The organism is Aliidiomarina maris (genome assembly GCF_003987335.1).
Classification (GTDB): Bacteria; Pseudomonadota; Gammaproteobacteria; order Enterobacterales; family Alteromonadaceae; genus Aliidiomarina; species Aliidiomarina maris.
The window spans coordinates 56,966-172,308 of sequence record NZ_PIPK01000005.1 but is presented as its reverse complement, the minus strand read 5'-3'; the positions used below and the strand labels follow the sequence as shown (position 1 = coordinate 172,308).

General features: G+C 51.5%; 117 protein-coding genes and 1 riboswitch (2 of these 118 running past the window's edge). Of the genes, 55 read left to right on the top strand and 62 right to left on the bottom strand.

Annotated features, from left to right (window positions below; translation table 11 throughout):
- From CWE07_RS07415 to CWE07_RS07390, 8 genes are all read left to right on the top strand, one after another.
- Window positions 1-1,453: the 3' portion of an efflux RND transporter permease subunit gene (locus CWE07_RS07415; protein WP_111569151.1), read on the top strand. It extends 1,760 nt beyond the left edge of the window; the window shows 1,453 of its 3,213 coding nt (coding positions 1,761-3,213); its start codon lies off the left edge, out of view; the stop codon is at window positions 1,451-1,453.
- Window positions 1,450-1,614, top strand: coding sequence for a hypothetical protein (locus tag CWE07_RS14405; protein ID WP_198679896.1), 165 nt, complete (start codon window positions 1,450-1,452; stop codon window positions 1,612-1,614). Before CWE07_RS07415 ends, CWE07_RS14405 begins: the two co-directional genes overlap by 4 nt.
- A 364-nt stretch (window positions 1,615-1,978) precedes the next feature.
- Window positions 1,979-2,509 carry an STY4534 family ICE replication protein gene (locus tag CWE07_RS07410; RefSeq protein ID WP_111569152.1) on the top strand — a complete coding sequence of 177 codons (531 nt, stop codon included), beginning with the start codon at window positions 1,979-1,981 and terminating at the stop codon, window positions 2,507-2,509.
- A 101-nt stretch (window positions 2,510-2,610) separates the two neighbouring features.
- Window positions 2,611-3,222 (top strand): DUF3275 family protein, encoded by a 612-nt coding sequence (locus tag CWE07_RS07405; protein WP_111569153.1) that lies wholly within the window; start codon window positions 2,611-2,613, stop codon window positions 3,220-3,222.
- A gap of 93 nt (window positions 3,223-3,315) precedes the next feature.
- Entirely contained in the window at window positions 3,316-3,696 is a 381-nt protein-coding gene (locus CWE07_RS07400; protein WP_111569154.1) for a hypothetical protein, read from the top strand.
- A 16-nt stretch (window positions 3,697-3,712) separates the two neighbouring features.
- The gene (locus CWE07_RS07395; protein WP_042919708.1) at window positions 3,713-3,973 is read left to right on the top strand and encodes a hypothetical protein; all 261 of its coding nucleotides are present in this window, start codon (window positions 3,713-3,715) and stop codon (window positions 3,971-3,973) included.
- A 152-nt stretch (window positions 3,974-4,125) separates the two neighbouring features.
- A complete protein-coding gene (locus CWE07_RS14740; protein WP_425320745.1) occupies window positions 4,126-4,293 on the top strand; it encodes a hypothetical protein in 168 nt (55 codons plus the stop codon).
- Window positions 4,294-5,010 carry a DUF932 domain-containing protein gene (locus CWE07_RS07390; protein ID WP_425320746.1) on the top strand — a complete coding sequence of 239 codons (717 nt, stop codon included), beginning with the start codon at window positions 4,294-4,296 and terminating at the stop codon, window positions 5,008-5,010.
- Window positions 5,011-5,260: 250 nt separating this feature from the next.
- On the opposite strand, the gene CWE07_RS07385 is transcribed toward CWE07_RS07390, so the two are convergent.
- The 5 genes from CWE07_RS07385 to CWE07_RS07365 form a co-directional block, all read right to left on the bottom strand.
- Complete coding sequence (locus tag CWE07_RS07385) at window positions 5,261-6,025, bottom strand: tyrosine-type recombinase/integrase (RefSeq protein WP_241974093.1); 765 nt, start codon at window positions 6,023-6,025, stop codon at window positions 5,261-5,263.
- A gap of 300 nt (window positions 6,026-6,325) precedes the next feature.
- A complete protein-coding gene (locus CWE07_RS07380) occupies window positions 6,326-7,945 on the bottom strand; it encodes an amino acid ABC transporter ATP-binding/permease protein (RefSeq protein WP_111569155.1) in 1,620 nt (539 codons plus the stop codon).
- Window positions 7,942-9,564, bottom strand: coding sequence for a thiol reductant ABC exporter subunit CydD (gene cydD, locus CWE07_RS07375; RefSeq protein ID WP_111569156.1), 1,623 nt, complete (start codon window positions 9,562-9,564; stop codon window positions 7,942-7,944). The genes CWE07_RS07380 and cydD overlap by 4 nt, the downstream gene beginning before the upstream one ends.
- Entirely contained in the window at window positions 9,565-10,572 is a 1,008-nt protein-coding gene (cydB, locus tag CWE07_RS07370; protein ID WP_111569157.1) for a cytochrome d ubiquinol oxidase subunit II, read from the bottom strand. It lies immediately after the preceding gene.
- Window positions 10,572-12,026: a cytochrome ubiquinol oxidase subunit I gene (locus CWE07_RS07365; RefSeq protein ID WP_111569158.1), complete on the bottom strand. Its 1,455-nt coding sequence runs from the start codon at window positions 12,024-12,026 to the stop codon at window positions 10,572-10,574. The genes cydB and CWE07_RS07365 overlap by 1 nt, the downstream gene beginning before the upstream one ends.
- Before the next feature lie 440 nt (window positions 12,027-12,466).
- On the opposite strand from CWE07_RS07365, the gene CWE07_RS07360 reads away from it, so the two are divergent.
- Complete coding sequence (locus tag CWE07_RS07360) at window positions 12,467-13,345, top strand: MBL fold metallo-hydrolase (protein WP_111569159.1); 879 nt, start codon at window positions 12,467-12,469, stop codon at window positions 13,343-13,345.
- Between the two features lie 8 nt (window positions 13,346-13,353).
- On the opposite strand, the gene CWE07_RS07355 is transcribed toward CWE07_RS07360, so the two are convergent.
- Window positions 13,354-14,214: a TraB/GumN family protein gene (locus tag CWE07_RS07355; RefSeq protein ID WP_111569160.1), complete on the bottom strand. Its 861-nt coding sequence runs from the start codon at window positions 14,212-14,214 to the stop codon at window positions 13,354-13,356.
- 60 nt (window positions 14,215-14,274) lie between these two features.
- Between CWE07_RS07355 and CWE07_RS07350 the strand changes: the two genes are divergently transcribed.
- A complete protein-coding gene (locus tag CWE07_RS07350; protein WP_111569161.1) occupies window positions 14,275-15,120 on the top strand; it encodes a TlpA disulfide reductase family protein in 846 nt (281 codons plus the stop codon).
- A 3-nt stretch (window positions 15,121-15,123) separates the two neighbouring features.
- Here CWE07_RS07350 and trpS read toward each other — a convergent pair whose 3' ends face one another.
- Both trpS and rpe read right to left on the bottom strand, forming a co-directional pair.
- A complete protein-coding gene (gene trpS / locus CWE07_RS07345) occupies window positions 15,124-16,131 on the bottom strand; it encodes a tryptophan--tRNA ligase (protein ID WP_111569162.1) in 1,008 nt (335 codons plus the stop codon).
- A 51-nt stretch (window positions 16,132-16,182) separates the two neighbouring features.
- A complete protein-coding gene (gene rpe / locus CWE07_RS07340; protein WP_111569163.1) occupies window positions 16,183-16,863 on the bottom strand; it encodes a ribulose-phosphate 3-epimerase in 681 nt (226 codons plus the stop codon).
- 172 nt (window positions 16,864-17,035) lie between these two features.
- On the opposite strand from rpe, the gene CWE07_RS07335 reads away from it, so the two are divergent.
- Window positions 17,036-17,398, top strand: a complete 363-nt coding sequence (locus CWE07_RS07335; RefSeq protein WP_111569164.1) for a hypothetical protein — start codon at window positions 17,036-17,038, stop codon at window positions 17,396-17,398.
- Window positions 17,399-17,402: 4 nt separating this feature from the next.
- Window positions 17,403-17,615, top strand: a complete 213-nt coding sequence (locus tag CWE07_RS07330; protein ID WP_111569165.1) for a DUF2970 domain-containing protein — start codon at window positions 17,403-17,405, stop codon at window positions 17,613-17,615.
- Here CWE07_RS07330 and prlC read toward each other — a convergent pair.
- Window positions 17,612-19,654, bottom strand: a complete 2,043-nt coding sequence (prlC, locus tag CWE07_RS07325) for an oligopeptidase A (RefSeq protein WP_111569166.1) — start codon at window positions 19,652-19,654, stop codon at window positions 17,612-17,614. The two genes, CWE07_RS07330 and prlC, sit on opposite strands and share 4 nt — an antisense overlap.
- Window positions 19,655-19,843: 189 nt before the next feature.
- Here prlC and CWE07_RS07320 point away from each other — a divergent pair, with 189 nt between their 5' ends.
- The 4 genes from CWE07_RS07320 to CWE07_RS07305 are packed head-to-tail and all read left to right on the top strand — an operon-like array spanning window position 19,844 to window position 25,803.
- On the top strand, window positions 19,844-22,138 hold the full coding sequence (locus CWE07_RS07320; protein WP_241974092.1) for a S9 family peptidase: 2,295 nt from the start codon (window positions 19,844-19,846) through the stop codon (window positions 22,136-22,138).
- Window positions 22,139-22,157: 19 nt separating this feature from the next.
- Window positions 22,158-22,805: a biliverdin-producing heme oxygenase gene (locus CWE07_RS07315; protein ID WP_111569168.1), complete on the top strand. Its 648-nt coding sequence runs from the start codon at window positions 22,158-22,160 to the stop codon at window positions 22,803-22,805.
- On the top strand, window positions 22,802-24,871 hold the full coding sequence (locus tag CWE07_RS07310) for a sensor domain-containing diguanylate cyclase (protein ID WP_111569169.1): 2,070 nt from the start codon (window positions 22,802-22,804) through the stop codon (window positions 24,869-24,871). The genes CWE07_RS07315 and CWE07_RS07310 overlap by 4 nt, the downstream gene beginning before the upstream one ends.
- A 2-nt stretch (window positions 24,872-24,873) precedes the next feature.
- A complete protein-coding gene (locus tag CWE07_RS07305) occupies window positions 24,874-25,803 on the top strand; it encodes a DUF368 domain-containing protein (RefSeq protein ID WP_111569170.1) in 930 nt (309 codons plus the stop codon).
- Window positions 25,804-25,818: 15 nt separating this feature from the next.
- Here the strand turns inward: CWE07_RS07305 and CWE07_RS07300 are convergent, their stop codons facing one another.
- Window positions 25,819-26,640 carry a CLCA_X family protein gene (locus tag CWE07_RS07300; protein ID WP_111569171.1) on the bottom strand — a complete coding sequence of 274 codons (822 nt, stop codon included), beginning with the start codon at window positions 26,638-26,640 and terminating at the stop codon, window positions 25,819-25,821.
- Between the two features lie 97 nt (window positions 26,641-26,737).
- Here CWE07_RS07300 and CWE07_RS07295 point away from each other — a divergent pair, with 97 nt between their 5' ends.
- Window positions 26,738-27,085, top strand: coding sequence for a hypothetical protein (locus tag CWE07_RS07295; protein ID WP_111569172.1), 348 nt, complete (start codon window positions 26,738-26,740; stop codon window positions 27,083-27,085).
- Window positions 27,086-27,118: 33 nt separating this feature from the next.
- On the opposite strand, the gene CWE07_RS07290 is transcribed toward CWE07_RS07295, so the two are convergent.
- On the bottom strand, window positions 27,119-27,766 hold the full coding sequence (locus CWE07_RS07290) for a CatA-like O-acetyltransferase (protein WP_111569173.1): 648 nt from the start codon (window positions 27,764-27,766) through the stop codon (window positions 27,119-27,121).
- 164 nt (window positions 27,767-27,930) lie between these two features.
- On the opposite strand from CWE07_RS07290, the gene CWE07_RS07285 reads away from it, so the two are divergent.
- Window positions 27,931-28,797: a PQQ-dependent sugar dehydrogenase gene (locus CWE07_RS07285; RefSeq protein ID WP_198679895.1), complete on the top strand. Its 867-nt coding sequence runs from the start codon at window positions 27,931-27,933 to the stop codon at window positions 28,795-28,797.
- Window positions 28,766-29,005, top strand: a complete 240-nt coding sequence (locus CWE07_RS14400; protein WP_198679894.1) for a PQQ-dependent sugar dehydrogenase — start codon at window positions 28,766-28,768, stop codon at window positions 29,003-29,005. Before CWE07_RS07285 ends, CWE07_RS14400 begins: the two co-directional genes overlap by 32 nt.
- A 7-nt stretch (window positions 29,006-29,012) precedes the next feature.
- On the opposite strand, the gene CWE07_RS07280 is transcribed toward CWE07_RS14400, so the two are convergent.
- The 4 genes from CWE07_RS07280 to gorA form a co-directional block, all read right to left on the bottom strand.
- Window positions 29,013-29,822, bottom strand: coding sequence for a hypothetical protein (locus CWE07_RS07280; RefSeq protein WP_111569174.1), 810 nt, complete (start codon window positions 29,820-29,822; stop codon window positions 29,013-29,015).
- An 86-nt stretch (window positions 29,823-29,908) separates the two neighbouring features.
- A complete protein-coding gene (locus CWE07_RS07275; protein ID WP_111569175.1) occupies window positions 29,909-30,754 on the bottom strand; it encodes a phosphotransferase in 846 nt (281 codons plus the stop codon).
- Between the two features lie 187 nt (window positions 30,755-30,941).
- A complete protein-coding gene (gene elbB / locus CWE07_RS07270) occupies window positions 30,942-31,595 on the bottom strand; it encodes an isoprenoid biosynthesis glyoxalase ElbB (RefSeq protein ID WP_111569176.1) in 654 nt (217 codons plus the stop codon).
- A gap of 39 nt (window positions 31,596-31,634) precedes the next feature.
- A complete protein-coding gene (gorA, locus tag CWE07_RS07265; protein ID WP_111569177.1) occupies window positions 31,635-32,993 on the bottom strand; it encodes a glutathione-disulfide reductase in 1,359 nt (452 codons plus the stop codon).
- A 95-nt stretch (window positions 32,994-33,088) separates the two neighbouring features.
- Between gorA and CWE07_RS07260 the strand changes: the two genes are divergently transcribed.
- The gene (locus tag CWE07_RS07260; protein WP_157983238.1) at window positions 33,089-33,823 is read left to right on the top strand and encodes a M48 family metallopeptidase; all 735 of its coding nucleotides are present in this window, start codon (window positions 33,089-33,091) and stop codon (window positions 33,821-33,823) included.
- Between the two features lie 49 nt (window positions 33,824-33,872).
- A complete protein-coding gene (locus CWE07_RS07255; protein ID WP_111569179.1) occupies window positions 33,873-34,940 on the top strand; it encodes a hypothetical protein in 1,068 nt (355 codons plus the stop codon).
- Between the two features lie 33 nt (window positions 34,941-34,973).
- Here the strand turns inward: CWE07_RS07255 and CWE07_RS07250 are convergent, their stop codons facing one another.
- The 4 genes from CWE07_RS07250 to CWE07_RS07235 all read right to left on the bottom strand — a co-directional run bounded on the left by CWE07_RS07250 (window position 34,974) and on the right by CWE07_RS07235 (window position 38,493).
- Window positions 34,974-35,645, bottom strand: coding sequence for an MlaC/ttg2D family ABC transporter substrate-binding protein (locus CWE07_RS07250; RefSeq protein WP_157983237.1), 672 nt, complete (start codon window positions 35,643-35,645; stop codon window positions 34,974-34,976).
- Between the two features lie 126 nt (window positions 35,646-35,771).
- On the bottom strand, window positions 35,772-36,980 hold the full coding sequence (locus tag CWE07_RS07245) for a NupC/NupG family nucleoside CNT transporter (protein WP_111569181.1): 1,209 nt from the start codon (window positions 36,978-36,980) through the stop codon (window positions 35,772-35,774).
- A 30-nt stretch (window positions 36,981-37,010) separates the two neighbouring features.
- Window positions 37,011-37,643 (bottom strand): uridine kinase, encoded by a 633-nt coding sequence (gene udk / locus CWE07_RS07240; protein WP_111569182.1) that lies wholly within the window; start codon window positions 37,641-37,643, stop codon window positions 37,011-37,013.
- Window positions 37,644-37,839: 196 nt separating this feature from the next.
- Window positions 37,840-38,493 carry a hypothetical protein gene (locus CWE07_RS07235; RefSeq protein WP_111569183.1) on the bottom strand — a complete coding sequence of 218 codons (654 nt, stop codon included), beginning with the start codon at window positions 38,491-38,493 and terminating at the stop codon, window positions 37,840-37,842.
- 195 nt (window positions 38,494-38,688) lie between these two features.
- Between CWE07_RS07235 and CWE07_RS07230 the strand changes: the two genes are divergently transcribed.
- From CWE07_RS07230 to CWE07_RS07220, 3 genes are all read left to right on the top strand, one after another.
- Window positions 38,689-39,162 carry a Dps family protein gene (locus CWE07_RS07230; protein WP_111569308.1) on the top strand — a complete coding sequence of 158 codons (474 nt, stop codon included), beginning with the start codon at window positions 38,689-38,691 and terminating at the stop codon, window positions 39,160-39,162.
- Between the two features lie 160 nt (window positions 39,163-39,322).
- Entirely contained in the window at window positions 39,323-40,249 is a 927-nt protein-coding gene (gene trhO, locus CWE07_RS07225; RefSeq protein ID WP_111569309.1) for an oxygen-dependent tRNA uridine(34) hydroxylase TrhO, read from the top strand.
- A gap of 72 nt (window positions 40,250-40,321) precedes the next feature.
- Window positions 40,322-41,770 carry a catalase gene (locus CWE07_RS07220; RefSeq protein ID WP_111569184.1) on the top strand — a complete coding sequence of 483 codons (1,449 nt, stop codon included), beginning with the start codon at window positions 40,322-40,324 and terminating at the stop codon, window positions 41,768-41,770.
- A 4-nt stretch (window positions 41,771-41,774) separates the two neighbouring features.
- Here CWE07_RS07220 and CWE07_RS07215 read toward each other — a convergent pair whose 3' ends face one another.
- The 3 genes from CWE07_RS07215 to CWE07_RS07210 form a co-directional block, all read right to left on the bottom strand.
- On the bottom strand, window positions 41,775-42,329 hold the full coding sequence (locus tag CWE07_RS07215) for an aminotransferase class I/II-fold pyridoxal phosphate-dependent enzyme (protein WP_241974091.1): 555 nt from the start codon (window positions 42,327-42,329) through the stop codon (window positions 41,775-41,777).
- Between the two features lie 13 nt (window positions 42,330-42,342).
- Entirely contained in the window at window positions 42,343-42,609 is a 267-nt protein-coding gene (locus tag CWE07_RS14505) for a hypothetical protein (protein ID WP_241974090.1), read from the bottom strand.
- 62 nt (window positions 42,610-42,671) lie between these two features.
- Entirely contained in the window at window positions 42,672-43,991 is a 1,320-nt protein-coding gene (locus CWE07_RS07210) for an MFS transporter permease (protein ID WP_111569185.1), read from the bottom strand.
- A gap of 199 nt (window positions 43,992-44,190) precedes the next feature.
- Between CWE07_RS07210 and CWE07_RS07205 the strand changes: the two genes are divergently transcribed.
- Window positions 44,191-44,997 (top strand): flagellin N-terminal helical domain-containing protein, encoded by an 807-nt coding sequence (locus CWE07_RS07205; protein ID WP_111569186.1) that lies wholly within the window; start codon window positions 44,191-44,193, stop codon window positions 44,995-44,997.
- Between the two features lie 34 nt (window positions 44,998-45,031).
- Here the strand turns inward: CWE07_RS07205 and CWE07_RS07200 are convergent, their stop codons facing one another.
- From CWE07_RS07200 to trxA, 8 genes are all read right to left on the bottom strand, one after another.
- A complete protein-coding gene (locus tag CWE07_RS07200; protein ID WP_111569187.1) occupies window positions 45,032-45,805 on the bottom strand; it encodes a choline/ethanolamine kinase family protein in 774 nt (257 codons plus the stop codon).
- A complete protein-coding gene (pnuC, locus tag CWE07_RS07195) occupies window positions 45,786-46,430 on the bottom strand; it encodes a nicotinamide riboside transporter PnuC (protein ID WP_111569188.1) in 645 nt (214 codons plus the stop codon). Before pnuC ends, CWE07_RS07200 begins: the two co-directional genes overlap by 20 nt.
- Window positions 46,431-46,433: 3 nt before the next feature.
- A complete protein-coding gene (locus CWE07_RS07190; protein ID WP_111569189.1) occupies window positions 46,434-46,691 on the bottom strand; it encodes a hypothetical protein in 258 nt (85 codons plus the stop codon).
- Window positions 46,692-46,700: 9 nt separating this feature from the next.
- A complete protein-coding gene (locus tag CWE07_RS07185; RefSeq protein ID WP_241974089.1) occupies window positions 46,701-48,836 on the bottom strand; it encodes a TonB-dependent receptor in 2,136 nt (711 codons plus the stop codon).
- 77 nt (window positions 48,837-48,913) lie between these two features.
- Window positions 48,914-49,014, bottom strand: a riboswitch (TPP riboswitch).
- A gap of 19 nt (window positions 49,015-49,033) precedes the next feature.
- Entirely contained in the window at window positions 49,034-49,735 is a 702-nt protein-coding gene (gene fre / locus CWE07_RS07180; protein WP_111569190.1) for an NAD(P)H-flavin reductase, read from the bottom strand.
- Window positions 49,736-49,741: 6 nt separating this feature from the next.
- Window positions 49,742-51,211, bottom strand: coding sequence for a 4-hydroxy-3-polyprenylbenzoate decarboxylase (gene ubiD, locus CWE07_RS07175; protein WP_111569191.1), 1,470 nt, complete (start codon window positions 51,209-51,211; stop codon window positions 49,742-49,744).
- Window positions 51,212-51,329: 118 nt separating this feature from the next.
- Window positions 51,330-52,595 (bottom strand): transcription termination factor Rho, encoded by a 1,266-nt coding sequence (gene rho / locus CWE07_RS07170; RefSeq protein ID WP_111569192.1) that lies wholly within the window; start codon window positions 52,593-52,595, stop codon window positions 51,330-51,332.
- 378 nt (window positions 52,596-52,973) lie between these two features.
- Window positions 52,974-53,300, bottom strand: a complete 327-nt coding sequence (gene trxA / locus CWE07_RS07165; protein WP_111569194.1) for a thioredoxin TrxA — start codon at window positions 53,298-53,300, stop codon at window positions 52,974-52,976.
- Between the two features lie 111 nt (window positions 53,301-53,411).
- Between trxA and rhlB the strand changes: the two genes are divergently transcribed.
- The gene (gene rhlB, locus CWE07_RS07160) at window positions 53,412-54,710 is read left to right on the top strand and encodes an ATP-dependent RNA helicase RhlB (RefSeq protein ID WP_111569311.1); all 1,299 of its coding nucleotides are present in this window, start codon (window positions 53,412-53,414) and stop codon (window positions 54,708-54,710) included.
- Between the two features lie 16 nt (window positions 54,711-54,726).
- Complete coding sequence (locus CWE07_RS07155) at window positions 54,727-56,235, top strand: Ppx/GppA phosphatase family protein (RefSeq protein WP_111569195.1); 1,509 nt, start codon at window positions 54,727-54,729, stop codon at window positions 56,233-56,235.
- On the opposite strand, the gene hemB is transcribed toward CWE07_RS07155, so the two are convergent.
- From hemB to recG, 10 genes are read right to left on the bottom strand one after another with little or no spacing between them, the layout of a single operon-like run.
- On the bottom strand, window positions 56,195-57,202 hold the full coding sequence (gene hemB, locus CWE07_RS07150) for a porphobilinogen synthase (RefSeq protein WP_111569196.1): 1,008 nt from the start codon (window positions 57,200-57,202) through the stop codon (window positions 56,195-56,197). The genes CWE07_RS07155 and hemB overlap by 41 nt on opposite strands.
- 25 nt (window positions 57,203-57,227) lie before the next feature.
- Window positions 57,228-58,016, bottom strand: a complete 789-nt coding sequence (locus CWE07_RS07145; RefSeq protein WP_111569197.1) for a TatD family hydrolase — start codon at window positions 58,014-58,016, stop codon at window positions 57,228-57,230.
- 2 nt (window positions 58,017-58,018) lie between these two features.
- On the bottom strand, window positions 58,019-58,516 hold the full coding sequence (locus CWE07_RS07140) for a hypothetical protein (RefSeq protein ID WP_111569198.1): 498 nt from the start codon (window positions 58,514-58,516) through the stop codon (window positions 58,019-58,021).
- Window positions 58,513-59,268 (bottom strand): twin-arginine translocase subunit TatC, encoded by a 756-nt coding sequence (gene tatC, locus CWE07_RS07135; protein WP_111569199.1) that lies wholly within the window; start codon window positions 59,266-59,268, stop codon window positions 58,513-58,515. Before tatC ends, CWE07_RS07140 begins: the two co-directional genes overlap by 4 nt.
- Entirely contained in the window at window positions 59,252-59,668 is a 417-nt protein-coding gene (tatB, locus tag CWE07_RS07130; protein WP_111569200.1) for a Sec-independent protein translocase protein TatB, read from the bottom strand. The genes tatC and tatB overlap by 17 nt, the downstream gene beginning before the upstream one ends.
- Before the next feature lie 2 nt (window positions 59,669-59,670).
- The gene (gene tatA, locus CWE07_RS14635; RefSeq protein ID WP_111569201.1) at window positions 59,671-59,910 is read right to left on the bottom strand and encodes a twin-arginine translocase TatA/TatE family subunit; all 240 of its coding nucleotides are present in this window, start codon (window positions 59,908-59,910) and stop codon (window positions 59,671-59,673) included.
- Window positions 59,911-59,922: 12 nt separating this feature from the next.
- Window positions 59,923-61,575: a ubiquinone biosynthesis regulatory protein kinase UbiB gene (ubiB, locus tag CWE07_RS07120; RefSeq protein ID WP_181452260.1), complete on the bottom strand. Its 1,653-nt coding sequence runs from the start codon at window positions 61,573-61,575 to the stop codon at window positions 59,923-59,925.
- The gene (locus tag CWE07_RS07115) at window positions 61,575-62,162 is read right to left on the bottom strand and encodes a ubiquinone biosynthesis accessory factor UbiJ (RefSeq protein ID WP_111569203.1); all 588 of its coding nucleotides are present in this window, start codon (window positions 62,160-62,162) and stop codon (window positions 61,575-61,577) included. The genes ubiB and CWE07_RS07115 overlap by 1 nt, the downstream gene beginning before the upstream one ends.
- Complete coding sequence (gene ubiE, locus CWE07_RS07110; protein WP_111569204.1) at window positions 62,162-62,917, bottom strand: bifunctional demethylmenaquinone methyltransferase/2-methoxy-6-polyprenyl-1,4-benzoquinol methylase UbiE; 756 nt, start codon at window positions 62,915-62,917, stop codon at window positions 62,162-62,164. Before ubiE ends, CWE07_RS07115 begins: the two co-directional genes overlap by 1 nt.
- 59 nt (window positions 62,918-62,976) lie before the next feature.
- A complete protein-coding gene (gene recG, locus CWE07_RS07105; RefSeq protein ID WP_111569205.1) occupies window positions 62,977-65,058 on the bottom strand; it encodes an ATP-dependent DNA helicase RecG in 2,082 nt (693 codons plus the stop codon).
- Between the two features lie 176 nt (window positions 65,059-65,234).
- Between recG and CWE07_RS07100 the strand changes: the two genes are divergently transcribed.
- The gene (locus CWE07_RS07100) at window positions 65,235-65,744 is read left to right on the top strand and encodes a hypothetical protein (protein WP_111569206.1); all 510 of its coding nucleotides are present in this window, start codon (window positions 65,235-65,237) and stop codon (window positions 65,742-65,744) included.
- Between the two features lie 51 nt (window positions 65,745-65,795).
- Here the strand turns inward: CWE07_RS07100 and CWE07_RS07095 are convergent, their stop codons facing one another.
- On the bottom strand, window positions 65,796-67,325 hold the full coding sequence (locus tag CWE07_RS07095; protein WP_111569207.1) for a bifunctional GNAT family N-acetyltransferase/carbon-nitrogen hydrolase family protein: 1,530 nt from the start codon (window positions 67,323-67,325) through the stop codon (window positions 65,796-65,798).
- 155 nt (window positions 67,326-67,480) lie between these two features.
- On the opposite strand from CWE07_RS07095, the gene CWE07_RS07090 reads away from it, so the two are divergent.
- Window positions 67,481-68,839, top strand: coding sequence for a Na+/H+ antiporter NhaC family protein (locus CWE07_RS07090; RefSeq protein ID WP_111569208.1), 1,359 nt, complete (start codon window positions 67,481-67,483; stop codon window positions 68,837-68,839).
- 57 nt (window positions 68,840-68,896) lie between these two features.
- Here the strand turns inward: CWE07_RS07090 and CWE07_RS07085 are convergent, their stop codons facing one another.
- The 4 genes from CWE07_RS07085 to gmk form a co-directional block, all read right to left on the bottom strand.
- On the bottom strand, window positions 68,897-69,289 hold the full coding sequence (locus CWE07_RS07085; RefSeq protein WP_111569209.1) for a RidA family protein: 393 nt from the start codon (window positions 69,287-69,289) through the stop codon (window positions 68,897-68,899).
- Between the two features lie 3 nt (window positions 69,290-69,292).
- Window positions 69,293-71,404 carry a bifunctional GTP diphosphokinase/guanosine-3',5'-bis pyrophosphate 3'-pyrophosphohydrolase gene (gene spoT, locus CWE07_RS07080; protein WP_111569210.1) on the bottom strand — a complete coding sequence of 704 codons (2,112 nt, stop codon included), beginning with the start codon at window positions 71,402-71,404 and terminating at the stop codon, window positions 69,293-69,295.
- Window positions 71,405-71,686: 282 nt separating this feature from the next.
- Window positions 71,687-71,968 (bottom strand): DNA-directed RNA polymerase subunit omega, encoded by a 282-nt coding sequence (rpoZ, locus tag CWE07_RS07075; RefSeq protein ID WP_111569211.1) that lies wholly within the window; start codon window positions 71,966-71,968, stop codon window positions 71,687-71,689.
- Window positions 71,969-72,042: 74 nt separating this feature from the next.
- Window positions 72,043-72,672, bottom strand: coding sequence for a guanylate kinase (gene gmk / locus CWE07_RS07070; RefSeq protein WP_111569212.1), 630 nt, complete (start codon window positions 72,670-72,672; stop codon window positions 72,043-72,045).
- A 143-nt stretch (window positions 72,673-72,815) separates the two neighbouring features.
- On the opposite strand from gmk, the gene CWE07_RS07065 reads away from it, so the two are divergent.
- Window positions 72,816-73,412, top strand: a complete 597-nt coding sequence (locus tag CWE07_RS07065) for a LemA family protein (RefSeq protein ID WP_111569213.1) — start codon at window positions 72,816-72,818, stop codon at window positions 73,410-73,412.
- An 18-nt stretch (window positions 73,413-73,430) separates the two neighbouring features.
- On the top strand, window positions 73,431-75,305 hold the full coding sequence (locus CWE07_RS07060; RefSeq protein ID WP_111569214.1) for a M48 family metallopeptidase: 1,875 nt from the start codon (window positions 73,431-73,433) through the stop codon (window positions 75,303-75,305).
- Window positions 75,306-75,322: 17 nt separating this feature from the next.
- On the opposite strand, the gene CWE07_RS07055 is transcribed toward CWE07_RS07060, so the two are convergent.
- Window positions 75,323-76,213: an alpha/beta fold hydrolase gene (locus tag CWE07_RS07055; RefSeq protein ID WP_111569215.1), complete on the bottom strand. Its 891-nt coding sequence runs from the start codon at window positions 76,211-76,213 to the stop codon at window positions 75,323-75,325.
- 88 nt (window positions 76,214-76,301) lie between these two features.
- On the opposite strand from CWE07_RS07055, the gene CWE07_RS07050 reads away from it, so the two are divergent.
- The 3 genes from CWE07_RS07050 (at window position 76,302) to CWE07_RS14580 (ending at window position 78,025) form a co-directional block, all read left to right on the top strand.
- Window positions 76,302-77,060 (top strand): ferredoxin--NADP reductase, encoded by a 759-nt coding sequence (locus CWE07_RS07050; protein WP_111569216.1) that lies wholly within the window; start codon window positions 76,302-76,304, stop codon window positions 77,058-77,060.
- 96 nt (window positions 77,061-77,156) lie between these two features.
- Entirely contained in the window at window positions 77,157-77,906 is a 750-nt protein-coding gene (locus tag CWE07_RS07045; RefSeq protein WP_111569217.1) for a hypothetical protein, read from the top strand.
- Window positions 77,903-78,025, top strand: a complete 123-nt coding sequence (locus CWE07_RS14580) for a hypothetical protein (RefSeq protein ID WP_275541011.1) — start codon at window positions 77,903-77,905, stop codon at window positions 78,023-78,025. Before CWE07_RS07045 ends, CWE07_RS14580 begins: the two co-directional genes overlap by 4 nt.
- A gap of 13 nt (window positions 78,026-78,038) precedes the next feature.
- On the opposite strand, the gene CWE07_RS07040 is transcribed toward CWE07_RS14580, so the two are convergent.
- The 5 genes from CWE07_RS07040 to CWE07_RS07025 form a co-directional block, all read right to left on the bottom strand.
- Entirely contained in the window at window positions 78,039-78,995 is a 957-nt protein-coding gene (locus CWE07_RS07040) for an ATP-grasp domain-containing protein (RefSeq protein ID WP_111569218.1), read from the bottom strand.
- 13 nt (window positions 78,996-79,008) lie between these two features.
- Window positions 79,009-79,938: a patatin-like phospholipase family protein gene (locus CWE07_RS07035; protein WP_111569219.1), complete on the bottom strand. Its 930-nt coding sequence runs from the start codon at window positions 79,936-79,938 to the stop codon at window positions 79,009-79,011.
- Between the two features lie 130 nt (window positions 79,939-80,068).
- Complete coding sequence (locus tag CWE07_RS14395) at window positions 80,069-80,704, bottom strand: methyl-accepting chemotaxis protein (protein WP_181452261.1); 636 nt, start codon at window positions 80,702-80,704, stop codon at window positions 80,069-80,071.
- Window positions 80,668-81,639 carry a PAS domain-containing protein gene (locus tag CWE07_RS14575; protein WP_146608516.1) on the bottom strand — a complete coding sequence of 324 codons (972 nt, stop codon included), beginning with the start codon at window positions 81,637-81,639 and terminating at the stop codon, window positions 80,668-80,670. Before CWE07_RS14575 ends, CWE07_RS14395 begins: the two co-directional genes overlap by 37 nt.
- Before the next feature lie 142 nt (window positions 81,640-81,781).
- Complete coding sequence (locus CWE07_RS07025; RefSeq protein WP_111569220.1) at window positions 81,782-82,669, bottom strand: LysR family transcriptional regulator; 888 nt, start codon at window positions 82,667-82,669, stop codon at window positions 81,782-81,784.
- 148 nt (window positions 82,670-82,817) lie between these two features.
- Between CWE07_RS07025 and CWE07_RS07020 the strand changes: the two genes are divergently transcribed.
- Together CWE07_RS07020 and fghA are read left to right on the top strand one after the other, a co-directional pair.
- Window positions 82,818-83,942 carry an S-(hydroxymethyl)glutathione dehydrogenase/class III alcohol dehydrogenase gene (locus CWE07_RS07020; protein WP_111569221.1) on the top strand — a complete coding sequence of 375 codons (1,125 nt, stop codon included), beginning with the start codon at window positions 82,818-82,820 and terminating at the stop codon, window positions 83,940-83,942.
- Window positions 83,943-83,951: 9 nt separating this feature from the next.
- Window positions 83,952-84,797 (top strand): S-formylglutathione hydrolase, encoded by an 846-nt coding sequence (gene fghA, locus CWE07_RS07015; RefSeq protein ID WP_111569222.1) that lies wholly within the window; start codon window positions 83,952-83,954, stop codon window positions 84,795-84,797.
- Window positions 84,798-84,889: 92 nt separating this feature from the next.
- On the opposite strand, the gene CWE07_RS07010 is transcribed toward fghA, so the two are convergent.
- Window positions 84,890-85,375: a YajQ family cyclic di-GMP-binding protein gene (locus CWE07_RS07010; protein WP_111569223.1), complete on the bottom strand. Its 486-nt coding sequence runs from the start codon at window positions 85,373-85,375 to the stop codon at window positions 84,890-84,892.
- A 56-nt stretch (window positions 85,376-85,431) separates the two neighbouring features.
- Entirely contained in the window at window positions 85,432-86,370 is a 939-nt protein-coding gene (locus CWE07_RS07005; protein WP_111569224.1) for a LysR substrate-binding domain-containing protein, read from the bottom strand.
- 135 nt (window positions 86,371-86,505) lie between these two features.
- Here CWE07_RS07005 and CWE07_RS07000 point away from each other — a divergent pair, with 135 nt between their 5' ends.
- Window positions 86,506-87,117, top strand: a complete 612-nt coding sequence (locus tag CWE07_RS07000; protein WP_111569225.1) for an FMN-dependent NADH-azoreductase — start codon at window positions 86,506-86,508, stop codon at window positions 87,115-87,117.
- A gap of 73 nt (window positions 87,118-87,190) precedes the next feature.
- Here CWE07_RS07000 and CWE07_RS06995 read toward each other — a convergent pair whose 3' ends face one another.
- Window positions 87,191-87,517 carry a DUF6694 family lipoprotein gene (locus CWE07_RS06995; protein WP_111569226.1) on the bottom strand — a complete coding sequence of 109 codons (327 nt, stop codon included), beginning with the start codon at window positions 87,515-87,517 and terminating at the stop codon, window positions 87,191-87,193.
- 308 nt (window positions 87,518-87,825) lie between these two features.
- Between CWE07_RS06995 and CWE07_RS06990 the strand changes: the two genes are divergently transcribed.
- Window positions 87,826-88,092: an MCP four helix bundle domain-containing protein gene (locus CWE07_RS06990; RefSeq protein WP_111569227.1), complete on the top strand. Its 267-nt coding sequence runs from the start codon at window positions 87,826-87,828 to the stop codon at window positions 88,090-88,092.
- Window positions 88,093-88,116: 24 nt separating this feature from the next.
- A complete protein-coding gene (locus CWE07_RS14310) occupies window positions 88,117-88,281 on the top strand; it encodes a hypothetical protein (protein ID WP_157983236.1) in 165 nt (54 codons plus the stop codon).
- Between the two features lie 34 nt (window positions 88,282-88,315).
- Here the strand turns inward: CWE07_RS14310 and CWE07_RS06985 are convergent, their stop codons facing one another.
- Window positions 88,316-89,491 carry an RNA-guided endonuclease InsQ/TnpB family protein gene (locus CWE07_RS06985; protein WP_111569228.1) on the bottom strand — a complete coding sequence of 392 codons (1,176 nt, stop codon included), beginning with the start codon at window positions 89,489-89,491 and terminating at the stop codon, window positions 88,316-88,318.
- A gap of 119 nt (window positions 89,492-89,610) precedes the next feature.
- Here CWE07_RS06985 and CWE07_RS06980 point away from each other — a divergent pair, with 119 nt between their 5' ends.
- Window positions 89,611-90,840 (top strand): ISL3 family transposase, encoded by a 1,230-nt coding sequence (locus CWE07_RS06980; RefSeq protein WP_111569229.1) that lies wholly within the window; start codon window positions 89,611-89,613, stop codon window positions 90,838-90,840.
- Window positions 90,841-90,986: 146 nt separating this feature from the next.
- Complete coding sequence (locus CWE07_RS06975) at window positions 90,987-91,502, top strand: YqiA/YcfP family alpha/beta fold hydrolase (RefSeq protein WP_111569230.1); 516 nt, start codon at window positions 90,987-90,989, stop codon at window positions 91,500-91,502.
- A 22-nt stretch (window positions 91,503-91,524) separates the two neighbouring features.
- Here CWE07_RS06975 and dgt read toward each other — a convergent pair whose 3' ends face one another.
- From dgt to CWE07_RS06950, 5 genes are read right to left on the bottom strand one after another with little or no spacing between them, the layout of a single operon-like run.
- Window positions 91,525-92,994 (bottom strand): dGTPase, encoded by a 1,470-nt coding sequence (dgt, locus tag CWE07_RS06970; RefSeq protein WP_111569231.1) that lies wholly within the window; start codon window positions 92,992-92,994, stop codon window positions 91,525-91,527.
- Between the two features lie 17 nt (window positions 92,995-93,011).
- Window positions 93,012-93,878, bottom strand: a complete 867-nt coding sequence (locus tag CWE07_RS06965) for a DUF7281 domain-containing protein (RefSeq protein WP_111569232.1) — start codon at window positions 93,876-93,878, stop codon at window positions 93,012-93,014.
- Window positions 93,879-93,888: 10 nt separating this feature from the next.
- Window positions 93,889-95,133, bottom strand: coding sequence for a hypothetical protein (locus CWE07_RS06960; protein ID WP_111569233.1), 1,245 nt, complete (start codon window positions 95,131-95,133; stop codon window positions 93,889-93,891).
- A complete protein-coding gene (locus CWE07_RS06955; RefSeq protein ID WP_111569234.1) occupies window positions 95,133-95,756 on the bottom strand; it encodes a condensin complex protein MksE in 624 nt (207 codons plus the stop codon). Before CWE07_RS06955 ends, CWE07_RS06960 begins: the two co-directional genes overlap by 1 nt.
- Window positions 95,753-99,463: an ATP-binding protein gene (locus CWE07_RS06950; RefSeq protein ID WP_111569235.1), complete on the bottom strand. Its 3,711-nt coding sequence runs from the start codon at window positions 99,461-99,463 to the stop codon at window positions 95,753-95,755. Before CWE07_RS06950 ends, CWE07_RS06955 begins: the two co-directional genes overlap by 4 nt.
- A 259-nt stretch (window positions 99,464-99,722) precedes the next feature.
- On the opposite strand from CWE07_RS06950, the gene CWE07_RS06945 reads away from it, so the two are divergent.
- From CWE07_RS06945 to CWE07_RS06925, 5 genes are all read left to right on the top strand, one after another.
- Window positions 99,723-100,349 carry a PepSY-associated TM helix domain-containing protein gene (locus CWE07_RS06945; protein ID WP_157983235.1) on the top strand — a complete coding sequence of 209 codons (627 nt, stop codon included), beginning with the start codon at window positions 99,723-99,725 and terminating at the stop codon, window positions 100,347-100,349.
- A gap of 13 nt (window positions 100,350-100,362) precedes the next feature.
- Window positions 100,363-100,878 carry a DUF2271 domain-containing protein gene (locus CWE07_RS06940; RefSeq protein ID WP_111569237.1) on the top strand — a complete coding sequence of 172 codons (516 nt, stop codon included), beginning with the start codon at window positions 100,363-100,365 and terminating at the stop codon, window positions 100,876-100,878.
- A gap of 34 nt (window positions 100,879-100,912) precedes the next feature.
- A complete protein-coding gene (locus tag CWE07_RS06935) occupies window positions 100,913-101,755 on the top strand; it encodes a DUF4198 domain-containing protein (RefSeq protein ID WP_241974088.1) in 843 nt (280 codons plus the stop codon).
- 1 nt (window position 101,756) lies between these two features.
- Window positions 101,757-103,130 carry an NADPH cytochrome P450 oxidoreductase family protein gene (locus tag CWE07_RS06930; RefSeq protein ID WP_111569238.1) on the top strand — a complete coding sequence of 458 codons (1,374 nt, stop codon included), beginning with the start codon at window positions 101,757-101,759 and terminating at the stop codon, window positions 103,128-103,130.
- Between the two features lie 61 nt (window positions 103,131-103,191).
- Complete coding sequence (locus CWE07_RS06925; protein WP_111569239.1) at window positions 103,192-104,325, top strand: transporter substrate-binding domain-containing protein; 1,134 nt, start codon at window positions 103,192-103,194, stop codon at window positions 104,323-104,325.
- A gap of 4 nt (window positions 104,326-104,329) precedes the next feature.
- Here CWE07_RS06925 and CWE07_RS06920 read toward each other — a convergent pair whose 3' ends face one another.
- Entirely contained in the window at window positions 104,330-105,820 is a 1,491-nt protein-coding gene (locus CWE07_RS06920) for a GGDEF domain-containing protein (protein WP_111569240.1), read from the bottom strand.
- Between the two features lie 156 nt (window positions 105,821-105,976).
- Between CWE07_RS06920 and CWE07_RS06915 the strand changes: the two genes are divergently transcribed.
- The gene (locus CWE07_RS06915; RefSeq protein ID WP_181452269.1) at window positions 105,977-107,263 is read left to right on the top strand and encodes an anti-phage deoxyguanosine triphosphatase; all 1,287 of its coding nucleotides are present in this window, start codon (window positions 105,977-105,979) and stop codon (window positions 107,261-107,263) included.
- On the opposite strand, the gene CWE07_RS06910 is transcribed toward CWE07_RS06915, so the two are convergent.
- A complete protein-coding gene (locus tag CWE07_RS06910) occupies window positions 107,260-107,580 on the bottom strand; it encodes a DUF3634 family protein (protein WP_157983234.1) in 321 nt (106 codons plus the stop codon). The two genes, CWE07_RS06915 and CWE07_RS06910, sit on opposite strands and share 4 nt — an antisense overlap.
- A 201-nt stretch (window positions 107,581-107,781) precedes the next feature.
- Here CWE07_RS06910 and CWE07_RS06905 point away from each other — a divergent pair, with 201 nt between their 5' ends.
- The 8 genes in view from CWE07_RS06905 to CWE07_RS06870 are tightly spaced (at most 13 nt apart) and all read left to right on the top strand, a layout consistent with a single transcriptional unit that may run on beyond the window.
- Entirely contained in the window at window positions 107,782-110,466 is a 2,685-nt protein-coding gene (locus CWE07_RS06905; protein ID WP_111569243.1) for a putative monovalent cation/H+ antiporter subunit A, read from the top strand.
- Entirely contained in the window at window positions 110,463-110,894 is a 432-nt protein-coding gene (locus CWE07_RS06900; protein WP_111569244.1) for a Na+/H+ antiporter subunit B, read from the top strand. Before CWE07_RS06905 ends, CWE07_RS06900 begins: the two co-directional genes overlap by 4 nt.
- Before the next feature lie 13 nt (window positions 110,895-110,907).
- Window positions 110,908-111,255: a Na+/H+ antiporter subunit C gene (locus tag CWE07_RS06895; protein ID WP_111569245.1), complete on the top strand. Its 348-nt coding sequence runs from the start codon at window positions 110,908-110,910 to the stop codon at window positions 111,253-111,255.
- Window positions 111,252-112,760: a Na+/H+ antiporter subunit D gene (locus CWE07_RS06890; RefSeq protein WP_111569246.1), complete on the top strand. Its 1,509-nt coding sequence runs from the start codon at window positions 111,252-111,254 to the stop codon at window positions 112,758-112,760. The genes CWE07_RS06895 and CWE07_RS06890 overlap by 4 nt, the downstream gene beginning before the upstream one ends.
- On the top strand, window positions 112,757-113,230 hold the full coding sequence (locus CWE07_RS06885; protein ID WP_111569247.1) for a Na+/H+ antiporter subunit E: 474 nt from the start codon (window positions 112,757-112,759) through the stop codon (window positions 113,228-113,230). The genes CWE07_RS06890 and CWE07_RS06885 overlap by 4 nt, the downstream gene beginning before the upstream one ends.
- A gap of 13 nt (window positions 113,231-113,243) precedes the next feature.
- Window positions 113,244-113,513 carry an MrpF/PhaF family protein gene (locus tag CWE07_RS06880; protein ID WP_111569248.1) on the top strand — a complete coding sequence of 90 codons (270 nt, stop codon included), beginning with the start codon at window positions 113,244-113,246 and terminating at the stop codon, window positions 113,511-113,513.
- Complete coding sequence (gene mnhG / locus CWE07_RS06875) at window positions 113,506-113,931, top strand: monovalent cation/H(+) antiporter subunit G (RefSeq protein WP_111569249.1); 426 nt, start codon at window positions 113,506-113,508, stop codon at window positions 113,929-113,931. The genes CWE07_RS06880 and mnhG overlap by 8 nt, the downstream gene beginning before the upstream one ends.
- Window positions 113,931-115,343: the 5' portion of a protein adenylyltransferase SelO gene (locus CWE07_RS06870; RefSeq protein WP_111569250.1), read on the top strand. 105 nt of this gene lie beyond the right edge of the window; only the first 1,413 of its 1,518 coding nucleotides appear in the window; the start codon lies at window positions 113,931-113,933; its stop codon lies beyond the right edge, outside the window. The genes mnhG and CWE07_RS06870 overlap by 1 nt, the downstream gene beginning before the upstream one ends.

The following is a 115,343-nucleotide window of genomic DNA, read 5'->3' as shown; positions in this document are numbered from 1 at the left end:
CCTGGGGCGGGAGTTCACGCCGACGCTGGACGAGGGTGACATCGCCATGCAGGCGCTGCGGGTGCCGTCCGCCTCCCTGGAACAGTCGCTGAGCATGCAGATGGCGCTGGAACAGGCGATTACCGCCCAGCCTGAAGTGCGCACGGTCTTCTCCCGCACCGGCACTGCCGAGGCTGCGATGGACCCCATGCCACCGAATATCTCCGACGCCGTGATCATGCTCAAACCTCGGAGTGACTGGCCCGACCCGTCGCTCGGCAAGGAGGCACTGGTCGAACGGATCGCCGCTGTCGCCGACGAACAGATCGGCAACGCCTTCGAGTTCAGCCAGCCGATCGAGCTGCGTTTCAATGAACTGATCTCGGGCGTGCGCACCGATCTTGCCGTCATGGTCTTCGGTGAGGATTTCACGGTCCTGCAAGGAATCGCGGACCAGGTGGCGAACCGGCTGCGCCAGATCGAAGGCGCGGCGGACGTGCGTGTCGAGCAGGTGTCGGGGCTGCCAACCCTGACCGTGCAGGTCGATCGGTCGGCCGCGGCGGCTTACGGGTTTGCCGCCGCTGACGTCAGCGAAGCAGTGGCCATCGGCATTGGCGGCATGGCCGCCGGACGCATTTTCGAAGGCGATCGCCGCTTCGACGTGGTGGTTCGACTGGATGAGGAAGCCCGCAGCGATCCCGCCAGCCTGGCCGCGCTGCCGATCACAACCCCCACCGGCACCACAGTGCCCCTGTCTTCGGTGGCACGCATTCAGATCAGCGAAGGTCCGAACCAGATCAGTCGTGAAAACGGCAGCCGCCGCATGGTGGTACAGGCCAACGTCCGTGGCCGCGACCTGGGCGGCTTCGTCGCCGAGGCGCAGGACGCGGTGGCCGGCGTCGCGTTGCCGGCCGGCGTCCATCTCGACTGGGGCGGCCAGTTCGAGAATCTTCAGCGCGCCGAGCAGCGGCTGATGGTAGTGGTCCCGTTCGTCTTCGTGCTGATCGGCGTACTGCTGTTCATGGCCCTGGGCAGTATCAGGGAAGCCGGCCTGGTGTTCGTCTGTGTCCCCCTTGCGCTGGTGGGCAGCGCGCTGGCCCTGCTGGTGCGCGGGATGCCCTTCTCGGTGTCGGCAGCCGTGGGCTTTATCGCCGTGTCGGGTGTGGCGACGGTCAACGGCCTGGTGCTGATGCAGGCGATTCGCGAACGCCTGACCGCGGGCGATCCGCCGCTGGAAGCCGCCGCCGCCGGTGCCGCCAGTCGTCTGCGGGCCGTCCTGACCACAGCGCTGACTGGCATCGTCGGCTTCATTCCGATGGCGATCGCCACAGGCGCAGGCGCGGAAGTACAAAAGCCGCTTGCCACCGTAGTGATCGGCGGATTGCTGACCGCAACTGCACTGACCCTGCTGGTGCTGCCTACCTTCGCCGCGCGAGCTGCGAAGCCGCACATCAATAAAGGAGCCAGCGCATGACGAACAAACTGCGCCTCGATCTTCCCATCCTGCTGCCGAACATTCTGCACGACGCCGATGCCTGCGTGGGACGGCTCCTGGCCGCCATGGCGGACGTGCGCATACTGGTCTTCGATCCGAACGCCGCGATACTGGACGGCCTGCCTGTCTACGAAGACTGATCCCTCCATCTTGAGCCCCTTCACGGGGCTCTTTCTCTTTGTGCCCCGCAGAAATAGGGATGGCTGCGGAAGCCGATTGACGGTCGCCGGTTCGCCGCCGCCATGCCACGCTGCGGCCATGTTCCGCTGATCCGTCAGCAACATGCCCAGGTAGTCACGGTCTTCGAGGCTACGACGCGGTTCCGACCGCGTGACCGATCCAGTTCGCACCAGCATCCCATGCGCGAACGTTCGCCCCTCCCAGGGCGAAGGATGCACAAGCAGTACCTGGATCGTTCGATCCATCAACCCGCGCGGGGGTTATGCCTCCCCGCCGGGGTGGGTGTGTCTCCGCCTTCTTGTCCCTCAAGTCTGGAGATTCACCATGACCACTTCATCCGAAAAGTCCAACTTCTTCGATCTGCACATCACCGGCCTCGGGTATCTCAATCGCATCCGCGAAGTGAAGCCCAAGAAAGGCGATGCCTTCCTGGCCTGCGACATCGCAGCGCTCAATGGTTCCAGCGATAAGCCGGAGTACCGCCGTTTCGACGTGCGCGTATCCGGCAGCGAAGCGCAGCACCTGATCCGCCGTTGCGTCCCCGCCGTCGAGGCCGAACGCAAAGTGCTGATCGGCTTTCGCCTGGGCGATCTGTGGACCGACATCTTCACCTACAGCAAGGGGAAGCGTGTCGGCGAACAGGGCATCAGCCTGAAGGCCCGCCTGCTCTTCGTGAGCTGGATCAAGGTCGATGGCCAGCTCGTCTACAAGGCCGAACCCAAGGCCTCCGAGGAAGCGGCTCGCGACGAAGCGCCCAGCGTTTCGAGCGAACCCGCTGTCCAGGATGCACCCGCATCCGAGACGGTTTCCGACGACGAAGCAGCCGAAGTACCGGCGTTGGCCGAGTCGTTCTGAACCCACAAGGCCCCCTCACCGGGGCCTTGCTTCCTTTCCATCCAACGAACCGCCGGTCTTTCCGGTCGGCGTCTCGTGACCTCATCGTAAGGAGCTGACCCATGATTACGCTTCCCGGCCAATTGGCCATCAAGACCATCCACGGCAGGAACGGCGACTTCAACGTCGGCCGCCTCGCCACCTCCATCGGCGAGTTCGTCATCAAGAACGCCGAGCTGGACCAGTACCGCGAAGGCAAGTACGAGGGCGATTTCGTCATCACCGAGATTCGTCCTTCGACGTACAACACCAGCGGCCGCATGGTCATCGAGATCCGCGCGCACCTGGGCGGAATGACCTTATCGAACATCGATCACCTGAGCCGCGATGAAGCCAACCGGCTGAGTCCGCAGGAAGTCGATCCGATCGACGAGGAAGCGCAGACGCCAGCCCCGTCCACTTCGGCACCTGCCGAAGCGAAGGCGGCAACGTCCAGCGATCCCCTGGTCGATACCACGCCGTTCGGTGCCGACGTTCCCGCTAAGCCGGCTTCCAAGCCGGTAACGCAGGACGACGACGCCACGCTGTTCGGCGCTCTCTGGCCGCTGGGCGAGATCGTCAAGCTCGATGCCACCGTCGATCGCCGCCTGTTGCGTCAGCAACGCGACCGTCTCGGTGCCTTGGGCTACGAGTTCGCGCCGCTGTCCCAGGACTGGCATATCGCCTCCGCCTGATCCATCTGTCGCTTCCCGCGACGTTCCAACCACCCGCCGGGGTATTTCCCCCGTCGGGGGAGTGCTCCGGCTTTTTTTCACAGGAGAACTCCCATGGGCTGGTATTTCTCGCGGCAAACCCGCGACCAACTGATCCGCGAACTGATCGAACCGCAGGAGGGCGAAAACGCTCGCTCGGAGGTCATCGCCCACGCCCTGCGCGGCAACGTGCTGTGGTCCGTGGCGCGCATCACCGCCAAGCAGGCGGGATTCATGAAGCTCGCTGCCGGCGATTCCATCAACGTCATCCGTTGCGACCTGCTGCAAGGCTCGGGCGGCGAATGGGGCCACAAGCCCCTGGATGAATCCATGCACCCCTACTACTACTCGTGCCCGTTGCGCTATCTCGACATGGCGCCGGTGCAATCCCCCGAGTGGCGGGAAGGCGTGCTCGCTCATCACGCACGTCGGCGCATGCCGGCGTCAGTGGCCTGAGCACGGGAGGTACGTCATGGACCCGATCCTGGCCTCTCTCCCGGCGTCGTTGCTGCGCCTCGTCGAAGATCAGTTGTCCAACAACGAAGTTTCCTCCGACGAGGAACTGCTCGATCACTTCATCAGCGACGGTCTCACCGAGGAACAGGCACGGCAGGCGTTGACCTACCGCGACCAGTACCTCGCCAACCTCTACCTGGACGGTTTCACACCGATCCTCAAAGGGAGCGAAGCGCTTCGCTTCAACCCCTACAGCCGGCAATTCGAGCCGGACTGAACCGCAGGCCCGTGCTTCACGGGGCTGCATTCCTCTTTACCTGACCCACCCAGGCCCTGCCCCGCAGGGCCTTTCTTTGTCCCATGCAATCGCACGCATCCGGCTTTTGGCCTCTCGATGCCGATTGCTCCAATCCTCAAAAGGAGATAGTCATGAAACTCGCATCCCGCTTTTCTTATCGTTCTCCGGTGCTGCGCTCGGATCACCCGTTGTCGGATGATCAGATCCGCACCGTCGCCCCATCCATCTTCGCGGAGACCCCGCACGAAAGCCGTTCCCAGCGCTACAGCTACATCCCGACCGCGGCCGTGTTGACGTAGCTGCGCAGAGAGGGTTTCCAACCGTTCATGGTGTGCCAGACACGTGTGCGCCACGAGGATCGTCGTGACTACACCAAGCACATGCTGCGGCTTCGTCATGCGAGCCAGATCAATGGCATCGAGGCGAGCGAGATCATCCTGCTCAATTCGCACGACGGCACCAGCAGCTATCAGATGCTGGCGGGCATGTTCCGCTTCGTCTGCCAGAACGGTCTGGTGTGCGGCGACACCTTCGCCGACGTCCGCGTTCCTCACAAGGGCAACGTCACCGATCACGTCATCGAGGGCGCCTACGAGGTCTTACATGGTTTCGAGCAAGTGCAACACTCGCGCGATGCCATGGCTGCCATCACACTCGACGACGGTGAGGCCGAGGTCTTCGCCAGATCGGCGTTGACCCTCAAGTACGACGATCCCGGCAAGACCTTGCCGATCACGGAGAGTCAGGTTCTGCGGCCACGTCGTTTCGACGACAACCGTTCGGACCTGTGGTCCACCTTCAATCGAGTGCAGGAGAACCTCGTCAAAGGCGGCCTGACCGGCCGCACCGCAAACGGGCGCCAGCAACGCACGCGGCCCGTTCAAGGCATCGACCAGAACGTCCGGCTGAACCGGGCGCTATGGCTGCTGGCGGAAGGTCTGCGTCAGTTGAAAGCCTGCCCCTCAAGCGGATCATGCCCTTCATGGGCGTGGCCCGCTTTTTTTGTTTTTTACTAACCTGCGAGGGTGATAGTCTCAAAACGATCTGATGCTGTCCGTCACATCTATGCGACGCCGTCATTTTTGAATGCGGATGCCCAAAAGCCAGGGCGGCCGTTGTACGCCCGCAGATGAACAGTTAGACGATTGGGATCATCTGAAACGGAGAACCGCGTATGGGTACTTATACAACGCTATACCTGGACAATTTTGATCTCGCTAGCTCCAAGAGCGCGGTCATTCCAGAGGTCATGACGGTCTTCGCTTGTTAATGGCCAATTAATCTGACCCACTTGAGGGTGCGGACATAAGTGAGGGCCATCAATCGCAGTGCAATGACAGTGACCCGGTAACCTGCATCATCCACACGGCTCAAGAACTTCGGGATCTCTTGCCACGGTAGCGGTGGATGGTGTCGAACTCGGGGGCGCTTGACCGACCGTTTCAGCAGCGCCGTCGGATCACTGTCGCAAAGCTCTTCACCCGCCGCGTATGCGAAGATTTGGCTGCACAATTGCCTGATCAGGATCGCAACGGTGGGAGCGCCGCGCTCCGCAACATCCTTAATGACGGGGCGCAGGTGAGCAGTCCGGATTGAGCTGACCGGCAGCTTGCCCACTTTGGGAAAAACATCGTTCTCCAAAGTGCGCTTGACTTGATCGGCGTAACCCTCGCTCCACTGCACGTTGCTCGCCATCCATCTGCGAGCCACTGGCTCAAAGGTGTTCTCGTTCTTTTCAAGCTGAGTGGAGATGTTGACTCTCTTCTCCACCACGGGGTGTACGCCCTTCTTGACGAGTTCCCGCGCGCGATCCCGCTCGGTCCGCGCCGCCTCCAGTGAGACCTGGGGGTACTTGCCGATCGCGTAGATGGCAGGCTTTCCGCCAAGCCGATAGCGGTAGCGGTAGCGCCACAACTTGCTTCCGCTGGGCGTGACGTACAGAAACAGACTGCCCCCGTCCTTGAGCCAGTACGGTTCTTTTTGAGAAGGAATGGTCTCGACCTTCCTGGCCGAGAGCAGGTTCATGGCCATGTGTGTATATCACCTCTCTTGAGGCCCTATATACACAGAAATATACACACTTGCAGCAGATTGGTCTAGCCTTCACCAGACCACCAAGGAAGTTACATCGATAAAGATCAACAACTTACACTTTTTCCATAGAACACAATGGAGCTTGATGGATGCTAATCGTAGTTGTCGATCATGACCAACATAATGGTGGGCACTGCTCCGAGTAAGTTCTGTTGAAAAAGCCCGCTACAAACGAAGGGGATTCACCCGCAACTGTCTGGTGGCTTACGCGACAAACAACATTGGCGCGCAATCATATCATAGTTGGATACGGCGGGGCAGCGCTTCGGTAGGTAGCGCGGTATGGCTGGCAACTATCGTAGTTTTTGCCTGTAACACAGGCAATACGCGCGCCCAAATGCGCCGTGCTTGGGCATCACCGACCCCATTAAATGGCTCATCGAGTAAGATTAAATCGGAATTAGCTGCATGCAACAAGACACGTGCTAGCATCAAGCGCCGCGCCTGTCCGCCAGACAAACCGACGCCGCCATCGCCCACCCAAGTGTCGAGCTGCTCTGCTAAGGCTTCCACATCATCCGCAAGTTCGACCTGCTCTAATACCGCCCATAGGGCATCGTCTGTCGCCTTCGGGTCGCCCATGCGAAGGTTTGCGGCAATAGTTTGGCTAATCACGGCGTTATGCTGAGTTAAAAAGCTCACAGCAACTTGCTGTAAAGGTTGCGTTTGCTGCTGTTGAGTGACTTCTATGCGCCCCTGCGCCAGCGGTAATTGACCACTGAGACACCACAACAGCGAGCTTTTTCCAGCTCCCGACTTGGCCTGTAACCAATGCAGACAGCCTGCCTCTATCGTGGCACTCACAGGGGGTAGTTGGCGTCCCGCCGGGACGACATCAACCAGCTTCAATGCGGGTGCACCCGCACGCTTCAAAGCTGGCAGGCTGGTTGGCTGTTGGCTGGCGATTAGCAGCGGTTGCAAGCGCTCTGCAGCACCGGTGACCCGCCCCCACAATAAACTCACCTGCGGCAGTAATGTCCAGTTTTCGATCATGGCTAACATCGCCAAGCCCGCAAGTACCGCCAAGGGTAAACTAAAGCTACCCTGCAGCGCGAAGGTCAGCGCCATGGCAAACACCGCAACGACACCCAACATACCCAGCAATTCAACAATATGTTGCAGGCGCCATAAACGTTGGCGCAACTGTGCCTGATGCTTATCGAGCTGATCTGCGGATGCGGCAACCTGCGCGCTCGCCTGTGTAAACACCTGCCAGGCGAGCAATTCAGCCTTACTTTGCATAAGATCTAATGCCTGTTGGCGCAACGCTTCGCTATATGCCAGTTCAGTGGCTGCACGCTGGCGCAGCCTTGGTGCCAACACGCTCGCATGGACGCTAAGCAGTACAGCGCCCAGTGCCCACACCAACCAAGCTAACTGTGGCGCCAGCAGGTACAGACCGGCGCCTAACAGTAAAGTCAGCAGCGCACTCATCACAAAGGGGGCCAACACTCGAATGTAGAGGTCATCTAAGGCTTGTAGGTCTTGAGTTAAACGCTGCAAGGTGTGCGCAACCCGAACCTTTTCAAGCGTTGACGTTGGCTGTCGCGTGAGCCCTGCAAACAAATTGACACGCCATTGCTGCTGCACACGCAAAATAGCGTCATGATTAGCCAGACGCTCTGCGTAGCGCGCCACCGTGCGTAAAATGGCAAATGCGCGAATACCCGCACCTGGCATGAAAATATCAAAAGCGACGACAAATACCGCTGTCGCAGTGATAAACCAGCCGGACAAACCGAGCAAGCCAATGCCAAATAACGCCGTTGCCAGCATCAGACCAAACCCAAGGGCTGTTCGCCATGGTTGACGTTGGAGCGCGCACAACCAAGGTGTTAATAATCGCCAACTACTCATATGTGCGCCCCTTCCACAGGACCTTTTAAAGTACTAACCAGGCTGTCGGCTAACTGCCACACTGCGGGGTCATGACTACAGATGACAATAACCCGACCTGGTGCGCGTAACTCGTTGATTGCGCGCAATACCGTTTGCGAGGTCGCAGCGTCCAAACCCGCGGTAGGCTCATCGAAGATCATCAAGGGAGAAGGATGCAACACCATCCGCGCTAGCGCCAAGCGGCGTAATTCACCACCGGATAGCCCCTGCCCTTGCTCACCTATCATGGTGTCCAATGGCTTGTCTAACCCCGCGCTACTGAGCGCTTGCTGGAGTGTTTGATTCGATGCATCCTGGCGCACTAAGCGCAGGTTGTCGGCAATGCTACCTGCAAGCACGTAGGGCTCCTGAGCCATGTAAGCGATATGTGAACTATTGGGTATCGAGATGCAGCCATGCTGGGGCAGCAGTTGCCCGGTCAGAAGCTTGAGTAAAGTCGTTTTGCCGCTGCCAGAAGGACCATTCAGCACGCCTATCTGCCCGCCTTGAAGTGGCCAGCTAAAATCAGCGATGACTGGCTTTTGACGATAACCAAAGCTCACCTGAGTGAGATGGAGTCCACTGTCTGCGTCACGCTTAACCTTGGCTTCAGGCCCAGCCTTGAGCGCTTGTTGCTCGACTTGCAGTAACCCTGCGGCAGCCAGAGCAGCGGCACGGTCGTGGTAGTGCGCGGACAAATTGCGCAGCGGCTGAAAGAACTCCGGTGCTAAGAGTAAAATCGTTAACCCAGAGACAAAGTTCATGCTCGCAGCAGGGCCAAAGGTGAAATAACCTAACAATGAAAAGCCGACATAAATAGCCACTGCTGCAATCGCTACGGCAGCAAAAAACTCCAGCACTGCGGACGATAAAAACGCAATTTTAAGAGTTGCCATATTGCTGCGCCGCATGACATCGCCAGCTTCTTCAATATCGCTTAACGCGCGTGTCTCCGCGCCAAATAATTTAAGATTGGTAAGATAGCGAACGCGGTCAACAAATAAGCCCGCTAAGCGCTGTGTTGTATGAATATGGCGCTCATTGAGGCGTGCAGCGCCCATACCGACCAGCGCCATAAAGATAGGAATAATTGGCGCCGCAAATAGCAAGAACAGCGCGGCTATCCAATCTAACCATGCCACGACAACAAGGATGAGTAACGGGATGACAAGGGCATGGGACAACTGAGGTAAAAAGCGGGCGAAGTAACCGAATAACTGCTCACTCGGCTCTACCATCAGGTTAGCACGCTCGGTGCTGACCTGAGGCCTTACGGGGTCGACCTCGGCCCAGCGCTTGAGTAACTGCGCGCGAGCGGCTTGCTGCGCCGCACTGCCCAGTTTATGCGCGGTGGCGCTCGCCCAGTTGGCCGCCAGCCAACGCAATCCGAGTAGTATCACGATAACAGGCAGCCACACCCACTGGATTTCAGCATGTTCAACACTCAAGCTCACCCACACGGCTAATGCAATAATACTCGCTACCTGCAGGGCGCCGTGCAGCGCACCTGCGAAACGAGCTTGGCGTAACAAGCCGCGTAATTGTTGAGTTAACGCAGCCAGGTACTGCTTAGCGCCTGCCTGAGCCTGCTGATTCACTTAATGGTAGCCCTCACCCGCTTTAAGTTTGCCGCGGAATACCCAATACGTAAATGCGGTATAACCCAGCACAAACGGAATCACAAACAGCAGACCAATGAGCAAAAATAACTGTGACTCATGCGCCGACGATGCGTCCCAAAGGGTATAGTTAGGTGGCACTACATACGGGAACTTACTGGCAAGTAGGCCTAAATACGTAAACACAAACATACCCATGGTGGCGACGAACGGCGTACCGTTACGACGCTGGCGAATACTGCTGAAAATACGGTACGCGCATAGCATTGCGAGCACTGGCATTAACCAAATCAAACTCACACCGCCAAACCAACGATCCGCCACAAACGGGTCAATCATCGGCGTCCACACGCTGATAGCCGCAAATACGCCCAGCACACCAAGTAATAACCACGGCGCAATCTTGTACGCCCAATCTTGGATATAGCCTTCAGACTTCAAAATCAGCCAAGTCGCACCTAGCAGCGCGTACCCGATCACAATCCCTACACCTGTCAGCACAGTGAATGGTGTGAGCCAATCCATCGCACCACCAACATACTGCATATTGTGGGTTTCAAAGCCTTCAATATACGCGCCGACGACCACGCCTTGAGCAAACGCCGCCACGGTCGAGCCTATGGTAAATGACCAGTTCCAGAGGTAACGCGACGTTTTCGCCTTAAAGCGAAACTCAAACGCGACACCGCGGAAAATCAGCCCGGCCACCAGCAAAAACACGCCGATATACAAAGCCGGTAAAAATACCGCATACACCAGCGGAAATGCCGCCAATAACCCCGCACCACCAAGCACCAACCATGTTTCATTGCCGTCCCAAACCGGTGCAATTGAGTTCATCATCAAATCCCGTGCTTCTTCGTTCGGGGCAAAGGGGAATAATACCCCAAGGCCCAAATCGAAGCCGTCCATCAGCACATACATAATGACACCAAAGGCAATAATTCCAGCCCAGATGTAAACTAAGTCAAATACTGGCTCAACCATTAGCGTGCTCCTTGTTCCTCAGCTTTATCTTGGGCAGTGGTATTCCACTTGCTCTCTTCATCGGCGTCTTCTTCCCAATCCGCATCGGCGATTGAAAGTGGCCGTTTCGGACGTTTGCCTGCTTTGTCGTAGCCGTACGTACGTTGCTCAGCGCCCGTGCGTAACACGCGCATGAGGTAATACAAGCCCGCCCCAAAAATAGCTGCATACACCAAGATGTAGCCAATTAAGGTAAACAGCGCCATGCCCCCAGTCAGTGACGGTGTTAACCCCTCAGCGTGGGTAAATTCGCCATAGATTAACCAGGGCGCGCGCCCAATTTCAGTCACAAACCAACCTGCGAGTACGGCGATAAACGGGGTCACCGCCATGTAACGCAATGTATTTAAGAACCAAGGCGTATGTGCGTAAGCCTGTTTGCGGCGCAGCACTAAGCCAGTAAAGGCAACTAATATCATCAGCAAACCAATGCCGACCATGACTCGGAACGCCCAGAACACAATGGCCACCGGTGGCTGCTCTTCTGGCGCCACTTCATTCAAACCAGGCACTTCACCGTCCCAATCGTGGGTTAAAATGAAACTTGCAAGTTTAGGTATCGCCACTTCGAAGCGGTTCGTCTGGTTTTCTTGATCGGGTATGGCAAACAGCAATAATGGAACGCCTTCACTGGTTTCCCAGTTACCCTCCATCGCCGCTACTTTCATAGGCTGATGCTCAAGCGTATTTAGGCCGTGCAAATCACCAACCACCGCTTGAGTCGGGGCCAGAATTAACAGTAGCCAGAGCGTCATAGATAACGCTTTGCGGTGCAGTTCCACGTCGCGCTTGCGCAATAAATACCATGCACTAACACCTGCCACGACAAACCCACCGGTCAAGAATGACGCGATTGCCATATGGAAAAAGCGTGGTGCTAATGATGGGTTGAAAATCGCTTCCGACCAGCTGGTCACGTAAACTAGGCCGTCACGGAACTCGAAACCCTGCGGCGTGTGCATCCAACTGTTCGCTGACAAAATCCAGAATGACGAAATAAAGGTACCAATCGCCACCATGCAGGCTGAGAAGAAATGGATACCTTGGGGTACTTTATCGCGACCAAACAGCAGAACCCCTAAGAACGCAGCTTCCAGGAAAAACGCAGTGACCACTTCGTAACTTAAAACTGGGCCTAAGAAGTTGGCCGCGGTATAAGCAAAGTTACTCCAGTTGGTGCCGAACTGAAATGCCATCACTATTCCGGATACCACGCCCATGCCGAATACAACAGCAAAGACTTGAATCCAGAACTTTGAGAGACGCTCCCAATCTTTATTACCTGTTTTATAGTAAATACCTTCAAGGCAGGCGATATAAGACGCGAGGCCTATAGTGAAAACAGGAAAAATGGCGTGAAATGACACAACAAACGCGAACTGAATTCGCGACAGTAAGAGTGGATCTAGTTCCATCAGCTACTCCTTCGTAAGCCGAGATACCTGCGCATATACTATCCAAAGCTAGCGCAAGCCACACTGGATATAAAATCTTGCACTGATTAGTTTTTCTATTGAAAAATATCCAGTGGACGGCATAACCAAGCTATCCAGTGCCTATTTAATGTTGCCTTAATCTTGGCATTCTAATGTCAGTGCTAAATTGCGGCACTTTACCGCATTAAAAAATCTGACTCATCGGAGCAATTTATCACGTTTATGGCCGCCATACCCAGCTCCATCTACCACCGATAAGCCTAGTACAGCGTCGCGAGGTGTAAAACTCGACGCTTAAAATCTAGCGTGCTTCGATGACCTCTATCAAGTTAATCGCTTTGATTTTAGCCTGTCAACTTGAAGGATAACAAAAAAGAATATATATATAACCTAAATTTAATGCAGCTACGGAGGCCGTTATGAACGCGCAACTTGCTAGCCCAAAAGTAAAAGCATTTTTGGACCAAGACAGTGAAACTTTTAGTTATGTGGTGTTTGACGAGCAAGCACGTCAGGGCGTGATCATTGACCCAGTGCTCGACTTTGATTACAAATCTGGTCGCACTCATACCCACAGTGCGCAAAATATTGTCAATTTTGTGCATGAAGAAAAGCTTACTATCGCATGGATTCTGGAAACCCATGCCCATGCCGATCATCTCTCGGCTGCACCCTTTTTGCGCGACCAGTTAGGTGCCAAAGTCGGGATAGGAGAGCATATTCGCGGCGTGCAGAAAATTTTCAAAGACGTGTTTAATCTGGAAAAAGAGTTTTTACCCAATGGCGCCGACTTTGACCATTTATTCAGTGACGGTGAAACCTTTACTGTGGGCGACTTACACTTTGAAGTGATTCACACCCCAGGTCATACGCCAGCCGACTTGGCTTATCTGATCAACGGCCAAGCACTGTTTGTGGGTGATACGCTATTTATGCCTGACGTTGGCACGGCGCGTTGTGACTTTCCAGGTGGAAGCTCAACCACATTATTCCGCTCAATTAAAAAGCTGTTGGCATTGCCTGCACAGACTAAAATCTACATTTGCCACGACTATCCTAAAGAAGGCCGTGGTCATGAATACTTAACCAGCGTGGCGCAGCAACGTGAAAGCAATATTCACGTGCGTGACGGCGTCAGCGAAGAAGAGTTTGTGGCAATGCGCGATAAGCGCGATGCATCATTAGAGATGCCACGCCTGATTTTGCCGTCGATTCAGGTCAATATTCGTGGAGGGAAAATGCCGCCAGCAGACGCCGACGGCAAAGTTTACTTAAAGCTACCCATTAACCAATTGTAATGGCGAACTTACTGGCGGGTGATAGGTTCAACCTGGTAGCCCGCTTGTTGGAGCAACTGAATAACCCCTTGCTCGCCTGGTAAATGACCCGCACCAACGGCAATAAACACGCTTTGTTCATGCACCATGTCACGAATTGGTGCAATCCAGTTTTGGTTACGCTGATCTAGCAGCACATCCATATGGTCAGCAAATTGCGGGTCTTGCTGCATAATATCCATCAATGCGTCGAGGTCTTCGCGTAAGTATGTTTGTTTCATCTCACGCAGCATACTTTGAGCTTGCTCTTCATTGCTAATCGCTTCATACAACCAGCCTACTTGCTCGGCGACTGGGATATCATCGAAAATACCCATTTGGAACTCAACACTTTCAAGCTCCATCACTGACATGTCGTGAGCTTCAGCCATTTGCGCAAATTCCAGCTCATATGACTTAATGTCGGTACAAGGTAAACCAGCGACCATCACCATCGAGCTTAACGCCATTGGTTTAAGCACCCCAAGCTGAGCAACCCCTGCGCCAAAGTTATCGACAAAGTAAGCATCGACTTCAGCCAGTTGCTCTTCACTTAAATGGTCTTGCAGGTAAGGACCCGTTGGGCTCACCATGAGCTGTTGCAGACGCATCATCGTTTGCGCTGCACTCATATCGAGCTCCATCACCAGCGCATCTGTGCTGGCAAAGGCTTGCTCAATGCGCTCGTCCATGTAAAAGTCTTGGCCACAAATCAAATGGATGGTGCCAAACAGGTAAGACGGTTGCTCTAAGTCATTGCCCGAAATCTTCCAAAGTAGCGACGCATGCGCCGAACTGACCATCAGCAAAGTGCTTAACAATGCGCCTTGAAATATCCGCATCATGTTCATTTCATATTCCTCAGTTAAATTGGGATCATTCTTTTTATCATCGGCGTCGGAGCCAAGCGTATGTCAACCACCATTGGGCCTTTCGCCTTTGCTACATCGCATTTGATTTTTATCGCAGCCAGCCTTATTGCCTTACTCATCGCTTGGCTACTTGGTCGCCGCACACAAGTTGCTTTAGGTGATGCAGTGCTTCGTATTATAGCGGTGGGTTTGCTAAGTGCGCGTGCTGTTTTTGTAATCAAATATGTCGATATGTATGTAGCCGCTCCGTGGCAAATAATCAACTTACGCGACGGCGGCTTTGAACTGTGGGCTGGGGTGGTCGCAGGAATACTCTGGAGCCTGCGCGAGACGCGCTTACTGGCGAAGTTACGTCAACAACATACGCAGATACCGCGTGCAGCGTTTGCCGTGATTCCTAGTGCACTTATCGGAGCAGTAGTAATCTATAGCGCCGGCCAATGGTATAGCGCACAACACGCGCATGCAGGGTTGCCCGCCATTGAACTTGTGCAATTACAGTCCGAGTCGGCATCAAACCAGCCAGTAAACCTTGCTGACGCGTACTTGGGCCAGCCAGTGATCATCAACTTATGGGCTAGCTGGTGCCCACCGTGTGTGCGCGAAATGCCACTGCTGGAAGACGCCGCAACGCGCTATCCGAATGTCCATGTTGTTGCAGTGAATCAAGGCGAAAGCAGTCAGCAGGTACGCGACTTTCTATCCAGTCAGGGTCTTGAGCTACCACATGTACTACTCGACCCGAATGCGGAATTTGGTCGAGCAATAGGCTCAAGCGCACTACCGACCACATTATTTATTGATAGTGATGGGCAGATTAGCTATGCCCATATAGGTGAGTTTAGCGCAGCGACGCTGGAGCGCGCCGTGCGCCAATTAAACTAAGGCTTATTTCGGTAAGCCAACAAAGCCAACGGTGTCATAGACTCGCTGCAGAGTATGCGCTGCCGCCTCACGTGCCTTTTCAGCGCCGGCTTGCATAATCACATCGAGTGCAGCTTGATCTTCACGCAGCGCGTGATAGCGCGCCTGAATTGGCTCAAGCAAAGCGACCACAGCATCGGCGACATCACCTTTTAAGTGCCCATACATCTTGCCTTCGTATTCAGGCACTAAGGATTCAATAGACCGCCCTGTTGCGCCAGACAACAACGTCAGTAAGTTCGACACCCCTGCCTTTTGCTCAGGGTCAAAGTAAATCCGCGCTTGCTCGTCTGAATCGGTCACCGCGCGCTTGATCTTTTTCGCCACCTTCTTCGGGTCTTCCAGTAAACCAATAAAGTTGTTTTGGTTATCATCCGACTTCGACATTTTTTTGGTTGGATCTTGCAGGCTCATGATGCGCGCACCATGCTCCGGAATAAACGGGTCAGGTACTACGAAGGTGTCGCCGAATACATTATTAAAGCGGGTGGCAATATCACGCGCTAACTCTAAATGCTGCTTCTGATCATTACCCACAGGCACCTGGTTGGCGTTGTACAGCAAGATATCTGCAGCCATAAGTACCGGGTAGGTAAACAAGCCGGCATTCATATTGGCTTCACTCTTCGCACTCTTGTCCTTGTACTGGGTCATGCGGTTCAGTTCGCCCATTTGGGTATAGCAATTTAACACCCAAGCCAACTGCGAATGCTCTGGTACATGGGATTGTAAGAACAAGGTGCTGCGTTGCGGGTCGAGCCCACAAGCCACATACAGAGCCAAACCGTTTAAGGTCGCTTCACGCAGTGCCGCTGGATCTGGGCGCACGGTAATCGCATGCAGGTCAACTAACATAAACTTACAGTCATGGGTGTCCTGCATCGTCACCCACTGGCGCAGCGCGCCCATATAATTGCCTATGGTTAGCTGCCCTGACGGTTGGCATCCGCTTAATACTACAGGTTTGGTCATCGGGTCTTCCCTTGTTTCTGATACTTTTCAACGACGCATGGAGTGCGTTGTTTAGCTATGAATATCGCTCAGTTCAGCACGCATGTCGGCAATGACTTGCTGGTAATTGGGCTGATTGAATATGGCTGAGCCCGCGACGAACATATCGGCACCTGCGCGGGCGATTTCTTTGATATTATCGACTTTAACCCCACCATCGACCTCTAAACGAATGGGTCGGCCGCTGACGTCAATGCGTTTTCTGACTTCGCGAATCTTATCTAAAGTGGCTGGGATAAAAGACTGCCCGCCAAAGCCTGGATTCACCGACATCAGCAAAATAATGTCTACTTTATCCATCACATAATCTAAAAAGTGCAGTGGCGTGGCCGGGTTGAATACTAATCCAGCTTGGCAACCGTGGTCCTGAATCAGCTGTAAGGTGCGGTCAATATGCGTCGATGCTTCAGGGTGAAAGGTAATCATCGACGCCCCCGCTTTGGCAAAATCAGGCACGATACGGTCCACAGGTTCAACCATTAAATGGACGTCGATGGGCGCGGTGACACCGTGCTTGCGCAAGGCCTCACATACCATAGGCCCGATGGTTAAATTGGGGACAAAGTGATTATCCATCACGTCAAAGTGAATGACATCGGCGCCTGCCGCTAAAACCGTATCAACTTCCTCACCCAAGCGAGCAAAGTCGGCTGACAAAATTGAGGGTGCTATCCAATAATCACGTGCTTGCATCGGTCACTCTTCCACTGGTTGGAGACATTCGGCGATAGTTCGGCATTAGTTTAGCAAGCAATAGCCGTGTAATCACCTGTTGTTAATACCAGCGATAGCGTACAACAATGTAGATTTCCTGTTACATTGGTGATAGATTAGCCAGTCAAAAGGAAGAGTTGAGGTCAGTTTCATGTCATTCGTTAAAACATATGGCGGTATCTTGGTTGCGCTTGCGCTCACCGCAATGCTGATTGGTGGGCTATTGACAGCATATCTTACATCGGCCACCACGACTTCAGCCGCTGACATGACAGCAAACACTGTCGACGCGGCACCTCATTTACCTGCACTCACTCACCCTGCAACAAGCGAACAAATTGCCGCGCCTGGCGCAACGGCTGCAGCCCCTAAAAAGGCCAGCCAGCAGCCCAGTCAGCGCCGCGCATTTAGCTTTCATTACTTAGACGTTTTAGAGTTCTTATTTGCTGGTAAGCGCGACCACGCGACGCAGCCTGCGTCAGGTCACCAGAGCCCAAGCACCCGAGGTTTTTAACTGCGTGAAACACGTCCATTCGTCGAGACCCACGTTTTGGCAAATTTGCTTCAGTGTACTCGCTGCGTTATTCGGTGTGCAAAGTGAAAAAGCACGCGCCAGAGACTTTACCCAAGGAAACCCAATCCCTTATATTGTGATTGGTATCATTTTCATTGTGCTCTTTGTCGTGCTTATCGCGTTAGCCGTGCGCTTGATGCTGTTTATCGCGGCCTAAGCCGCGATACCACTATGGCGCAACAGCGCTTGAATATCCGGTTCACGACCACGAAACTCAGTAAATAGCGCCATCGCATCATCGCTACCGCCGCGCTCCAGAATAGCGTGTAAAAAGTCTTGTCCGACTTGCGGGTTGAATATGCCTTCTTCTTCAAAGCGTGCGAAAGCATCCGCAGACAAAACTTCAGCCCATTTGTAGCTGTAATAGCCAGCAGCATAGCCACCTGCAAAAATATGCCCAAAGCTATGCTGGAACCGGTTATAGCTCGGCGGATTCACCACTGCAACTTGCTCGCGAACTTGGTTCAAGGTCTGTTGAATATCTACATCGGGCGCCATGTGGATGCGCATATCGAATAACGAAAACTCAAGCTGACGCACCATTTGCATGGCTGATTGGTAGTTTCGTGCTGCAAGCATACGCTCCAACATATCCGCTGGGAGCGGGTCACCACTTTGATAATGACGGGAAATAAATGCTAAGGCTTCAGTCTCCCAGCACCAGTTCTCCAAGAATTGACTGGGTAATTCAACCGCGTCCCAGGCAACCCCGTTAATACCAGACACCCCAGCGACCTCAACTTGCGTCAACATATGATGCAGACCATGTCCAAATTCATGGAACAAAGTGATCACCTCGTCATGGGTGAATAATGCAGGTTGGTCACCCACTGGCTTGTTAAAGTTGCAGGTTAAATACGCGATGGGAATTTGTAATGACCCATCGTCTAAACGTCGGCGCACTGCACACTCCGCCATCCAGGCACCGCCGCGCTTTTTACCGCGGGCGTATAAATCCAGGTAAAAACTCGCGCGATGGGTATTGTCGGCATCATAGATGTTAAACACCCGCACTTGAGGATGCCAAGTGTCGATATCTTGCTGCGCCTCAATACGAACACCGAATAAGCGCTTAGCCACTTCAAACAGGCCACTCACGACCTGTTGCTCTGGGAAGTAAGGGCGCAGTGCTTCGTCAGAAATCGCATAGGTTTGCTGCTTTAGCTGCTCACCGTAATAGGCCAAATCCCAAGCCTGTAGCGTATCCACACCTTGCTGCTGCGCAAATTCGGTTAACTGCTGCATGTCGTCTTTTGCTGCAGGCAACGAACGCGCGGCTAGGTCATTTAGAAAACCCAAGACTTGGTCTGGCGACTGCGCCATTTTAGTTGCCAGCGACAGCTCCGCGTAGTTTTCAAAACCCAGTAAGCTGGCTAGCTCATGGCGCAGCGCTAAGGTTTGCTGCATCACCTCGCTGTTATCGTACTCGCCAGCATTTGGCCCTTGATCAGATGCCCGCGTGGTAAAGGCGTGATACATCTCTTCACGTAATTTACGGTTATCCGCGTACATCATCACCGGCAGATAGCTTGGAATATCAAGGGTAAACACGTATCCCTCAAGCTCACGCTCTTTGGCTTCAGCCGCTGCTGCTTGTAATGCGCTGTCAGGTAAGCCAGACAATTCACTGACGTCTGTCACATGCTTCACGAATGCTTGGGTGGCGTCTAACAACTGGTTACTAAAACGTGACCCCAGTTCTGACAATTGGCTCTGGATCTCTCCATAACGCGCTTTATCACTGGCGTTTAGTGCGACGCCACTGAGTTCAAAATCACGCAGTGTATCGGTAATCACCCGTTGCTGGGCTTGGTTAAGCTGGGCAAATTCGGTACTGTCTTTCAGCGCTTGGTAGGCGGCATATAGCCCCTCGTGCTGGCCTACCCAAGTCGAGTATTCGGATAATAATGCCAGGCAATTGTCGTGCGCCTCTCGCAAAGCGTCTTGGCTGACCACCGCATTCATATGCGATACCGGCGACCAAATACGACTAATTTTGTCGTCTGCAGCCTCTAAAGGAGCGACCAAAGACGCCCAAGTAGGATGAGCCTGTGCGCTTAGGCGTTCAATCAACTCACGGCTCTCTCTCAGCGCTTGCTCAAGGGCGGGCTGAATATGCTCAGGTTTGATTTGACTAAAGGGCGGATACAAAAAGTCGGTTAATAATGGATTACTTGCTTGTTCAGCTTGATTCATACAACAAAACCCTTAGACCTAATGGGCATCAGACCCATCGGCGTCAATGAATGGCGTGCTGCTCTGTTGGCAGCCTTATGTATAAAGATATGTGGATAACGGCGTAAAAGTTCAAGGTCGAGTAACAGTGTTTCTTTGTTAAAAAAGCCGATACACTGCCAGCACTAATGATCTGCTTGAGAATTCAGCATGAACACAATGCTTCGCATCACCGCCGCCCTAACACTGAGCACCACTATCTTGCTATCCGCCTGTGTTAGCTCGAATCCAGCCCCGTCGCCTAGCGCCGAGACCACATTTAGTTTAGCCGACGTATACGCGGACAACACCTTTCAGGTACGCCGCTTTGCCACCAGTCGCTGGCTACAGGACGGTAGCGGTTACACGACCTTAGAAGCCAGTGACAATGAAGGGGTCGATATTGTGCGTTACAGTGCTGACGGTAGCGAGCGTGAGGTACTGGTCAGTGCAAACGAACTAACCCCGGAAGGCGAGTCGTTAGCCCTCAATGTGGCTGACTATGTGTGGTCTGATGATGCGCAAAAGTTATTAATCTTCACCAACACGCGGCGTTCCTGGCGCACGCATACCTTGGGCGACTATTGGGTGCTTGATCGCAACGCTAACGCGGGGTCAGGTAGTTTAGTCCAATTAGGTCAGGAGTTTAGCGAAGCGACACTGCAATTTGCCAAATTTAACCCCCAAGGCGACCGGGTTGCATTTGTGCAGAACAATAATATTTACGTTCAGGCGCTGGCCGATATGACGGTCACTCAGCTCACTTTTGATGGTAGCGAGGATATCATCAACGGTACCTTCGACTGGGTCAACGAAGAAGAGTTCTACCTGCGCGACGGCTTTAGCTGGAGCCCTGATGGTCGCCATATTGCCTACTGGCAGTTGGACACGTCCGGTGTTCCTTTATTCACAATGATAGACAATGTCTCGCAACTGTATCCGACTCTGACTCAATTCCCTTACCCAAAAGTAGGTGAAACCAACTCGGCTATGCGGATTGGCGTGCTACCAAGTGACGGCGGTGACACCACGTGGATGCAAATTCCAGGCGCACCGCGTGATCACTACTTAGTGCGCATGCAGTGGGCTGGCAACAGTGACGAGCTGTTAGTACAGCAAATGAATCGTGCGCAAAATACGATGCATTTATGGGTCACCCAAATTGACGACGGCCAAGTGCAACACCTGCTCAGCGAGCAAAGCGATGCTTGGGTCGAGCAAGTCGACGACCTACAGTTCTTTAATCAGGGCCGTTCATTTACCTGGCTTAGTGAGCGCGCTGGCTATCGCCAATTGTACCGCGTGGACCGCAGTGCCGACGGTGCAACAATTACCCCACTCGCTGACTTGAACGCGCATGCTTATGATGTGATAGATGTGAAACAAATTGTCAGTGATCGCAGCAATCAAGGCTGGGTGTATTACGTAGCTGCGCCGGATAATCCGTTACAAACCGTCTTACTACGCGTGTCTTTGACCGGACAGCAAGTCGAACGCTTAACCCCAACTGAGTGGCCTGGCTATCATGATTATCAAATTAGTCATGCTGGCGATTATGCCATTCATACGGTGTCACGTATGGGACAAGCGCCACAAACACGCATGCTCGCGCTGCCTGCACATAGCACAGTTGCCGAGCTGGAAATGAACCACGCACTGAGTCAAACCTTAGCCCAACGCGTAACCAGTGAGACCGAGTTTTTCTGCGTACCAGCACGTGATGGCCTTGAGCTTGACGGTTACATGATGCGGCCTGCTGACTTCGACCCGCGCCAAAGCTATCCATTAGTGATGTATGTGTATGGCGAGCCCTGGGGACAAACGGTTGCTGACCGCTGGTCAGGACACAGTTGGTTATGGCACGAGTATTTAACTCAACAAGGGTTTATTGTGGTGTCGATCGATAATCGCGGCACGCGAGCCCCGCGTGGACAAGCATGGCGCCATTCGATCTATCAACAACTCGGTGTGGTGACTGTACGCGATCAAGCCGATGCGCTGGATCACATTCTAGCTCAATCACCTTATATTGACGGCAACCGGGTGGCGATCTGGGGACATAGTGGCGGTGGTTCACAAACCTTAAATGCGCTATTCCGCTATCCGGATAAATTCCACGCGGGTATTGCCCTTGCCCCCGTGCCTGATCTGCGTTTGTACGACACCATTTATCAGGAGCGCTATTCAGGCTTATTGCCAGACGCAGCTGACAGCTATGCATACACCAGTGCGGTGACCCATGCTGCTAATTTGCAGGGCAAGCTGCTATTGGTACATGGTACTGCCGATGACAACGTGCATTACCAAGGTTCAGAGCGCCTGATTGATGAGTTGGTTGCCCACCAAAAGCAGTTTCAGTTTATGAGCTACCCGAATCGAAGCCATGGCATTAATGAAGGGGAAGGCACATCTTTACACCTGCGTACTATGATGACCGAGTTCTTACATGATAGTCTGCTGCGTTAATGCAATAGTTTGGTAATGTATGCCTGAACGACACAATTCACATGACGACTTATTGGCTCACCTGCGCCAAGCCACCAGCGCTCCGCACCAAGCGCTGGAGCGCAGTGCGCTGATGCGCCAACTGCTGCAAAGTAGTCTAAGCCGAGAGCGATACATTCAAGTGCTGACCGTGTTCGCGCAGTTCTACCAGCAGGTCGATGACTGCTTTCGCTCGGCCAGCAATTTGCCAAACGGGTATACCTACCAACCGCGCCTGTCTTGGTTGCTACGGGATTTAAACGCAATGAACGCGGAAACTCAATTCGATAGCGGTCAACCGAGTTGGCGTCACCAGTTTGAGAGCGCGACCACCAACGAACAACAGGCGATGTTACTTGGCTTTGCCTACGTGGTGGAAGGCTCGAGCCAAGGCGCTAAAATAATTGCACCAAAAGTTGCTAAGCTACTAAAATTAACCCCAAGCACGGGTTTAGCGTATTTTAGCGCACAAGCAGACGGCCCTCATGCATGGCCTGTGCTGCTTAAGCACTTGTCTCAAGTCACACCAACGGCTGAGCAATGCGCACTAAGTTGCCATGCTGCCACCCAATTATTCGAGTTCTTACAGCACTTAGTTGAACATGTACTCGACCTTAATCCTCTTGATGAAGGGAGCTATTTAGCGTGAGCCAATCAGAGTTACAGCCGTTAATTGACGCGTGTGAACAAGAGCCAATTCATATTCCTGGGGGTATCCAACCCTACGGCGCGATGTTAGCGTTTAGCCCCTATTTTTCACGTGTGCTGCAGGCCAGTGCCAACGCTGCGGATTTTTTTGCCGTTGACGATATTTGGCAAGCCAGCGCACATAGCTTGATTGATGGTTGGGTACTGCAGCAAGCCCATGAGGCATTACAATTTGGTGAAACCCTTAGCGTAGAAGTTGGCGGCATCGCCTACTTGGTCTACGCAAGTGATAGTTACTGGGTCGTCGAAGCAGAACGACTGGCGCCTCACCACGCCCAAACCAGTATCCGACGCACCCTTGAGCGCGCTATCCATGCATTTGCTAACCAGCAAACTCCACAGGACTTACTCAACGAGCTGACCCGTCAAGTGCGCCGAGTTTCAGGGTTTGAGCGCGTGATGGTGTACCAGTTTGACGCCGATTGGCATGGCCGCGTGACTGCCGACGCCACCGGACAACGACTTAGCAGCATGCTTGGCCACCATTTCCCTGCCAGCGATATCCCAGCTCAAGCGCGCGCGATGTACAGCCACAACCCATTTCGGATAATAGGATCTGCAACGCAAAATCCAATTCCGTTACAAGCAGCGGCTGATACCCTCGAGCAGACACCGGTGAATATGAGTGCCGGTGCGCTGCGTGCGGTGTCGCCCATCCATATGCAGTATTTGCAGAACCTTGGGGTCGCCGCGTCGAGCTCTATTGGTATTTTTAATGAAAATAAGCTCTGGGGTATCATCGCTTGTCACCATATCGAAGATATTTGGTTGAACGTAAAAACCCGTGAAGCCCTTGTATTAATGGTGCAGTACGCCAGCCAACGTTTCTTTTACCTGGAGCAAGCAGCGACTCAGGGCTACCAACGTCAAGTACATAAGCTACGTGACACCATGGCGCGTGACGACGCCAGAAGTCAAACCCCGCAGCAATTATTTGATAACCATGCACAAGGCTGGCTAGACGTGCTGAATGCGGACGGTTGTTGTTACATTGAAGGCCAGCAAAGGGTTTGCTCAATGGGCAATTTACCTACTCAAACTAGCTGCCGAGCTATCACTGCATGGCTGAATGAGAACGTCCAGCGCCAGCCTTATTGGTCGACCCGCAACATTTTGCAAAGTACTGGGTTGACCCTGCAATCGGACGACCGCGACTTTGCTGGTTTAATGGCGGTACCCATGTACCTTCAGGGCGAAGAACCGGCTTGGTTGCTATTCTACCGCAAGGAAGAAGTTGAAGTTCGCAGTTGGGCAGGCAAACCAGAAAAGCAAGTGTATAAAGGGGCGACCGGCGACATGCTGGGGCCACGTAAGTCATTTGCCATGTGGCAGCAAAAGGTCGAAGGCCAGAGTGCGCCTTGGTCAGATGAAACATTGTTTGCCGCCCGTGACCTCGCCCGTGACCTCTTGGTTGTCACCGACAGCATGCACCTTAAGAGTCTCAACGAAAAGCTCGCCTGTGCGAATGCCAAGCTGACCGAACTGGCTGAGCGCGACGACCTGACTGGGGTGTGGAATCGTCGTTACGCCGAACAGCGCTTAAAAGAAGGGCTGCAGAAGGCCAAACGTTACCAACACCCGTTGTCGGTACTGCTACTTGATTTAGACCGTTTTAAGCAAATTAACGACCAGCATGGGCATAACGTCGGCGATCAAGTCTTACAAGCGGTATGCGATGAAGTTGCGGGCTTAGTTCGTGAAACCGATATTTTTGCGCGTTGGGGGGGCGAGGAGTTTATCGTCATTACTTCCGATACCCGCGCCAATGACGCCCTTGGCCTGGCAGAGCGGGTACGCCAGGCGGTGGCTAACTTGCAGGTGGGCGACTTACCCAAGGTTACTGTCAGCATCGGGGTCGCAGAATTTCAGCATGATCAGACCTGGGACAGTATTGTTGAGCGTGCCGATAAAGCGATGTATCGGGCTAAGCAACAAGGGCGCGATCAAGTCGTCAGTGACGGCAGCAATAGCGGCTCGAAAGCCAATGCGGACAGCGAGTCAGCCTAACCATGAAGCAATATATCAATTGGTTGATTAAAGGCCTTGCGATGGGCGCTGCGGATATTGTGCCGGGCGTCTCGGGTGGTACTCTCGCGTTTATCTTAGGCATTTACGATCGCTTCTTAACGGCGTTAACCCGGTTTAACCTGACTGCGCTCAATCTACTTCGCCGTGGGCGTTGGGGGACGTTTTGGCAGCATGTTGACGGCACTTTTTTGCTCTGCTTATTTAGTGGCATATTAATCAGCATTGCGACACTCGCAAGTGCTATCACCTACTTGCTGGAACACCGGCCGGTGCCTTTATGGGCACTGTTTAACGGCTTAATCTTAGGGGCCTTACCACTGCTTTTACAACCCATTCGGTTCACGCCAAAGCGATGGCTTTTGCTGGGTTTTGGCGTGCTAGTGGCAGCTGCCGTGAGCTTTTTAACCCCAGTGCAAAGCAGCCCACAAACCTGGATGTTCTTAATTGCAGGCTTTATCGCCATTTGCGCGATGATCCTACCTGGCATTTCAGGCAGTTTCTTGTTGCTGTTGATGGGCATGTACGCACCAGTGGTGGCGGCGGTAAGCGACTTTAATCTTGTTCGCTTAGCCTTATTTGCAACTGGTTGTATTGTCGGCTTACTGGTATTTTCACGTATTTTAAGTGCCCTATTACAGCGCTTCCATGACGCTATGCTGGCCTTGTTGTGCGGGGTCGTGATTGGTGCGCTACTGCGCATTTGGCCTTGGCAACATCAAAGCGCGGGTGCCACCGAATGGCTAACACCAGGTGAGTATGCTGATATCTATGGCAGCAGTGATATGCTCCTCGCCCTTGGATGCGTCGGCTTGGGCATTGCGCTGATCATGCTACTGATGCGTGTTGAGAAGCTCTTAGGCGCCAAGCCTGGCGACGAAGTTAAAGTCGCCAGCAGCGCTAACCCCGAATAACTTGCGGCGCGGCGGTTACTTCACCACACCGCGCTGTTCACGCCGCTGCAATGCGGCACCTAAACTATGAAAGTAGCCAAGTATAGCCGCGCCAAATCGAGCCTGAATGGTGTCAGGGGGGTAAAGCCCGGCTTGGGCAGTGTCACTTTGCAAAGTGCCAGAGACTAGAAAATAGTTTTTGCTTGGTAACAATTGCAGCATGTGCTCGAAGCTGCGGGCAGCCATCTCTTCAGGCATGGAAAAATAGACCCGCCCTAGCGCTTGATCAACCCGTAAACAATGCTGCATAAAGTCGCTTGGCCCGTCCCCACTGGTATTTAGGTACAACGCCTTAAACGCTTTATGCAGTAACTCGTTCAATGGGTGGGGCGTATAGTCTTGCTGTAGCCATGTACTACTTGCGAAAGCACCGCTAGGTAATTGCTTAACCTGACTGAACATATGCGTGCAAATGTAGTCGTCATACGCATGAAACCATTCATGGGCCAGGCTGCCGCCGCCAGCATTTTTCGCCAGCGCCAGCACCCGTGCAGCAGGTTCATAATGCGCACAACTATGACGCTGGCCACCAATCGCAAAGTGAAGACCAAGCTGGCCTTGTAACGAAATGACTTGCGGCGGAACTTGCAGCCATGCGGACAAATCATAGAGCGCATCGTAAAAGAGGTTAGCGGCTCGTTGCTGCTCCGCAGGCGTCACCCAGCGCCCAATGCGCACCGCATAAAAATTATACTCGCGTTGGATGTCAGCAAACGATACATCTTGGCCACCACGCACGTCAGGGCCATTGCGGTAAAAATTGCGGTTCAAACCACGCGAATTTGGCAATTTTGACATCTGAGTCACCTCAACCTCAACGCTACCTGACTAGTCATGTCGTGCTTGCAACGGTATGATGCGAATCACGGTAGTTTCGACGACAAAGGCGTAAGTAGTGATTTTTTTGTTTCTTGGGTACGTATTTTTGCACCTAGTTGGATTGCCTGAAATGGCATTTGCCGACGATATCAGTATTGGCTTCGTACTTTATCTTGGGTTACTGGCCTGCCTGATGTCTGCACTTGTCGTCAGCGGCTACTGGCTGGGTAGCCGCTTAAGCGGTCGTCGCTTTCGCAGTCACTATACCATGCTCGCGATTGGCTTTGCGGTTGCGGTAGTAAAAATCACCATTGTGCGCTCTGGGGCGTTCGACTATGCCTATATCAGCGCCGCCGACGCTATCGCATTCTGGATCTTGTTTTTAATTGGCTATTTGCCTATCGCGCGCAAAGTCCGGCGCTAGCGGCGCCAGACAATGGCGCTTGTCCGTCACCCACTAGGGTTGCGATTCGCTGCCTAAGAGCGCTTCCAGCAGTTCAAAAAAGCGCCCCACATGCATGCCATCCATTAACGCATGGTGGCCGTGCACAGACACCGGCATCACAGTCGCCAGCCCTTTGCCAGTCATTACTTCACGCAGTTTACCGGTAGAAATCTTGGGGCAAGAATCAGCACGCTTAAAATGCCGCGCGTGGCTCAAACTAGTGAATGACACCCAAGGTATCGCACTGAAGTGAATAATATCGTCCTGGCCGTCTGAATGCTCCAGATCGCTACGCCCACGTACACGTGCCATCTCAGCCTTAGCCAGTTGGGCAAATTGCTCAAAGTCTTGCGCAAACGAGTAATGCGCAAAGCCAAAGGTACCGTCGGCACGATCTACCGTGCCGCCAATTCGAATCGAGTCCCATAACACCACCTGCTGGTCTTCAATGCGGTAACGGAATTCTTCGATTTGATTCGCGGCCAGCAAAATTTTATGCAGGTAATACAAGTAGAACGAATACCCTTTAGCTTTGCATAGGCTATATGCAGCGCCGCATTCGACGTCTGCGCTTAGGCCAAAAAAAGGCTCTTCAAATTCACTGAAAAATTCGTACTGCGCGCGACGCGGCCAGCGATTGGTATCGATGATGTGTTTCATAATAGCTCGTGGTGTCAACAACTAGGCGCCTATGGTACTCGTTTCATCCCTTAAGAAAAACCGTCTGCACGCCCTTTACGGCTTTTTGATAATCGTCGTAAATTTGCCCGTAGCCCAATTCATGACTAGGTTTATTGTTCATTCCCAATGATTGGAGAAACATCATGCCGCCGAGATTCAACGCTTGGAAACCCAGTTTAATCGCCACGGGCGTAGCTGCGTGTCTTATGTCCAGCGCCTATGCAGCGAGTGACCGCGTCGATACTGACCACGAAGTGGTGAAAGACACTTACAGCAGTGAAGAGAGCCAATTTAAAGTGACCCGTGTCGTGGGTGAATTAGAGCACCCATGGGCAGTCGCTTGGTTGCCAGATGGCGCCATGCTGATTACAGAACGCACAGGCCGCATGTTGTTAGTGCACTCCGGGCAAGTCACCAATTTGTCAGGACTGCCCGACATTGACGCAGAAGAAGATCAATTAACCGCGCCAGAAGGTGGTAACCAAGGTGGCTTGTTAGACGTTGCCCTGCACCCCGACTACAGCGATAACGGCTGGATTTACTTCACCTATTCAAGCCCAGGTGACAATGATGGCGTTTCCCATGAAGACTATGCCACCGGCACGGCACTGGCCCGTGCGCGTTTGAATGACGACCGCGATGGTTTGACCGACGTTGAAGTGTTGTATGTAGAAGGGCCGTTAAAAGAACCCGGCCGCCATTACGGCTCGCGCATCGTATTTGACCAAGACAACCGCGTTTACTTTAGCATTGGTGATCGTGGTATCCGCCGCCCCGCACAAGACTTAACTGATCCGGCAGGCTCCATTTTACGCCTCCACGATGACGGCCGAGTGGTTGAGGCGAACCCGTTTGTTGGCAAAGCGCCGGGCAACCTGCGCCCTGAGATCTATTCGTTTGGCCACCGCAACAACCAAGCATTAGCGTTCCGCCCAGATACTGGCGAACTGTGGACCGCTGAACATGGCCCCCTCAGGGATGGCATTTTACACCGCGGACCATTTCCCTGACTGGCAAGGCAACTTGTTCGTTGGTTCGCTCTACCGCGAGCAGCTCCATCGCTTGGTATTCTCGGGTTCTGATATTGTGCATGAAGAGGTGTTGTTGAGTGAAACAATCGGCCGTATTCGGGACGTCCGCCAAGGCCCGGATGGGTTTCTCTATTTAGTCACCGACCAAGGTGATGGCGGGGTTTACCGCTTAGAGCCCGCAAGCTAACCCATGCTTATGCCACGTGCAGCGTGAGCTGCACGTCGGCTACTTGGGCCTGACTTAAGGTAATATCAAAGGCCCCAATAAACGCGGTGCGCTGAATTGGCGCTACCGCGTTATCTTTTTTGGCATTACCTGCATCAATTGGGCTCGCGCTAATACTGTAACCACTAGCCGCAAGCTCTAAGCTAAACGGCCGATGGCGCCGATACGTTAGCCAATGGGCTAACTTAGTCGCCGTATATGCGGCGTCTTTATTGCCCAAATGAAATGTGTCACGCTCAGCATTTAAGCTCACCAATTGCGCTTCAAGAGCCCCACTTAGCGCTTTGAGCTGTCGGGTTTCCAGCGCGATCCAGCAGGCTTGGCGATAGTCCAAATACCATTGCAGTAGCAACCAATGCGCTAAACACGCCAGTAAAAAGGCTAATCCCACTGGCCCAAGTAAACTCGCCAGCCAGCTTATTCCCCACACAATCGCCATAAAACCGCTCGGCGGTTGGCTGGCTAACTGCCACCCCGGGTGCAATACAAGCAGCCCAGCACACGCCAGCCAAGCGCTGGCAAGCATATACTCAAGGCAAGTCACACGGCTACGTGCTGGGAAGTGAACAGGCTTCGGACGCACCAGTAATAGACTCACCCACAGCGCGGCTGCGCCCAAAGCCAGCGCACTCAAGGCAAGATTAATGCGCTCGCCTTGGCTATCAGCTGTGAGCCAGCGTGCAAGCGCTGCGAGCACAAAAGCCGCAGCGTAAAACGCGGGTAACACCCAATGCATGCGCGCTAAAGGAAATTGCTGACTAACTGAGGGCTGTGCCATGGTCGATATGTACGTCTTTTAGATGCTAAAGGCCTCGTGCTCGAAAGCTAGCGACCCATTGAATTTGCTCTACTATAGCGCACATGCTAGATATCAAGTAAACGATTTAGCAACAGTAATTGACCTACAAGCGTTAAGTAAAATAGAGCTCGGCGCAGGATTCTACGCCGTTGCGATGTCATAAAGCGCAGCATTCGCAGCGCTGCGCGCCCGTCTTTACCACTCACAGGCTGAGTCAGCCACAGCAGAAAGTACAGCAGCCACATAGAGTTAACAACACGTACAGCCTGCTGCCAAATAGCCTCTGGGGCTTCACGTTTATATGCCTGCTCACAATAGCGCACCACTTGCTCAGTTGACCAAGTGCTAAACGTGCTATATCGCGTAATATTATGCAGCAGCACTAACACATCACGCACTTGGCATTGCTCAATGCTGAGCTTTTTGCCCACGTCTTCTTCAAAGTCAACGAAGCCGATCTGTTCCCCATCCCAGGTTAGGTCGCGCAATGCTGGACGCCCATGCCACATACCTCGCTTGTGCAGTTGTGCTAAAGCGCTTGCAGCGTCTTGTAGTAAACGCAGGCGTTGATGCTCAGATAAGGTGGTATCTTCGATGAGCGCGCGTAATGAAGCACCGTGATCGCTCATCACCAACCACTGCTCGCCATGCGCCAGCACCTCAGGCACATGCACGCCGCGGCTGCGCAACAGCCTTAAACGCTTAATTTCACCGCTGATTTGCTCGGGGCCCCGAGCTTCCGTGCTGAAGTACAAAGGATTACGATTGCTGCGAGCAATCAGGTCGCGCAGCGTAACAAAGCCAAAGCGGCCTTTTGGCATAAACTTTTTTAGCCAAATAACCTGGCCTTGCCAATTGGCCTGTGCCACCCGCTGTGGTGCGCGTAAAAAAGCCTCAATGATACCTTTCATCACTTGTTTCTACCTTGAATGCGAACCGTAATAGAGGTTTACGATTGAATGGGTAGAATTTTAAGTGCTTACCTGACCATCTAGTAGTTTAGTAAATCTGTAACAAGGTAAAGTTTTGTTAAGTTTAGAGCGCTTAAAGCCCTTTTAAGTCGGACTTTAAGCGTTAGTGATTACTCGCATCCGTAACTCACAGCGAGGTTGCGAGCACCTGCGCGACCAGCTTGCTGATCCCCGCATCGGCATCACTTACGGACTTCGCCAGCATGTAGGCCGGTGTGGTCACCACTTTATGGGTATTGTCTGTCACTAAGTCATCCACTGCGCACTCGACATGGCGTCCACCCATACTTTCAATCGCGGCGGCCACATCTGCGTCGTTACCAATCGTGCAGGTAACGCCCTCACCGTACACCTTAGGCAGCAGCACAGGCGCGATACACATGTAGCCAGCAGGCTTGTTGGCTTGTGCAAACCCAGAACAGACCGCAAGCACTTCCGGCTGCACCGTCATATCGGCGCCTTTGACGGCAAAGTCACAAAAGTTCTTCGCCACGCCAAAGCCACCCGGCACCAGTAAAGCGTCAAAATCAGCTACCTCAAGCTCCGACAATGGCTTAACGTTACCGCGGGCAATACGTGCTGATTCAGCCAATACGTTACGGGCTGTGCCGTCCGCTTCGCCGGTTAAATGATTAACGGTGTGCATTTGCGCAATGTTCGGCGCGAAGCACTGATAGCTCGCACCCTGCTTTTCAATATGCAGCAAGGTCAACACCACTTCGTTGACCTCTGCACCGTCAAATACACCTGAACCCGATAATAAGACTGCTACTTTTGACATGCGTGCTCCTCACTTTGTCATGAATGCCTGACTACCAGCTTAGCGCATGGTGACAAATTCTTCTGCACTGGTCGGGTGCAAGGCCACTGTGGCGTCAAAGTCAGCCTTGGTAGCTCCCATTTTCAATGCCACCGCAAAGCCTTGTAAGATTTCATCCATGCCCTCGCCAATGCCGTGCATGCCGACAACCTTTTCATCATCGCCCGCACATACCAGCTTAAAGTGGCTGAGCGCGCGATGTGGCGTCACAGCGTTATACATCGCGGCAAACCCAGACTCATAGACTTTAACTTGATCAGAGCCATAGGCTTCAATCGCGTCTACTTCGGTTAAGCCGACGGTGCCAATTGGCGGGTGGCTAAACACGATGGTTGGGATCAGGCTGAAATCCATATGGGCGTCAGGCAAGTCTTTATTAAATAAGCGCTCCGCCAACAAGCGGCCAGCTTTAATCGCCACTGGCGTCAATTGCGCAGCGCCTGTGATGTCCCCAACTGCATAAATGCCAGGCACATTGGTATTTTGATACTTATCGACCCCGATATAACCGTACTCGTCAGCTTCAACACCGGCGGCTTCAAGGTTAATCTTATCGGTAGTAGGTTCACGCCCGATTGCCCATACTAAACAATCAACGCCTTCAATTTTCTCATCGTTCATGGTGGTGATAGTTAAGCTGCCGTCGTCTTGCTTATCGACTTTCTTCACTTCGCTGTAGGTATGTAACTGCGGCCCACCATCTTGCTCCATGCGTGCCAGCAGGGAATCAATAATGCAACGCTCAAAGTCACGCAAGGGCCGGTCTTGACGCACTAACAAGTGGGTGTCTGTACCTAACGCATGGAACACACCGGCGATTTCCACCGCAATATACCCAGCACCGACTACCACGGCCTTCTTTGGCTGCTCAGTCAGGGCAAAGAAGCCATCGGAATCAATACCGTGCTCAGCGCCAGGTAAGTCTGGAATGGTTGGGCGTCCGCCGACTGCAATCGTAATGTGATCAGCGGTAATGCGCTCGCCATCCACTTCTACGGTGTTTTTATCCACAAAGCGCGCAAAGCCCTGAATGTACTCCACGCCATTGCCTTCAAAGCCACGCTTGTAACCGCCATGGATGCGCTCAATGTAGGCTTCACGATTCTTTACCATGGTTGCCCAATCATAGCCATTCTGAGCAATATCAAAACCATATGAAGGCGCATACTTCAGGGCTTCAGCTATGTGCGCGCCATACCACATCACTTTTTTTGGTACACAGCCCACGTTCACGCAGGTACCACCCACGGCTTTCGCTTCAATCACTGCGGCCTTGGCGCCACGAATCGCGGCACGGTTGGCTGAGGCAATTCCGCCGCTACCGGCACCGATGCTTAAATAATCAAAATGTCTGCTCATGTTACTTCCTATGATGCTCAACGGACTTTAAGTTTAAACTATAAATTTGCTGGGTAAGATTATACCATATTTGCTCTACATTGTCGGGGACACAGGTGCAGTACACGATCGTTAGAAGCCAACGTCGGCGCAGTATCGGGATAAAAATCCAGCATGGTGAAGTGCGCGTTAGCGCCCCCGTGTACGTGGGCGAGCGTGAGATTGCCGACTTCGTGACGAGCAAGCAAAGCTGGATTACACGCCACCTGCAGGCGCAACAAGGCAGCCTTGCGCAACTACCAATTCGCCGCTGGCAACATGGCGAACAGGTGCTTTGGCTGGGCACCCCGTTAACACTTCAAGTACGTGATGGACAGAGAAACACGATTACCTTGATCGAAAAAACTTTGCATATTCGCCTGCACCGGCGCACCTCAGATCGCCCTGCCCAAGTTCGCAAATTGGTGATTGACTGGTATCACCAGCAAGGCATGCATGTACTTAACCAGTTAATTCCGCAACTGGCCGAGGCCACCAAGCTGAATCCTACAAGTTGGCGTATTGCCCATTACACGGCTAAGTGGGGCGCTTGCGACCGACGTGGTCAACTTAGCTTTAGTTGGCGCTTGTTTGCAGCCCCACCTTGGGTACTTAATTACGTCGTCTTACATGAACTATGCCACTTGCAGCATTTCAATCATTCCGCTGCATTCTGGCAATTAGTCGAACACCACGCTCCAAATTACACCGAAGCGGAAAATTGGCTTAAGCAACACGGACATACACTGCTTAACGAACGTGTTTTTAGTTATGTAAACACTGAGTCAAATACTGGACAAAGTGAGTCCTAGCGCTCTATCTTTAAGCCATACAATAATAAATTACGATATGGAGCATCGCATGCCCTCCCGGCCACCCCATTGGGCTTGTTACTTAGCCGCGTGTATATTTGCGTGCCTACATGGCACTGCAGTTGCGCAGCAATCTGACCCCACCGAACCCGAACAAACGCAGCAACAAACTACTGAAGCGCAGGTTGAAGAAGCGGCACAACGAGAACGCAAACGGACTGATGATATTGCGGACGAAGACGAAGAAATGATGATCGACTCCTTTCAACAAGGGGTTGAGCGTTCGGTTAACGCAACTGCGCGCTGGTTTGATAATTTCTTTGGCGATGGCCGTAGCTTTGATGACTCGGATTACCGCTCCCAAGGGCGTGTGTCATTAGCACCAGAATGGAGCGCCTATAACGGCTGGAAGCTGCGCTCTCGATTTCGCGCGCAAGTAAATTTACCCTATGCAGAAGAACGCTTTTCAGCCTTTATCGGCCGAGTCGATACCGATGATTACGTGGTGGGTGATGATGGAGAACGTAGAGCCTCGGTACTGCGCAACGTAAACAGCGACAGTGAGTGGCTGGTGGGCTTAGGGTTCAATCCTGGACAAGGTGAAGAAAGCCGCTTTTCAATTACCGGTGGTGTGCGTGGTGGTTTAAGCGCTGATTTATATACCGAAGGCCGCTATTTGTACCAAATCCGTTTTACCGAAACCATTCAGGTGCGCACTCGCTCTGCGCTCTTTTGGCGTGACAGTGACGGCTTTGGCTTTGACCAGCGCGTGGATTACGAACAAACCTGGGGCAATGACTGGCTAGGCCGTATTGCCCTTGAAGGCACATCTGCCGAGCGAATTGACGGTATCCGCTGGCGCAATTCAGCTAGTTTGTACCACCTTTACACCGAAGACAAAGCAGTCGCAGTGGACTTTTGGTATCGCGGTGAAAGCAAGGCGCCGGTGTCAGATGAAGACTTTGGCGTGCGTTTAATTCATCGTCAGTCTTGGCTGCGCGATTGGTTCTTTGTTGAAAGTTGGGTGGGGTCACATTGGCCTAAAAGCGAACCTGGTGAAGTGCGTGAACAAGCTTGGTTGGTGGGTCTAGAATTTGAAGTATGGTTTGGGCGCTAAGCCCAAACCATCACTGAAGCCAAGTAGCTAAGGTTAGCCACCTTGGGTAAAGTCATCCACGTCCAGTTCTTCATCGAGGTCGATTTCGACTGCCGCGCGTTCACGTAACAGGTCAACCGCACCTTGGAACCCACGTTGGCGCAAAATCGATTGAATTTCAGAGCGCTGGGCACTTAACAAGCTGATGTTTTCAGCCTCTAAGTCAAATGCCATCCAAGGCGAATCTGGGCTTTGACGGCGCAAGTTGAAGTTCAAGCGAATTGGTGGGCCATCTGCTTGGTTTAAACGCGCACGAACTACAACAGTACGCTCGTTTTCAAATGCTTCTTCACGTCCAAACTGCAATTCATGCTTGGTTTCATCATACTGGGTAAAAACCCGCGCATACGTGGTAATTAAATACTCGCGAAACGCATCCACGAATTCACGGCGCTGCTCATCGTTTAGGCTGCGCCAATTGCGCCCCATCACTTGGGCTGCGGCAAAGCGGTAATCGGTGTATGGAATAAGTTCTTCTTCCATGATAGTACGCAAGTAGGTTGGATTCTCTTCTACCTGTGCACGGTCATCACGGATACGTTCCAGCATGCGTTCAGCCACTTGCTGCAACAGGTGATGTGGGTTGTCGTTCTCAATCCGCTGTGCGGCACTTGCCGGCCATGCCAGCACAACCATTAGCATGCACGCCGTTAAGATAGACTTCATAGGTGACTCCTTGCCAAAATTGAAAGCCGCTTGGTTTCGACCAAGCGGTACACTTAGAGATGATAACTCAGTTATTGTTCCCTTTGTTCGCATTTAATTGTAATCAAAAATGTACAAAAGCGATCATTAAGCAAGTGTAAAAAATACGCCAGCAATGGCAGCACTCATTAAGTTCGCCAGAGTTGCCGCTAACAAGGCACGTACACCAAGCTCTGCGATATCCTTGCGACGACTTGGCGCCATCCCACCGAGACCACCCAGCAGAATGGCGATAGAAGAGAAGTTAGCAAAACCACATAACATGAAGGTGATAATAACTTGGCTATGGGCCGAGAGCTCGTCGCGATAGCTGGCGAAATCCAGGTAGGCGACGAATTCGTTGATCACTAACTTTTGACCGATAAAGCTTCCGGCCAAACGCGCCTCGTCCCAACTGACGCCAAGAATGAACGCAAGTGGCTGGAACACGTAGCCTAAGATAGTTTGCAACGTTAGATCGCCAGCACCAAAAAAGCTGCCGAACCAGCCAATCACACCATTCACTAATGCGATTAGAGCAACAAAAGCGAGCAACATGGCACCGACATTCAGCGCCAACTGCATCCCGCTTGATGCGCCCGAAGCGGCGGCGTCAATCACGTTGGCGCGCTTTTCTTCGACCGGCGTTTCATTCAGTTCGTCACGCGGTTGCTCTGTTTCCGGCATGATAATTTTAGCCATCAACAAACACCCAGGGGCCGCCATAAAACATGCCGCAATCAGATATTTAAGCTCAATGCCCAAGCCTGCGTAGCCTGCTAGCACTGAGCCCGCAATTGAGCCTAAGCCACCCACCATGACCGCAAACAGTTCAGAGCGCGTCATGGTTGGAATATAAGGACGAACTACCAACGGGGCTTCGGTTTGACCGACAAAGATATTCGCTGCCGCTGACATAGACTCAGGCTTTGACGTACCTAGCAGCTTTTGCAAGCCACCACCGATTAACCGGATCACCCAGGTCATCACCCCAATGTGGTACAGCACTGCGATTAACGACGAGAAAAATACAATGACACCTAGTACGTGGATAGCAAAGATAAAACCTTGGGAATAAGCACCGATATCACCGAACAAAAACTCCATCCCAGCGCTGGCATAGCCGATCACGTTAGCGACGCCGAGGGCAAAGCCACCGAGTAGCTCTTGGCCGAGCGGGACATAGAGTACAAATGCGCCCAAGCCAGCCTGCAATGCGAAGGCACCTACGACGGTGCGCCAGCGAATACTGCTGCGCGCTGCAGAAAACACGTAAGCTATGAGAAGTAAAACGGCGATGCCTATCAAGCCAATCATAAATATCCTTTCGGTTTGGGTCTGCTCGTTCTATTCAGCCAGTAGCTGACGAATCTTTGCTTTGATAATGTCGATAGCGATTTCGTTCTGACCGCCACGGGTGACAACTAGGTCGGCGTGTTGCTTGGAAGGGAAGATAAAGTCAAAAAATGCAGGACGGACGTACTTTTCATATTGCTCGGTAATCGAGGCCAAGGTGCGGCCGCGAAGCTCCATGTCGCGATTTATCCGGCGCAATAAACAGATATCTAGCGGCGTGTCCATAAATACCGAGATATCAAACTGTTGGCGCAATCTCTCGTCGCTCAGCAGCAAAATGCCTTCAACCAGTACGACTCGCGCTGGCGTAACCGGAATCGTTTTTTCAAGGCGTGTGTGTTCTTGATACGAATACTGCGGCATTTCAACCGCTATGCCGTCACGCAAATTCTGCAAATGTTGGTGCAACAAATCATGTTCAAATGCATGGGGATGGTCATAATTGGTCAGCACGCGCTGATCAAAAGACAGATGGCTTTGGTCGCGATAATAGGCATCTTCCTGCAGCACAGAAATGCGCTCGCCACCTAATTCAGCGACCAGCTCCTGATATACAGTTGATGCAAATAAACTTTTACCAGACGCCGATGCGCCAGCGATCGCGATGATGGTTGTCTTACCCACGCAGAACCTTCTCTTACCACAGTGAAAACGCAATAAGCGCGCATTATCGCCAATTTGCGCCAAGATATAAACACAAAATGCGGAAAAATGCGTAGAGTTGTTCGAAAGGCACGTAACAAAGAGCCCGCGAAGGCAGTAAGAAAAGCGCTACGGCAATCCAACTTGCATACAGTAGCGCTTTGAAAATACAAGCTATTTAATCTCGATACCCAGCGGTATGGCCCCACGCCGCAGGCGGTGCATCGACGCTTTGGCTTAAATCGAAATCCACGCGCCACGTCCACTCATCACCTTGGAAAGTACCGTAGGTGTATCGCACGCCGGGCTCAATTTCGACTTGCCAGCCAAGTTGGGCATTATTCTCGCCAGTACGCTCGGTAAAAATAAAGCGTTGAATCAGAGTGCCGTCTGCTGCCTGGCCTTGGCTTTCTGTGTATCCACCGTACATAGTATTGTCAGTGTCTTCGCTACCATCCTCTAAACGATGGTCATGGCGTAATTCTAAACGCTCCGGATGCGCTGTATAGATCCAGGTACGTGAACGGTCCCAGTCGCCCTGCCCGGCATCGGCACCGATATGGAAAGCTGCAAACACCTGGTCGTTATAGCATTCGGCGAAGTGCACCACGAGGTCTTCGTCACCTTGTAGCATGTCGTCGCGATCCTGTCGTGCGACCACGCGCTCACCACTGTAAGCGTTGCCACACAGTTGACCTAATTCATACATAAACTGTGCTGGCGCATCCAGCTCAGGGGTTTGCTGCGCATCACTACAGGCACTCAAACCAAGCACTGAAGCGGCTGCGAAAGACGCCATCAAGGCGCGTGAGGGTTGCATCATGCTGCGCATAAGAACTCCATAGAATTTAATAAAGGATTGGCGTCAACTGTAGTAATAAACTGACACTTATGCAAAAAATCGATTTGTTTCATCGCTTTAAAGCATGGGCAAAATTATTTCAGCAGGCTATGCTTATAATTTACAGATGCCTGAATTCTCGGCAGCAAAATTAAAAGGAGTAGCAAGATGGCAACTCAAAACTCGATGCAACAACTGAACGTGATTGGTTTGGATCAAGCTGGCGCAGAAACCTTAGCCGGTAAACTCAACCAGTTATTAGCTAACTATCAAATTTTCTACATGAATGTGCGTGGTTTCCACTGGAACATTCGTGGCGAGCGTTTTTTTGAACTGCACGTAAAGTTCGAAGAAACGTACAGTGACTTGCTGTTAAAAATTGACGAAATTGCTGAGCGTGTGTTGACGCTGGGTCAGCAGCCCCATCACACATATTCAAAGTATCTCGATAACAGCGCCATTAAAGAAGCCGCCAACGTGCATGAAGGCCGCGCATGTGTTGAACACATTCTACATGGCTATCAAACCGTGATTCGCTTGCAGCGCGAAATTTTAAGTGCCGCCAACGAAATTGATGATGAAGGTACTGCGTCTTTGATGGGTGACTATATCACCGCACAGGAAAAAACTGCTTGGATGCTTACCTCGTATCTGAAGTAGATAAATAGTTAATTGAAGACCAAAAACGCCGTGCATTGCACGGCGTTTTTTTTATTGCTAACGCTAGGGTATAATGCGCGCCGTGGGCGCCCCTTGCGCTCACATTTTCAATTACCAGGCACCGGACTTACGCTTCGGGCCGCTGAAGAAGGCTTTACCCATGCAATATATTTGTGCTGCACTATATAAATTCGTCGAACTCGACAACTTTGAAGACTTACGCCAACCACTGCTGGACGTGATGCTCGCGCATCAAGTCAAAGGCACCTTGTTACTTGCCCGTGAAGGCATCAATGGTACTATTTGTGGCAAACGTGAAGAAGTTGATGCGGTGCTTGCCCATTTGCGCGCTGACCCGCGCCTGAATGACGTCGACCATAAAGAATCGCCCAGCGATGAGCAGGCGTTTTATCGCACCAAAGTGAAGCTGAAAAAAGAAATCGTTACCATGGGCGTAGATTGGATTGACCCGCAGAAAACCGTGGGCAATTACGTCGAAGCCAAAGACTGGAATGCGCTGATTAGCGACCCGGAAGTTTTGCTGATTGATACGCGTAACGACTACGAGTTTGCTGTCGGCACCTTTGCCGGTGCTATCAACCCTAAGACCGACACTTTCCGTGAATTTCCCGAATACGTCGCGCAACATTTGGATAAAAATAAGCACAAAAAAGTGGCGATGTTCTGTACCGGTGGCATTCGCTGTGAAAAGTCGACCGCCTATTTAAAAGAGCTTGGCTTTGAAGGCGTGTATCACCTAAAAGGCGGTATTCTAAAATATTTAGAAGAGGTCGAGGAAGCCAATAGCTTATGGCAAGGTGAGTGTTTCGTATTTGACCAACGTGTCACCGTGAAACACGGACTTGAGCAAGGCACATACGATCAGTGCTACGCCTGTCGCATGCCAATTACTGAGGCCGAGAAGCTGAGCCCAGAGTATGAAAAAGGGGTCAGTTGCCCGCATTGTCACGATAAAATCAGTGACGATCAGCGTGCGCGCTTCAGCGAGCGCGAAAAGCAAATTCAACTGGCTAAAGCCCGTGGTGAATCGCACATTCATGACGGCAAATTGGTCACTGCACAATAATAGAGCGTCTTACTTGACGCCCCGCGAGGGACAACTAGGCTGAAAGCTCCACCTTATACTTGGAGCTTTCAAATGACCCAGTCAAAGTTCACCACCACAGATGCAGGCATTCCGGTTGCGAGTGACGAGCATTCACTTACTGTAGGCCCAAATGGGCCTATTTTATTGCACGATCACTACTTAATTGAACAAATGGCGCAGTTTAACCGTGAACGTATTCCTGAGCGCCAGCCGCACGCGAAGGGCGCAGGCGCCTTTGGTGTTTTCAAAGTCACTCACGATGTCAGCCAATACACCAAAGCTGCTTTCTTACAGCCCGGTCAAACTACCGATACTCTGGCGCGCTTTTCCACTGTGGCGGGTGAACGTGGTAGTCCCGATACTTGGCGTGATCCGCGCGGCTTCGCGGTTAAGTTTTACACCGACGAAGGCAATTTTGATCTCGTCGGTAACAACACGCCCGTGTTCTTTATTCGCGATCCACTCAAGTTTCAGCACTTTATTCGTTCGCAAAAGCGTTTAGCCGCGAACAACCTGCGTGATCACGACATGCAATGGGACTTTTGGACGCTATCACCAGAATCTGCGCACCAAGTCACTTACTTAATGGGCGACCGTGGTATTCCGAAAACATGGCGCCACATGAACGGATACGGCAGCCACACCTTTATGTGGGTGAATGCGGCGGGCGAGAAATTCTGGGTTAAATATCACTTTCATACCAACCAAGGCATTGAAAACTTCACCAAAGCTGAAGCCGAAAAAATGGCGGGAGAAGAAAGCGACTTCCATACTAAAGATTTGTACCAAGCCATTGATCGTGGCGAACACCCAAGCTGGACCTTGTTCGTGCAAATTATGCCGTTTGCAGACGCCGAGACCTACCGCTTTAACCCCTTTGACCTGACTAAGGTATGGCCGCACGGTGATTACCCACTAATTGAAGTCGGTCAGCTAACGCTGAATCGCAACCCCACCGACTTTCATACCCAAATTGAGCAAGCGGCCTTTCAGCCTAATAACCTGGTCCCTGGTATCGGCGCCAGCCCCGATAAAATGCTGCTAGCACGGATTTTCTCATACGCCGACGCACACCGTGCACGCTTAGGGGTTAATTATCAGCAGATCCCAGTCAACCGTCCGCAGTGCCCCGTACATAGCTATAGCAAAGATGGTGCAATGCGCATGGATAATGTCAGCGACCCTGTATATGCGCCTAATTCTAAAGGCGGACCCCACGCAGACCCTGCACGCAATCCAGTGAACGACACATGGGAATCCCATGGCGATATGGTGCGTCAGGCTTATACCTTGCGCCGCGACGACGATGACTTTGGCCAAGCACGCGCGCTCATCCGTGAGGTGATGAGCGAACAAGAGCGTGAGCGCTTAGTGAGCAATGTCGCAGGGCATGTTAAAGATGGCGTCAAAGAGCCAGTGCTCAGCCGTGTGTTCGAATACTGGCGCAACATTGATAGCGACATTGGTGCGCGCATTGAGCGCGCAGTCAAAAGCGATTAAATGATCAGCTAACGAAATCGTGCAGCAAATCAATTGCGGTCACTACTTGGCCGCAATAGGTTTGCAAAAACTCATAGTCTAACGCTTCGCCGGCCGCTAACGCGGCCAACGCCGCTGCGCCATCAAAATCAACATATGCGAGGCGCAGCGATAACTCTTGTGCTGGGCGGCCAAAGCAGCTACCGGGCAAACACGCCACCCCCGTTTGCTCTAATAATTGCGCGCAAAAGCTTTCACCGCTGTCGATGCCTCTGGCGGCTAAGCGTGATGTCAGTGCACTGAAATCTGGGAACAGATGAAAGCCCCCTTGCGGTTTGATAATTTGCGCCCCCACGTCGGTGAGGCGGCTGTAAGCGTAATCGGCTAAAGCACTGAGTACCTGGCGCGAATGCTGTAAATAGGTCGCCATCGCATCGGCTAACCAACTGAGCTGGGGCGGGAACGCAAAAGCACCTAAGCGCCAGCCACCCGCCCCCGCCCATTTGCTGATGCCATCGCTAATAATCGTACCTTCTGGATAGTAACGTGCAATGGATACATGCTCGCCATTAAAATGCACGCCTCCATAGATTTCATCCGACAGCACTAATACTTTGGCGTAGCGCCGGTAAGCCTTTCACCGCTAAATAGTCTTTTTCGTGGGCATGCTCACGCAGCGCCTGTTGCACGTGCTCAGGCACGGGAAACGGTGACTGCCCCAAACCCAGCTTGTAAATGTGTCGCCCTTGGGCTTTTAACTCGGCACTACGCTCGTTAATCGCTACCGTAGCTGAAGGCTGCATGCCACGGATGTTGAGGTTAATTTGTACAGCAGGCGACATAGGTGTGGTGGTGGTCATTGCCAATCCTTAAGCGGTGCGTATCCGCGTATCGAGTCATTTCGGGCGCAACCACCAACCGATTAGGTCACCTTAGGTAGTCGCAACGCGCGCCAGCCAGCAATCACGCCAACAGCTATCAGCAACCCTAACACACTCTGCGTGCCAAGCCAGCTATCGATCAGACCCAGCAGCATACCAAGTAACAATAGTACGCCGATGACTGTGTTACTGACTGCCGTTAACTGCGCACGGTTGTCTTGCGTTGCCATATCCACCAGGTAGGTCTTACGCCCAACCCTAGCACCGTGATGGGCTACCGCAGCTAAGAAAATCAACCCGCCCCCCAATGGATACCAGGCTAAGTACGATTGCCAGAATAGGTCACTGACAAGGGCAAGTAGCATCACTCCAGCGGCCATAAATGAAGCCGCTGCCATGACATGATTACTGGCTGAATCAGACCACTTTCCCCAAAACCGCCCTGCGAGTAAACCGGCTAACCCATTGGCAAGTAGTAGCCCGCCCAAGCCGGTAATCATGCCCTCGCCATTACTTTGGTTTTGGATTAATACCACGATATAAGGAATCGCAAACGCCGATGACACCAGTAACGCGCGCGTCGCCACAAAGTGACCAAATTGAGCATCTTGCCAAAGTAAGCTTAAGGATTTCATCGCCTCCGTAATCGCGTTACCACCACCACTGGTTGCCCCAGGCACTTCTGGCACCCACGCGTAGACCACGGCAGCCGCTACCCAAAGCAATGCAGCGCCACCCAGTAACAACACAAACATCGCGTTTGAGCCGTCCACGTCGGGGCTAAAGATGATCACTAGTGCAGTGAGTAAGGTCATCAACCCAGCCGCACTGGCGGCGATGCCGGTTAACCGCCCGCGCCGGGTTTTGGACACAGTTTTACCTTGCACGTCTTTCACCGCCACCGAGCAAATGCCGCGTGCTAAGCTAAATACTACCAGCCAAGCGACCACCCACCAGCCAAATACCGCGCCGTCAAACCAGAATAGGCCACACAACATACCGACCAAGGCGAGTGCTTGCCCTGCACTGCCTGCGACCCAAAACCATTTACGCACCGGGCGTTCTCGCATGCGCTGGGCTACAAACAGTTGCGGCAACAAAGAGAGCGATTCACGAATCGGAACCAACATGGCAATAAAAAAGCTTGGCGCCCCTGAGGCATTGAGCAACCAAGGCAATACTAAGCGCGCGCTCACCAATGAATCGCCAAGTTTAGTTAAGGTCAACGCCCAAAGGTGTAACATAAAGGCGCGCGGCTGATGCTGACACGCATCGTCGGGAATATCTTTGCACACGCGCGCGTCTTCATCTTCCGCGAGAAATTCATACAAGCGTTGATTGACATCTTTGTTCGACGACATCTTGTCTCCGTTACATGCAGTGACTGGACTAAAAGCTAAGTAACTAATTTAGCGACTTAATCTGAAGGTGCAAGGAAATTACCTGAAGCAAAAATAATTGTTCAGTTTATAGCCAAACTGGTTATACTTAGGTTATCTAATATTACGCACGTCGCGTTGGGCTGAATGTGCGCACTGGATGTCTATTTAGAGGCTTACCATGAATATTAATTCGCCTAAATCTGTTACCAATAGCGTGCTGCAAAATACCATGGCGGCACAGGACAAGCGTATGGAGCAATTGGCTTCTGGACGCCGCGTTAATTCTGCTGCTGACGACGCTGCTGCGCTGCAAATTATTGAGCGCATGAATGCTGAAGCCACAGCGTATCAGCGCTCTGTGCGCAACGCGTTTGATGGTATATCACTGTTACAAACTGCAGAAGGTGGCATGCAGCAAATTCAAACGGATTTACAGCGTATGCGCGAGCTCACGGTGCAGGCGGGCAATGGTATTTTAACCAATGCTGATCGCCAGGCCATTGAGCAAGAAGTCAGTGGCTTACGTGACAATATCAATCGCACCATCAATACCACCAACTTTGGCGGCATAAACTTGTTTAACCAAGATAGCGAACGTGGCTTCTTGGTCGGTTCAGGGCGCGGTGGTGAAGAGCAGCGTATGACAGTACGCAGTGTAGATTTACGCGATGCTGGCTTGGACGCGTTAGACACCCTTGATGTGAGTGATAGCAGTAACGCGATTCAAAGCATTGATAGCATGCTGAGTACGGTCAGCGGCTTACGCGGCGAGTATGGCGCGCAGCAAAACGCATTTAGTAGCGCGATCAGTAACCTGACCCAAACCGACGTGAATGTGCAGGCGGCACGCTCAAGAATCGCTGATCTTGATTATGCGCAAGCCACTGCAGATAGCACTCGCCTCGGCATTCTGGAACAAGCGAACATTGCACTTCGCGGCCAAGCAAATGTGAACGCCGGTCAGGTACTCAATCTGCTCGGCTAGTGTCTGTGCACGTATCTTAGGGCGCAGCATGTGGTTACGTCTGACACTGCTGCGCAGCATGCCAAAGCTCGTTAATAGCTCGCAATAACCCCCGCCAATGCGCTAATTCCTCGACCTCAAGTTGCTTACCGTTGAGCTTGCTGTATTCGTCACATAACTGCTGACACTGGCTTTGATCAAGCTGATTAATTTCTACCGCTGATGCCAGGTCAAAATAGGCATGACCATAACCCGCGTATTCCCAATCAACCACTTTAACTTTAGCTGCTAATAGCACGTGCTCAAACGCTAAATCATTGTGGCAAAACACCGCTTCGCCCTGTTCCCAATCTGCCAGCAAATGCCGATATTGGTGCAGCTTCGATCGCAATGCACGGGCTTTTGCAGGGGCATATTGCGCGACCGCGGTAAGGTAGTTGTCCACCCGTCGGCGCAATGACCAGCGCGCGAGAGGCGGCGTCTGCTGATGGATATGCACTAAGGTCTTAGCGAGCACAGCGACTTGACGTTGGGGATCCGCTGCTGCCAGGGTCGGCGCGTCTATCCATTCGCACAGCAGCCAGGCATAGTCGCGGCTATAAGCAATTACGTGAGGGGTTAAGTGGGAAAGATAGAGTGCCCGTTGCAAGCGCACTTCCTGCACTCTATCGATGCCATTATGGGTGGCAGCGCCCTGATACTTTAGAAAATAGTGCCGGCTTGGCGTCATCACCCGCCAAGCCGTATTCACCTGACCTTCCCGCAACGTATTCAACTGGTACGGGCCTTCAATATGCTGTGCCAAAAATTCAGGTAGGCTGAGGTTCAACGTCGACACCTTGTTGTTGATAATCCTGACGCCAGCGCAGATAACCTATCACTGCCATCAAGGTATAGAACCCAAATAGAATGGCTGTCGGATAAAAACCCTTCACCCAGAATAATCCTACATAGGTTAAATCAATCACAATCCAATACAACCAGTTTTGTAACACCTTGCGCGCCACCAAGAAGGTTGCAAACAAGCTGAATACGGTGGTTGGTGTGTCTAACCAAACCATCTGTGCTGACGTGTAGCGGCTTAGCAGTAAGCCAATGACCACACTGATGAGTGCCAACACGACCACCCAACGCGCGTGCCACATGAGTGTCTGGCTGGCCACGGGAAGCGTCGGTGCATTGGTCACCACACTGCCCGCGATCATCGGACGCTGGGCACGTGACCAGCGCCAGTAGCCGTAACCGGCCATCACTACATAGAACACCTGCAACATACTTTCCATCAATAGCCCGGCATGGATGAACAAGTAGGTGTAGATGCTTGCACTGATAGCGGCGGCTGGCCAACACCACAAGCTTTGCCGAATCGCCAGCAATAGGTAAGCCACTGCTAATGCCACTGCCACAAGCTCCCAACCTGAGGTCAGCGCCAACATATCAATCAGTGTCTGCACAGCTTACTCGGGGCGCAGATCACGGTTGATAAATTTGCACACCAACACTTGGCTTGGCGCTTGTTGATATAGCACTTCCAACTCATCAGTGAGAACCTGCATGACGCGGCGGAAGTCACCGAATATCTGCGTGCTCATGGTATTGGTATTTACGCGGATATCGTCATAACTCGCTAAGCGATCGACAAAGCCCTGAATTACACTGCGATACTCAGCCGCGAGCGGATAAAGAGATATTTCGGCACTCAATGGTAAACTCATAGCAATTCCTTAAAAGCTGTAACGGGCGGTCAGACCAAAACGGCGCGGCTCTCCATACTGCACATAATTTTTTGGCGTATATTCATCACGCGGGTCATTGCCGAAGAAGAAGCCACGGGTGGCGTAGTCTTCGTCAGTCAAGTTGCGTGCCCACAGGCTCAGCATCCAATCACCGAGCTGATAATTCAACCGTGCGTGCAATAACTGATAGCTTGAAGCGCGTTCGTCATGCGTATTCGAGAAGTAAAAACCATCGCGCGCGTCTAACTCAACACGGAACATTAAGTTCGGCTGTAAATTCCACTCCAGCCCAGTATGCAATTGATAATTAGGTGCATGGGCTTGCTCACGGCCGCTAATATTTACGCCGCCCTCAAGTTCGAAGTCCCGCAATTCGGTTTGCATCACACCTAAGCTGGCGAACAGGCGTAAATCATCACGTGGCACATAATCAAGTTCCGCTTCCACGCCGTAATTACGCCCTGACGATGCGTTATCCAAGTAGGTCACGAACTGCTGGTCGCGCAATACGTAGGCGTTGACCTGCATGTCCTCTCGCCAACTGTAAAACACCGTTAAATTCAGGCCTAAGCTCTGCTCTGGCAAGTATAAGCGGTAGCCTAATTCACTATTGGTCAGCAGCTCAGGGGCGAAGGTTGCCACCGACTCCAAAAACTCACTCGCTTCTTCTAAGCCGCGATCGCCTGCACGCCCAAGTGCTTCACCATTCACGCCGCCTTGCTTAAACCCACGCGATAACGACGCGTAGAACTGCTCATTGGCATTGACTTGGTATTGCAATGACGCACGCCCACCCCATGTGGTGTCGCTGGGGTTAGCCGTAATATTGCGGCTGTCACGGTAGTCATTGTCATAACCTTGCACGCGCACACCGTAGGTAGCGCGCAACTGTGGGGTCCATTGCTGGATTAATTCACCGTACACCGCCCAGTTTTCGGTTTCGTATTGACTACTAAATGGTGCCGCTAAATAGGTGTAGTTGCGCGTAAGATCCATATCACTTTGGCGCCAATACACACCTGCCACCCAGTCCGTCGCCAGATTGCCTAACATGACAGGCTGGTCTGACAATGCGCGCAATTCTAAGGTGAGGTCGTCGCGGTCGCGAAAATAAGCGTCGAAGGAATTGTATTCCCAATCTGGACGAATGCCTTCAAAAGCCCAGTCCTCATCGAAACTATACTCTTGCTCGGCGGTTAAATAGCTGATTGCAAATTCAATATCAGCCGCTTGCAAGGCGCGGTAATTGAGTTGGCTGCGAAATGCATGGCTGTCCAATGTATCGCGACCAGGGGTGTCAGATAACGTAGTGCGGTCAAGATCCAGTGACCAGGTATCATAGCCGTTATCAATGTCGTAGCGATGATAAGTCAGCAGTACGTCTAAGTCAGGGCTAAGTGTCCACAGGCCGTTTAAGCGCAAGGTTAATTCGTCTTGGCCGTTGGTATCAGTGCGGCCCAAGAAGGTATTTTCAATAAAACCGTCACTTTGGTAGTGGTATAACGAGCCGCGCGCTACGAATTGGTCGTTGAGTGCGCCGCCAAAGGCTACCCCAGCGGCATAACTGGAGTAATTCGCCCAGCTGACTTCTGCTAAGCCATTGTTGTCGGGGCTTAACGGCGTGCTGCTTAAGTAAATCATGCCCGCCATTGCATCGGCACCAAAGCGCGTACTTTGCGGGCCGCGAAACACTTCGACTTGGCCGATATCAAACAAAGTACCGGCGTGGCCTAAGCCACTGTAATTAATACCATCAACCACTAAACCCACCGATGGGTTAATCGGATCGACAAACTGGCTGCGCTCACCAATACCACGAATTTGGAAGAAGTTAGCCCGCGAGCCGCCGGCCGCTAGGTTAACGTTCGGCGCCATCGCTAGTGCGTCTTCGAGGTGCTCGGCCTGGCGTGCACGCACGTCTTCAGCGCGCAGAACGCTGACGCTAGCAGGCACGTCTTCAAGACCTGTGGAGCGAAATTCGCCGGTCACAGTAATCCGCTCAATCGCGTCTGTATCTGGGGTCGCGTCTGGGGTGGTGTTGGTTTGCGCCCACACCGAAGCGGTGGTGAACGTACTTAAGCACAGTAAAGCTAAAGGGGTTTTATTAAATATAGTTTGCATCATGGATCTCGTCTTTGTGAATTCATAGCGCTAGGCGCCAAAAAGATGAGATCCGGTTATCGGCTAAGATAAAAATCTTGAATGAATTGTATTACCAATCCCTACGCCAGTATTAACCGGATCAGGTACAAAGGGTTCGCTTGCGCATCTCAGCCTAAAAAAGGCACCCCTTGGTATTCGGGCGGCAGTATAACGCCGAATTAAATAAAGCTCAATGCATCGCCGTAGAGCTGTTCAATGGGAAGCCCATGCTGGGTAAACTCATCACGCACCACACGCACCATCTCGAAGCGACCAGCGACATAGACATCGAATTGTGCCAGTTGGGCCTTGAAGTCACCGAGCAACGCATGATGAACCAAGCCAGGTGAACCTTGCCAGTCGCTCGGCGGCGACTCAAGGACTGGGCGATAACTGAAGTTCTCATGCAGGCGTTGTAGTTGCAGCAATTGCTCATGCATGTACAAATCAGCCAACTCGCGGGCGCCCCAGTACAACACCACGGGACGGCTGTCCGTGCTAGCCAAGTGCTGCTGCAAGATTGACCAGGTATAAGAAAAACCCGTGCCGCCAGCAAGCAGGATAAGCGGGCGTTGGCTTTCAGCGCGATAATGCGCCACGCCAAGCGGCGCTTCAATGGTAATTTCACCTTGCTGTTGCAAGGTTTGCATCACTTCCCCAGCATAGGTGTTGCCAGGTTCAGCGCCAATGTGCAGCTCAATCCGGCTATGCTCAGCTGGCATAGAAGCGATTGAAAACGGGCGCTTATCATTCTCACCCATGACCACTTGCAGATACTGCCCAGCATGGAATACTAACGGCGCTGAGGGGCTTAGTTCGACGCGATATACGTGTTGCGTAAGCGCTTTGATACTGGTTAACTGACAACGTAAAACTGACATAGATGCCTACTTTAAAATTCCTAATTCATCCCACATCGCATCGACACGGGCGCTGACTTCAGGGTCCATCACAATAGGTTCGCCCCATTCACGGTCGGTTTCGCCTGGCCATTTATTGGTTGCGTCCATCCCCATCTTTGAGCCTAACCCCGACACCGGTGACGCGAAGTCCAGGTAATCGATTGGCGTGTTCTCAACCATCACCGTATCACGGGCTGGGTCCATGCGCGTGGTAATCGCCCAGATCACGTCGTGCCAATCGCGCGCGTTGATATCATCGTCACATACAATCACGAATTTGGTATACATGAACTGGCGTAAGAACGACCACACGCCCATCATCACGCGCTTCGCATGGCCCGGGTATTGCTTCTTCATCGTCACCACCGCCATGCGGTAAGAGCATCCTTCTGGCGGTAAATAGAAGTCGACAATTTCCGGAAATTGCTTTTGCAAAATCGGGATAAAAACTTCGTTCAACGCAACCCCAAGCACTGCCGGCTCATCGGGTGGACGCCCCGTATACGTGCTGTGATAAATCGGGTCTTTGCGATGGGTAATGTGGGTGACCGTAAATACTGGAAACTCGTCGACTTCATTATAGTAACCAGTGTGGTCGCCATACGGCCCTTCAGGCGCGGTTTCGCCTGCTTCTAAGTAACCCTCAAGAATAATTTCCGCGTGTGCCGGCACTTGTAAGTCGTTACTAATTGACTTCACAACCTCAGTTTTACCGTCGCGCAGTAGGCCCGCAAACGCGTATTCTGACAAGGTGTCAGGCACTGGCGTGACCGCACCTAAAATCGTTGCTGGGTCGGCACCTAATGCCACCGACACGGGAAAGCGCTGGCCCGGGTTTTGACGACAGAATTCCTGGTAATCCAGAGCACCACCACGATGGCTTAACCAACGCATAATCAGCTTGTTTTTACCCAACACCTGTTGACGGTAAATACCTAAATTCTGGCGCTTTTTATGTGGCCCGCGAGTCACGGTCAAGCCCCAGGTAATCAGTGGTGCAGCGTCACCTGGCCAACAATGCTGGACTGGGATTTTACTTAAATCGACCTCGTCACCGGTTAAAACCACCTCTTGGCAAGGCGCGTTTTTGCGTACTTTGGGTGCCATGCTCAGCACTTTTTTCAACAACGGCAACTTACTGATTGCGTCTTTAAAGCCAGCAGGTGGTTCCGGCTCTTTTAGATAAGCGAGCAGTGTACCGACATCGCGCAATGCGCTGAGCTTGTCTTGGCCCATGCCTTTAGCCACTCGATCTGGAGTACCAAACAAGTTGGCCAGTACCGGCATACTGTGGCCTTTGACGTTTTCAAACAATAGGGCTGGGCCACCGGCTTTTAACGTACGGTCGGCAATTTCGGTCATTTCAAGGTATGGGTCGATGGGCTGCTTAATGCGCTTAAGCTCACCTTGCGCTTCTAGCTGCTGCAAAAAATCGCGCAAGTCTTGATACTTCATGCTGGAATGCTCGCTGCTGGTGAAAAGAGGGGGCAGGTTGAGAACCAGCCCGCAGTTGTATGCTTAACTACGGGAATGATACTAATCTGGTTCTCACCATCACGCGTGACTGGCTTAGTTAGCCCTTTTGGCGCTTCATTGACTCAAAGAACTCGTCATTGGTCTTGGTCATAACTAAACGGTCGATTAAAAATTCCATCGCTTCGACTTCGCCCATCGGATGCAGGATCTTACGCAATACCCACATCTTCTGCAGCTCGTCTTGAGAGGTTAGCAACTCTTCACGGCGTGTGCCCGAACGGTTAAAGTCGATAGCAGGGAAAACACGCTTCTCGGCGATTTTACGGTTCAGGTGCAATTCCATGTTACCTGTACCTTTAAATTCTTCGTAGATGACCTCGTCCATTTTCGAACCCGTGTCGATCAGTGCGGTAGCGATAATAGTTAAGCTGCCGCCTTCCTCAACGTTACGTGCGGCACCGAAGAAACGCTTCGGTTTATGCAGTGCGTTAGCATCGACACCACCAGTCAGGACTTTACCTGAACTCGGAATCACGGTGTTGTATGCACGGGCTAAACGGGTAATTGAGTCCAGCAAGATAACCACGTCTTTTTTGTGCTCAACCAGGCGCTTAGCCTTCTCGATAACCATCTCGGCGACTTGAACGTGGCGGCTGGCTGGTTCATCAAAAGTTGACGCAATGACTTCCCCTTTCACCAAGCGGCTCATTTCGGTAACTTCTTCCGGACGCTCGTCAATCAGCAATACCATCAAGTTACAGTCTGGGTGGTTCGCCGCAATTGATTGCGCGATATTTTGTAGTAGCAAGGTTTTACCTGCTTTTGGTGGTGCCACCACCAAACCACGCTGACCTTTACCAATCGGTGAGGCCAAATCTAAAATACGCGCGGTAATGTCTTCCGTTGAACCGTTACCACGTTCCATGCGCAAACGCTCATTGGCATGCAACGGGGTTAAGTTCTCAAATAAGATCTTGTTACGTGAGTTCTCTGGCTTATCAAAGTTTACTTCACGAATTTTCAATAGCGCAAAATACCGCTCACCGTCTTTCGGTGGACGAATTTTACCAGCGACCGTGTCACCGGTGCGCAAATTGAAACGGCGAATCTGGCTTGGCGACACATAAATATCGTCAGGGCCGGCCAAGTAAGATGAGTCACCTGAACGCAGGAAGCCAAATCCGTCTTGTAAAATTTCCAGCACGCCGTCGCCAAAAATATCTTCGCCACTTTTCGCGTGGGCTTTTAGGATAGAGAAAATTATGTCTTGTTTGCGCAGGCGAGCCGTGTTTTCAAGGCCCATGTCATTGGCAAGGTCAACCAATTCACTAATTGGTTTATTTTTCAGTTCAGTCAGATTCATAAGCGGTAGGTCTTAGAAGGTTATCAAATTAGTTTGAAATTAAGTTCAACCTGTACCCTACAGGTCACGCGTGCTCGCTGTAAGTACGTAAGAATTCGGGATTTAGAGTCATTAAATGTGTAGCTTTGATGCCGATGAGGATGGTTATTTCGGCAGGTCAGGAAACGCTACAAGGTGAAAATAACACCAAAACTAGACAACGTCCAGTTTTGCGGCAGAAATTACGCAATTGTCATATGCCTGACATCTGGGGTGCAGCCTTTGATGCGTCATTACAACGCGCTGATAAAATAAGCGCGGCGCCTGAAACAGGCGTCGCGCTCACTAATCTCGTCCGTAGTCGCAGCACACTCGTGTGAGCTACACAGCTAATCAGCCTTACACGTGCTCGCTGATAAACTCGCTCAGTTGAGCCTTCGACATGGCACCTACTTTTGTACCAACAACTTCACCATTTTTGAACAGTAATAGCGTTGGGATACCACGGATACCGTACTTTGGCGGGGTTTCGTTGTTGTGGTCGACATTCAGCTTACCCACAGTCACTTTGCCTGCGAACTCGTCTGCGATGTCATCCAGAATAGGGGCGATCATTTTACAGGGGCCACACCATTCTGCCCAAAAATCAACAAGGACGGGTTGATCAGCGTTAATCACGTCTGCTTCAAAGCTTTCGTCGCTCAGCTGAACAATTTTGTCGCTCATGTTACATCTCCGGTCGTTTTTCACAGCAAGGGCGCTGTGACTTAAAGTTAGAATACATATTTAATCATTTATGTTTTTTTTTGCAAGCGTAAACCTGATATGCTGAGCAACATGAGCGAAAAACACCTAACCGAAACCAAGTTTGCCGACCTTGGATTGCACTCGAGTGTACTCGATGCCCTAAATAAAGTTGGCTTTACATACTGTACGCCGATTCAGGCATTAAGCCTGCCTTTAGCGTTGCAGGGTAAAGACGTTGCTGGACAAGCCCAAACCGGTACCGGTAAGACAATGGCTTTTCTAGTTGCCATTTTTAACCAGCTGATGACGACGCCGCGCAAAGACCCTGAGTCCAAGCAACCGCGCGCCTTAGTGTTGGCACCAACCCGCGAACTCGCGGTGCAAATTCATAACGATGCCGCAGAACTCGCACGTCAATGTGGATTAAAACTAGCAGTCGTGTACGGCGGCGAGAACTACGAAGCGCAACGCGCGGAACTGGCTGAAGGCGTTGATGTTTTAGTCGGCACCTGTGGTCGCCTTATCGATTATTGTAAGCAAGGCGTGTATCAGCTTGATGCCATTGACGTGGTGGTTTTAGACGAAGCTGACCGCATGTTCGACCTTGGCTTTATCGATGACATCCGCTACATGTTCAGACGCATGGGTTCGCCTGCAGAACGCTTGAATTTATTGTTCTCAGCCACCTTGTCACTACGCGTGAAAGAGCTCGCCTACGAGCACATGAATGAGCCAACCAGTGTTGAAGTAGAGCCTGAGCAGATGACTGGCGCTCGCATCGAGGAAGAGCTTTTTTACCCGTCAAAGCCAGACAAAATTGCCCTGTTGCTGACTCTGATTGAAGAGGATTGGCCGGACAAGGCAATCGTTTTTTCCAATACAAAACATGGTTGCGAGAAGGTTTACCAGTGGCTTAAATCTGACCAACACCGCGTTGGTTTGCTAACGGGTGACGTAGCGCAACGCAAACGACTCAAGATTTTAGACGACTTTGCTACAGGCAAAGTCGACATTTTGGTCGCCACTGATGTCGCGGCGCGTGGCCTTCATATTCCAGCGGTGAGTCACGTTTACAACTTTGATTTGCCCGATGACTGTGAAGACTACGTGCACCGTATCGGCCGTACTGGTCGTGCTGGCGCGAGTGGTAAAGCCGTCAGTTTAGCCTGTGAAGAATACGTCTATAATCTGCCGGCCATTGAGGATTACATTAAGCACTCAATTCCGGTCAGTAAGTATGACGCCGACGCATTGTTAACCGATGTACCACGTCCGCACTTCCCGCAAAAGCGTCGCATGCAAAGCGGAAAAAATGTGTCGCGCCGCCACTCAGGCCCGCGTCGTCAAGGTAATCGCGGTGGCCACAATAGTGCCAAGAGTAGTAGTTAATTAGGACTGCGACTGAATGACAGCGACGCGCTCGAAAGCTTACTATGCAGCGATAGACCTGGGTTCTAATAGCTTCCATATGTTAGTGGTTCGGGTCGTCGCTGGTGGCGTCCAAGTGGTCAGTAAAATTAAGCGCAAAGTGCGTCTTGCTGCAGGCTTGGGCCCTAATGGCGAGCTCGATGACGACGCCAAACAGCGCGCACTTGCGTGCTTAAAGATTTTCGCGGATCGCGTACAAGATATTGATAGCCGTCATATTCGAGCGGTTGGCACTGCCACCCTACGCAAAGTGCGGCATGACCAAGACTTTATTGCGGCATGCGAAGCGGCCCTAGGCCACCCTATCGACATTATCAGTGGCGACGAAGAAGCTGCCACGATTTACCAGGGTATTGCCCATACCACCTCATTCCAGCAACCCATGCTGATCATCGATATTGGCGGCGCATCGACTGAATTAGTCCAGGGGCAAGGTTTTCGTGCCGACACTTTGAATAGTTTAGATATGGGCTGCGTGACTTGGTATACCCAGTTCTTTAAGCCAGACCAAGGGGCTATCACCGCGTCAAATACTGAGGCCGCCATTAAAGCGGCTCAACATTGCTGTGAGGTAGTGGCAAACCAATATAGCCAAGTGCAGGATAGTATTGTGCTGGGCGCGTCTGGCACCTTCAAAGCACTGCAGGAAATTGCTCACGCGCAAGAGATGCCATACCAGTTTGAGCGCGCGTGGTTGGAGCAGGTTCTCGCTCAATGTGTAGCCTGCGGTGGGCATGATTCACTCAAAATTCCGGGCCTGAAAGCTGCGCGTAAGCCTGTATTTGTAAGTGGCTTATGCATTTTGCTTGGGGTGATGCGTGGGCTGGGTTTACAGCAAGTACAGCCAACGTCTGGGGCGCTGCGCGAAGGGGTGATTTATGCCCTCTTGAGCCAGCAGCAACAGAGCGTCGAGCAAAGCGATGTGCAACAGCGTACACTCGACACCATTGCAGCGACCTATCATCTGGATACTGAGCAAGCTATTCGGGTGCATCAATTAGCGCACCGCTTTTACCAGCAACTACGCAGCGAGTGGGTGTTTCCAGCCCATGCTGAACAGCTGTTGCGAGCCGTCGCGTATACCCATGAACTGGGTTTAAGTTTGGCCTATAAGCAAGCCAGCGCCCATGCCACCTATATGCTGCAACACCTCGACATGCCAGGTTTCAACCAAGCTCAGCGCCAGCAGTTGGTCGAACTGATTGCGGCCACCGCTGGGATTATTGATGATGACAATGACGCCAATCCGCACCCGCAAATGGCAATGCGCCATTTAGAGCGCGTGGCGCGTTTGGCCATCGTGCTATGCCAGCGACGTACCAACGACAGCGTTGCAGCTCACGACCTGAAAGCCCGTGGGGAGCACTTGTACCTGCAAGCGCCCACTGATTTCCTGCAACGCAATCCGTTCCTGCTCAGCTTGCTCGAAGCCGAACAGGAGCAACTTAACGCGCCTGAGCAGCTAACTTTTGCGCCACTGTCTTAGCAAAGTAAGTCAAAATACCGTCGGCGCCAGCGCGCTTGAATGCCAGCAAGCCTTCAAAAATAGTCTCTTCGCCTAACCAGCCATTTTCAATCGCTGCCATATGCATGGCGTATTCACCACTGACCTGATACGCAAAAGTCGGGACTTTGAACTCGTCTTTCACACGGCGAACAATGTCCAAATAAGGCATACCTGGTTTCACCATCACCATGTCAGCACCTTCGTCGATATCCAGAGCGACTTCATGCAAGGCTTCATTGCCATTAGCAGGGTCCATTTGATAGGTTTTCTTATCACCACCCTTCAAGTTGGCCGCCGAGCCGACTGCGTCACGAAACGGCCCATAGTAAGCTGACGCATATTTCGCTGAGTACGCCATAATTTGTACATTATGAAAGCCTTCGCGCTCTAACGCTTCACGAACTGCGCCAATGCGGCCGTCCATCATGTCTGATGGCGCTATCACATCGGCGCCTGCCCGTGCGTGAGACAACGCCTGACGCACCAGTATTTCGGTAGTGATGTCGTTTTGCACATAACCTTGGTCATCGATAATGCCGTCTTGCCCATGGCTGGTAAATGGGTCAAGAGCAACATCCGTCATAACCCCAAGCTGCGGAAATTGCTGCTTTAGCGCACGCACCGCCCGCTGGGCTAAGCCGTCGTCTGCATAGGCGGCTTCAGCCAATAGCGACTTATCACTGGCGGGTGTCACCGGGAAAATAGCCAGCATAGGAATGCCTAAAGCGACTAATTCAGCCGCCTCTTTCAACAGCAAGTCAATGGAAAGGCGCTCAACGCCAGGCATAGACTTCACCGCTTCGCGCTGACCCTCGCCCGGTAGGACAAACATTGGGTAGATTAAGTCATTCACCGTCAGCTGATGTTCACTGACCAAGCGGCGGCTGAAATCGTGGGCACGTAAGCGGCGTAAACGACGGTGCGGGAAACCACTGTACACAGTCATGCAATATTTTCCTTCTATCAATAATTTAACTCGGCCACGGCCCAAACAGGCGGCTTACATTGTGCTCGGTGTTGGCGCTCAGTTGGCTGGTACTTTCACCACGCAGCTGGGCAACGCGCTCAGCCACATAGGTGACATATTCTGGCTTATTCTGACGTGACTTAGGCTTTGGCTTAATATTGCGTGGCAATAAATAAGGGCTATCAGTTTCAAGCACCAGACGCTCTGAATGGATCTGTGGCACCGCCTCCACCAAAGCTTGGCCGCGGCGTTCGTCACATACCCAGCCTGTCACCCCAATATAACAATCGAGATCCTGATACGCTTGTAGCGCCGCAACGTCGGAGGTAAAGCAATGGGTTAAGGCTGCGCGAAGCTGATGGCGCACAGGACTCAGAATCGCCAACTGATCCGCCAATGCGTCACGTTCATGCAAATACAATGGTAATTGAACTTCGATCGCCAGTGCCACTTGTTCAGCGAATACCTTGCGCTGAATGTCCGGTGGTGAATAATTACGATTATAATCTAACCCACATTCACCCACCGCTCGTGCCGCTGGGTGCTGCACTAACTCACGTAATTGCGCGATGTAATTTGATTCGACAGTCGCTGCGTGATGCGGGTGTACACCTACCGCCACCACGCAACGCGGGTCGTGCTCAGCAAACTCTATGGCTCGCCGGCTTTCGGCTACATCAGAACCGATGAGCACAAAGCGGGTGACGCCCGCGGCTTGTGCTGCGTCCAATTGGCGGCGAAAATCGTCCAGTTGCTCCGCTGGCGGTAAATTGACGCCGCTATCAGTCCACATGATTAATCAACTCGACGTACCCGCACACTGCGATTACTGCCTTCTTGTCCTAAGCGGAATGAGTTCAGCGCACCGCGCTCAATAAAATGACGGGTATCTGGATCAAACGCGAAATAGCTACTTTGGGTTTGGTGCCACTCAGAACCATCGTCTAAACGAAAGCGCCACAGCCCATGCGCATTTTGCCATGTCTCTTCTACATTCACCCAGCGCCGACCTTCGGATTGGTCAATATTTCGATGTTCACGACCGAAATCATCCGCCCGCTCACGTGTTTGTTGAGCTTGCTCACGTGCTTGCTCACCGCGCTGTCTAGCTTCCGGCGCGGCCAAATTGCGAGTCACGCGATCATAACAATCAAGGCGCTCTAGCGCGCTTTCAACACTGCGACACTCCGTCAATTGACGCGATAATTCTGAAGTGTCTGCCTGTGCAAGGGCTGGGGCAGCGAAAGAAACTAGCACCGTAAGACTGACCATACTTTTTTTCAATATTTTCATGGTTGATCTCCTTCAGAGTTTTCCGGCTCTGATGATTTAGGGGTATAGAAGCGCGCGAATAGTAGGCCCAGCTCGAACAATAGCCACATTGGAATCGCTAGCAGGGTTTGTGAAATCACATCAGGGGGCGTCAACAGCATGCCAATCACAAACACAGCCACAATCACATAAGCACGCTTGCTCTTTAATTGCTCGGGCGTTGTCGTGCCACTCCAGCATAATAATAAGACAGCCACCGGAATTTCAAATGCGATACCAAAAGCGAAGAAGATTTTTAGTACGAAATCGAGATAGCTGGAAATATCCGTCGCGATCGTAATGCCCTCAGGCGCCATCGTGGTAAAAAATGCGAACGCCAGCGGCAGTACCACATAGTAAGCAAACGCAATACCTGCGTAGAACAGCAGGGTGGAGCTAATCAATAACGGGGCGACTAAGCGTTTCTCATGCTTGTACAAACCAGGTGCGATAAAGCGCCAAATTTGGTGCAATAAAAATGGCACAGCAGCGGCAAAGGCCACCACCATCGTCAACTTGAAGGGGGCAAAAAAGGGTGCGCCTACGTCCGTGGCTATCATGCTCGCCCCTTCCGGCAAGTGCGCCATCAACGGTGTGGCTAACCAGTGATAGATATCGCGGGCAAAATAGATAAGCGCAACGAAAATCAGCAATACTGCGGCAATACCGCGCAATAACGCGCTGCGTAGCTCGGCTAAGTGGGCTAATAGCGAGCCGTCATGAGGTTCGGTCATTGCGGCCCTCAGTGTTGTCGTCTTGTTGATGCGTGTCCGTGACCTTAACGCTATCAGGCTTCTGAGCGGCGTCATCGACCTGCGTTGGTTCTGGGGCGTCGGGTTTTGCGTAGGGCCGATTCACACTGGCAGCGGCACGTTGTAACTCGGCTAAGGACTGCTTGAGTTCAGCTGGTAGATTGTCGATATCGTCGGCTTGCTCAATTTTTTTCAGGTTGTCGTGCAGCTCTTTAATTCTGAGCTCATGGTTAATTTCAGCTTCCATCCGGCTGCCGAATTGACGCACCTTATGCAGTGACGCCTGTAACGAACGTATAGCACGCGGAAAGCGCTCAGGGCCTAGTATCACTAAGCCAATTAAGCCCACCACTAGCAGCTCCCAAAAGCCGATATCAAACATACTTAATCACGCTTGTCTGAATGCTTGTCGCGTGTCTGTGTAGTTGACTCAAAGTCAGCGTCGGTCTTTTTATGCTCGACATTGTCTTGATGCTTGGGCTTGTCATCCTCGTGCATTTCTTTTTTAAAGCCACGCAACGCAGCGCCTAAGTCGCCGCCAATGCCACGTAGTTTTTTGCTGCCAAATAGCAACAGCACGATGACCGCAATAATTAATAATTGCCAAATACCAATTCCACCCATGGTTTACCTCGTCTATTGCATAAAATGTTTAGGCCGGTCGCTCCAAGCCTTGTACCAACCAATGGCTGATGCCACCCCAGTCAATGCCGCCCACCAAGGCTCGTCTAACATCAAGCCAAGGGCTAAGGTCGCGATAGCTAAAGTGCTAGCACCGAAGGCCCAAATACGACTCTCTGCAGCCTCTTGCTGCTGACGCATAATATCTTCCATATACGACTGTGACAACTTAATTGATGATTGTGACTGGCGTAATGTGTCGTACAATAAAGTTGGCATTTCTGGCAGCTTCTCGACCCAGTAAGGCGCGTTGGCTTTTAACGAGCGCCACATGGCTTTCCAGCCAATTTGCTCATGCATCCAGCGCTCTAAATAAGGCTTTGCAGTTTTCCACAGGTCTAAGTCCGGATATAAATTGCGGCCTAACCCTTCGACATACAGCAAGGTCTTTTGTAATAACACCAACTGCGGTTGTACTTCCATTTCAAAGCGTCGCGCAGTATTGAATAAATTAAGCAGCACGCCACCGAATGAAATGTCTTTCAACGGCTTTTCAAAAATAGGCTCGCATACGGTACGAATCGCCGACTCGAATTCTTCGATATTAATGTAATCTGGTACCCACCCTGAATCGACGTGCAACTCAGCGACCTTGCGATAGTCACGATTAAAAAAGGCGATAAAGTTTTCGGCTAAATAGCGCTTATCTTCACGATTTAGGGTGCCTACGATACCAAAGTCAATGGCCAAGTAACGCGGGTCATTCGGGTTACTCGGGTCCACGAAAATATTACCTGGGTGCATGTCCGCGTGGAAGAAACTGTCACGGAATACTTGGGTGAAAAATATATCGACGCCCCGTTCTGCCAGCAGCTTCAAGTCTACGCCCTGTGCGCGTAACGTATCTACGTCACCCACTGGCACCCCAGCGATACGCTCCATAACCATCACATTGTGGCGCGTAAACTTGGTGTATACCTCGGGAATATACAAAACATCCGACTGATTGAAGTTACGCCGCAATTGAATGGCATTCGCCGCCTCACGCAGCAAATCCAGCTCATCCAATAAGGTCTTACGATACTCGCGGATCACCTCTTTGGGTTTAAGGCGGCGACCGTCAGGCAGATACCTAGCTGCCAGCGCGGCGATGGATTCCATCAGCTCTAAATCGGCGTGAATGGTGTCACGAATGTCGGGACGAATGACTTTAACCACCACATCCTTAATATCGCCACTTTCCAAGCGAATGCTTGCACTATGGACTTGGGCAATCGACGCTGAGGCCATGGGGCGCTGGACAAAATCCACAAAGGCCTGGTCAATGCGCTCAATTTCTAAGGCTTTTTCGATAATACGCTGGGCAACTTCACCACTAAATGGGGGCACGTTGTCTTGCAGCATAGCCAATTGTGTAATCACTTCAGGCGGCAATAAATCGCGCCGCGTGGAGAGCATTTGGCCGACTTTGACAAATACGGGACCAAGCTCCTCCAACGCTAAACGTAAGCGCACGCCCAATGGCTTGTCTTTATGCCGATTACGCAGCCAGAAGCAGGTCACACGCACGGTACGCAGATACCATGGTTGCCAACGCTTTGGAATTAAGTCGTCTAGCCCGTAGTGTAAGAGAGTTCGAATGATTCTGTAAAACCGCAGACTTCGCACTATGATTCACCGCCTTCTAATTGACGCACACGTTGCGCCAACTGCTTCAATTCGTCGCTAAACAGCGCATACTCAACCTGACCTACGGTCAGCTTTTTTTCTTCACTCAAAGTTTCGCCGAACCACTGCTGCCAAGCATCCAAGTTGGGGCGCTGCTGGCGTAACCATGCGAGCCCTTGCCCTGCCCAGTAGCCAGGTACATCACCAATACGTTTGGCAAACGACTCTTCCCAATCAATCTCTAAGCCTAGCAATACTTGGCTCGCTTGCTGTGCAAAAATTGGGTTGCCGCTAAGTTGTAATTCACCGCGCTGCAAGGCAGCCGTCACCTGACTGGCATCGCGCAAGGTCGATAACACCGCCACACTGGTGGTCACTTCACCGTCCACTGCGTCGTAATCCTCACCCATAAAAAACACACGGTCAGCGCAAAACGTCATCGTTAACGGCCACGGCAACATATCCAAGCGCAGGCGAAAGGTTTTGCCCTTCACTGCCGCTAAGCGCTTCGGGGCATTTCTGTCCTCCGCGAGGGCAGTATTCACCAGACGCTCGGCAAAAGCGTTAATCAGCGCTTGGGTGGGCATTAGAACTTGAACCCACGGTGCAAGGCGACAATACCGCCGGTCATATTTTGGTAAGTCACTTGCTCAAAGCCCGCGTCTTGCATCATCTGCTTGAGCGTCTCTTGATCAGGGTGCATACGAATAGATTCCGCCAAATATTGATAACTCTCTTTATCGTTGGCTATCAATCCGCCCATCTGCGGTAAGATATTAAACGAATAGAAATCATACAGCGTGTTAAGTGCATCGTGCTCTGGTTTCGAGAATTCCAACACCAACAGACGTCCGCCCGGTTTCAGTACACGTAACATCGAGCGTAGTGCTTTGTCTTTGTCAGTGACGTTGCGCAGGCCAAATGCAATGGTAATCAGATCAAAATGGTCATCGGGGAAAGGCAGTTCTTCGGCATTGGCTTGCACGTAATCGACGTTACCGACAATGCCTAAGTTGCGAAGTTTATCGCGACCTACTTTAAGCATTGACGCATTGATATCCGCTAGTACTACCTGACCTTGCGGGCCAACAATACGTGAGAACTTGGCGGTCAAGTCACCGGTACCACCGGCTAAATCCAGTACACGTTGACCTTGGCGCACTGCGCTGCTATCGATAGTTTGACGCTTCCATAAGCGGTGAATACCGAAACTCATGACGTCATTCATGACGTCATATTTAGCCGCGACAGAATCAAAAACACCAGCGACGAGGTTCTTTTTTTGAGACTTTTCAACGGTCTTGTACCCGAAATGGGTGGTTTCCTGAGAGTTGTCTTTCATTACCTAAAGCTCTTAAGTCACGTGCGAGTGCTATAGTGTACCAGCTAGCGCCGAAAAGACTACACCTGCGCGTAACGTTCACCTTGCGGCAGCCAGCGTTTCATCAGCTTATCGCTTAAATCCGGGTAACTCGTTACCATACCCTGGGCAAGCTGCTGCACCTTTGGAATTAAGGGCGCGTCGCGCACCACATCGGCCACTTTCATCTGTGCCAAACCAGTTTGCTTGGCGCCTAGTAGCTCCCCAGGACCACGTAATTCCAGGTCACGCTCAGCGATTACAAAGCCGTCATTGCTGTCACGCAATACCGCAAGGCGTTGATTGGCTTGTTGGCTCAGCGGGGTTTTATACAGCAGCACACAGTGGGACGCTGCGCTACCTCGCCCAACGCGGCCACGTAATTGGTGTAACTGCGCCAAGCCTAAACGCTCAGGGTTTTCAATAATCATTAAGCTCGCATTCGGCACGTCGACGCCGACTTCAATCACTGTGGTGGCCACCAGCAAATCCAGTTCTGCAGCCTTGAATGCGTGCATCACCGCTTCTTTCTCAGCCGCTTTCATACGCCCATGGACTAAGCCTATGCGTAAGCCAGGCAAGTGCTCCGCCAGCAAGGTGGCGGTGTCTTCGGCGGCTTGGCACTGCAATGCCTCCGATTCTTCAATCAGTGTACACACCCAATAGGCTTGGCGCCCCTCGTTACGGCAGACTTCATACACGCGCTGAATAATTTGGTCACGCCGCGTGTCCGGAATCGCCACTGTGGTAATAGGCGTGCGCCCTGGCGGTAATTCATCAATAATCGATGTGGCTAGGTCGGCATACGCCGTCATCGCCAACGTGCGTGGAATCGGGGTCGCGGTCATAATCAATTGGTGTGGGTGACTCCCATCCGCTTCACCCTTTTCCCGCAGCGCCAAGCGTTGATGCACGCCGAAGCGATGCTGTTCATCGATAATAACTAAGGCTAAGCGCTGAAATTCAACCCCAGCTTGAAATAACGCATGGGTGCCGACAATAAACTGGATATGACCGCTCGCCAATGCCGCGACAGTGGCTTCGCGCGCCTTGCCTTTCGTCTTCCCAGCTAACCAGCCGACCTCAATACCTAACGCTTCAAACCAAAGCGCGAAATTCAGTGCATGTTGCTCAGCGAGAATTTCCGTCGGCGCCATCAGCGCCACCTGATATCCAGCTTCGATTACCGGCAATGCGGCTAACGCCGCGACCAGAGTTTTACCTGAACCCACATCGCCTTGCACCAGACGTAACATAGGAAAAGGCTGCGCCATATCAGTCGCAATTTCTTTTGCGACACGCTTTTGTGCGCCGGTCGGGCTAAAAGGCAAACGTTTAAGAAAGGCCTGGGTTAGTTGCCCATTGCCCTGAATGCTGGCGGCTTTAACCTGCTGGGCTTGTTGGCGCGCAATCAGCATGCTGACGTGATGCGCTAGTAACTCTTCGAGCGCGAGGCGGCGCTGTGCCGGGTGCACGCCCTCTAATAATGCCTGCTGATCCGCATCTGTAGGTGGGTTATGCAGTACCCGAATCGCCTGCGCTAACGGCATCTCACCTTGCGCCAAGGCCGCTGGAAGTAGTTCCGGTACACTGGCGTCATTTAAGTAACTCAGCGCTTGCTCACACACATTGCGAATAGTCGGCTGGTAGACACCCTCAGTCGTCGGATAAATAGGCGTTAGGGTTTCTTCTAAAATCACTGGGCCGTCGTCTGTGGCTTTGTACTCAGGGTGAATGATTTCCGGCCCCGTTGGGCCAGGCCTAACTTCACCGTAAATATGCAACGCAGTGCCCGTAGCAAGGGCCTGTTGCTGTGCGGCGCTAAATTGAAAAAATCGGAGTGTCAGTGTGCCACTGCCATCATTCACTCGACACAGTAATGCGCGACGTTTGCCGTAGTGAACGCGGGTGTCCAATACTTGCGCGACAATCGTGGCAAATTCATTAACTCGAAGGTGCGCAATAGGGGTTACGCGGGTGCGATCCTGATACCGATTCGGCAAATGAAATAGCACGTCCAGTACACTATTTAAGTGCATTTTCTGTAGCTTTTGTGCCATTTTCGGCCCCACCCCTTTTAAGCTGGTAAGGGGGATTTTGCTTAACGGTGAGCTATCGTCCACAGTTGACTCCGAGCCTTGGTGTATTATTTCGGCGCAATGCTTGATGAATTAAACTTAGTTATTTGAATTTAAAACAATTGCAGTATATCCCGATTAATTTCATCGATGCCAGTTGCGAGCCTCGCCGCAACAGGATATGGTGGCGGCATACATTGACGGGTAAATAATAATTAACTATGCGCGCGCTCTTTTATCGCCACAAACCATGGCAAAAACTTAACTTATTCACCATGCTCGTGGCGCTATTCGCTGCGCTATTTTGGCACGGCGTGATTAATGCCATCGCTAGCCATCAACAAACCGACAATTGGTTGCAGCTGCAAACAATGCTGTTGAATTTCCGACTCGGTGACGTATTTGCAAGCCATTTATTTTGGGATGCTCAATTTAGCGGGTTCCTTAATATTCTTGAATATCCAACCTTGTGGTTAAGCTGGCTTTGGATCCCTGTTAGCGTTGCCATTGTCATTTTATTGCAAGCCGTTGCCACACTCACCAATATTCCACGCTGGCTGGTTAGCTTGTTATTGCTTGCCTTAGGTATCTTAGCCATGTGGGGGCTACCACAAACCAGCGGAGGGCAAAGCCCGCAAGGATTGGCGCATGCCGCCCATGTCGCTCTCTACTTAGCTATTGCGGCGCTATACATCAGCGCGACCCGCTTGCGTGGACACCAAAGTCACTAAACCGCCGGTGTTATCAAGTTGGGCCGCCGTTACGACGGTCCGTAAGCCCATCTAAAAGTTAAACTTACGCGTGACGTCGTATAAATCAGTGCGGCGGTCTTTTAGGTTAGTCACCGAACCTTCATTATGTAAGTAGCGTAACTCGTCTAAATTCAAATCGGAGAACATCAGCATTTCGGTGTTCGGCGTCGTTTCAGACATCACTGCGTCATGTGGGAAAGCAAAGTCTGACGGTGAGAATACACTCGATTGGGCGTACTGCACGTCTAAGCTTTCTACTTCTGGCAAGTTACCCACAGACCCACAAATCACCACATAGCATTCGTTTTCCACTGCCCGAGCTTGGGCACAATGGCGCACACGCAAGTAGGCATTGCGGGTATCCGTCCAAAACGGAACAAACAATATTTCCAGGCCTTCCTCGGCCATCAAGCGCCCTAATTCAGGGAACTCCACGTCGTAGCAAATTAAAATGCCCACGCGGCCTGCGTCAGTTTGGAACACCGCCACTTTGTCACCGCCTTCAATCACCCAGTCGCTTTTTTCGTGCGGGGTAATATGCAGTTTACGCTGTTCATTGACCGTGCCGTCGCGATGGCACAAGTACGACACGTTGTACAAGGAATCACCTTCTAACAACGGCATCGAACCGGTAATAATATTGACGTTATAGCTGACCGCCATTTGCGACATTTCACGCTTGAAGCGCTCAGTAAAGCCTGCCAGGAAACGAATCGCTTCCATTTGTTGGCTTTGGTCAGTTAAGCCCATCAGCGGCGCGTTGAAGAATTCGGGAAATAACGCAAAATCGCTTTTATAACTTGATAGTGCATCGACGAAGTATTCAACTTGGCGCAGCATTTGTTCTACGGAATCCACGGTCCGCATTTGCCATTGCACCGCCCCCACCCGCACATTGCGTGAGCGCGAATTAATAAAGGTATCTGATGCCTCATATAAAAAGTTATTCCACTCCAGTAACGTGGCATAGCCTTTAGACTTTTTATCTTCTGGTAAATACTTACCCAGCAGCCGCTTGACACTAAAATCATTGGCTAACTGAAAGGTTAAAATTGGGTCATAAATTTCGCGACGATGCACCTTCTCCAGGTACTGACTGGCTGTCATTTCCTTGGCATATTTATGGTAATTAACAATCCGCCCACCGGCTAATATAGCTTTCAGGTTGTGCTGCATACACAACTCTTTGCGCGCATCATACAGTCGACGCCCTAAACGGTAGCCGCGATACTCGGGATGAATCAATACATCCAGGCCATATAGCGCATCACCATCTTTTTCGTTCAAAATGGTTTCTTTCTTACCCAACAGATCATCATAGCGATGCGGATTAGAAAAACGATCGTAGGTCACTTTGACGGTCAATGCGACACCAACAATTTTGCCACCGTCTTCCAAGCAAATTTGGCCTTCAGGAAATTCGGTAATAAGTTTACGAATGGTATGCTGCTCCCACGCGCCACCAATGTCATCGTAAACAGAATCCATTAAAAGCTTTAACTGGGGATAATCATCTTCACGTAAATTGCGCATCTGCAAATGCAATTCTTCAGGGCTCATGCATACTCCTTATCAAACACTCAGGTGGCAGCTATTCAATGCATAACTGCTAATTTATGGCTTAAGTGTACTACCAAATTACAATTTTGGGTTGCTTGTCTAGGCTATTTGCGATTACACTTCTGGACGTCTAAACATCTGATAAAGGTTCCAATATGTCATCAGCGAGGTCGCACAGCGGCGCCATTACCCCTAACCCAATCGCGCTATTGCCGTTGGCGTTGTTTCTTGCCTTATTTCTGGGCACCGGTATTTTCTATCATTACCAAGGCGTGGATATGGCGTTCTACCAACTGGCGGCGCCAGTGGCCATCTTGCCGGCTATTATTCTTGCGGTTATTTTAAGCAAGCAAAGCCTCAATGCCCGTATCAACACCTTCATCGAGGGTGTTGGCCACAATAATATCATAACCATGTGTATGATTTATTTGCTCGCGGGCGCATTCTCTACCGTAGCCGCCGCCACCGGTGGCGTCGACGCTGTGGTCGCCCTGGGTTTAAGTGTGATTCCAGCGTCTTTTATCTTGCCTGGTATTTTTATTATCGCTGCCGTGGTGTCCACCGCCATGGGCACGTCAATGGGCACCCTTGCGGCCCTGACCCCAGTCGCTCTGGGCTTGTCCCAGGCTGCAGGTATCAACCCGGCGTTGATGGCTGGCGTATTGGTCAGTGGCGCCATGTTTGGTGATAACCTGTCATTTATTTCAGACACCACCATTGCCGCCACGCGCACCCAAGGCTGCGCAATGAAAGACAAGTTTAAAGCCAACTTACGTATTGCATTGCCTGCCGCAGGTTTAACCATTCTTTACTTGGCCTTTGTCGACGTCGAACAAGTACCGCTTGAGGCGCCCGACGCGCAGCTATGGTTGGCTATCCCTTACTTTGCCATTATTGCCCTTGCCGTGATGGGCCTGAACGTGTTTGTCGTGCTGACCCTCGGCATTATCATGGCCGCATTGTTCGGTATGGTGGCGATTGACTATCAACTTGTAACTTTCAGTCAGGACATCTATGCAGGCTTTGAAAGCATGCAGGAAATCTTCTTGCTGTCGCTATTAATTGGTGGTCTTTCCGCGCTGATCCGCCAACAAGGTGGTTTAGCGTTTATGGCCAAAGCAGTGGTTTCAGTGACCAGCCGCTTAAGCAAGAAGCCTAGCAAAGCCGCAGGCTTTGGAATTGCAGGTTTAACCGCGCTGACCAACTTAGCGGTCGCCAACAATACTGTGACTATCTTACTGTCTGGTGAAGTGAGTAAGAAACTGGCTGAAGAAGGCAACTTAGCGCCGAAGCAAAGCGCGAGCTTTCTAGATATTTTCGCCTGTGTGGTGCAAGGGGTGTTACCTTATGGCGCACAAGCGTTACTACTGGGCGCGAGCTTTGGTATTTCGCCACTGGCTGTGAGTATTCACACCTTTTACTGCTTCATTCTTGCCGCCGTCGCAATTGGTTATATCACTTTCTTTAAGCCAATTATGCGCGAACCTGAACCAGTTACCACGCCATCGGTGTAAACTGCGCAAACGAAAAAGGCTGTCAATGACAGCCTTTTTTGACTAACCCAAACGCGCTTAGTTGGTAGACGGAATTTCCATAATGCCATCAATTTCTATCTGCGCACCTTTTGGCAGCGCACGCACACCAATCGCAGCCCGCGCAGGGTAAGGCTTAGTGAAAAACTCGGCCATGACCTCGTTCACGGTAGCAAACTGGCCTAAATCAGGTAAGTAAATTTGTACCTTGACCATGTCTTGCAACACGCCGCCAGCAGCTTCACAGACCGCGCTTAAGTTCTGAAACACCTGCACGGCTTGGGCACGAAAATCATCACTGACTAGCTCCATGGTCTCAGGTACCAGCGGAATTTGGCCCGATAAATACACCGTGGTGCCAATTTTAACCGCTTGGGAATAGGTACCAATGGCCGCCGGCGCTTTGTCGGTGGCTACAATTACTTTAGACATACTTTATTTCCTTGAACGAAAAACGCGTTGCACTTGTGGCATCTTGCGGATACTTCGCATCACATCCGCCAGATGTTTGCGATCGCTGATAGTCAATGCAACGTCAATGTAGTAAATATTGGAGTCAATCTCTTCGGTTTTCAGGCCGTGAATGTTACAGCCTGTTTTTGCGATAGCCGAGGTCAAGCGCGCTAATGCGCCTTGATGATTGACCATCTCAACTCGTAACTCCGATACGAACTGTGCATCGGGTTTATTGTCCCATTGCACTGGGAAGTATTTTCCAGGCTCTTCTTCATAGCCGCGCACGTTTTTACATTCGCGCCGGTGAATCACCAAACCACGGCCAGGGCTCACATGGGCGATGATATCGTCGCCTGGAATTGGACGGCAACATTTAGCAAAGCTCATCAACAAGCCATCGGCACCCTTAATCGCCAGGCTCCGGCCGCCGTTGCTATCGTGTTCGTCTTTTAAGCCCTGCACATCGCCAACCAAGCGTCGTGCCACTGCCACACTCATCAAATTACCGAGGCCAATTTCACGCACGAGCTCTTGCTTGTCCGCACGCTTCATCTCTTTTGCCACGCGCACAAACTCGGTATCTGCAATATCGGCATAGTTAATCGTACCAAGTGCTGCACGCAATAAGCGCTCGCCTAATAATTCTGCGTCAGACGTTTCCTGGGCTTTTAGCACTTGGCGTATTTTGGCGCGCGCTTTGCCAGTGACCACAAAGTTCAACCAAGCGATATTAGGTCGCGAACCTGGTGCGGTACGAATTTCTACGGTTTGCCCGGTTTCCAATGGCTTGGATAACGAATACGCGCGGTGATTCACGCGCGCACCAATGCAGGTGTTACCAATTTCCGTGTGTACAGCATAAGCGAAATCCACTGCTGTGGCGCCCTGCGGCAACTCAACAATCCGCCCATCAGGGGAAAATACGTAAATTTCCTCTGGGAACAATTCAGATTTCACGTTCTCAATGAACTCGAACGAGCTGCCTGCACTTTGCTGTAGCTCCAACAAGCTTTGCATCCATTTCTGTGCACGTACTTGCGCGGTGGTGCCGGTATCATCGGAATTTTTATACAGCCAATGCGCCGCGACACCACGGTCAGCCATCAGGTCCATCTCTTCAGTTCGCACTTGAATTTCAACGGGTACCCCATGTGGGCCCTTTAACGACGTGTGTAACGACTGATACCCGTTAGATTTTGGAATTGCGATGTAATCTTTAAACCGGGTTTCAATCGGCTTATATAGGTTGTGGGCAGCGCCAATCACGCGATAACAGGTGTCGATACTATCAACTACGACGCGAAACGCGTAGATGTCCATCACTTGGTCGAAATTCAGCTCTTTATTGCGCATTTTGCGGTAAATACTGTAGAGGTGCTTTTCGCGCCCGTACACCCGTGCGTCAATACCTATCTCTTCTAAGCGGGTAATCACTTCTTTGCGCACTCGGTCCAGCAACGCTTTGCGGTTACCGCGGGCTTTTTTCACTTCACTTTCTAAGAACCGCGCACGCATTGGATACATCGCTTTGAAACCAAGGGTTTCAAGCTCATTCTTAATATTATGAATACCTAAACGATGCGCCAGCGGGGCAAAAATATCTAAGGTTTCACGCGCAATCCGGCGGCGCTTATCCGGGCGCAAATGGCCGATAGTGCGCATATTGTGGGTGCGGTCAGCGAGTTTGATCAGAATCACGCGAATGTCTTGGGTCATCGCCATGATCATTTTGCGATAGTTCTCGGTTTGAAGCTCCTCTTTTGAAGAAAACTTCAATTTATCCAGCTTAGACACGCCTTCTACCAATTCAGCCACCGTAGCGCCAAATAACTCAGCTAAGTCTTCTTTAGAGAGCTCGGTATCTTCAATCACATCATGCAACAGCGCCGCCATTAAGGTTTCATGGTCAAGGCGCATGTCGGCTAAAATACCAGCCACTGCAACTGGGTGGGTAATGTAGGGTTCACCGCTTTGGCGTTTCTGGTCGCCATGGGCGTCAAAGGACACTTTGAAGGCTTCATACACACGCGCAACATGCTCTGCTGGCAAATACGCAGATATTTGATTTTTTAAGCCTTCGAATAAATACACGGGCGCAGCCTCTTTTACTACAGCAAAGACAGTTAAAAGCTAGTTGACTCAGTGCCCTAACTTTAAAGTTTTATATAGTCGCGGCATTTACATCGCCTCTCTATCATCACAATAATGTGATTTCGTGGAAAAGCCAATGCTTGATTACTCAGGCTGCAGCGATGGCCGCGTTCGAAAAATCTGAAACTAAACGCAAAACGCCCGCATGACGCAGGCGTTTGGTTGATTTGCCATCAATCGGTTATTGCTAATCAATAACCGACATGGCGAGCACGCAAGTGCTTAGTCTTGTGCGTCAGGGTTGCGCAAAGCAGCAACCGCAGCCATTTCAGCTTCATCGCTTTGGTACTGCGCCGCTTGCTCTTCTTGCTCCAAACGATTCGCGTCAATTAAACCGGCTTCGATTTCACGCAATGCGATCACCGTAGGCTTTTCATTGCTAGTTTCAACCATAGGTGCTTTACCTTGGTTAGCAATCTGTCGTGCGCGGCGTGCTGCGACCAGCACCAGATCAAACCGGTTGCCAATACGATCTACAGCGTCTTCTACAGTAACCCGAGCCATCTCAACACTCCACAATAAGGTTATTTTCACAAAAGGGCGCTTATTGTACTGAAAATAAGCGTTCTAGCCAAGGCCTATTCAGCCAACAGATCTTGTAAGATCTCGCGGTGGCGAATTTGTTGTTTCGACCGACGTAAGCGCTGGCTCATCACAATGTGCTCCAGCTGCTGCACGGACTTGTCGAAGTCTTCGTTAACGATTAAATAGCTAAACTCAGCGTAGTGTGACATTTCATGCTGGGCTTTTGCCATTCGCTTGGCAATCACTTCTTCGCTATCTTGACCACGATTACGCAAACGACGCTCTAACTCAGCATTGGAAGGCGGTAAAATAAATACTGTGTGAACCCCAGGGTACGCCGCTTTGACTTGTCGCGTACCTTGCCAATCGATATCCAAAAACACGTCCACGCCACTGGCTAGCGTGTCTTCAATCACATGGCGTGAGGTGCCATAGTAATGGTCAAAGACCTTGGCGTATTCATAGAAGTTGCCTTTGTCGACTTGTTCCAGAAAGGTTTTCTCGTCGACAAAAAAGTAATGCTCACCTTCTTTCTCGCCCGGCCGCGGTTTACGCGTGGTCGTGCTGACCGATACTTGCATGCTACCTTGTGGGTGGCGCTTGAGTAGCGCATCTATCATGCTAGATTTACCGGCGCCACTTGGCGCGGCAATAACGAAAAGGTTGCCACTTACTTTGGACATACTGGGGTCTCGCAACTTTAGCTGGGGAAAAGTTGCAACATAAAGTACATCGAAAAGGGCAAAAAGGCCAATTTTAAGATATGCTCAGATGACAAAATAAACCGTGTCTTTAACCATCATTATAATTTAAGAAGGACGTTGATATGTCAGTCACAGGTTGGATTATTATCGCGATTGTCGTGGTTGTGCTGCTTTGGTTAGTGCGTATTTATAACCAATTAGTTAACCTCAAAAACCGTTTCAAAAACGCATTTGCGCAAATCGAAGTACAGCTTAAGCGTCGCCACGACCTTATTCCTAACTTGGTAGAAACTGCCAAAGGCTACCTGAAGCATGAACGCGAAACCCTGGAATCCGTTACTCAGGCACGTAACCAAGCGACTGCAGCCTTGCAACAAGCGGCAAAATCGCCTGGTGACGCGGGCTCAATGAACGCACTCGCCGGTGCTGAAGGGGCACTTACCAGCGCACTTGGGCGCTTAAACGTAGTAATGGAAGCTTACCCTGACTTGAAAGCTAGCCAAAACATGCAGCAATTGAGTGAAGAGCTGACCTCTACCGAAAACCGTGTTGCATTCTCACGCCAGGCTTACAACGACGCCGTTATGACCTACAACACCTACCGCCAGTCATTCCCTAATATTGCGGTGGCAGGCATCGTCGGTCACGGTCAGGACGCGACTTTGCTCGAGTTTGAAGACAGTGAGCAAATTCAAAAAGCACCTAGCGTGTCCTTCTAAAGCCTTGGGGCAGCCTCTATGAGCAGTATGAATTTTTTCCACCACCAAGACATTGCACGGCGCAATACACGCCTGCTGGGTTTGCTGTTTAGCTTGGCCGTGATTCTGTTGGTCAGCTTAGTTGCACTACTGGTGTCGTTTTTTATGGGCGGCGTGCAGTATCAACAAGGTCCAGGCTACCAAACCAGCACCGAATGGGCCCTGCATTGGGACGTTATTGTTGCCAGTGCGGGGGTTGCCATGTCGGTGATTGGCTTTGCCGTGCTGTACAAATGGGTGGTGTTGCGCCCAGGCGGCAAGGTGGTGGCTGAACATTTGGGCGGACGTCGTTTAAGCCCAAATAGCCAGGACCCACTTGAACGTAAAGTGTTAAACGTGGTGGAAGAAATGGCGATAGCGGCAAACATGCCAGTGCCGCCCGTGTATATGCTCGACCGTGAGCCGGCGATTAACGCCTTTGCCGCAGGCTATAGCCCACGCGACGCGGTGATAGGTATCACCCGAGGCTGTGCGGAAAAGCTCAATCGCGCCCAGCTTCAAGGGGTCGTTGCACATGAAATAGCGCATATTTTAAATGGTGATATGCGCTTGAATATTCGCATTATCGCAATTTTAAACGGTATTTTGTTTATCTCTCATGCAGGTTACCTATTACTGCGCTTCGGTGCCTTGGGCGGTGGGCGTCGTGACGGTAAAAACGCCGCTTTGCCGCTGTTAGGGTTGGGCTTATTGGTACTCGGCGCCATTGGTGTGCTGTTTGGTAATATCATCAAAGCCGCCGTCAGCCGTCAACGCGAGTTTCTTGCCGACGCGTCCGCAGCCCAGTTTACTCGCGAACCTGAAGCACTGTCAGGCGCTTTACAACAAATTGGGGTGGCACAAGGGCGCGGCAAAGGTGGTCGTAGTGGTAGTGAAATTGAAAGCCCAAATGCCGATGAGGCTGCGCACTTGTTTTTCGGTCAAGCGGTTAATAAATTCATGTCGGTGATGGCGACCCATCCACCTCTGGAGGAACGCATTCGACGCCTAGAGCCAAGCTGGGACGGCAAATACAAAGCGAACCCAGTGGCGTCCAATGAAGAATCAAGCCAGAACAAAAACCCGCAAGCCGAGCACCGCGCACGCCAGGAGTCATTCGTGCGCACTTTGGCGGGTCTCGCCGCCAGCATTGATTTACCTGATAAAGTGGTCGCTGATGCGCGTGACCCTGAGCATGCAAAAGCCTTAGTATTAGCGCTTTTGCTCAGTGACGATGACGCCACTCGAGATGCACAACTAAACCTGCTGCAAAGTACGCTGACACCGGACCAATATGATGATGTGGTGGCGCACGTCAGCGAAGTTAAAGCACTGCCGCTTGAGCAGCAGTTGCCATTGACCGAGTTGATGATGCCAGCATTAAAGATGATGAACGCCCAAGCCGCGAACAATTTCTTGCAACTGATGCAGCGCCTGATTGATGTGGACGCCCAAGTGTCTTTATTTGAATGGTGCTTATATCAGGTCATTTGGCGCTATTTGCAGGGCGAGCATGCGCGTAAAGATCTCAACATTCGCCAGTACAAAAGCCGCCGCCGCCATGATGCGCAGCTAAGTTTGTCAGTACTGGCCCACTTTGGTAGCCCTCAAGCGCCAGAGCACGCATTTGAACAAGGTGCTGAACACTTTGCTATGGGCATGCAGCTTTATCCCAGCGATCAGCTTAACTTTAGCGACCTGTCAGCGTCGTTAAGCCGCATTGACCAATGGAATGCTCTAGAAAAAGAGCGCTTAGTTAAAGCTTGGGTAGGCTGTGCGAGCGCCGACGGTAACATCAACCCGATTGAGCAAAAGCTGCTATTCACCTTATGCGCGTGTATCGGCGAGCCGTTGCCGGAGCTTCCCACCCTATAGCAGCCAAACATTGCTGACTAAACCGCGGATAACACGCTGGCACGCACCAGCGCCGCGGTTTTTTCAGGGTGCTCTAACATAAAGCAATGTCCGCCTTCGACCCAAGCCAAGCTCACTTTGTCATTCGCAGCTTGCCAACGCGCCAGCGACTTTTGCACAAATGGATAGGTGTCTTGCCCGCCCCAAACATGGGTTGGTACCTTTAAGCCATTGCGCAAGTAGGGCCATAAACCATGGGCATAAGAGCTGAAAATTTCAGCTTCACGGCGCGGTGAACATTTTAACTGCCACTGTCCGTCTTCCCCTTGGTGCATGGCATGGTCAACATAGGCCTGTAACGAGGCATCGCTCCACCCGCGGAACATGCCTCTTTGGTGCAGGCCTTGATACGCCGCTGACGCATCTGGCCATACACTGCGTCGGCGCCGCGCACGCTTGGCATAAGGGTTCAGCGCGTACAGATGTAAGGCGCTTAGCACGCGCATGGGGGCTATCATGCTGGGCAGAAACAAAATTGGGTCGAGTAAAACCAACTGATTGAACAGCATTGGTTGACGTTCACTCATCAACAAAGTCAGAATACCGCCAAAGCTGTGGCCACAACCAAATACCGGCATCTTAGGGTACAACTTAGGCAGTAATTCATTGGCGACCTGCAGTGCCAGCTCGGCACTTTGGTTCCAACCGATAAACGCGCCGCCTTCGTCGCTGTCACCATGACCTTGGGCGTCATGTAAAAAGATATCGAAATCAGCATTCAGCGCTTGCCACATGGCAGCGTAGGTCAAACCGCTATAGCTATTACCATGAATAAAATGCAGCACCGGTTTACCGCGCGGTGCGGTGTGCTGGCCGCGCAAGGTAAATCCATACTTGGTGGTGTATTCCCAAGGGTGCCAGTCAATCATGGGTGTAATCCTTAGCTGCGCGTAGTAAAATAATTGAAGTCGCCCAATATAGGGCATTTCATTCAGGACTACTATCTTAAGGACTACTATGCCAACTTGGATGCCCGTTCAAGTCGTCTCCGTTCATCATTGGCATGATGGCTTATTCAGCTTACAGCTCAGCCACCCCGACTTTCATTTTAAAGCAGGGCAATTTGCCCGCGTAGCGCTGCCCGACAGCCAAGGCGAGCCGCTGCCGCGCGCCTACTCCATGGTCAATGCCCCAGGTAGTCAGGTGCTTGAGTTCGTTATTGCTAAAGTCGCAGATGGTGCGCTAAGTCCGCGTTTAAGTGCGCTACGGCCTGGCCAAGAGATCTTGCTTAACAGCCACCCGAGCGGCTTTTTCAGTCTTGACCACGTGCCCGAGGGCGATACCTTATGGATGGTGGCAACTGGCACCGGCATCGGCCCTTACCTATCGATATTGCAGCAAGACGACGTGTGGCAGCGCTTCAAACGCGTGCACCTTGTGCATGGTGTGCGTTACCGTAAAGATCTGTGTTATCGCGAATTGATGCGTGCACTTGGTGAGGCTAAAGGCGCGCAATTTAGTTATCTGCCAGTGGTTAGCCGTGAACCGGAATCGCCTAACGAACTTGGTCTACACGGGCGCATCCCTGCGTTAATTGAATCTGGTGCGTTAGAGGCCGCTGCCCAATCTGAGTTTAATCTTCATTCGCAAGTCATGCTATGTGGAAATCCCGCCATGATCAAAGACGCGCGCAGCACGCTTGAAAGCAAAGGGTTACGTAAACACTTACGCCGTTCACCGGGTCAAATTACGATGGAGCAGTACTGGGCAGACTAATCGGTTACTACGCATTTATTACAAAATGCGACAAATAGCATAGTTTAAGCGCCCTAATTATGTTGCAAAAAGTTTGATTTCTGCTTAACTGAGGTGATGCAAGGTTTGCTTCGCATCGCCTATTGGTTATGTGTCGCCAGCGTCGTTAACATAACTATGATGCCACGTTATGGGCTGGCCGACGATATCCAACGTACCCTCAACTGGGCTATCAATACCGCCCCACCGTTTCATATTGTGCAAGGCGCCTATCAAAACCAAGGCATTTGCGATGCGCTGATGCACGCGGTTGAAGACACGCTACCGAATTATCAGACCAGTCGGACGTTAATGCCGCAGACCCGCATCGGTGTGATGTTTGAACGCGACACCAATCAATGTTTCCCCTGCATGATTTATCGTCCTTACGACGCTCAGCAACGCACGGTCTTGAGTGCGCCCACTCACCGTTATCAGCCCCACGGTATTATTGCGCTTCCTCGTGTTGCGGCGCGCATGCGAGAACAGTTTGGCGACCCAGTGCCGTTGCACTTGTTACTTGAAAGCAATGACTTTCGCTTTGTCCAGCCAGCCGGGCGTCAGTATGGCGCATTACAACCGCTTTTGAATTTACATGAAGGGACCAGCAGCTACCGCGTTGTTCGCACTGGCGAGTACGCCACAGTCGCAATTTTAGACATGATTTTAGCTGGCAGAATCGACTATACCCTGGACTACCACACTCTGGTGCGCTATCACCAACGCACGGGCCAAGGCGAGCTCGAGTTTGTGGAAATCGCCGAAACCGAGGGTCAGCAAGTATTGGGGCTATCGGATGTACGAACAATGCGTGGGGTCGCGATATGATTGCAACCATCAACCAAAATATCGATGAAATCCGCCAGCATCCGACATTCTTACAAAGTCTTGGACTTTGGTTTGATGCCCCTGCAGCAGTCGCCACAGGGGAGCAGTTAGAAAACTAACGATGCCGTTAGTTTACCGTGCGAGGGCGATCAGGTAATCAGCCACCGCGCCCATACCCGTCACGCGACCACCCGCAGCCGCTTCAGCAGTTTGGTTGTAATTGGTGTTGGTGTTGACATCATAGGCATAGATATCGCCATACTTGTCTTCAATTAACTCGATACCTGCGACGTCAATACCAGCATTGCGCATAAAGGTTTCAAGGCGTCCAATGATGGCATGACCATGATAACGCTCTGTTAGCACAAACTTCGCCGGCGCAGTAGCTACCACTGGCTGCTCGCCCACCGGGCAAGCGGCGTCACCAATAGCGCACACGTCGGCAGGGCATAACTCAAAGCCCTCGGACGTATCGACTTGTACCGCGTATATAAAGCGCTGCCCGACGAATTCACAACGGGTAATAAAGGGAGCCTGGGGCACGATATACTGTTGCAATAACCAAATGCCATCAAGCGGCTCCTGATATTCCGGGCCATTCACATAAGCGCTTAACGCTTGCGCGTTATCGAACTTCATCACCCCTAAACCTTTACCACCACGGTTCGGCTTAAGAATCACAGGCCATTGCTCAAAATCATCTGCAGCCAGAGTAATTTGCTCCCGGCCGACCACTGCACGAGTCTTTGGGGTGCGAATGCCAGCTTGCTGCAACGCCGCATATTGCGACAATTTACAGGTTTCCAAATACAGTGCACGCAAACCATTCACGACGGTCACCTGCGAGTCGCCCGCGTGCTCTAACCAGGTCAGCGCCATGCGGGTGAGTTCGGGTGCAAAGCGATGCCCTCGCGTATGCGACGATGCGCTCATACGGTTGTAGTAAACGCCAGGCTTAGGGGTTTTATCAAAGGCCACGTAATCTTCATGCAAAAACCACTCATTCGCTTCAACGCCGCGGCGGGCAAATTCAGCGTGTAAAGGTACGACCCATTCTTGGTTTTCGTGCAAGATAAAAATTGGTTTCATTCAATCCTCGTCGTTAGGCGGTCTGAGCGTCACTCACCGGCTGTGCCTGTTCTGAAGGCAAAATGGCACTCGCTTGGTGGCTTGGCATCATGGGTTGGTCTTGTAAGTATAGCTTAGCAACCTCGACCCCTTGTTGGTAACCTTGATTAAGTTTATCTAAGTCACGGGTAAAACGAGCCACTGGGAAATCCTCAGGTGGGCATAATTGCTTAACCCGGCACCCTTGCGGGGGATTTTGGATAAATGCCAGCGCGTCATTATATTTACGCTCACGCCGAAGCGCGGCACCAAGTAGACGTGGGTAATCGGCTAGCAAAGGTTTGAGCATGCTCGGAAAGCGCACCCGCTCCTTGCGATAGCTTTCAGGTACTGAGCGGATCACCAGGATATCGTTTGCGCCTTGCTTATGGGCATAGCGCACCGGGATAGAATCACCCAAGCCACCGTCTGACATCGCTTCGCCAGCTACTGCGGGGTAGTCACGAAATACAATCGGCATTGCGCAGGACGCAGGGAATACCTCATCAAGGTTATGCGCATCGACTTTATGATACAACGGGAGACCTGTACGCACTGACGTAGTGACCACCCACATCGGGATATTGCGGCTTACATACTGCGCCATGTTAAGGCTCAAATCGGCACGCGAGGTTTGCCACAACCAACTAACGTCACATAGATGGCCGCCTTTGGCATAACGTGAGAAACTGAAAAAGTCCGGCCGCCGCGCGTGGTCTGTAAGAATTTGATAGCTGCGCTTATGGTCGCCTGTCAGGTAAGCAATCCCTGTGGTTGACCCCGCCGATACGCCTATTACCATGTCAAATGGGTAGTAGTCATGCTCAATGAATGTATCGAGTACACCGGCAGCAAATATACCCCGCATCGCGCCACCTTCAATGATTAAGGCGCGACGTTTTGGATTCTCACTTTGTTGCGACATCAAGATTCCCTCTCTTGATTTAAATGACGTACCAGTCAATCTAATACTCAGGAAGGAGGCAAAATGATCAATCTTTTAGGCCTGATTCAGCAATTTTACAGAACCTTTGCGAAAGCCTTCGCTGGCCTATCTACGCGTTATTAGCAAAACGTCGCACCAGAGCCTGCATTTCAGCGATGGTTTCTTCAAGATGAGCGCTCGCGTCCGCTGTCGCTGCAGCGTTCTCCAGTGCTTTGCCTGCACCATCTGCCATATGCGTGACCTGTTCGCTGATATGTTCTGCGACATTGCTTTGCTCTTCAACTGCCGTCGCCATCTGCTGTGTGGTGTCACTAATTGCAGTGACAGCACGGTCAATGGCCTGTAATGCTTGCTCTGTTTCGCTGACCTTATCAACGCCAGACTGCGCAGCTTTTTCTCCAGCCGCCGACACCGTCACGGCGCTGGCAGCACGCTTACTTAAGGTTTCAATAATGGTATGAATGCGGTCCGTGGATTCGCGCGTTTTACCCGCTAAGGCACGTACCTCGTCGGCCACAACACTAAACCCACGCCCATGCTCACCTGCACGCGCAGCTTCGATCGCTGCGTTGAGTGCCAGCAAATTGGTTTGGTCTGCAATTTGCGATATGAGGTCCGCGGCTTGACCAATCTCGCCGCTTGATTGCGACACTTCATTCACGGTACTGACGATACTTTGAACCGCGTCATGTAATTCGTGAATAGCGTCTAAGGCCTGACGTGCCAAACGTGTGCTCTGGGACACATGTTTGGCTGCAGCTGACGCTTTTTCCGCATTGCCCTCGACGTTATCAGCAACCTCTTCAATCGACACCGACATTTGATGAATTGCCGATGCGGCTTGTTGCGGCATTGAGTACGTGGTTCGGTAATTTGGCGACTGCTACTGGCTTGTGCCGAGGTGTCTGCAACAATTTTACGCAGCCCGTGGGTGGCGTCTTCAATCCGCGCGAGCCCAGTGCGGGCACGCGCAGCTTCACTTAACAACACCATCTCAACTCTGGCTTTAGCACCGCCAAAGCGTGAGTAAGTATTCGCCACCATGGCACTGCTGAATGCTTCGGGGTTTGTGGTGAGCAAGGCGTGGTAACCAGCCTGGGCATGTCGCAATTGCCATGCAATCGTCACCACCAAAGCCACCAGCACCATCACACCCGCAACCCCACCAAACCACGTACTCAATGCCGCAACCAGCAGCACGCCAGGTAACCAGACAGGGACAAGTTCACGCAAGTAGAAGTTCGCATACTGGTGCCAGGCAAAAGCTTTGCGTCCCGCGCGCAAACGACTGTACACCCGCTCTGCACGCTGCTTTTGTGCAGCCGTTGCCGGCACTCGAACTGACTCATAACCCACGACCTTGCCGTTGTCCTTGACTGGTGTAACGTAAGCACTCACCCAGTAATGATCACCGTTTTTACGCCGATTTTTAACCAACCCCATCCAAGGCTTACCTTGTTTTAGCGTAGCCCACATATTCTTGAACACACTCGGTGGCATGTCAGGGTGGCGGACAATATTATGAGGCGCGCCCTCAAGCTCTTCGCGGCTAAAACCACTGACTTCTAAAAAGTCCTGGTTAAATACCCGTATTTTACCGCCTAAGTCAGTTGCAGAAATGAGTCGTTTGCCTTGATCGAACTCATATTCGCGGCCAGTAATTGGTTGATTATTACGCATGCCCCCTCCGTGATGGGTTATGATATGTGTCAAGCGCTTATCAACCTTATGTTACCGTAACGCGGGTAAAGTTACAGGAGAATTTAGTCTAATATTTGGTCTAGCATTCAGGTGAGTTAGCTACGTTTTCCATAACCCTTTTTTAACCCGCCGATTGCTGCAAACGTTGCAGCAAAAAGTCGAGCAAACTGCGTACTTTAGGAGATAAATGACGGTTTTGTGGGTACAACGCCCAGATGCCGTCATCACTTGGGCGGTACGCTTCCATGATGGCGCGCAATCGCCCTTGCACAAGGTCTTGCTGCAAATAGTAGTCAGGGAGTTGAGCTATCCCCATGCCTCTGCGCACTGCATCTAACAGCGCGACGCCGCTATTGCAGCACCAAAATTTGTGCGGCCGCACATTCAATTCACCGGTGTGCCCGGGGTTGGCTAGACGCCAATGGTTCATGGTGCCGGACAACAGTCGATGCTGACGCAAGGTGTCTGGGCTGTCCGGCTCGCCATAGCGCGCAAGATACTCAGGGCTTGCCACCAAATGATGACTGCGCTGACCGAGTTTGCGCGCAATCATACTGGAATCGTCTAAGTGACCTAAGCGAATCGCGAGGTCAAAACGCCCTTCAATTAAATCTAAGCGTTGGTTGGTCAGATCCATGTCCAGCTGTAAGTCTGGGTGTTGGCACAAAAACTCGTTCAACAAGGGGGCTATCACCGTCTCGCCATAAAACACTGGGGCCGTGATGCGCAGCCGGCCCTGTGGGCTTTGCTGTAAATTGCTTAAAGCGCGGTTCGCGTCATCTAAGCCTTGTACTAAATGCTGACAATGCTGCAAGTACACGCGCCCTTCTTCACTTAAGCGCACTTGCCGGGTTGAGCGATAAAACAGGCGTACTTGCAGGCGTTGCTCTAACTCATTCACGTTACGGCTCACTTGCGCCACCGACATGCCAAGCCATTTGGCGGCTTGGGTAAAGCTGGCGTGCTCCGCGACTGCTACAAACTCACTAATTCCCTGCCATTGTTTCACGTCACTGCCCCCGTTTTGACTAAAACACCCATCATTATTGCATATATACAAAGCTTAATTGCATTTAGTAAGGATTATCTTACCAGCATAGATAATTAAAATAGCGCTATACTTTTACACATCAGCTTTTTAAATAAGGGGAATATCGATGTCGACTATGAAAACCCGTGCCGCGGTGGCTTGGGGCCCAGGCCAGCCACTCAAAATTGAAGAAGTAGACTTAGAGTTACCAAAAAAAGGTGAAGTGCTGGTGCGTATTACTGCAACTGGCGTGTGTCACACCGACGCGTATACCTTATCGGGTGCCGATCCTGAAGGCATCTTTCCATCAATTTTAGGCCATGAAGGTGCAGGCGTCGTCGAAGCAATCGGCGAGGGCGTGACTTCAGTGGCGGTGGGCGACCATGTCATTCCGTTGTACACCCCCGAGTGTGGCGAATGTAAGTTCTGTAAGTCTGGCAAGACCAACTTATGCCAGGCTATTCGTAGTACGCAAGGCAAAGGTTTGATGCCAGACGGCACCACGCGCTTTTCAAAAGACGGCGAACCGATTTATCACTACATGGGCACAAGTACGTTTGCAGAACACACCGTAGTGCCAGAAATTGCACTGGCGAAAGTCAGCAAAGATGCGCCATTAGAAGAGATTTGTCTGTTAGGCTGTGGCGTGACCACAGGCATGGGTGCAGTGCATAACACCGCCAAGGTGCAAGCCGGCGACACCGTGGCCGTATTTGGCCTCGGCGGCATTGGTCTGTCTGTGATTATTGGTGCGGTGCAAGCCAAAGCCAGCCGTATTATTGCGATTGACATCAACAACGACAAAGAAACCATTGCCAAGCAACTGGGTGCCACCGACTTCATTAACCCGAAAGATTTCGACAAACCCATTCAGGAAGTGATTGTGGAGATGACCGACGGCGGTGTCGATTTCTCGTTTGAATGTATCGGCAACGTCAAAGTTATGCGTTCGGCGCTGGAAGCCTGTCACAAAGGCTGGGGTGAATCAGTGATTATTGGTGTCGCGGGTTCAGGGGAAGAAATTTCCACCCGTCCATTCCAGTTAGTGACTGGGCGCGTATGGCGCGGCAGTGCATTCGGTGGGGTGAAAGGCCGCACTGAATTACCTGACTATGTACAACGCTACTTAGACGGTGAATTTAAACTCAGCACCTTTATTACTCATACCATGGGGCTGGATGACATTAACCAAGCGTTTGATTTAATGCATGAAGGTAAATCTATCCGTACGGTGATTCACTACGACCGTTAAGAGGTGAACATGACCACAACTGCACTAGAGAAAGTCAGTGAACAAATAGCTTTTGGTGGCCGTCAAATCCGTTTTAAGCACCGCTCTGCGGTGCTTAACTGCGACATGCAGTTTTCGGTGTACCTGCCACCGCAAGCTGAGCACGAAGCAGTCCCAGCGGTGTACTGGCTGTCAGGGCTGACCTGTACAGACGAGAACTTCTCGAGCAAAGCTGGGGCACAACGTGTCGCCGCAGAATTGGGCTTAGCGCTAATTATTCCCGACACCAGCCCGCGTGGCGACGACGTGCCAGACGATGACGAAGGCGCCTATGATTTCGGTCATGGCGCTGGCTTCTATGTTAACGCGACCCAGCAACCTTGGGCCAAGCATTATCAGATGTACGATTACATCGCCAAAGAGCTGCCAGGTTTGGTGGAAGCCGAGCTACCCCTGACTCAGGACCGCGCGATTAGCGGACATTCCATGGGTGGGCATGGCGCGTTAGTGATAGGTTTGCGCGAAAGCTTATTTAGCTCAATTTCTGCGTTCTCGCCGATTTGCCACCCGACCGAGTGCCCTTGGGGGCACAAGGCCTTTGGCAACTACTTAGGTGAGGACAAGTCGACCTGGCGCGCTTACGATGCCAGTTTGTTGCTGCAAGAGCGTGACTCAGTCCCCCCGATATTGGTAGACCAAGGCACCGCAGATAACTTTTTAGCGGAGCAATTGTTAACCCCAGCACTGGAAAAAGCCAACCAGCTCAGTGGTGGCGGCGCACAAATTCGCTATCAACAAGGTTATGACCACAGCTATTACTTTATTGCGAGCTTTATTGAGGAGCACTTACGCTTCCACGCGCGTAATTTACGTTAAACATGTGCCCAAGCCTTGTATGAAAAAGCTCTGGTAACAAAAAAGGCTGCATGTGTAGCCTTTTTTATCATCCTGCGGGCATGATTAAATGCTTAATCGCGGAAGTTCTCGTATTGCAGCGGTAGCTCAATATCACTGTCTTTCAGCAAAGCAATCGCGCCTTGCAAATCATCACGCTTTTTACCCGTGACGCGAACTTTCTCACCTTGAATGGAAGCTTGTACTTTTAGCTTCGCATCTTTAATTTTCTTAATAATTTGCTTCGCAACAGGCTGATCGATACCTTGCTTAAACGACACATGGTAGCTGTATGTCTTTCCGCTGTGTACAGGCTCGTCTTCCATGTCCACGCCAGCCATAGAAATACCGCGACGCGTGCAGTTATTACGTAAAATCTCGACCAGCTGCTCCAGTTGAAAGTCTGACTCGGTCATTAAGGTCACCGTCAATTCTTTCAATTCAATGGATGCTTCGACACCGCGAAAATCAAACCGGGTCGTCAACTCACGAGCGGCATTGTCTACTGCGTTACGCAACTCAACCTGATCAATTTCAGAAACAATATCAAAACTTGGCATAGCTTCAATCTTCCTTTCTCATCCTATCTATACACGATAGCTCAAGCATATCAGTTTTACTCGCCCCAAGCATCGGAAAGCTCACCAATTCCTGCCTCACGCGCTGCCACAGGCATATGCTCAACCAAAAAATCAATTAATACCCGTACTGCTGGTAACAAGCCACGTCGGTGGGGGTATACCAAATGCATATTGCCAACGGGTAAACGCCAGTGCGGTAACACGGGGGCCAACTTACCCTGTTCCACATAGTCACGACATAAATACACCGGAATTGCCGCCATGCCCTGGCCTTGGCTGGCTGCTTCTCGCAGCACCCAAAGGTCGTCGGTAATCAAGCGCGGCTGATAACTCATACTGAAGTGCTCGCCGTCACAGGACGTAAAATCATACTGGTAACGGCCGTGGGTGTAGTGCATCGATAACGAGGGCCATTCGACTAAATCCATCGGGTGGTCAGGTTCCCCATGTGCCTGAATGAAATCAGGTGCTGCGAATAAGGCTAATGGAGACGGCGCCAATGGTCGCGCAATCAAGGATGATTCTTCGATACTTGGGCGCACGCGCAAGGCAACGTCAATTTGATCGTTCATCAGGTTCACCGGCGAATTGGTTACCACCAAATCCAGCACGACATCGGGGTATAACGCCATGAACTGAGGCAATATTTTCATTAGCAAACTTTGGCTCAGAATATGTGGTGAGCTCAAGCGCACTTTGCCCCGAGGCTTTTCCTGTACAAACTGGGTTACTTGGTCTGCGGCTTCAGCGGCAGCCACCAGCGTCTGGCAATGCACTAAAAATGCATGTCCAACGTCAGTTAAGCTTAATTTACGGGTGGTTCGATTGAGCAACCGCACCCCCTGTTGCTGCTCAAGCTCACTAATGCGTCGGCTCAGCGTACTTTTTGGCATCCCCATTGCGCGCGCCGCAGCGCTGAAGCTGCCATGCTCAATCACATGGGCGAAGAGTGCGAGGTTGGTTAAATCTTTCATTTTTTATCCCATATATGGAACAGTGAATTCTATTTTAGGCATCTAGTCATTGAATTGGAACATGTTAAGCTAGCCTCATCGTAAAAAGCTTTAATAAATAAGCTTTTAAATTGAAAAAACAGATGTGAGGTTGTGATGAAAATTCTACACGTAACAGCAGGTATCTTTGGTGACAACTCTGTGTCAACTCAACTGAGCAACAAACTTGTTGAGCGTCTAAGCAAAGGCCGAGACGATGTCAGCGTGGTTGTGCGCGACGTGGCTGCAACAGCCATTAGCCATTTGGACGCTGAGGTACTGATGGCCGCAAGCACCGCCGAAGGTGATCGTAGCCCACGCCAAGTGGAAGAGCTGGCACTGACTGAAACCTTGCTTGAAGAGATTTTTGCCGCGGACGTGCTAGTGATTGGCGCACCGATGTACAACTTCACCATTCCAAGCCAGTTAAAAGCTTGGTTTGACCGTATCGCCCAGGCTGGTCGTACATTCCGCTACACCGAGAACGGCCCGGAAGGCTTGTTAACTGACAAGAAAGCCTATGTGGCATCAGCACGCGGTGGATTTTACTCAGAAGGTGAAATGGCAGCCCTTGACCACCAGGAAAGCTATGTCACCACCATTTTAGGTTTTGTCGGCATCAAGAACGTCACTGTGGTGCGTGCAGAAGGCGTAAACATTAGCGACAGCCAGCGCGAAGAATCTATTCAAGCGGCAAGCGCAAACATTGACGCGTTAGCATTAAGCTAAGCGATTAGAACAAATAAGGCCGTCGTGTTGCTGCTACGGCCTTATTCTTTAATCAGAATTGAGAACTTTGGAATTAAAGGTTCTGCTCCATATCCGCTATCACCTCTTCACCCGTTTTACCGTGTAAACGCTGGTAAATAGCGCGCTCAATTTCTTCTTCACTTAAGCCTGACGACGTGCCGTTCGCCAGCTCGTCAAACATAATCATGGCTAAAGCATCAGAAAAGTCAGCTTGCTGTTGCTCATCCAACGACGCCATCACGTCCTGAATGGACGATTCAAATGCACTCTCATCGCTTAGATCAAGGGTTGGGCCAGCAGAGCCAGTGTCAGAGCAAGCGATTAAAAACAGACAGGCTAATGCAGCCAGCCATGCATGCGGCCGAAAATTTGTAAACATAAAGGCACCTATTCATCAATGATTTGACCGAGTATATCGCACCATGGCAGATGCACAACGGGTGATCGCGTCAGGATAAATTTTATTTCGATTTAAATGAACTGCTAAATCACGTAAAACCGTTCTAACGCAATCACATATATCAATTTATATAACCAACAAGAATGGAATGCATGTTATGAGAATAGCAACTCGGCTGTACCTGAGCTTCGCGATTGTCTTAGTGCTGATGCTGGGCTTAACCGCTTATGGTATTTTTCAGGTAGTGCAAGTCGACAACCGACTCACCAAGGTGAATCAACAAGATAGTGTTGAGCAACGCACAAAGCCTGCTATTAGAGCAAACTTCCCCTATCTACGCCGACTGGCTAGCTGCAATTAACGATTTAATTGATTATCAGGAAGCGAGTATCGCCACCCAGGTCAACGGCGTCATTGACGAAACTGCTGGCTTCGCTGCTGGTATGCTATTGATTACCGTGATCGCTTTAATTGCCGGGATTATTATCGCCTACACCACGGTGCAGCGCATGGTAAAACCATCGGTGGTGAACCTGAAGACGCGTTGGCTTTAATTGCTCGCATCGCACGCGGTAATAATGTCGGTAGCGATCAAAACCAAACATAAGCGCAGCATCATGGCGGCCGATGTGGCCGGTAACGCCCAGCAAAGCTTCAATGACGGCGAGCGCGAAATTAGCGAAGCCTCTGCTACCCTTGAAGCGTTGGCGGCTTCATTGCAAAGTGACTGCTCCCCGCCCTAAGCGCTAAAGCGCCATGGGCGAGGCTTCCAACTTCTCAGGCAGCGGCGAGTGCTTGACTCGTCTTACGCTTGCCTCCATTGGCAGAGACCGACAGTCCTGCGGCCTTTAATTTCAAAATACCCTGCGCTCGAATGTTCAGCGCAGCATTAAGGTCTCGATTATGCCTGATTAAACAAGCAGGACACTGCCAGTCGCGCACTTTAAGCGACAACGATTCCAGTTTGTGTCCACAGCAGAAGCAGGTTTTAGAGCTGGCGAACCATTGCTCGATTTTAACCAGATACTTGCCTTGCGCTTTGGCCTTGTACTCCAGCTTTTGGATCAAGCCTGACCAACTGGCATCGGCAATGTGCTTGGACAATTTCCTGTTCTTCAGCATGTTTTTGACTTTCAGTGTCTCGACAATTACTGCTTGGTTTTCGTCAATAAGTTGCCGAGACAGCTTGTGCTGAAAATCAGCACGCGCATTTGCCAGGCGTTGATGCGCCTTGGCAAGTTTGAGTCGCGCTTTTGCACGACTTTTGCTGCCTTTTTTGCAGCGTGATAAGGCTTTTTGTTTACGGCGTAGATTGGCAGTGGCTTTTTTTAAAAAGCGAGGATTCGGTTCTTTCTTGCCGCTGGAATCAATGGCTAGGTGTGTTAAACCCATATCCAGTCCGAGCACCTGGCGTGCATCCAAATCATGGATAGGTGATGGGGCTTCTTGCCCATCATCATGTAGCAGTGAGGCATAGTATTCACCCGTCACGGTGCGAGACAGGGTGATGCTTTTCAGTTTTCCTTCGACCTTGCGGTGAATACGCGCCTTGATAGGCTCCATCTTTGGGATTTTGACCCATTCATCACCACAATCAACGCTCATGCAATGATAGCTGGACTGCCTGCCGTGCTTGCACTTGAACTTGGGATAACGAGCTGGCAGCTTAGGGTCAAAGAACCGGCTAAACGCTTTATCAAGATTGATACACGCCTGCTGGAGTGCAATTGAATCAAAATCTTTGAGCCAGTGATACTTGCGGGACTTTTTCGCCACAGCCAACAGCGGCTTGAGGTCTTTTTTGGCCTTAAGCTTCAGGCCGCGACGCTTGTACTGGCTGCTGATAAGATGCAAAGCCTTGTTATACGCAAAGCGCACAGCGCCGAACTGACGGTTTAAAAACTCCGCCTGCTCAGGTGTGGGATAAATGCGTACTTTGGTGGCCTTTAACATCGTTACTTCACTACTGTTTTTATATGGGTCTTCATTTCTTTTAGTGGGTCACCCTTTATTTCCCTGCGGTTTTTGGTCACTATTATTCCATCCGACTAATCGATGGATGGTGACCAATATTGGATCAATGCACTCTCTACGAGCAGATTCTTGGACTCTCAGTACCCTGGTTTGTCTCAGACGTTGAGCTTGATAAAAGCCAGAGTGAAGTCGTAGTCCAGGTCGACATCGACAAAGGCACAGCGCTTGTCTGCCCCCGATGTGGCCGTGCCTGCCCGGGTTACGACTCCCGGGAACGTCGTTGGCGTCACCTCGACACCTGTCAGTTCCGAACGCAGGTAGTTGCCCAAGTCCCCCGTGTGCAATGTCCGGAACATGGTTGCCTGACGGTCAGTGTCCCTTGGGCGGAACAGAACAGCCGGTATACGCTGCTATTCGAAGCCTTCGTCATTAGCTGGCTCAGAGCAGCCTCGATCTCTGCGGTCAGCAAACAGCTGCGCCTGAGCTGGACTGCCATCGACAACATCATGGAGCGAGCTGTGCGCCGGGGCCTTGCCAATGTATCTGACCGAGATACGACCCGGCTGGCTGTCGATGAGACCGCATTCCGCAAAGGGCACGATTACGTCACGATCGTCTCCAACGGCCATGGACAAGTTCTGTCCGTGGAAGACGGCAGATCTGCACACAGCCTTGGCTGCTTTTACGCCAGCCTGGATGAGACTCGCAAGCAAGAGATCATCTCGATCTCTATGGATATGAGTCCGGCTTATCAGAAAGCGACGTTTGACCATATCGAGAAGGCCCATAAGAAGATCGCCTTCGATCACTTCCATGTCGCGCAGATGCTGACCCGAACGCTCGATGCCACTCGCAAGGCTGATATGAAACGAGCGGATAGCTCCATGCGGCAGGAGATCCATCGAAGTCGATACACTTGGCTACGGCAACGCCGAGGCCTTGAAGGGCAGCAGATCCAACAGATCAGGCAGTTGTCGGATGTGCTCAAAGACACGGGGCTGGTGTGGTACCTCAAGGAGAAGGCGCGAGATATCTGGCGCGGTTACCGGGTCAAAGGCGCTCGTGCGGCGTGGCAGGAATGGATTCACATGGCCCGGCTCACAGAAGTTCGAGCTTTAGTCTCAACGGCCAAACAAATCGAAACCAAGCTGTTTGGCATTCTCAACGCCATGCGATTTCAGGCTTCCAATGGACTAGCGGAGGCAATCAATGGTCAGGTTCGAGCTTTAAAGGTCCGGTCCCGAGGATTCAGGAGTAAGGAAGGATTTAAGCGGGCAATACTGTTCCATTATGGCGGGCTGCCTATGGCACCCAACCCACACGGATAAGTGAAGAGCCTTTTATATACAGTATACTTGCACATGTGTGCAGCCTAATCAAGACCGCTCACGAAATTAAAACCAACGCCTTATATCGCCGCCCGACTGGGCGAGGGTTTACGGCGTGATTGCTAAATTCCAAATTGACGAGGCGCATGCGTAAGATGCAGATCATTTTTTCCCACGGTAAAGAAAGTGGGCCCTGGGGCACCAAAATCAAGCGTTTGGCCGACACCGCCAAGCGCTTAGGTTGCGATGTAGAGAGTATCGATTATTCGGATACCATGGACCCGGATACACGCGCCGCACGCTTACAACAGGTGCTACAAGACAAAGACCTAGCAAGCACAGTGCTGGTGGGTTCCAGCATGGGCGGTTATGTCACCTTGCAAGCGTGCAAGCAGATGCCGGTGCAGGCTGCATTTATACTGGCACCGGCGATTTATATGCCGGGCTACGAGCACCAAGCACCGACACAGAAGATTGCAAACCTGACCTTAGTCCATGGCTGGCATGACGACATCATCCCGGTGGAGCATTCGATTCGCTTTGCACGTGAACAAGACTGCACCTTGCATCTGGTCAACGACGACCATCGTTTGATTGATAGTTTGGACGCGATTGATGCTTGGTTTGAGGTTGAGTTACAGCGTTTAATCACCGCGCCCTAGAGTATCTATTTAGATACACGTATTAGGCACGCAAGGTATGGAATTCGTCCAATGCGAATTGGTCGGTCATGCCACTTACCATATCTTGAATCAGGCGGCAGCGTGCGTACTGCTCCCATAACACGGGGTCGTCATGCTCACGCTCTGCCAGCTTCTGGTATGCCGCCACGTGTTTATTCGCCAGCCGCTGCAGTAAGCGACTTTCCAACAACATTTGGCGCTGGTCTCCTGCCAATAATGCACTGAACTGGTCCTTTTCTAAGTGCAGCAAAGGCGCGTAGAAATCGAGTAACCCAGTAATAATGCGATAGCCTTGTAACTCTAAGGTTTGCACCTCAGGCACGCAAAATATATGTTCCCGCGCCACCGTTTTTAAGCTCTGCACCAATGCATGAGCGGGCGAATCGTCCTCCAGCAATGCACGGTTCAAAGTGCCTGCCTGCACTGCGCCAAGATTGTCTACCACAGCGTGCGCCGCGTGGGTGACCAGCGGATGGGTCAGTTGTACCCGCAGGCTGACAAAGAACTCATGGTTTTTATTAATCGGTTCGCGCTGATAGCGGCGCCAGGCGCTATCGATTATCTGGGCAAATGAGCGCTGATTAAAATGCTCGCCTTCAGGGTCATTTGGGTAACTTAGGCTAAATTGCTTGGTTAACAGCTGGCATAACTTCTCGACGTCCAGCAAACCCTTATCCACGCCGTCTTCAATATCAGCCAAACAATATGAAATATCATCCGCAGCTTCCATTAAATAGGCTAACGGATAGCGCGTGCCTGGCTGCATCTGAAGTTGCTGCCATAAGCGATGTACGTAAGGTGCCTCTGACACGTAATAACCGGGCTTTTTATGCAAGTAACTTAAGGCTTGGTCGTGTGGTGGCGTTGGCGCCGTAGCTTCGCGGGTATACTTAAGGATTGCCGCGGTTTGCATGTAGGTGAGGTTTAAGCGCTGCAAGCTGGTGACGATACGAATGCCCTGTGCATTGCCCTCAAACTGAGCCAGTTCCCGTAACAATGCGTCACGAGCTGGGTGCGCATGCTGAAAACCAGGAAAAGCCGCCGCGTGGGACGCAAACCAGCGCGATATCGCCGCTTCACCAAAGTGACCAAATGGTGGATTGCCAATATCGTGCATCAAGCACGCCATCTCGACCGCCGACTCAATGCCGCGTTGATACCCGTCCAAACCCGCACGCCCTAAGGTGTCAGCGGGCATTAGCTCAAACAAAGTGCGGGTAATAAAGCGACCAACTTGTTGTACTTCAAGGGAGTGGGTTAGACGACTGCGCACCGCCGCATTGCGCTCAAGGGGAAACACCTGGGTTTTCTGCTGCAGACGGCGCACCGCGGCCGAATTAATAATCCGCCCACGGTCACTTTCCAGCTCACGCTCAAACGCGGCAACATTCAAAGCTTTAACTGGGGCATCAGACGGATACGGCCGCGCCAGCGATAGCCGCGCACTAAAATCTAAGTCGTTATCTGCCATTAGTATCCCCTTTTAATTTAATCTTGGTCCTGCATATTAACCCACCGCATGGGCTCAAAGTGCATCCATTCTTGCTTCAGGCCTCGATGTGTTTGTTTCATCCACTCAACATAAGCGCCTAATTCGGCTTCGGCCTGAAGACTTAATAATAAATTAAACTGTTTGGCTGGAAGGTGCGCCTCGGCACTGAGTGCTTTAAAGCGCTCTAACGCCGGTACGGCAACATATTCAAAATCATACCTTTGCAGCATTTTTATTGAAAACGCATCTAAATCGACCAAGCCATATTTAGTGCGACCTGTCGCTTTCCATACATGCAGCAGGCGTTTAAAGCCGCTGTGATAAAAGCGATCTCCACGATACACGATAAGCGCTCGCGGCGGCCAAGTAATAGCCAGTTCATGCAGGCGATAAAATACTGTCAGGTTCTCCACCATGATTAAGTGATCGAAGGCTTCAAGTTGAATGTTGCGATAATCCTCATCAACAACCAACCATTGTGGCACATCGCGCGTCGATTGAATGCCCAGCCCCACGCCATCGCGAGTCGCTAACAATACACGCTGCCGCCGCGGCGAATCACTGCGACCTTTATGCTCAGTGTCCCCCTGATGCGCGCTATCGACCCTATCGCCGTCGACGCTTTTCACTAAAGCTTGGAAGTGGCAAGCCACCAACGCGCGCTCAACTTGTTGAAACCACTGCTTGGTGCACCTAACACGCTTCCCAACATGCATGTTGTCTGTGTCTATATAATTTTGCTGCGCCCAAGCTACAATCGAACGCATCGTGTCATTAACTGAAACCAGGATAGACTCACTCTCACCCATTTTTTGTTTAATGCGCAGCAGCTGATTGCGCTGGGCCAGTGTTAAGTCTTCCATGGATACTAACTCATGCAGCGAAATGAAAGTTTAAGCGCAAGTCTTCAATCACCATGACTTGGTTATGGCGATGCATTGGGTGCTCGTCACGTTGTAACATAAATAACCGACGCTGTTCGCTATGTAAGCCTTGGTATTCACCGAGCACTTGGAACAACCAGACTTCTGGGTCCCAATCGAGTTGTTGCTGGGTCAAATATTCGAGCGCCGAGACCGCTTGACCGCTGTCGATGACATGCAACATGAAAGCTTCCACATCGGCTTTCAGAGCTTGCTCACGTGCCGCGACGAGTGGACTGTCGATATCAACCTGCACTTGTTCTTGGCTACTGGGTAGTACGTCGTGGCTTTGCTGGCGCGGTATATGAGCCAGCAGTTCAGCTGCCAGCGCACTGGCAACGTGGCTATCCAGGCTTATTGCTGCTGCGGGCCGAATCGGCTTAGCTTGGTTGATTAAATCTGGCACCTGGTGACGATAGGCATAGTCACCGACCACAAAATTGGTATGTTCACGTAAGAAGCCAGCCATATTCGCAATCAACACGCTGCGAGCTTGCTGCTCCCTGAAGCGCACCATCAGTTGTACCAAGCGCTTTTGCACTTCCAGCAAGCTACTATGGTGGGCACTTAGCTGACGCTGCAATTGGCTGACCAAGAGCTTGCGCAACTGCACATTGCCCTCACCTAGTTCGATCAACATATCAAAATCGACCAGATTCAAACCATCGAGTAAACGCGTAATTTGCTTTTGCGCGCGCTCGTTTTCACGAATTTTATCGCTCAAGCTACTAACAAAACCAAAATTCGAGTTTAAGCGATGCCATAAACTATCAATCGCCTCTCCGAACTGCCCCGCTAAATCATGCACCAAGGCCGTCAGGCGCTGTAACTGCAAGTCTGCTTTGGTGACGTCGCCACGACGCTGAGCTTCACGCAAGGTCAGCACGCAGACCCGAATCGTTTCAAGCTTATCGGCCACATCCGAATGCACATGGCGGCGATTCTCATCAGCCACCATACTAGCAATTAAGTCGCTGACATTCGGGCGTAAAATAAAGCCACGGGTGTCGTCCGGTTGATACACAATATGGGCGTGCACCAATTGGCGCAGCGCACGCTCACTCAGCTGCGCTTCATCAATTTCGCCATGCAGGTATGCCGCCATCAGTACTTGGCTATGTTTGCCCAGTAAGCTTAGGCGTTCAATGCCTAAGCTTTGCATCGCATGGGTGTGGGCTAAAGTCGGCTGCGTCATTAAATCAGTGACTCCTGCATCGCCTCTTCACTCACCGGCAAGTTTTCTTCGTCGCGAATAAACCGAACTAACTCAATTAAATAATCAATTTTACCCGTGACTTCAAAATATAAACGGTCGGTATGTGGTTGGCGTACATAGCCGTGCTCGCGTAAACGCTTAAAAATTTGCTTGGCTTGCGCGTCGACCGAGTCGGCCTGGGAGTTAAAGAAGCGATCATTGGCCAGTTGTTTGAGGCGACTACGCAAACTGGGGTTGTCTTCGGTTTTTAGTACAAACTCAGCCAGTTTAATCGCCTCACCCGCACCCAAGGCACCGTCTCGCCCCAACGCCTCTTGCACTAACTGCATCCATTCCAATAACGGCAGTAGCGATTGCACGGTATGCTGTAACTGCTGACTCAGTTGGGCCCGCGCTTGCTCATCAAACTCGATATAAGCCAGGTAAAACACTGCACCGTCCTGGCTTTGGGCCAAGCGCCGATTGAGGGGTTTGAGATACTGGTCAATCGCTTGTTGGCAATCCTCTTGCTGCAGCCGGCGATAATTTTCTTCGTCGCTGATGGCGCAAATGAAATCACCTTGTAATAAGGCCTCTACCAATGGCCCGTGAACGTGGCTCATGATGCCTCCTCTGTCGCTGTCGCAGCAATTTTCTGCGCCAGTTTTGCACTTAACGCCGACACTCGCGGCTGAATACGCTTCAACTGCCCTTTACCCGGTTTTTGTGCGTGAGGTTCAATTAAATAGCGGTGCCTGAACAGTAGTAACACGTCCGATTCAGGGTTCGGAAACGCACCAACGACTTGGATTTGGTTGCTATCACAGGCTTGGAACAAACGCTCAACATTGTGGTAAGCCAAGGTGCCAATCTCATCAATCGGCCAATGCACTACCACGTTACTCTCGCCGCGAAGCAACCGCGTAAATGCCAGCAAGAACTTACATAATATCAGGTACGCCATGCCATGACTGGACGACTCAAGTAGCTGCCGATCGTTACGAATAATAAGTTCTGACCCACGTTCATTTAAGTGCAACTCAAGCTTTAACAGTGACTCAAAGCTGTATTCTTGGTCCGAGCGCAGTAAATCAGCCACCTCAGCAAGACGGTCTAAGTATGCCTCAGAAGGCATCAGTTCACCCGACTCTACCCACTGCTGATACAGCTGGCTGAGCTGCTTCAGTGGCTGCCAGAAACCCAGTTCGTCGACGGTGGAGGAAATCACCACCTCAGAACGTTGAATTCCCTCAAGGTTCAGCTCATCACCGACAACTTCCGTCAGGCGCCGACTGTACTGACTGACCTTGCGGTTCACATCGTCAAACACCTTAAAAAAGCTTTGTAAGCCACCACCAATATTGCGGCCTTGCTCGACTATCTGCCCACGCTGCGAAGTAAGGATCTGCAATAAACTACCTAATACCTTCGCCTCATCTAATTGGCGAGGGTGTTCACCTAGCGTGGCATATTCGCGCTCAATCAGTTGCTCAAATCCCTCGTTGGCATTGCGCCGCAATTGGGCGCTGAAACGCTCGCATAACTCTTTGAGCTTACGCATGCTCTGTTGCAATTGATTGAGGGCTGCGGTTAACCGCTCGATACGCTCAGCGGTATCACCAAACTGGGCATTCTCTTCAAGATTGCCCGCAGCGCTATCCGGTTGACTATAATCCTGACTCGCCAGCAGATCGTTAAAGCGCTTCAACTGTTGTTCTAAGCTATCGCTAAATTGCTGCAATTGCTGGCGCGTCTGTTGCAGCGCTTTTTCTTCCCCACGCAACTGCTCACGACTCGTATCGCGGGTGGCTTTCAGGCTAATGAGCTGTGCTTCAACGGTCTCAATCTGCTGTTGACCATGTTGCAATTGCTCCAGCCACAGCGGGCGTTGTCGCGCCCAAGTCGCCTGCATAAAGTCCTGATACTCAAGTAGTAAACCTTGACGCTCTTTGGTGACCACAATACGTTGTTGTAGATCAGCAATTTCCCGCTTCAACGCTTGCAAGCCCTCGGCGTCGACACCAGCGGCGGCAAGCTCTTGGTTCACTTGCTTCTCAAGTTCGCGAATTTGCTTCGCATTGTCCGCACGTAACTCATCGACCTGGCGTCGATACAACGCCAGGTCGCTTTGCAGCTTGTCCTGTTGCTCTTGATAATCGGCCTCAAGCTCCAGCTCTAATGCCTTGCTTTCGTGGCGTAAATTCTCAAGTTGTTGACTCAGCTGGTCACGCAGCTGGCTTATCTGATGCTCGATCTCGGCTAAACGCTGGCGACTATCTTGCTGGCGTTGCTTGATTAGCTGAGTATGCGCGGTTTGTAAGCGTTTTTTAGCTTCTTTGGCATAATCCAAGTCGTGCTGCGCGCGCTGGCGTTGCTGCTGTGCTTGCTGCAACTGGTGGTCGCTCGCTTGTACGACTTGAGTCGCTTTTTCAAGCTCCGACTCTAACTGCTCTAAACGCTGTGCCGCGGATACGGTTTCTTGTTCTGCACTGGCTAAGCGCGCTTCAATATCGCTCTCTGCCATGGCGTATTCAGGCTGTGCAATGGCACCTAAATCCAGGCTCAAACCTTGTAGCCCTAACTCATGTGCTGATGATTGCGGGTGTAAGTCGGTGCGCTCCAACAACGGCTGCGCCAATAGCTTACCCAGACTATGCTGCCAGCCTGGATGGTTATCCCGTAAATATTGACGTAACGAACCATGCTCCGGGCTTAATTGGGTTTGCAAAACCTGTTGTTGCTGTTTGGCTTGGTGGTACTGTGCGCGCGCTCGCACCAGTTGTTGGTCACACTCAGTACGCAGGCGCTTGGCGTGGGCACTTGCGCGCTCAGCCTCGGCAGCCCGCGTATGCGCAAGTTCCAACTCTGAAAACTGTGCCTCAATGCGCGCATCGGCCTCCTCCACTTGCGCATGCTCGCTGTCGCTCAACGGCAGTACACCTAACTTCGCCTGCAATGTTGCTTGCTCATTCAGCAGCGCCTGCATACGCTGCTGGCCTTGCTGTTGCATCGCTTCACGGGCCGCTTGGTAGTCCGCTTGTGCGCGCTCAATTTGACTGCGATGACGGGTGGTTAATTCATGCTGCTCGGCCACCACCGCATCAGATGCGGCCTCATTTTTACGCCGCAAACGCTCAAGGTTCTCGCTCAGTGCTAACTTGCGCGCAGCGATGCGCTGGCCGATTTTCTCTTCAATACCGTCGTATTGCTCACGCATCAGGGCTAAGTGACGGGCTTTCTCATCGACCTGCTGCTGCCATAAAGACAGTGACTTAACATCGTCCTCAAGCTGCTCTATGTCGTTATCAATATAGTGCTGGCGTCGGTTCTCGGCTTGGTCTAAATCGCGCTCCCATTGCTGCACCTGGCTGCGGGTTTGCGCTAACTGATCACTGAGCTGCCCACGCTGCTGTTCGTAATCGTGTTCGTTGTGCTCTCGCTGCTGGCGTAAGGTGGTAAGTTCAGCTTCCGCGTCTGCAGCACGAATACGTAATTGCTGGCGTTCACTGTCTAACACTGGCTTAAGTTGCCACAGCAAAGCCTGTGTACTGGCGGTTTCCGCCATGTATTGCTCAATGGTTTGATATTGCTGCTGCAATTCGTCAATGCCCATAAATTGGCGCATTTCTTTAATCCAGGCGCGAATCTTAAGCGGCTTAAAGCTGAGCTCCGGGCGCTGATACCCATCTTCTTCTAAGATGGTGGCGAGCATGCTCTTCAAGGTGTCCATTTTGCCTTCTTTGGCATGCACCGCACTGACCAGTTTTTCAATATGGCGTAACCGCTCAGTACCACCCACGAGCCCAAAACGCGCTGCTAACGGACGCAGGCGCATCATGTCTTTGCGCTGCGCCTTTAACGCCGCTAAGTCGTTCTGAATAATTGCACGGTATTCGCTGGTGGCACTGATCTTATGCGACGTGGCAATACCTTGTTCACGCAAGCGCTGAGCCCACGCCGTGTAACTTAAAACCTGCAAACCGTCGGGACTGTCCTGCACGTACCAGTCACTTTGATATGCGGCATCGACAAAGCGGTAATCCACACCGTCGGCGCGCTTAGTCAGCACCACATGCTTAGTGCCCTGGGCTGACTCATACTCATAAATAAGATACGAATTTTGAAACGGTAAATAAAACACATCAAAGCGGTCGCGGGTTTTTGGCACCACCCGATTCGGTTGCTCGCCGTAAAATACGGGCACAAGGCGTTGCAAGGTAGTTTTGCCTGAGGCGTTGGTACCACAAATATTGGTGTGGCCGGTGACATCCAGCTCCACCACACCTGGTAAATGGGTGTGCAGCATAATAATTCGGTTTAGTTGCGCCATAACGACCTTTTCACTCGCTCCGTGCTGTTAGCTTCAATTTGGCAATAAAGCATGTATCTGGCTTGATTGCCAGCAAGTAATGACTTACCAGCAGGGAGTCTACCTGCAAAGGGAAAACAGGAAAAGTAAGCGACGAAGTAAAAAACAGGTTGTTAATGATAGTTATTCTCATTGTTATTTAGCCACGTTGAATTAAATTTTTAATGTTGTATCTGCTGTGTCCCTTGAAACTAAACGCCGCCGTTCTAGCGCTTTTCGCATGAATACTGTCAGCCTTGGCTCTGTGCGCCAATGGCATTGGGTAAGCTCAGCTATTTGTCTGGCGGGTTTATTATTGTTTGCGATCACTGGCTTCACCTTAAATCATGCCGCGAGTATTGAAAGCGCCGCGACGACGGTCACCGTCGAGCTCGAAATTCCCGCGCCACAACTTGAAGCCTTAGAGCAGCTGTTAGCCCAACACGCTACGACACCAACACCACCGGATTGGCCGCCAGCCCTTGCGAACTGGGTTCAACAGCAGACTTCTGAACGTATCCAGCGCCAGCAACTAGAGGCAGCGCAATGGAGCGCATCTGAGCTGTATATCAGCTTGCCAAGACCGGGCGGCGATGCCTGGTTGGTGCTTGACGCTGATATGGGTGAGCTGCTGTATGAGCGCACCCATCGCGGTGCGGTGGCCTACCTCAACGACTTACATAAAGGTCGTAACACTGGTGCTGCATGGTCGCTGTTTATTGATTTTATCGCGCTTGCCTGCGTGGTGTTCGCAATCACCGGTTTGTGGCTGTTGATACGCCAACAACGCCAGCGGCCTACCACCTGGGCAATCACTACCTTAGGCCTGTTAATTCCGCTACTTATCGTATTGCTGCATCGACTTTGAAAGGAGACCGCCGATGAAATATATAGTTGCCGCTGGCGCATTATGCGTCCTTGGATACACCGCCGTACTGCCGAATCAAGCAATCGCCGCCGAACTGGAAGTCGAAGTGCCGCGCCTGCAAGTCGCAGCCTACCATCGCCCCTACGTTGCGATTTGGGTCAGTGACCCGCGCCAGCAACGAGTTGCTGATGTAGCAGTGTGGTATGACGTCGCCATGCCCGACGCCGAGGGCGAAAAGTGGTTACCCGACATGCGCCAATGGTGGCGTCGCAGTGGCCGCACCCTTTACATGCCAGTCGATGGTGTCAGCGGCGCCACGCGGCCGGTCGGCAAACACCGTGTTGCTTTACCAGATAATTTAAGCGCGGGTGAATATATCGTCCACGTCGAAGCCGCACGCGAGCTCGGCGGTCGTGAGCATATCCAAATTCCATTCAGTGTAAGCGCTGACGGTAGTATTCAAAGCCAACAGCAACATGCACAAGGCAGCAGCGAACTTGGTCAGGTTGCCTTGATTATCAATCAATAACCCAACGCTTTCTTTGTTAACCATAAGGATTTCTATGATGATGCGATTACCTACCCGCGTAACCCAAGCCACCCTAGCCAGCGCACTAATGCTTGCGATGACGTTACCGGCGCACGCCCACCGCGCTTGGATAGTGCCACAAACGACTGTAGTCGCTGGTGACAGCCCAATGATCACCCTAGACGCCGCAATTTCGAATGACATTTTTGTGAGTGACTACCGCGCTTTTAATGCCGCTGGCTTAAGTGCCTATGATGCCGAAGGCAATGACTTAGCTTTGGAAAATGTGCATAGCGGCCGTTTTCGCACCACCTTTGACCTTACGTTAGCGGCGCCGGGTACCTATCGTGTGGCCTCTGCCTCAGCAGGTTTGAGTGCGCGTTGGACCAACCCTGACGGTAGCCGCGGCATGTTTCCTGGCCGCGGCCAAAGCTTCAACGATGCCGAGCTTGAGCAGGCCATACCTGCCGATGCTGACAACCTGCAAATTAGCCAAGTATCGCGCCGTATCGAAACCTTTATGACCAATGGTCAGCCTGACTTTGACGTGATTGAGCCGACCGCGCAGGGCTTAGAGATGCGCTACCTAACTCATCCGAACGACTTGTATACGCAAGAAGACTTGGTATTTCAGCTGTTGATTGACGGCGAACCAGCGGCTGGCGCGACGGTCACCTTATTACGCGATGGCATGAAGTACCGTGACCAGCAAGACGCGATTGAAGTGACCACCAATGCCGAAGGCGAAATGCGCTTTAATCTAGAGCAAGCTGGCAAGTACTGGTTAGAAGCACGCTACCAAGACGAGCAGGCAAAAGCCCCGGCCACCAGTCGCCAAGGCAGCTATGTGGTAACACTGGAAGTATTGGGTGGCTAATATGGAAATGACCGTCGCTGGGGTACTCACTTGGCTTTGGTTACTTAGCTCGGTGTATTTTTATCGTCAGAGCCAACCTAAGATGCCCAAAGCAGATACCCTAACGGCGAACACGCCAGCCAGTACCTTAGTGCTCTATGCGAGCCAATCGGGTCAGGCGCAGCAAGTCGCGGAGCAGCTGTATCAACAGCTCGCTGCCGCTGCGCCCGACGCGGGTCATACTGAGCTCGCGTGCATGTCGGCCATGGACGTTGATACCTTGGTGCATTACCAGCGTGTACTGGTGATTGCCAGCACGTATGGCGCGGGTGAGCCACCAGACAGTGCTCGCCGCTTCGTGCAGCGCTTAAAACACACCGCTCACCAAGCGCTGGCTGCGCATGACAGCAGTTTCGCTGTGCTTGCCTTGGGCGACCGTAGTTACACCCATTTCTGTGCCTTTGGTGACTATCTTGAGGCTGAATTTTCACGTGTCGGGATGCGCCCTTTGTGGCCGCAAGTGCAGGTCGATAAGCTTGCGCCCAAAGACTTAAGCCGCTGGCAACAGCAGCTATCCCAGCACTTTGACGTGCAGCCAACATCGTCGCAGAGCAACACACTAACGGCGCGCTTAGGACACCGCGAAGTGCTAAACCCGGGCAGCCCCAACCCAGCCTTGTGCTTGGTCAGCCTGCAGCTGCAGGCACCGTTGCACGCGGTTCAGGCAGGTGACATCGTGGATATTCAAATTAATGCCACGGAGCGGCGCAGTTATAGTGTTGCCAACGCGCCGCATAGCATACCTAGCGGCGAGACCAATGCCAGCACCCAAGTCGACCTAATTGTACGTCAGCAAATGCGCAGTGACGGCACCCCAGGCTTGGGGTCTTTTTACCTGACCGAGCGCTTAGACGCCGCCAGCGAAGTCAAAGTGATCCCTCGACGTGGGGTTGATTGGAGCCGGGTTAATGCACAAGTGCCGCTGATTGTGATTGGTGCAGGCAGCGGACTTGCAGGCGTACGCAGTGCGTTATGCTGGCGCGCTCAAATTGCTGCAACTCACCGGGCGCCAACGTGGTGTATTTATGGCGAACGCTCTGCTACCTATGATCGTCCATGCGATAGCGAGTTGTTGAATTGGCAACGCGACGGTACGTTGCAGCGCCTCGACCGCGTGTGGTCAGCTTCACAGGGACCACTGCGCTACGCCCAAGATGTGCTGCATCAACATGCTGATCTGTTACGCCAGTATTTACTTCAGGGTGGTTATATTTACGTCTGTGGCAATGCGCAAGGGCTTGGCCAAAGTGTTGACCTGGCTTTGCATGACCTTGTTGGTAGCACCACGATGCAGGTGTTAACTAACCAGGGTCGTTACCTGCGTGACATATATTAATCCTTTGTTATCCTTAACGTAGCTCATATTTTATGATGAAACGCCACGCTAAGGACTTGCTATGTCATTTTGCTTACCTCATGGTTTTTTTAGCCGTAAATCAACGCGCACTATTGGCTTGTGGTGCAGTATCGCCACGCTTTTACTACTTTTAGCTCCGCAAACTTACGCCTTAAACGATGTTGAATTCGAACGCCCCAATGAACCACTGAATGTGGCAGTACGCGTTGGCGCACCTTTTGTCATTGAGCGCGCGGACGGCAGCTTAGATGGTATTAGTGTGGCTTTATGGGAAGAGGTTGCGAGTCAGCTAAATGTGGCGTTCGACTACCAAGTGGTCGAGTTAGATGCCCTGCTACAGGGCATGTACAACCAAGATTTCGACGTTGGTATTGGCCCATTAACAGTGACCGCTGAGCGCGAACGTATGCTCGATTTCACCCAACCTTTTCATAGCGCGGGGTTGGGTATCGCCGTGCGGCAGGAAGACCGTGCCGGCTGGTGGGCGGTGGCGCAACGTTTCGTCACCAAAGAGTTTGCCAGTGTGATGCTAGCTTTAAGCGCAGTCCTGCTGTTATCTGGCTTTTCACTTTGGCTGTTTGAACGCAAGCATAACCCCGATGAATTTAGCCAGGATAAAGTCAAAGGCATCGGCGCTGGCTTTTGGTGGGCCGCGGTGACCATGACAACGGTTGGCTATGGTGATAAATCGCCACGCAGCACCGGCGGTCGTGTGGTGGCACTGATCTGGATGTTCACCAGCGTGATTATTATCTCAAGCTTTACCGCATCAATTGCAAGTTCACTTACAGTGAATGAACTCGCCAGCCGTATTGAAGGGCCATCAGACCTTGACCGCGTGCGGGTAGCGACGATTCCGAACTCATTCACCTCGGAATACCTTGATCAGCGTTTTATCAGTTATCGCCCCTACGCTAACATTGAAGCGGCGCTCGACGCACTCGCCGCACAGGAAGTTGATGCAGTGGTTCACGATGCGCCATTATTGAACTACCAGCTGCGTCAGCGCTTCGACGCTGACCTGATGCTATTACCCAACACCTTCAATGCGCAAAACTATGCCTTCACTTTGGTGGAAGGTAGCGACATGTTAGAGGCCACTAATCGCACCTTGCTGGATGTGCGTGCCAGTCCCAACTGGAACAATTTACTTGAGCGTTATATGGGTGAATAAGCTATCAACTTAACGCCTTGGTGGTTGCGGTGCCAGCTAACGCTGCGCGTCCGCGGCCGTCACGCTTGGCTTTATATAACAACGCATCAGCGTGATCGATAGCACTTTGAATCGTATCGTTGGCTTTCAGTTCGATAATTCCAAAGCTCAAGCTGAGTTTTATATCGAGCTCAGCTTGAGCATTTATTTGTAACTGCTGCTGCAGCCGCTTACTCAATTCCAAACCGTCATCTTTTGTACCATTTAGCAGAATCAAGAACTCGTCACCGCCAAAGCGACCGAACACATCATCCTCTCGAACTGAGTTACACACTTGCGTAGCAACCAACTGCAATGCGCGGTCACCTGAAGAATGCCCATGCTGATCGTTAACTTGTTTAAAATTATCAATATCGAACATTAATAAACTTAATTCTCGCGGTTCTTGATTCGTGTAACGCTGGTCCAGATATTTATTAGCAATGGCTATAAAAGCGTGGCGTAACAATGCGCCAGTCAACTGATCAATATTTGCTAAGTGGCTTAAATGACGGTTATCACTCGCCAGCATTGGAATTAACATCACTAACCAAGTAATTGCCGCAATCGTGAGTAGCGCGATTTGCATGACCAGCATTATATTGCGCAGGTCAAATAAACTGACAGCGATAGCAACACATAAAAATAGCAGCGCGAGTGACATCGCGGTACGCAAAGGAGGTTCTGTTAACGCAAGCCACAACTGTGGCAGCAATATTAACATTGCTGCAAAACCCATGTATGCCTCAGTCCCGTTGTGACTTAAACGATTTGATAGCAACAGACTACATGCAAACACTGCAATCAGCAGTGTCAGTTTCACGATGTAACTCGCGAGTGCACGACCATCAGAGCCAAAATGCAAATAATCTAATATTTGCTGCACCTGGGAGTAACGTTTACCCAGCAATGCAATAAATAAAGGCGTTAAAATAACGACCGCCACGGCGTCGCCAAACCACCATGTCAATAATACGTTTAGAACCTCACTCGAGGTAATATATTGCTTAGTCCATACCGTTAGTGTTCCGATACTAGCGCTCATTAAAGCACTCAAAACAGCGATTAACAGCAACCAAGCGAGCGTCACATGCACTGCACGATATTGACGCTTCGCAATGATCCAACGCGCAGCCAAAGCGCCAATGAAGTAACTGCCACCATGAGAGAGCGTATAAAAGAAAGCACTTATACCAATCAGACTCATCGTTGAGTCACTGTCATTAGCCGTTACTACCCACCACGAGGTAAGGCAAAGAACAAATATGATGGCCGGCCATGCTCGCGCTCCTAGCACTATAAACGCAGCTAGTGACAATGCTGCGGGTGGATACCAGATACTGACACCCGGAGCGTACTCCATTAAACTAGCGAGCTTCCAAAGCACCAGCCAAACTAAAACCAGTACACTATTGTAGCCAAGCCAGCTACACTGCTTTTGCCAGCCACGAAAGCTGGCAGCCTGAGGGTGGTCCATGCGTTTCCTTTTGCTAAAATGATTTACCTAATCCACGGTGCAGTCGACGCACAGATTGCCGCATATGACCACAGAATTTGAGATGCTCATTAGGGACTAGAATTAGCCTAGCTGATGTATAAAAGCAAACATTTACGGAGCCTTTCCATGCAGTCTTTGTCGTTAGCAGATTGGCAGCAACGCCGCTCAGGACCCAACCAACAACGCCCTGGCGACATGCGCACCGCTTGGCAAAGAGACCGTGCCCGCGTCCTGCATTCCGCCGCGTTTCGCCGTTTGCAGTCAAAGACTCAAATTATGAACGTGGGCGAAAATGATTTTTATCGCACTCGGCTGACCCATTCACTGGAAGCAGCACAAATTGGTGCTTCGCTGATTAACCACTTGCACCACAGTGGCAGTGAATTCGAGCGCACCCTATTGCCCGACGAAAACTTGATGGAAGCACTATGCCTTGCCCATGACATTGGCCACCCACCGTTTGGGCACGGCGGCGAAACTGCGTTGAATTTTAAAATGCTGGCATCAGGGGGCTTTGAAGGTAATGGTCAAACATTACGTATTGTCGGTCGCCTTGAAGCCTACCATGAAGCCCACGGCATGGATTTGACTCGACGCACGTTACTTGGGTTGCTCAAGTATCCAGTACTGATGCCTGACCTGCCCCAACCTCAAGATGACAGTAAGCCAGGGGCACTGAGTCGCTGGAAGCCAGCCAAAGCCATCTTTCAGGCCGACAGCGATATTTTAGATTGGGTCTTGGCACCATTGAGTGACAATGACCGCAGCGCCTTTCAACAAGTGGAACCGCTTGCAAGTAGCCCATGGCAGCGTTCGCTGTATAAGTCATTCGATGCGTCGCTGATGGAGTTGGCCGATGACATTGCCTACGGCGTGCATGACTTGGAAGACGCCGTCGTCACTGGCACCTTGAATGCCCAGCAATGGCAACAGCACATGGGCCAGCTTATTGATAATTTAGACGATTCCCTTGGCAGCTTGATGCATAAGCTGCAACAGCAACTGTTTTCGTCCAGTCATCACCAGCGCAAGAATGCGATTGGCGCATTAGTGAATATTTTTGTCACCAGCGTGCAAGTCAGCGAAACCTTGCCCGTAGCAAGCGAACCACAGCTGCGCTTTAATGCCACCTTACCGCACCACCAACGCCAGCTACTGAACGGCTTAAAGTCGGTGGTGTTCGAATACGTGATTAACCAACCTGAAATTCAGCAACTGCGCTATCGCAGCCAACATATGCTGCTCGACCTGTTTGCTGCATTTCATACAGAGCCAACCCGTTTACTACCACGCAACACACGTGAGCGTTGGCAACAGGCATTCGATAAAGAAGGTCAAATTGGCGCCGATCGCGCCCTGTGCGATTACATCGCAGGCATGACCGACGATTACGCCGAACGTATGTACCGAAGTTTATTTTAGCGGAACTGCTTAAAAGCTGAGCAAACGGACCGATAATTTTCCTGTGGAAAAATATTGGTCAAGGCCTGGCGTTGCTGGTCACTAAATTGACCATGGAATTTCAGCACCATGTAGTTGTGCTCAGGCTCGACTTTAACCACGCCTTTGGCACCTTTTAACACCCGTTCCGCTTCATTTAGAAAGGCCGGGGAGAAAGACCCCTTTTTAACTTTAATGCCTTGATTATTAACACTAAAAGCGGCGATTGCATTAGATCCAAAAAGGACTAAATACAGTATAACCAACACAACACCCGCGATAATCAACCAACCTGTCATGATTTTGCTCTCAAAGGGACGAATTTGAACTAAAATTAGCGGGGCATTATACACATATTTGTAGCATTGGCGGGGCATCATCATCTTCACATTGTCTTTACCAAGATTTTTTTTCTGTGGTAAGTTAATAACCTTATGTGATTGAAGCTGTCGTTTTCATTCGAATTTGCGCTTTAGCTTTAACTGGGACTAGGACTCATCATGCAATTAGCCGTACTGGTCATATTCATTGCCGCTGCCTTGACGCCGTGGCTATATCCAAAATTACAGGGGCGCACCAGCACCCTGCTGGCTCTCGTGCCTGCTACTTTAACCCTATGGTTCGCAAGCCATATTCCTGCGGTAGCAAGTGGCGAAACCATTGTTCATGCCTATCAGTGGATTCCCGGCCTGGGCATTTCCTTTGACATGGTGTTAGACGGCCTCTCGTTGCTGTTTGCACTACTGATTTGCGGTATCGGTACATTTATTGTGCTGTACGCAGGCGCGTACCTGAAAGGGCATGAAAACCTAAATCGCTTTTTAGTCATTTTGCTGTCGTTCATGGCCTCGATGCTGGGCCTGGTGCTGGCAGATAACCTGATTACTCTGTTCGTATTTTGGGAATTAACCAGTATCACCTCTTATATGCTGATCGGGTTTAATCACCAAAGTGCGGATGCACGTAAAGCGGCTTTGCAAGGTTTGATAGTCACCGTTGGTGGCGGTCTGGCCCTGCTCGCTGGCTTGATTATGTTAGCCACAGTAGGCGGTAGTTACTCACTCCAGGAAATTTTCAATAGCTCAGAGGTCCTTACCGAGCACCCTTGGTACACCGGCATGATGGTGTGTTTGCTGCTTGGCGCATTCACCAAGTCAGCCCAATTCCCATTCCATTTTTGGTTGCCCAATGCCATGGCTGCACCGACACCGGTGAGTGCCTATTTGCACTCGGCGACGATGGTGAAAGCAGGTATTTATCTGCTTGCGCGGTTACAGCCTGAACTGGGCAGTACCGAGTTGTGGGTGACTGTATTGACCAGCGTGGGTGCCTTTACCATGCTGACTGGCGCATTCTTAGCTCTGCGCAATACGGACCTGAAAAAGTTACTCGCCTATTCGACCTTAATGGCTCTGGGTACTTTAACCTTGCTGCTCGGCATTGGCACCGAGTTAGCCATGATCGGCTTTGCCGCCTATTTACTTGCGCACTCGCTGTACAAGGGCGCGCTGTTCATGCTGGCAGGCTCTGTCGACCATGAGGCAGGCACACGTGATGTGCGCGAACTAGGCGGCCTGCGTAAAAAACTTCCGGTGACCGCTACTTGTACCATCATCGCAGCGTTGTCATTGGCGGGTATTCCCCCATTGTTCGGCTTTGTGGCCAAAGAACTTCTGCTCGAGTCGGTACTTGAGAACATGTTCAATGTCGTCATTTTGGGCATGGTAGTACTGTCGTCGATTTTTGTTGTGTGTGTCGCTGGTCTGGTCGCTATTCGCCCGTTTTTTGGTGAATTTAAAGCCGCTAAGAACGCCGATGACATTCACGAAGCGCCAACCGGCATGCTAATAGGCCCTGTCATCTTGGTCGTGCTGTCGTTATTGGCTGGGTTGTTACCCGGTTTAGCAGGCAGCTACTTCACCCTGCCAGCGACCTATGCGGTTGCTGGTGGCGAGATTGAAGGCTATTTGGCTCTTTGGCATGGCATTAACGCCGCACTGATTATTTCTTTGGTCAGCATTGCATTGGGCTTCTTATTATTTAAAAACTGGGACAAAGTTTACACCCAGTTGCGTAAGCTTGACCCAGTGATTGCGCGTGGCCCTGAGAGCGGCTATTTCAAGTTCATGGACGGGTTGGTATTTACTGCGGAATGGCAAACGCGTCTGTTACAAAATGGCTCGATGCGTAACTATCTGCGCCTGATCATTTTGAGCTTTATCGCGATTACCGGTTACACCTTATTCGCCCGCTATCAGGTGCACTGGAACTTCGACCTAAACGTATCGTTCTACGAAGTGTTCGCCGTCGCGATGCTGGTCGCCGGCGCCGCCGCTGCAGTGTTAACTCACTCACGCTTAGGTGCCGTAGCCTACATGGGAGCTGTCGGCTTCTCGGTGGCAATGATCTTCATTTTATTCTCAGCGCCAGACCTTGGTATTACTCAAATCCTGGTGGAAACCTTGACGGTCATTTTGCTGGTATTAGTGCTTTTCCGCTTGCCATCATTTGCCAATATCTCGTCCACGTCCGACCGCATCAGTGACGCATTTGTGGCTATCCTGACTGGCGGCCTGATGACCTTACTGATTATGGTGACGATAGAAGTTCAGGACTTCACCCCAATTTCAGACTTCATGATTGCGAACTCGGTGCCTGAAGCCCACGGTCGTAATATTGTAAACGTCATTCTGGTTGACTACCGGGCACTTGATACCCTCGGCGAAATCTTTGTACTTGCACTGGCAGCTATGGGTGTCTACGCGATGATTAAATTCAATCCGAAGACTGCACCAGGCTCGAACCACTATGCCGGTACGTTAATTTTACCGCCGAAACGAGTGCCAGAAAAAGACATCGTGCATTCCCTTGAAGAGATTCACCAGCGCATGCTGGAGGAGCAAAACATTGTTGATGCGGTGCCCGATATTGAGCACGACCCAGAGGTCGATGCCGCTGCCAAGCAAGAAGGCAAAGCGCGCGCCGACGTGGCGAACAGCAACCCCAAAATGATCAAGAAGAATGCTCAGCATGACGGGGTGCATGACTACAGTGAAGAAAGTCAGGCGCACCAACAAGACATTAACCCTGATATGAATGAACCACGCGGTGGGTCAGATGATCCTGAGTCGGACACTCAAGATACAAACACCTCTGATCCAAAGAAAGGAGCGCCTAAGCAATGATGAAACCTGGTACGCTCATTTTGCATGTCGCGGCACGTTATTTGGTGCCGCTGCAGCTGGTATTTTCAATATTTTTGCTCCTGCGCGGGCATGATGAACCTGGCGGCGGCTTTATCGCTGGGCTCGTCGCTTCAGGTGCATTTGCACTTTACCTGTTCACCTTCGGTGCCACGGTCACCCGCGATCTGATGCGGGTTGACCCACGCAACCTGATTGGTGTCGGGCTGATTTTCGGTATGGTGTCTATCTTCCCTGCGCTATTAGCAGGTGAACCACTACTCACCGCACAGTGGTGGGACATTCCGCTACCGGGCGGCGGCTACCTGAAAATGAATACGCCACTGATTTTTGATATCGGTGTTTACTTCACTGTCTTTGGTTCAGTCATGCTGATGCTTATTGCACTGACTGAAACAGAAGAGCACTAACCAAGGAGAGAGAATGGAACCCCTTTTGGCCATCGCTGTAGGCCTTTTATATGCTGCAGCTATTTATATGATGCTCCGACGCAGTATCGTTAAGCTCGTTATCGGCTTGATGCTACTGTCGAATGCAGCGAATCTGCTGATATTCACATCAGCAGGCCTGACGCCAGGTGCACCACCGCTGATTGCAGAAGGTGCGCTTATGCCTGACGGCCCCATCGCTGACCCGCTACCGCAAGCATTGATTTTGACCGCTATCGTAATTGCATTTGGTGTACTTGCCTTCGCCGTGGTGCTTATCCACCGCGCATACAACATTTTGCATACCGATAATCTTGACCAGATGAAGGATACCGACACGTGAGTTTAGAAGTTGCATTACCTATCGTTATTCCGCTGCTCACGGGTACTCTGTGTGTCGCTTTGTGGCGCAGCAACTTGGCGCAGCGCATTCTATCGATTGTCGGCAGCAGTGCCCTATTAGCGGCTAGTATTTGGCTGTTAATCAGTGTCTATCAACAAGGCCATGTAGTGATGTACATGGGCAACTGGGAGGCGCCTTACGGCATTACTTTAGTGGCCGACATGTTAGCGGCTATCATGGTGGTTTTGACCGGCATGATGGCACTGGCGATTGCTATCTATTCATTGGCTTCAGCGTCGCCTGCGCATGAAAAGTTTGGCTATTACCCGTTAATGCATTTGCTATTAGCGGGTGTTGCAGGCTCATTTTTGACTGGCGATATCTTCAACCTCTACGTGTGGTTTGAAGTCATGCTGATTGCGTCATTCGCGCTGTTAATTCTTGGTGGCGAGCGCGCGCAAATGGAAGGTGCGGTCAAGTATGTGACGCTGAACTTGCTTTCATCTGCGATATTCTTAAGTGCTATCGGCTTAACTTACGGTGTCGTCGGCAGCTTGAATATGGCGGATATTGCGGTCAAGCTCGGCAGCACCGAAAATGATGGCTTGGTCGATGTTATCGCCGTGATGTTCTTAGTCGCCTTCGGTATTAAAGCGGCGGCATTCCCGTTATTTTTCTGGCTACCTGCGTCTTATCACACAGGTCCAGTCGCGGTATCTGCATTATTTGCTGGCCTACTCACCAAAGTGGGTGTCTACGCGTTGTTCCGGGTGTTCACGTTAATCTTCAACGAGAACCCTGAATTTACCCACCAAATTCTGCTGTGGATAGCGGCTGGTACCATGTTGACTGGGGTATTAGGTGCAGCGGCACAGTTTGAATTCCGGCGTATTTTGTCGTTCCACATTGTCAGCCAGATAGGCTACATGCTGCTCGGCTTAGCGTTATTCACGCCGCTCGCGCTGATTGGTGGTGTGTTCTATATCATGCACCACATTATTGTGAAGACGAACTTGTTCTTGATTAGTGGTATCGCGCATCGATTACTCGGTACTTACGACTTGAAAAAGCTCGGTGGGCTGTATAAATCAAAGCCGTTTTTAAGCATTCTGTTCTTGATTCCGGCATTGTCACTTGCAGGTATTCCGCCACTTTCAGGCTTCTTTGCTAAGTTCATCATCATTCGTGCTGGTGTAGAAGCAGAAGCTTGGGTGGTGACAGGTATCGCGTTACTGGTGGGTATGTTGACCATGTACTCGATGATCAAGATTTGGGCTGAGGCGTTTTGGAAAAAGCTGCCAGATAGCACCGATGGCGCGTCACTGGAGCGTGGTCGCACATCAGGCTCGCTCATGCTGATGTACGCACCTGTGATTGCACTGGGCATTTGTACGCTGTATATCGGCCTCAATGGCCAGCCCATTTACGCAATAGCTGAATTCTCAGCGACTCAGTTGCTTGACCCGTCACGTTACATTGAAGCGGTATTAGGAGGTCGTCCATGATTGCATTTGTATGGAACCTGTTACTGGCGCTAATGTGGGTCATCTTGACTGGCAACATCGGTGGCATGAACCTGCTTTTTGGTTTCTTTATTGGCTACCTAGTACTTGGCGTGATGCAGCGCCAGGTTCCAGTACTGCGTGGTTACACCAAACGCTTACCTAAACTGTTCGGTTTTTCTGTGTTCTTCATTAAAGAACTCATTCAAGCCAACCTCACCGTTGCGTTCGATATTATTACCCCAGTTTGGCACATGAAGCCGGGCGTGATTGCTTACGAATTAGACGCCGAAACAGAAGTAGAAATTACCCTAGTGGCGAACTTCATTTCGCTCACCCCTGGTACTTTGAGCTTGGACGTATCTGACGACCGTCGCGTACTTTATATTCACGCGATGTTCCTGGACGACGAAGATGAATTGAGAACCAGCTTAAAGAAATTAGAGCGCAAAGTGCTCAAGCTTTTGCGTTAGCAGTGGAGGTTGTGTGGAAATCGTAATTACCATTACCTACGCTATTTTATTATTAGCGTTGTTTTTAACTTTTATTCGTTTGCTGATAGGTCCTACTTTGCCTGACCGCGTAGTGGCCTTGGAGCTTATTCCATCTATATTGGTGTCTTTGATTGGCGTCTACGCGATTAATCACAACACGTCGAGCTTTATCGATGTCTCGATTGTGGTCGCACTGATAGCATTTCTTGCCGCTATCGGCTTTGCCCGCTTCTTAGAACGTGGAGGTCCGCGCGATGACTGAGATTATTATTAGTATTTTTATGCTAACCAGCGCTGGGTTTGTGTTATTGGCTGCGGTGGGCATTCTGCGCTTGCCAGATCTATACACCCGCATGCACGCATCAACCAAAGCCGGTGCCTTGGGCATTATGTTAATGATGGTCGCTGTGTCAGCGCACTTCATGTCATTGACGGTATTGGCAAAAGCTATCGCGATCATCTTGTTTATTTTTATGACCGCACCGGTCGCAGCTCACGCGATTGGGCGCGCAGGTTACTTTGTTGGTGTACCTGTATGGGCTAAGACTGTCAAAGACGAGCTGTATGACAACTACGACCCCGATTCGCACCGTTTGCGTAGCGGGCTTGAGACCAAAGAAGAGCTGAAAAACTTACCGCAAAAAGGTAAGCCGCGTATTCGTTTGAATACCAAGAAATAATGTCGCAATCGGCCACGCATTATAGTCATTCATACCTCAACTTGCCTCGGCTGTGTTATCAGCCGAGCGCACCTAGCCATGTTAGCAACCCTCAGTGGGTTGCGTTTAATCAAACGCTTGCCAGCGAACTACAGCTACCAGAAAGTTACTGGCTCACCGACGCAGGCCTTGGCTTGTTTAGCGGCAACCAGCTACCCGACTGGTGTGAAAGTGTTGCCCAAGCCTATGCCGGGCATCAGTTCGGCCACTTTAACCCGCAATTAGGTGATGGACGTGCACATCTACTAGCTGAGCTGCACGACCAGCAAGGTCAAGTTTACGACCTGCAGCTTAAAGGCAGTGGCCGCACCCCCTATTCGCGCTCAGGCGATGGTCGCTCGCCGTTAGGCCCAGTGCTACGCGAGTATTTAGTCAGTGAGTTCATGCATCGCATGCAAGTGCCAACTACACGGGCGTTAGCCGCCGTTGCCACTGGCGAATCGGTGAGCCGTGAATCGCCAGAGCCCGGCGCTATTCTTACCCGTGTGGCGAGCAGCCATCTACGCGTGGGCAGTTTGCAATACGCCATGGTACGTGGCGACTTTGATACGTTGGCCGCCCTTGCCGATTTTGCGATTGAGCGACACTACCCCGAGCTTGATAGCTACGGTGACGAAGACAGCAGCCAATGTATTACTAAAGGCGACACAGGTAACCGCTACTTAGCATTGCTGGAAGCAGTGGCTGAGCGCCAAGCTAAATTGATCAGTCAATGGATGGGGCTTGGTTTTATCCATGGCGTGATGAACACCGACAACACCAGTGTCAGCGGTGAAACCATCGATTACGGCCCATGTGCGTTTATGGAAGCCTACCAAGCAGATAAGAAATTTAGCTTTATTGACCAACAGGGTCGCTACGCCTATAACCAGCAACCTAGTATTTTGCATTGGAATATGGCGCGCTTGGCTGAAGCCTTGTTACCGCTGATTGATAACGATAAACGCCAAGCTGTTACGCTTGCCACCGCTACCATTGAGCGTTTACCGCAACTGATTGAAGCGTATTGGCTGAGCGAGCTTGGGCGTAAATTAGGTTTGCACCAAGCCGGCCGTGAAGACAAACCACTCATTGAGCAATTTCTGGCCGTGCTGGAGCAAGGTGCTATCGACTTTACCCTCGGATTTCGGATGCTAACAGGCGAAGTAAGTAACCACTCACACCCCCATGATATCTATCAGACCAATGCCCAGGCCTTCTTGGAATGGCGACAAGCTTGGCAACAACGCTTGCAGTTGGAACCTGTTACCCTCAGTCAGTTAAGTGCGCAACTGAATAGCGTAAATCCGCTGTATATACCGCGTAATCACCTGATTCAGGCCGTGATTGATAGCGCCTACAGCGATGGCGACTTGCGCCCTTTTATTGCGCTA

Coding starts and splice junctions, on each gene's coding strand:
- CWE07_RS14405 (WP_198679896.1), top strand. CDS start 1,450: ATGACGAACAAACTGCGCCTCGATCTTCCCATCCTGCTGCCGAACATT.
- CWE07_RS07410 (WP_111569152.1), top strand. CDS start 1,979: ATGACCACTTCATCCGAAAAGTCCAACTTCTTCGATCTGCACATCACC.
- CWE07_RS07405 (WP_111569153.1), top strand. CDS start 2,611: ATGATTACGCTTCCCGGCCAATTGGCCATCAAGACCATCCACGGCAGG.
- CWE07_RS07400 (WP_111569154.1), top strand. CDS start 3,316: ATGGGCTGGTATTTCTCGCGGCAAACCCGCGACCAACTGATCCGCGAA.
- CWE07_RS07395 (WP_042919708.1), top strand. CDS start 3,713: ATGGACCCGATCCTGGCCTCTCTCCCGGCGTCGTTGCTGCGCCTCGTC.
- CWE07_RS14740 (WP_425320745.1), top strand. CDS start 4,126: ATGAAACTCGCATCCCGCTTTTCTTATCGTTCTCCGGTGCTGCGCTCG.
- CWE07_RS07385 (WP_241974093.1), bottom strand. CDS start 6,025: ATGGCCATGAACCTGCTCTCGGCCAGGAAGGTCGAGACCATTCCTTCT.
- CWE07_RS07380 (WP_111569155.1), bottom strand. CDS start 7,945: ATGAGTAGTTGGCGATTATTAACACCTTGGTTGTGCGCGCTCCAACGT.
- cydB (WP_111569157.1), bottom strand. CDS start 10,572: ATGGTTGAGCCAGTATTTGACTTAGTTTACATCTGGGCTGGAATTATT.
- CWE07_RS07365 (WP_111569158.1), bottom strand. CDS start 12,026: ATGGAACTAGATCCACTCTTACTGTCGCGAATTCAGTTCGCGTTTGTT.
- CWE07_RS07360 (WP_111569159.1), top strand. CDS start 12,467: ATGAACGCGCAACTTGCTAGCCCAAAAGTAAAAGCATTTTTGGACCAA.
- CWE07_RS07355 (WP_111569160.1), bottom strand. CDS start 14,214: ATGAACATGATGCGGATATTTCAAGGCGCATTGTTAAGCACTTTGCTG.
- CWE07_RS07350 (WP_111569161.1), top strand. CDS start 14,275: ATGTCAACCACCATTGGGCCTTTCGCCTTTGCTACATCGCATTTGATT.
- trpS (WP_111569162.1), bottom strand. CDS start 16,131: ATGACCAAACCTGTAGTATTAAGCGGATGCCAACCGTCAGGGCAGCTA.
- rpe (WP_111569163.1), bottom strand. CDS start 16,863: ATGCAAGCACGTGATTATTGGATAGCACCCTCAATTTTGTCAGCCGAC.
- CWE07_RS07335 (WP_111569164.1), top strand. CDS start 17,036: ATGTCATTCGTTAAAACATATGGCGGTATCTTGGTTGCGCTTGCGCTC.
- prlC (WP_111569166.1), bottom strand. CDS start 19,654: ATGAATCAAGCTGAACAAGCAAGTAATCCATTATTAACCGACTTTTTG.
- CWE07_RS07320 (WP_241974092.1), top strand. CDS start 19,844: ATGAACACAATGCTTCGCATCACCGCCGCCCTAACACTGAGCACCACT.
- CWE07_RS07315 (WP_111569168.1), top strand. CDS start 22,158: ATGCCTGAACGACACAATTCACATGACGACTTATTGGCTCACCTGCGC.
- CWE07_RS07305 (WP_111569170.1), top strand. CDS start 24,874: ATGAAGCAATATATCAATTGGTTGATTAAAGGCCTTGCGATGGGCGCT.
- CWE07_RS07300 (WP_111569171.1), bottom strand. CDS start 26,640: ATGTCAAAATTGCCAAATTCGCGTGGTTTGAACCGCAATTTTTACCGC.
- CWE07_RS07290 (WP_111569173.1), bottom strand. CDS start 27,766: ATGAAACACATCATCGATACCAATCGCTGGCCGCGTCGCGCGCAGTAC.
- CWE07_RS07285 (WP_198679895.1), top strand. CDS start 27,931: ATGCCGCCGAGATTCAACGCTTGGAAACCCAGTTTAATCGCCACGGGC.
- CWE07_RS14400 (WP_198679894.1), top strand. CDS start 28,766: ATGGCATTTTACACCGCGGACCATTTCCCTGACTGGCAAGGCAACTTG.
- CWE07_RS07280 (WP_111569174.1), bottom strand. CDS start 29,822: ATGGCACAGCCCTCAGTTAGTCAGCAATTTCCTTTAGCGCGCATGCAT.
- CWE07_RS07275 (WP_111569175.1), bottom strand. CDS start 30,754: ATGAAAGGTATCATTGAGGCTTTTTTACGCGCACCACAGCGGGTGGCA.
- elbB (WP_111569176.1), bottom strand. CDS start 31,595: ATGTCAAAAGTAGCAGTCTTATTATCGGGTTCAGGTGTATTTGACGGT.
- gorA (WP_111569177.1), bottom strand. CDS start 32,993: ATGAGCAGACATTTTGATTATTTAAGCATCGGTGCCGGTAGCGGCGGA.
- CWE07_RS07255 (WP_111569179.1), top strand. CDS start 33,873: ATGCCCTCCCGGCCACCCCATTGGGCTTGTTACTTAGCCGCGTGTATA.
- CWE07_RS07250 (WP_157983237.1), bottom strand. CDS start 35,645: ATGAAGTCTATCTTAACGGCGTGCATGCTAATGGTTGTGCTGGCATGG.
- CWE07_RS07245 (WP_111569181.1), bottom strand. CDS start 36,980: ATGATTGGCTTGATAGGCATCGCCGTTTTACTTCTCATAGCTTACGTG.
- CWE07_RS07235 (WP_111569183.1), bottom strand. CDS start 38,493: ATGCGCAGCATGATGCAACCCTCACGCGCCTTGATGGCGTCTTTCGCA.
- CWE07_RS07230 (WP_111569308.1), top strand. CDS start 38,689: ATGCAACAACTGAACGTGATTGGTTTGGATCAAGCTGGCGCAGAAACC.
- trhO (WP_111569309.1), top strand. CDS start 39,323: ATGCAATATATTTGTGCTGCACTATATAAATTCGTCGAACTCGACAAC.
- CWE07_RS07220 (WP_111569184.1), top strand. CDS start 40,322: ATGACCCAGTCAAAGTTCACCACCACAGATGCAGGCATTCCGGTTGCG.
- CWE07_RS14505 (WP_241974090.1), bottom strand. CDS start 42,609: ATGACCACCACCACACCTATGTCGCCTGCTGTACAAATTAACCTCAAC.
- CWE07_RS07210 (WP_111569185.1), bottom strand. CDS start 43,991: ATGTCGTCGAACAAAGATGTCAATCAACGCTTGTATGAATTTCTCGCG.
- CWE07_RS07205 (WP_111569186.1), top strand. CDS start 44,191: ATGAATATTAATTCGCCTAAATCTGTTACCAATAGCGTGCTGCAAAAT.
- CWE07_RS07190 (WP_111569189.1), bottom strand. CDS start 46,691: ATGAGTTTACCATTGAGTGCCGAAATATCTCTTTATCCGCTCGCGGCT.
- CWE07_RS07185 (WP_241974089.1), bottom strand. CDS start 48,836: ATGATGCAAACTATATTTAATAAAACCCCTTTAGCTTTACTGTGCTTA.
- fre (WP_111569190.1), bottom strand. CDS start 49,735: ATGTCAGTTTTACGTTGTCAGTTAACCAGTATCAAAGCGCTTACGCAA.
- ubiD (WP_111569191.1), bottom strand. CDS start 51,211: ATGAAGTATCAAGACTTGCGCGATTTTTTGCAGCAGCTAGAAGCGCAA.
- rho (WP_111569192.1), bottom strand. CDS start 52,595: ATGAATCTGACTGAACTGAAAAATAAACCAATTAGTGAATTGGTTGAC.
- trxA (WP_111569194.1), bottom strand. CDS start 53,300: ATGAGCGACAAAATTGTTCAGCTGAGCGACGAAAGCTTTGAAGCAGAC.
- rhlB (WP_111569311.1), top strand. CDS start 53,412: ATGAGCGAAAAACACCTAACCGAAACCAAGTTTGCCGACCTTGGATTG.
- CWE07_RS07155 (WP_111569195.1), top strand. CDS start 54,727: ATGACAGCGACGCGCTCGAAAGCTTACTATGCAGCGATAGACCTGGGT.
- hemB (WP_111569196.1), bottom strand. CDS start 57,202: ATGACTGTGTACAGTGGTTTCCCGCACCGTCGTTTACGCCGCTTACGT.
- CWE07_RS07145 (WP_111569197.1), bottom strand. CDS start 58,016: ATGTGGACTGATAGCGGCGTCAATTTACCGCCAGCGGAGCAACTGGAC.
- CWE07_RS07140 (WP_111569198.1), bottom strand. CDS start 58,516: ATGAAAATATTGAAAAAAAGTATGGTCAGTCTTACGGTGCTAGTTTCT.
- tatC (WP_111569199.1), bottom strand. CDS start 59,268: ATGACCGAACCTCATGACGGCTCGCTATTAGCCCACTTAGCCGAGCTA.
- tatB (WP_111569200.1), bottom strand. CDS start 59,668: ATGTTTGATATCGGCTTTTGGGAGCTGCTAGTGGTGGGCTTAATTGGC.
- tatA (WP_111569201.1), bottom strand. CDS start 59,910: ATGGGTGGAATTGGTATTTGGCAATTATTAATTATTGCGGTCATCGTG.
- CWE07_RS07115 (WP_111569203.1), bottom strand. CDS start 62,162: ATGCCCACCCAAGCGCTGATTAACGCTTTTGCCGAGCGTCTGGTGAAT.
- ubiE (WP_111569204.1), bottom strand. CDS start 62,917: ATGAAAGACAACTCTCAGGAAACCACCCATTTCGGGTACAAGACCGTT.
- CWE07_RS07100 (WP_111569206.1), top strand. CDS start 65,235: ATGCGCGCGCTCTTTTATCGCCACAAACCATGGCAAAAACTTAACTTA.
- CWE07_RS07095 (WP_111569207.1), bottom strand. CDS start 67,325: ATGAGCCCTGAAGAATTGCATTTGCAGATGCGCAATTTACGTGAAGAT.
- CWE07_RS07090 (WP_111569208.1), top strand. CDS start 67,481: ATGTCATCAGCGAGGTCGCACAGCGGCGCCATTACCCCTAACCCAATC.
- CWE07_RS07085 (WP_111569209.1), bottom strand. CDS start 69,289: ATGTCTAAAGTAATTGTAGCCACCGACAAAGCGCCGGCGGCCATTGGT.
- rpoZ (WP_111569211.1), bottom strand. CDS start 71,968: ATGGCTCGGGTTACTGTAGAAGACGCTGTAGATCGTATTGGCAACCGG.
- gmk (WP_111569212.1), bottom strand. CDS start 72,672: ATGTCCAAAGTAAGTGGCAACCTTTTCGTTATTGCCGCGCCAAGTGGC.
- CWE07_RS07065 (WP_111569213.1), top strand. CDS start 72,816: ATGTCAGTCACAGGTTGGATTATTATCGCGATTGTCGTGGTTGTGCTG.
- CWE07_RS07060 (WP_111569214.1), top strand. CDS start 73,431: ATGAGCAGTATGAATTTTTTCCACCACCAAGACATTGCACGGCGCAAT.
- CWE07_RS07055 (WP_111569215.1), bottom strand. CDS start 76,213: ATGATTGACTGGCACCCTTGGGAATACACCACCAAGTATGGATTTACC.
- CWE07_RS07050 (WP_111569216.1), top strand. CDS start 76,302: ATGCCAACTTGGATGCCCGTTCAAGTCGTCTCCGTTCATCATTGGCAT.
- CWE07_RS07045 (WP_111569217.1), top strand. CDS start 77,157: ATGCAAGGTTTGCTTCGCATCGCCTATTGGTTATGTGTCGCCAGCGTC.
- CWE07_RS14580 (WP_275541011.1), top strand. CDS start 77,903: ATGATTGCAACCATCAACCAAAATATCGATGAAATCCGCCAGCATCCG.
- CWE07_RS07040 (WP_111569218.1), bottom strand. CDS start 78,995: ATGAAACCAATTTTTATCTTGCACGAAAACCAAGAATGGGTCGTACCT.
- CWE07_RS07035 (WP_111569219.1), bottom strand. CDS start 79,938: ATGTCGCAACAAAGTGAGAATCCAAAACGTCGCGCCTTAATCATTGAA.
- CWE07_RS14575 (WP_146608516.1), bottom strand. CDS start 81,639: ATGCGTAATAATCAACCAATTACTGGCCGCGAATATGAGTTCGATCAA.
- CWE07_RS07020 (WP_111569221.1), top strand. CDS start 82,818: ATGTCGACTATGAAAACCCGTGCCGCGGTGGCTTGGGGCCCAGGCCAG.
- fghA (WP_111569222.1), top strand. CDS start 83,952: ATGACCACAACTGCACTAGAGAAAGTCAGTGAACAAATAGCTTTTGGT.
- CWE07_RS07010 (WP_111569223.1), bottom strand. CDS start 85,375: ATGCCAAGTTTTGATATTGTTTCTGAAATTGATCAGGTTGAGTTGCGT.
- CWE07_RS07005 (WP_111569224.1), bottom strand. CDS start 86,370: ATGAAAGATTTAACCAACCTCGCACTCTTCGCCCATGTGATTGAGCAT.
- CWE07_RS07000 (WP_111569225.1), top strand. CDS start 86,506: ATGAAAATTCTACACGTAACAGCAGGTATCTTTGGTGACAACTCTGTG.
- CWE07_RS06995 (WP_111569226.1), bottom strand. CDS start 87,517: ATGTTTACAAATTTTCGGCCGCATGCATGGCTGGCTGCATTAGCCTGT.
- CWE07_RS14310 (WP_157983236.1), top strand. CDS start 88,117: ATGTCGGTAGCGATCAAAACCAAACATAAGCGCAGCATCATGGCGGCC.
- CWE07_RS06985 (WP_111569228.1), bottom strand. CDS start 89,491: ATGTTAAAGGCCACCAAAGTACGCATTTATCCCACACCTGAGCAGGCG.
- CWE07_RS06975 (WP_111569230.1), top strand. CDS start 90,987: ATGCGTAAGATGCAGATCATTTTTTCCCACGGTAAAGAAAGTGGGCCC.
- dgt (WP_111569231.1), bottom strand. CDS start 92,994: ATGGCAGATAACGACTTAGATTTTAGTGCGCGGCTATCGCTGGCGCGG.
- CWE07_RS06965 (WP_111569232.1), bottom strand. CDS start 93,878: ATGGAAGACTTAACACTGGCCCAGCGCAATCAGCTGCTGCGCATTAAA.
- CWE07_RS06960 (WP_111569233.1), bottom strand. CDS start 95,133: ATGACGCAGCCGACTTTAGCCCACACCCATGCGATGCAAAGCTTAGGC.
- CWE07_RS06955 (WP_111569234.1), bottom strand. CDS start 95,756: ATGAGCCACGTTCACGGGCCATTGGTAGAGGCCTTATTACAAGGTGAT.
- CWE07_RS06950 (WP_111569235.1), bottom strand. CDS start 99,463: ATGGCGCAACTAAACCGAATTATTATGCTGCACACCCATTTACCAGGT.
- CWE07_RS06945 (WP_157983235.1), top strand. CDS start 99,723: ATGAATACTGTCAGCCTTGGCTCTGTGCGCCAATGGCATTGGGTAAGC.
- CWE07_RS06940 (WP_111569237.1), top strand. CDS start 100,363: ATGAAATATATAGTTGCCGCTGGCGCATTATGCGTCCTTGGATACACC.
- CWE07_RS06935 (WP_241974088.1), top strand. CDS start 100,913: ATGATGATGCGATTACCTACCCGCGTAACCCAAGCCACCCTAGCCAGC.
- CWE07_RS06930 (WP_111569238.1), top strand. CDS start 101,757: ATGGAAATGACCGTCGCTGGGGTACTCACTTGGCTTTGGTTACTTAGC.
- CWE07_RS06925 (WP_111569239.1), top strand. CDS start 103,192: ATGTCATTTTGCTTACCTCATGGTTTTTTTAGCCGTAAATCAACGCGC.
- CWE07_RS06920 (WP_111569240.1), bottom strand. CDS start 105,820: ATGGACCACCCTCAGGCTGCCAGCTTTCGTGGCTGGCAAAAGCAGTGT.
- CWE07_RS06910 (WP_157983234.1), bottom strand. CDS start 107,580: ATGACAGGTTGGTTGATTATCGCGGGTGTTGTGTTGGTTATACTGTAT.
- CWE07_RS06905 (WP_111569243.1), top strand. CDS start 107,782: ATGCAATTAGCCGTACTGGTCATATTCATTGCCGCTGCCTTGACGCCG.
- CWE07_RS06900 (WP_111569244.1), top strand. CDS start 110,463: ATGATGAAACCTGGTACGCTCATTTTGCATGTCGCGGCACGTTATTTG.
- CWE07_RS06895 (WP_111569245.1), top strand. CDS start 110,908: ATGGAACCCCTTTTGGCCATCGCTGTAGGCCTTTTATATGCTGCAGCT.
- CWE07_RS06885 (WP_111569247.1), top strand. CDS start 112,757: ATGATTGCATTTGTATGGAACCTGTTACTGGCGCTAATGTGGGTCATC.
- mnhG (WP_111569249.1), top strand. CDS start 113,506: ATGACTGAGATTATTATTAGTATTTTTATGCTAACCAGCGCTGGGTTT.